The sequence below is a fragment of the Nonomuraea sp. C10 genome, from assembly GCF_008017515.1.
GTDB lineage: Bacteria > Actinomycetota > Actinomycetes > Streptosporangiales > Streptosporangiaceae > Nonomuraea > Nonomuraea ferruginea.
In genome coordinates this window covers 572,423-686,139 of sequence record NZ_VPFF01000003.1, presented here as the reverse complement: position 1 = coordinate 686,139, position 113,717 = coordinate 572,423, and the positions used below count along the sequence as shown (strand labels likewise).

General features: G+C 71.2%; 101 protein-coding genes (2 of these 101 running past the window's edge). 60 read left to right on the top strand and 41 right to left on the bottom strand.

From position 1 onward, the window contains the following. From FR742_RS34680 to FR742_RS34665, 4 genes are all read left to right on the top strand, one after another. On the top strand, positions 1-86 hold the end of the coding sequence (locus FR742_RS34680; RefSeq protein ID WP_148035522.1) for a helix-turn-helix domain-containing protein. It extends 658 nt beyond the left edge of the window; only the last 86 of its 744 coding nucleotides appear in the window; its start codon lies off the left edge, out of view; the stop codon is at positions 84-86. 50 nt (positions 87-136) lie between these two features. Then, positions 137-697: a TetR/AcrR family transcriptional regulator gene (locus FR742_RS34675; RefSeq protein ID WP_148035521.1), complete on the top strand. Its 561-nt coding sequence runs from the start codon at positions 137-139 to the stop codon at positions 695-697. Between the two features lie 68 nt (positions 698-765). Beyond that, positions 766-2,466: an alpha/beta fold hydrolase gene (locus tag FR742_RS34670; protein WP_148035520.1), complete on the top strand. Its 1,701-nt coding sequence runs from the start codon at positions 766-768 to the stop codon at positions 2,464-2,466. 11 nt (positions 2,467-2,477) lie between these two features. Next, the gene (locus tag FR742_RS34665; protein WP_148035519.1) at positions 2,478-3,017 is read left to right on the top strand and encodes a DinB family protein; all 540 of its coding nucleotides are present in this window, start codon (positions 2,478-2,480) and stop codon (positions 3,015-3,017) included. Between the two features lie 7 nt (positions 3,018-3,024). Here FR742_RS34665 and FR742_RS34660 read toward each other — a convergent pair whose 3' ends face one another. Beyond that, positions 3,025-3,384, bottom strand: coding sequence for a helix-turn-helix domain-containing protein (locus tag FR742_RS34660; RefSeq protein WP_148035518.1), 360 nt, complete (start codon positions 3,382-3,384; stop codon positions 3,025-3,027). 89 nt (positions 3,385-3,473) lie between these two features. Here FR742_RS34660 and FR742_RS34655 point away from each other — a divergent pair, with 89 nt between their 5' ends. Beyond that, the gene (locus FR742_RS34655; RefSeq protein WP_148035517.1) at positions 3,474-4,325 is read left to right on the top strand and encodes an SDR family oxidoreductase; all 852 of its coding nucleotides are present in this window, start codon (positions 3,474-3,476) and stop codon (positions 4,323-4,325) included. An 89-nt stretch (positions 4,326-4,414) separates the two neighbouring features. Here FR742_RS34655 and FR742_RS34650 read toward each other — a convergent pair whose 3' ends face one another. Further along, positions 4,415-5,446 carry a LacI family DNA-binding transcriptional regulator gene (locus FR742_RS34650; RefSeq protein WP_148035516.1) on the bottom strand — a complete coding sequence of 344 codons (1,032 nt, stop codon included), beginning with the start codon at positions 5,444-5,446 and terminating at the stop codon, positions 4,415-4,417. A 346-nt stretch (positions 5,447-5,792) separates the two neighbouring features. On the opposite strand from FR742_RS34650, the gene FR742_RS34645 reads away from it, so the two are divergent. The 6 genes from FR742_RS34645 to FR742_RS34620 all read left to right on the top strand — a co-directional run bounded on the left by FR742_RS34645 (position 5,793) and on the right by FR742_RS34620 (position 13,700). Next, positions 5,793-7,550, top strand: a complete 1,758-nt coding sequence (locus tag FR742_RS34645; RefSeq protein ID WP_148035515.1) for an ABC transporter substrate-binding protein — start codon at positions 5,793-5,795, stop codon at positions 7,548-7,550. A 64-nt stretch (positions 7,551-7,614) separates the two neighbouring features. Beyond that, positions 7,615-8,610 (top strand): ABC transporter permease, encoded by a 996-nt coding sequence (locus FR742_RS34640; protein WP_148035514.1) that lies wholly within the window; start codon positions 7,615-7,617, stop codon positions 8,608-8,610. Continuing rightward, on the top strand, positions 8,607-9,491 hold the full coding sequence (locus tag FR742_RS34635) for an ABC transporter permease (RefSeq protein WP_148035513.1): 885 nt from the start codon (positions 8,607-8,609) through the stop codon (positions 9,489-9,491). The genes FR742_RS34640 and FR742_RS34635 overlap by 4 nt, the downstream gene beginning before the upstream one ends. After that, positions 9,488-10,429: an ABC transporter ATP-binding protein gene (locus FR742_RS34630; RefSeq protein ID WP_148035512.1), complete on the top strand. Its 942-nt coding sequence runs from the start codon at positions 9,488-9,490 to the stop codon at positions 10,427-10,429. Before FR742_RS34635 ends, FR742_RS34630 begins: the two co-directional genes overlap by 4 nt. Continuing rightward, complete coding sequence (locus tag FR742_RS34625; RefSeq protein WP_148035511.1) at positions 10,429-11,304, top strand: ATP-binding cassette domain-containing protein; 876 nt, start codon at positions 10,429-10,431, stop codon at positions 11,302-11,304. The genes FR742_RS34630 and FR742_RS34625 overlap by 1 nt, the downstream gene beginning before the upstream one ends. A gap of 11 nt (positions 11,305-11,315) precedes the next feature. Next, entirely contained in the window at positions 11,316-13,700 is a 2,385-nt protein-coding gene (locus FR742_RS34620; protein ID WP_148035510.1) for a glycoside hydrolase family 2 protein, read from the top strand. Here FR742_RS34620 and FR742_RS45435 read toward each other — a convergent pair. Both FR742_RS45435 and FR742_RS34610 read right to left on the bottom strand, forming a co-directional pair. Continuing rightward, entirely contained in the window at positions 13,687-14,616 is a 930-nt protein-coding gene (locus FR742_RS45435; protein WP_222709230.1) for an RDD family protein, read from the bottom strand. The two genes, FR742_RS34620 and FR742_RS45435, sit on opposite strands and share 14 nt — an antisense overlap. 14 nt (positions 14,617-14,630) lie before the next feature. Then, positions 14,631-16,046: an aspartate aminotransferase family protein gene (locus FR742_RS34610; protein WP_261808949.1), complete on the bottom strand. Its 1,416-nt coding sequence runs from the start codon at positions 16,044-16,046 to the stop codon at positions 14,631-14,633. Between the two features lie 122 nt (positions 16,047-16,168). Between FR742_RS34610 and FR742_RS34605 the strand changes: the two genes are divergently transcribed. Then, positions 16,169-17,200 (top strand): LacI family DNA-binding transcriptional regulator, encoded by a 1,032-nt coding sequence (locus FR742_RS34605; protein ID WP_148035508.1) that lies wholly within the window; start codon positions 16,169-16,171, stop codon positions 17,198-17,200. A gap of 3 nt (positions 17,201-17,203) precedes the next feature. On the opposite strand, the gene FR742_RS34600 is transcribed toward FR742_RS34605, so the two are convergent. Together FR742_RS34600 and FR742_RS34595 are read right to left on the bottom strand one after the other, a co-directional pair. Continuing rightward, positions 17,204-18,439, bottom strand: coding sequence for a hypothetical protein (locus tag FR742_RS34600; protein ID WP_148035507.1), 1,236 nt, complete (start codon positions 18,437-18,439; stop codon positions 17,204-17,206). Beyond that, positions 18,436-19,452 carry a ThiF family adenylyltransferase gene (locus tag FR742_RS34595; protein WP_187281507.1) on the bottom strand — a complete coding sequence of 339 codons (1,017 nt, stop codon included), beginning with the start codon at positions 19,450-19,452 and terminating at the stop codon, positions 18,436-18,438. The genes FR742_RS34600 and FR742_RS34595 overlap by 4 nt, the downstream gene beginning before the upstream one ends. 581 nt (positions 19,453-20,033) lie before the next feature. Here FR742_RS34595 and FR742_RS34590 point away from each other — a divergent pair. Next, positions 20,034-23,054, top strand: a complete 3,021-nt coding sequence (locus FR742_RS34590; protein ID WP_187281506.1) for a BTAD domain-containing putative transcriptional regulator — start codon at positions 20,034-20,036, stop codon at positions 23,052-23,054. On the opposite strand, the gene FR742_RS46650 is transcribed toward FR742_RS34590, so the two are convergent. From FR742_RS46650 to FR742_RS34570, 4 genes are all read right to left on the bottom strand, one after another. Continuing rightward, a complete protein-coding gene (locus tag FR742_RS46650) occupies positions 23,038-23,271 on the bottom strand; it encodes an alpha-L-arabinofuranosidase C-terminal domain-containing protein (protein WP_148037137.1) in 234 nt (77 codons plus the stop codon). The genes FR742_RS34590 and FR742_RS46650 overlap by 17 nt on opposite strands. A 151-nt stretch (positions 23,272-23,422) precedes the next feature. Next, a complete protein-coding gene (locus FR742_RS34580) occupies positions 23,423-25,636 on the bottom strand; it encodes a type I restriction-modification system subunit M/S (protein WP_148035504.1) in 2,214 nt (737 codons plus the stop codon). After that, on the bottom strand, positions 25,633-26,460 hold the full coding sequence (locus tag FR742_RS34575; RefSeq protein ID WP_261808948.1) for a hypothetical protein: 828 nt from the start codon (positions 26,458-26,460) through the stop codon (positions 25,633-25,635). Before FR742_RS34575 ends, FR742_RS34580 begins: the two co-directional genes overlap by 4 nt. Before the next feature lie 134 nt (positions 26,461-26,594). Further along, positions 26,595-28,085 carry an alpha-N-arabinofuranosidase gene (locus tag FR742_RS34570; RefSeq protein WP_148035503.1) on the bottom strand — a complete coding sequence of 497 codons (1,491 nt, stop codon included), beginning with the start codon at positions 28,083-28,085 and terminating at the stop codon, positions 26,595-26,597. Positions 28,086-28,294: 209 nt separating this feature from the next. On the opposite strand from FR742_RS34570, the gene FR742_RS34565 reads away from it, so the two are divergent. From FR742_RS34565 to FR742_RS34540, 6 genes are all read left to right on the top strand, one after another. Next, positions 28,295-29,626: an extracellular solute-binding protein gene (locus FR742_RS34565; protein ID WP_148035502.1), complete on the top strand. Its 1,332-nt coding sequence runs from the start codon at positions 28,295-28,297 to the stop codon at positions 29,624-29,626. Then, complete coding sequence (locus FR742_RS34560) at positions 29,626-30,546, top strand: carbohydrate ABC transporter permease (RefSeq protein ID WP_219543052.1); 921 nt, start codon at positions 29,626-29,628, stop codon at positions 30,544-30,546. Before FR742_RS34565 ends, FR742_RS34560 begins: the two co-directional genes overlap by 1 nt. Then, positions 30,543-31,376: a carbohydrate ABC transporter permease gene (locus tag FR742_RS34555; protein ID WP_148035500.1), complete on the top strand. Its 834-nt coding sequence runs from the start codon at positions 30,543-30,545 to the stop codon at positions 31,374-31,376. Before FR742_RS34560 ends, FR742_RS34555 begins: the two co-directional genes overlap by 4 nt. A gap of 49 nt (positions 31,377-31,425) precedes the next feature. Then, the gene (locus FR742_RS34550; RefSeq protein ID WP_148035499.1) at positions 31,426-32,556 is read left to right on the top strand and encodes a monooxygenase; all 1,131 of its coding nucleotides are present in this window, start codon (positions 31,426-31,428) and stop codon (positions 32,554-32,556) included. Between the two features lie 106 nt (positions 32,557-32,662). Further along, a complete protein-coding gene (locus FR742_RS34545; RefSeq protein ID WP_148035498.1) occupies positions 32,663-33,118 on the top strand; it encodes an ATP-binding protein in 456 nt (151 codons plus the stop codon). 699 nt (positions 33,119-33,817) lie between these two features. Next, a complete protein-coding gene (locus tag FR742_RS34540) occupies positions 33,818-34,078 on the top strand; it encodes a CopG family transcriptional regulator (RefSeq protein WP_148035497.1) in 261 nt (86 codons plus the stop codon). Between the two features lie 92 nt (positions 34,079-34,170). Here FR742_RS34540 and FR742_RS34535 read toward each other — a convergent pair whose 3' ends face one another. The 6 genes from FR742_RS34535 to FR742_RS34510 form a co-directional block, all read right to left on the bottom strand. Then, on the bottom strand, positions 34,171-34,545 hold the full coding sequence (locus FR742_RS34535) for a hypothetical protein (RefSeq protein ID WP_148035496.1): 375 nt from the start codon (positions 34,543-34,545) through the stop codon (positions 34,171-34,173). Between the two features lie 947 nt (positions 34,546-35,492). After that, a complete protein-coding gene (locus FR742_RS34530) occupies positions 35,493-37,745 on the bottom strand; it encodes a catalase (protein WP_148035495.1) in 2,253 nt (750 codons plus the stop codon). A gap of 120 nt (positions 37,746-37,865) precedes the next feature. Beyond that, positions 37,866-38,471 (bottom strand): VOC family protein, encoded by a 606-nt coding sequence (locus tag FR742_RS34525; protein WP_148035494.1) that lies wholly within the window; start codon positions 38,469-38,471, stop codon positions 37,866-37,868. A gap of 36 nt (positions 38,472-38,507) precedes the next feature. Next, positions 38,508-39,632, bottom strand: coding sequence for a class I SAM-dependent methyltransferase (locus FR742_RS34520; protein WP_148035493.1), 1,125 nt, complete (start codon positions 39,630-39,632; stop codon positions 38,508-38,510). Positions 39,633-39,755: 123 nt separating this feature from the next. Then, positions 39,756-40,595 (bottom strand): DUF1996 domain-containing protein, encoded by an 840-nt coding sequence (locus tag FR742_RS34515; RefSeq protein ID WP_148035492.1) that lies wholly within the window; start codon positions 40,593-40,595, stop codon positions 39,756-39,758. 10 nt (positions 40,596-40,605) lie between these two features. Then, positions 40,606-42,294, bottom strand: coding sequence for a discoidin domain-containing protein (locus FR742_RS34510; protein WP_261808947.1), 1,689 nt, complete (start codon positions 42,292-42,294; stop codon positions 40,606-40,608). Positions 42,295-42,510: 216 nt separating this feature from the next. Here FR742_RS34510 and FR742_RS34505 point away from each other — a divergent pair, with 216 nt between their 5' ends. After that, positions 42,511-43,350, top strand: a complete 840-nt coding sequence (locus FR742_RS34505) for a polysaccharide lyase (RefSeq protein WP_148035490.1) — start codon at positions 42,511-42,513, stop codon at positions 43,348-43,350. 3 nt (positions 43,351-43,353) lie between these two features. Here FR742_RS34505 and FR742_RS34500 read toward each other — a convergent pair whose 3' ends face one another. The 4 genes from FR742_RS34500 to FR742_RS34485 form a co-directional block, all read right to left on the bottom strand. After that, positions 43,354-46,623: an ATP-binding protein gene (locus FR742_RS34500; protein ID WP_187281505.1), complete on the bottom strand. Its 3,270-nt coding sequence runs from the start codon at positions 46,621-46,623 to the stop codon at positions 43,354-43,356. Next, a complete protein-coding gene (locus FR742_RS34495; protein ID WP_148035489.1) occupies positions 46,620-47,279 on the bottom strand; it encodes a hypothetical protein in 660 nt (219 codons plus the stop codon). Before FR742_RS34495 ends, FR742_RS34500 begins: the two co-directional genes overlap by 4 nt. 3 nt (positions 47,280-47,282) lie before the next feature. Continuing rightward, a complete protein-coding gene (locus FR742_RS34490) occupies positions 47,283-48,341 on the bottom strand; it encodes a DUF559 domain-containing protein (protein WP_148035488.1) in 1,059 nt (352 codons plus the stop codon). 67 nt (positions 48,342-48,408) lie between these two features. Continuing rightward, positions 48,409-49,197, bottom strand: a complete 789-nt coding sequence (locus tag FR742_RS34485) for an intradiol ring-cleavage dioxygenase (protein ID WP_148035487.1) — start codon at positions 49,195-49,197, stop codon at positions 48,409-48,411. Positions 49,198-49,337: 140 nt separating this feature from the next. On the opposite strand from FR742_RS34485, the gene FR742_RS34480 reads away from it, so the two are divergent. The 9 genes from FR742_RS34480 to FR742_RS34440 all read left to right on the top strand — a co-directional run bounded on the left by FR742_RS34480 (position 49,338) and on the right by FR742_RS34440 (position 59,239). Further along, a complete protein-coding gene (locus FR742_RS34480; RefSeq protein ID WP_148035486.1) occupies positions 49,338-49,835 on the top strand; it encodes a hypothetical protein in 498 nt (165 codons plus the stop codon). Continuing rightward, positions 49,835-51,241, top strand: coding sequence for a hypothetical protein (locus FR742_RS34475; RefSeq protein WP_148035485.1), 1,407 nt, complete (start codon positions 49,835-49,837; stop codon positions 51,239-51,241). Before FR742_RS34480 ends, FR742_RS34475 begins: the two co-directional genes overlap by 1 nt. Then, positions 51,238-52,560: a VWA domain-containing protein gene (locus FR742_RS34470; RefSeq protein WP_148035484.1), complete on the top strand. Its 1,323-nt coding sequence runs from the start codon at positions 51,238-51,240 to the stop codon at positions 52,558-52,560. The genes FR742_RS34475 and FR742_RS34470 overlap by 4 nt, the downstream gene beginning before the upstream one ends. A 10-nt stretch (positions 52,561-52,570) precedes the next feature. After that, positions 52,571-53,686 (top strand): AAA family ATPase, encoded by a 1,116-nt coding sequence (locus FR742_RS34465; protein ID WP_148035483.1) that lies wholly within the window; start codon positions 52,571-52,573, stop codon positions 53,684-53,686. After that, positions 53,683-56,394, top strand: a complete 2,712-nt coding sequence (locus FR742_RS34460; protein WP_148035482.1) for a DUF5682 family protein — start codon at positions 53,683-53,685, stop codon at positions 56,392-56,394. Before FR742_RS34465 ends, FR742_RS34460 begins: the two co-directional genes overlap by 4 nt. A 160-nt stretch (positions 56,395-56,554) precedes the next feature. After that, positions 56,555-57,223: a sensor domain-containing protein gene (locus FR742_RS34455; RefSeq protein ID WP_148035481.1), complete on the top strand. Its 669-nt coding sequence runs from the start codon at positions 56,555-56,557 to the stop codon at positions 57,221-57,223. 17 nt (positions 57,224-57,240) lie between these two features. Beyond that, the gene (locus tag FR742_RS34450; RefSeq protein ID WP_187281504.1) at positions 57,241-57,903 is read left to right on the top strand and encodes an AIM24 family protein; all 663 of its coding nucleotides are present in this window, start codon (positions 57,241-57,243) and stop codon (positions 57,901-57,903) included. A 68-nt stretch (positions 57,904-57,971) separates the two neighbouring features. Then, positions 57,972-58,454, top strand: a complete 483-nt coding sequence (locus FR742_RS34445; protein WP_148035480.1) for a hypothetical protein — start codon at positions 57,972-57,974, stop codon at positions 58,452-58,454. 125 nt (positions 58,455-58,579) lie between these two features. Next, positions 58,580-59,239, top strand: coding sequence for a hypothetical protein (locus FR742_RS34440; RefSeq protein ID WP_148035479.1), 660 nt, complete (start codon positions 58,580-58,582; stop codon positions 59,237-59,239). Positions 59,240-59,350: 111 nt separating this feature from the next. On the opposite strand, the gene FR742_RS34435 is transcribed toward FR742_RS34440, so the two are convergent. Both FR742_RS34435 and FR742_RS34430 read right to left on the bottom strand, forming a co-directional pair. Beyond that, positions 59,351-59,911, bottom strand: coding sequence for an alpha/beta fold hydrolase (locus FR742_RS34435; protein WP_148035478.1), 561 nt, complete (start codon positions 59,909-59,911; stop codon positions 59,351-59,353). A gap of 4 nt (positions 59,912-59,915) precedes the next feature. Further along, a complete protein-coding gene (locus tag FR742_RS34430; RefSeq protein WP_148035477.1) occupies positions 59,916-61,178 on the bottom strand; it encodes an FAD-binding oxidoreductase in 1,263 nt (420 codons plus the stop codon). Between the two features lie 137 nt (positions 61,179-61,315). Here FR742_RS34430 and FR742_RS34425 point away from each other — a divergent pair, with 137 nt between their 5' ends. Genes FR742_RS34425 through FR742_RS34415 form a run of 3 tightly spaced genes read left to right on the top strand, consistent with a single transcriptional unit; the run spans position 61,316 to position 65,670 of the window. Next, complete coding sequence (locus FR742_RS34425) at positions 61,316-64,282, top strand: LuxR C-terminal-related transcriptional regulator (RefSeq protein WP_148035476.1); 2,967 nt, start codon at positions 61,316-61,318, stop codon at positions 64,280-64,282. A gap of 16 nt (positions 64,283-64,298) precedes the next feature. Next, complete coding sequence (locus FR742_RS34420) at positions 64,299-64,877, top strand: TetR/AcrR family transcriptional regulator (protein WP_148035475.1); 579 nt, start codon at positions 64,299-64,301, stop codon at positions 64,875-64,877. Positions 64,878-64,935: 58 nt separating this feature from the next. After that, entirely contained in the window at positions 64,936-65,670 is a 735-nt protein-coding gene (locus FR742_RS34415; RefSeq protein ID WP_148035474.1) for an SDR family NAD(P)-dependent oxidoreductase, read from the top strand. Positions 65,671-65,672: 2 nt separating this feature from the next. Here the strand turns inward: FR742_RS34415 and FR742_RS34410 are convergent, their stop codons facing one another. Then, complete coding sequence (locus FR742_RS34410) at positions 65,673-66,347, bottom strand: GAP family protein (RefSeq protein WP_148035473.1); 675 nt, start codon at positions 66,345-66,347, stop codon at positions 65,673-65,675. 168 nt (positions 66,348-66,515) lie between these two features. Here FR742_RS34410 and FR742_RS34405 point away from each other — a divergent pair, with 168 nt between their 5' ends. Next, positions 66,516-66,980, top strand: a complete 465-nt coding sequence (locus FR742_RS34405) for a hypothetical protein (protein ID WP_187281503.1) — start codon at positions 66,516-66,518, stop codon at positions 66,978-66,980. A gap of 18 nt (positions 66,981-66,998) precedes the next feature. On the opposite strand, the gene FR742_RS34400 is transcribed toward FR742_RS34405, so the two are convergent. Continuing rightward, complete coding sequence (locus FR742_RS34400) at positions 66,999-67,445, bottom strand: DUF4383 domain-containing protein (protein ID WP_148035472.1); 447 nt, start codon at positions 67,443-67,445, stop codon at positions 66,999-67,001. Positions 67,446-67,603: 158 nt separating this feature from the next. On the opposite strand from FR742_RS34400, the gene FR742_RS34395 reads away from it, so the two are divergent. Genes FR742_RS34395 through FR742_RS34375 form a run of 5 tightly spaced genes read left to right on the top strand, consistent with a single transcriptional unit; the run spans position 67,604 to position 75,048 of the window. After that, a complete protein-coding gene (locus FR742_RS34395) occupies positions 67,604-71,314 on the top strand; it encodes a nitrate reductase subunit alpha (RefSeq protein ID WP_148035471.1) in 3,711 nt (1,236 codons plus the stop codon). Then, positions 71,314-73,065 carry a nitrate reductase subunit beta gene (narH, locus tag FR742_RS34390; protein WP_148035470.1) on the top strand — a complete coding sequence of 584 codons (1,752 nt, stop codon included), beginning with the start codon at positions 71,314-71,316 and terminating at the stop codon, positions 73,063-73,065. The genes FR742_RS34395 and narH overlap by 1 nt, the downstream gene beginning before the upstream one ends. After that, positions 73,065-73,745, top strand: a complete 681-nt coding sequence (gene narJ / locus FR742_RS34385; RefSeq protein ID WP_148035469.1) for a nitrate reductase molybdenum cofactor assembly chaperone — start codon at positions 73,065-73,067, stop codon at positions 73,743-73,745. The genes narH and narJ overlap by 1 nt, the downstream gene beginning before the upstream one ends. Then, positions 73,742-74,476 (top strand): respiratory nitrate reductase subunit gamma, encoded by a 735-nt coding sequence (gene narI / locus FR742_RS34380; RefSeq protein WP_148035468.1) that lies wholly within the window; start codon positions 73,742-73,744, stop codon positions 74,474-74,476. Before narJ ends, narI begins: the two co-directional genes overlap by 4 nt. Then, positions 74,473-75,048, top strand: coding sequence for an HPP family protein (locus FR742_RS34375; protein ID WP_148035467.1), 576 nt, complete (start codon positions 74,473-74,475; stop codon positions 75,046-75,048). Before narI ends, FR742_RS34375 begins: the two co-directional genes overlap by 4 nt. 23 nt (positions 75,049-75,071) lie before the next feature. On the opposite strand, the gene FR742_RS34370 is transcribed toward FR742_RS34375, so the two are convergent. Next, the gene (locus tag FR742_RS34370) at positions 75,072-75,650 is read right to left on the bottom strand and encodes a hemerythrin domain-containing protein (protein WP_261808946.1); all 579 of its coding nucleotides are present in this window, start codon (positions 75,648-75,650) and stop codon (positions 75,072-75,074) included. A 189-nt stretch (positions 75,651-75,839) separates the two neighbouring features. Between FR742_RS34370 and FR742_RS34365 the strand changes: the two genes are divergently transcribed. Both FR742_RS34365 and FR742_RS34360 read left to right on the top strand, forming a co-directional pair. After that, entirely contained in the window at positions 75,840-77,039 is a 1,200-nt protein-coding gene (locus FR742_RS34365) for a hypothetical protein (protein ID WP_148035466.1), read from the top strand. Next, complete coding sequence (locus FR742_RS34360; RefSeq protein WP_148035465.1) at positions 77,036-77,668, top strand: phosphodiesterase; 633 nt, start codon at positions 77,036-77,038, stop codon at positions 77,666-77,668. The genes FR742_RS34365 and FR742_RS34360 overlap by 4 nt, the downstream gene beginning before the upstream one ends. 5 nt (positions 77,669-77,673) lie before the next feature. Here the strand turns inward: FR742_RS34360 and FR742_RS34355 are convergent, their stop codons facing one another. The 6 genes from FR742_RS34355 to FR742_RS34330 are packed head-to-tail and all read right to left on the bottom strand — an operon-like array spanning position 77,674 to position 82,679. After that, the gene (locus FR742_RS34355; protein ID WP_148035464.1) at positions 77,674-78,489 is read right to left on the bottom strand and encodes an SAM-dependent methyltransferase; all 816 of its coding nucleotides are present in this window, start codon (positions 78,487-78,489) and stop codon (positions 77,674-77,676) included. A 47-nt stretch (positions 78,490-78,536) separates the two neighbouring features. After that, positions 78,537-79,493, bottom strand: a complete 957-nt coding sequence (locus FR742_RS34350; protein ID WP_148035463.1) for a zinc-binding alcohol dehydrogenase family protein — start codon at positions 79,491-79,493, stop codon at positions 78,537-78,539. Positions 79,494-79,495: 2 nt separating this feature from the next. Then, positions 79,496-79,855 (bottom strand): hypothetical protein, encoded by a 360-nt coding sequence (locus tag FR742_RS34345; RefSeq protein WP_148035462.1) that lies wholly within the window; start codon positions 79,853-79,855, stop codon positions 79,496-79,498. After that, the gene (locus FR742_RS34340; RefSeq protein WP_148035461.1) at positions 79,852-80,715 is read right to left on the bottom strand and encodes an extradiol ring-cleavage dioxygenase; all 864 of its coding nucleotides are present in this window, start codon (positions 80,713-80,715) and stop codon (positions 79,852-79,854) included. Before FR742_RS34340 ends, FR742_RS34345 begins: the two co-directional genes overlap by 4 nt. Continuing rightward, entirely contained in the window at positions 80,708-81,520 is an 813-nt protein-coding gene (locus FR742_RS34335) for a citryl-CoA lyase (RefSeq protein WP_148035460.1), read from the bottom strand. Before FR742_RS34335 ends, FR742_RS34340 begins: the two co-directional genes overlap by 8 nt. Continuing rightward, positions 81,513-82,679 carry a CaiB/BaiF CoA-transferase family protein gene (locus FR742_RS34330; protein ID WP_148035459.1) on the bottom strand — a complete coding sequence of 389 codons (1,167 nt, stop codon included), beginning with the start codon at positions 82,677-82,679 and terminating at the stop codon, positions 81,513-81,515. The genes FR742_RS34335 and FR742_RS34330 overlap by 8 nt, the downstream gene beginning before the upstream one ends. A gap of 178 nt (positions 82,680-82,857) precedes the next feature. Between FR742_RS34330 and FR742_RS34325 the strand changes: the two genes are divergently transcribed. Next, entirely contained in the window at positions 82,858-84,294 is a 1,437-nt protein-coding gene (locus tag FR742_RS34325; protein WP_148035458.1) for an amidohydrolase family protein, read from the top strand. Between the two features lie 35 nt (positions 84,295-84,329). Then, entirely contained in the window at positions 84,330-85,130 is an 801-nt protein-coding gene (locus tag FR742_RS34320) for an IclR family transcriptional regulator C-terminal domain-containing protein (protein ID WP_148035457.1), read from the top strand. Here the strand turns inward: FR742_RS34320 and FR742_RS34315 are convergent. Next, complete coding sequence (locus tag FR742_RS34315; protein WP_148035456.1) at positions 85,117-86,073, bottom strand: NAD(P)-dependent oxidoreductase; 957 nt, start codon at positions 86,071-86,073, stop codon at positions 85,117-85,119. The two genes, FR742_RS34320 and FR742_RS34315, sit on opposite strands and share 14 nt — an antisense overlap. Positions 86,074-86,132: 59 nt before the next feature. On the opposite strand from FR742_RS34315, the gene FR742_RS34310 reads away from it, so the two are divergent. The 5 genes from FR742_RS34310 (at position 86,133) to FR742_RS34295 (ending at position 91,162) form a co-directional block, all read left to right on the top strand. Then, the gene (locus tag FR742_RS34310; protein ID WP_187281502.1) at positions 86,133-86,675 is read left to right on the top strand and encodes a hypothetical protein; all 543 of its coding nucleotides are present in this window, start codon (positions 86,133-86,135) and stop codon (positions 86,673-86,675) included. Positions 86,676-86,719: 44 nt separating this feature from the next. After that, positions 86,720-86,875, top strand: a complete 156-nt coding sequence (locus FR742_RS44850) for a hypothetical protein (protein WP_187281501.1) — start codon at positions 86,720-86,722, stop codon at positions 86,873-86,875. Between the two features lie 198 nt (positions 86,876-87,073). Further along, positions 87,074-88,231, top strand: coding sequence for an AI-2E family transporter (locus tag FR742_RS34305; protein ID WP_148035455.1), 1,158 nt, complete (start codon positions 87,074-87,076; stop codon positions 88,229-88,231). Between the two features lie 25 nt (positions 88,232-88,256). Beyond that, positions 88,257-89,801, top strand: a complete 1,545-nt coding sequence (locus FR742_RS34300; RefSeq protein ID WP_148035454.1) for a CdaR family transcriptional regulator — start codon at positions 88,257-88,259, stop codon at positions 89,799-89,801. 101 nt (positions 89,802-89,902) lie between these two features. Further along, positions 89,903-91,162 carry an NAD(P)/FAD-dependent oxidoreductase gene (locus tag FR742_RS34295; protein WP_372452394.1) on the top strand — a complete coding sequence of 420 codons (1,260 nt, stop codon included), beginning with the start codon at positions 89,903-89,905 and terminating at the stop codon, positions 91,160-91,162. 51 nt (positions 91,163-91,213) lie between these two features. Here the strand turns inward: FR742_RS34295 and FR742_RS34290 are convergent, their stop codons facing one another. The 3 genes from FR742_RS34290 to FR742_RS34280 form a co-directional block, all read right to left on the bottom strand. Continuing rightward, positions 91,214-91,510 (bottom strand): hypothetical protein, encoded by a 297-nt coding sequence (locus tag FR742_RS34290; RefSeq protein ID WP_148035452.1) that lies wholly within the window; start codon positions 91,508-91,510, stop codon positions 91,214-91,216. Positions 91,511-91,751: 241 nt separating this feature from the next. Next, a complete protein-coding gene (locus FR742_RS34285; RefSeq protein WP_148035451.1) occupies positions 91,752-93,005 on the bottom strand; it encodes a C39 family peptidase in 1,254 nt (417 codons plus the stop codon). 80 nt (positions 93,006-93,085) lie between these two features. Then, the gene (locus tag FR742_RS34280) at positions 93,086-94,333 is read right to left on the bottom strand and encodes a serine/threonine-protein kinase (protein ID WP_148035450.1); all 1,248 of its coding nucleotides are present in this window, start codon (positions 94,331-94,333) and stop codon (positions 93,086-93,088) included. Between the two features lie 293 nt (positions 94,334-94,626). Between FR742_RS34280 and FR742_RS34275 the strand changes: the two genes are divergently transcribed. From FR742_RS34275 to FR742_RS34265, 3 genes are read left to right on the top strand one after another with little or no spacing between them, the layout of a single operon-like run. Continuing rightward, on the top strand, positions 94,627-95,658 hold the full coding sequence (locus tag FR742_RS34275) for an ABC transporter substrate-binding protein (RefSeq protein WP_148035449.1): 1,032 nt from the start codon (positions 94,627-94,629) through the stop codon (positions 95,656-95,658). 49 nt (positions 95,659-95,707) lie between these two features. Further along, positions 95,708-97,447: an iron ABC transporter permease gene (locus tag FR742_RS34270; RefSeq protein ID WP_148035448.1), complete on the top strand. Its 1,740-nt coding sequence runs from the start codon at positions 95,708-95,710 to the stop codon at positions 97,445-97,447. Further along, positions 97,447-98,571 carry an ABC transporter ATP-binding protein gene (locus FR742_RS34265; protein WP_148035447.1) on the top strand — a complete coding sequence of 375 codons (1,125 nt, stop codon included), beginning with the start codon at positions 97,447-97,449 and terminating at the stop codon, positions 98,569-98,571. The genes FR742_RS34270 and FR742_RS34265 overlap by 1 nt, the downstream gene beginning before the upstream one ends. Positions 98,572-98,605: 34 nt before the next feature. On the opposite strand, the gene FR742_RS34260 is transcribed toward FR742_RS34265, so the two are convergent. Further along, complete coding sequence (locus FR742_RS34260; RefSeq protein WP_148035446.1) at positions 98,606-99,778, bottom strand: NAD(P)/FAD-dependent oxidoreductase; 1,173 nt, start codon at positions 99,776-99,778, stop codon at positions 98,606-98,608. Positions 99,779-99,897: 119 nt separating this feature from the next. Here FR742_RS34260 and FR742_RS34255 point away from each other — a divergent pair, with 119 nt between their 5' ends. From FR742_RS34255 to FR742_RS34240, 4 genes are read left to right on the top strand one after another with little or no spacing between them, the layout of a single operon-like run. After that, positions 99,898-101,136, top strand: a complete 1,239-nt coding sequence (locus FR742_RS34255) for a cytochrome P450 (RefSeq protein ID WP_148035445.1) — start codon at positions 99,898-99,900, stop codon at positions 101,134-101,136. Further along, the gene (locus FR742_RS34250) at positions 101,133-101,876 is read left to right on the top strand and encodes an SDR family oxidoreductase (RefSeq protein WP_148035444.1); all 744 of its coding nucleotides are present in this window, start codon (positions 101,133-101,135) and stop codon (positions 101,874-101,876) included. The genes FR742_RS34255 and FR742_RS34250 overlap by 4 nt, the downstream gene beginning before the upstream one ends. A 22-nt stretch (positions 101,877-101,898) precedes the next feature. After that, entirely contained in the window at positions 101,899-102,111 is a 213-nt protein-coding gene (locus tag FR742_RS34245) for a ferredoxin (protein ID WP_148035443.1), read from the top strand. 12 nt (positions 102,112-102,123) lie between these two features. Next, on the top strand, positions 102,124-102,531 hold the full coding sequence (locus tag FR742_RS34240) for a nuclear transport factor 2 family protein (protein ID WP_148035442.1): 408 nt from the start codon (positions 102,124-102,126) through the stop codon (positions 102,529-102,531). Between the two features lie 5 nt (positions 102,532-102,536). On the opposite strand, the gene FR742_RS34235 is transcribed toward FR742_RS34240, so the two are convergent. Further along, positions 102,537-102,890, bottom strand: coding sequence for a DUF488 domain-containing protein (locus tag FR742_RS34235; protein WP_261808945.1), 354 nt, complete (start codon positions 102,888-102,890; stop codon positions 102,537-102,539). Between the two features lie 181 nt (positions 102,891-103,071). Between FR742_RS34235 and FR742_RS34230 the strand changes: the two genes are divergently transcribed. The 3 genes from FR742_RS34230 (at position 103,072) to FR742_RS34220 (ending at position 107,436) form a co-directional block, all read left to right on the top strand. Further along, on the top strand, positions 103,072-103,611 hold the full coding sequence (locus tag FR742_RS34230; protein WP_148035440.1) for a DoxX family membrane protein: 540 nt from the start codon (positions 103,072-103,074) through the stop codon (positions 103,609-103,611). 122 nt (positions 103,612-103,733) lie between these two features. Next, positions 103,734-103,928, top strand: coding sequence for a CsbD family protein (locus tag FR742_RS34225; RefSeq protein WP_148035439.1), 195 nt, complete (start codon positions 103,734-103,736; stop codon positions 103,926-103,928). A gap of 100 nt (positions 103,929-104,028) precedes the next feature. Further along, a complete protein-coding gene (locus FR742_RS34220; protein WP_148035438.1) occupies positions 104,029-107,436 on the top strand; it encodes an AAA family ATPase in 3,408 nt (1,135 codons plus the stop codon). 291 nt (positions 107,437-107,727) lie between these two features. Here the strand turns inward: FR742_RS34220 and FR742_RS34215 are convergent, their stop codons facing one another. Continuing rightward, complete coding sequence (locus FR742_RS34215; RefSeq protein WP_148035437.1) at positions 107,728-108,474, bottom strand: GntR family transcriptional regulator; 747 nt, start codon at positions 108,472-108,474, stop codon at positions 107,728-107,730. Positions 108,475-108,529: 55 nt separating this feature from the next. After that, the gene (locus tag FR742_RS34210) at positions 108,530-109,483 is read right to left on the bottom strand and encodes a MaoC family dehydratase (RefSeq protein ID WP_261808944.1); all 954 of its coding nucleotides are present in this window, start codon (positions 109,481-109,483) and stop codon (positions 108,530-108,532) included. Between the two features lie 136 nt (positions 109,484-109,619). On the opposite strand from FR742_RS34210, the gene FR742_RS34205 reads away from it, so the two are divergent. The 3 genes from FR742_RS34205 (at position 109,620) to FR742_RS34195 (ending at position 112,769) form a co-directional block, all read left to right on the top strand. Then, positions 109,620-110,816: an acyl-CoA dehydrogenase family protein gene (locus FR742_RS34205; protein ID WP_148035436.1), complete on the top strand. Its 1,197-nt coding sequence runs from the start codon at positions 109,620-109,622 to the stop codon at positions 110,814-110,816. Positions 110,817-110,888: 72 nt separating this feature from the next. Further along, positions 110,889-111,758: an amidohydrolase gene (locus tag FR742_RS34200; protein ID WP_187281500.1), complete on the top strand. Its 870-nt coding sequence runs from the start codon at positions 110,889-110,891 to the stop codon at positions 111,756-111,758. A 9-nt stretch (positions 111,759-111,767) separates the two neighbouring features. After that, on the top strand, positions 111,768-112,769 hold the full coding sequence (locus tag FR742_RS34195) for an LLM class flavin-dependent oxidoreductase (protein ID WP_148035434.1): 1,002 nt from the start codon (positions 111,768-111,770) through the stop codon (positions 112,767-112,769). 50 nt (positions 112,770-112,819) lie between these two features. Here the strand turns inward: FR742_RS34195 and FR742_RS34190 are convergent, their stop codons facing one another. Then, a complete protein-coding gene (locus FR742_RS34190) occupies positions 112,820-113,278 on the bottom strand; it encodes a MaoC family dehydratase (RefSeq protein ID WP_148035433.1) in 459 nt (152 codons plus the stop codon). Then, positions 113,278-113,717, bottom strand: the 3' portion of a protein-coding gene (gene fabG, locus FR742_RS34185) for a 3-oxoacyl-ACP reductase FabG (RefSeq protein WP_246639052.1). It continues 316 nt past the right edge of the window; only the last 440 of its 756 coding nucleotides appear in the window; its start codon lies off the right edge, out of view — the gene reads right to left on this strand; it ends in the stop codon at positions 113,278-113,280. Before fabG ends, FR742_RS34190 begins: the two co-directional genes overlap by 1 nt.

Below are 113,717 nucleotides of genomic sequence, written 5' to 3'. Positions count from 1 at the left end.
AGGCCTTCCGGCAGGTCATCGAGCGGTGGCAGCAGAACCCGGCCCTCCGGGGCGAACGCGCGGACGGGCCCGGCGTGCGCAGGTGAGAACTGCCGGACGGTTGCGCTTATATGAAGACCGGTCTATTTTCACTCGTGTGGGACGCAAAGGGGACCAGACGCGGGCGCGGCTGCTCGACGCGACGCAGGAGCTGATCGAGGCCGGGGGATACTCCGCCGCCGGGCTCAACCAGGTGATCGCCGCCAGCGGCATGCCCAGGGGATCGCTCTACTTCCACTTCCCCGGCGGCAAGGACCACCTGGTCACCGAGGCGCTGCGGCGGGCCGGCCGGGAGATCGAGCAGGCCGTGCGTGACCTCGCGGACGCCGCCCCCGACACCGTCTCCCTGGTGACCGGCGTCATCCACCTGCTGGCCGACCGGCTGGAGGCGTCGGGCTGGCGCAAGGGCTGCCCGGTGGCTACGGTCGCCCTGGAGATGGCGGCCGGGAACGACGCGCTCCAGCAGGTCTGCGCCGAGGTCTACGACTCGTGGGAGGCCATACTCCGGGAGCGGCTCGCCGCCGGCGGGCACCCCGACGCTGACGACGCCGCCACGACCGTCCTGGCCCTGATCGAGGGCGCGCTGCTGCTGGCCAGAGCGCGACGCAGCCGCGAGCCTCTGGACCGGGCGGCCCGGAAGGTCGCCGCCCTGCTGTGAACGACGGCCGAGACCGGCCGACCCATGCCCTCAAAATATGTAGACCGATCTATTTGCAAGGAGTTGCCATGCGACCCGACTCGATCGTCTTCGGCGCCGCGGGGTTCGTCGGCCGTGCCCTGGTCGAGGAGCTCCTGCGGCGCGGCCACGGCGTCGCCGCCGCCGTCCGCGGCGGGGGAGACCGCCTGGCTTCCGCGCTCGCCGAACGCGACGTCCCCCTCGACGGCCTCCGCGTCGTGACCGCCGACATCACCCGCCCCGGCCTCGGTCTGGCGGACGACCTGGCAGACGTACGCGACGTCTACAACACCGCCGCCCGGTTCGCCTTCGGCCTGGGCGTCACGGAGGCGCGAGCCGTGAACGTCACCGGTGCGCTCAACGTCCTCGACTGGGCCGCCACCCTGACGTACCTGCGCCGGGTGGTGCACATCAGCGGATACCGGGTGAGCGGTGGCGGCGCCCCCGACTACCGCAGGCTGGGCGCCTACGAGGGGTCCAAGCGGGAGGGCGACACGGCGGTACGGGCCCGCGCCCAGGAGAGGGGCATCCCGCTGACCATCGCCAACCCGGCCACCGTGATCGGCCCCGGCCAGTTCATCGGCCTCGCCTCGCTGGTGTCCGACCTCTGGCGCGGCCGGCTGCCCGCCGTCCCGGGAGGCCCCGAGGTGTTCGTGCCCGTGGTCGACCTCGGCTATCTCGCCGCCTTCCTCGCCGACCTCCCCTCGGACGAGAGGACCGAGGGCAACGCCTACTGGGTGCTCGACGAGGAGACACCCCACCTGCCCGACCTCGTCAAGCTGATCGCCGCACACCTCGGAGTCCCGGCGCCGGAACGCACGATCCCGGTCGGGCTGCTGCGGCGCCTCCCCCGTACGATCACCGGAGCCGAGCCGGAGACCCTGTCCTTCCTGTCCGCGGACCGCTACGACACCGCCTCCGCCCAGGCCGTCGCCAGGCGTCCCATGCCCCCGGTCGGACCGGCGCTCAAGCGGTGGGCCGACGACCTCGTCGCCACCGGCTTCGGCACGTCCGCCCCGCCGCGCGGACCGTACGGGTTCCACCGGGTCGCGGGCAGCGCGACGTGGCTGACCGGTGAGCGCGAGCACCCGTCCCACGTCCTGCTGCACGGGCTGCCGCTCGACTCCGCGTCGTGGTCGGAGGTGGTCGAACGGCTCGACGCCCCCGTCCTCGCCGCCGACCTGCCCGGTCTCGGCCGGTCGTCCCCCGCCGACGGGCCTCTGGAGGACTGGCTGGCCGAGCTCCTCCGTCCGGTCGGGAGCCGGCCCACGCTGGTGGCCCACTCCCTGGCGTGCGGTCCTGCCGTCCGTCACGCGGCGGCCCACCCCGACGGCCTCTCCCGCCTCGTGCTGGTCGCCCCGGCGTTCCTCCAGGCTCCCGTCCCGTGGCCGCGGCGCTCCTCGCTCGCCGTCCCCGTGCTGCGGCGCATGACCTCCGCCCGCCTGGCCCGCGCGCTCGGCGTCCCCGAGAGCCCCGCCACCGCCAGTGCCGCCGCGAACCTCGCCCGCCCCGGTCACGCCCGCCGCGTCGTCGCCGCCCTGCGAGCCGCCCGCGCCGGCCTCGCGAGCACGCTGTCCCGGGTGACGGTGCCCGTGGACATCGTCGTGGGCTCGGCCGACCCGCTGGTCACGCCCGTGGACAGGCCGGTGACGGTGATCGAGGGAGCCGGCCACTACCCTCAGCTGACCCATCCGGACGACCTCGTCCACGCGCTCGCCGGCGCGGGCACACCGCCCAGAATCGGCCTCTAGACTCACCGATCATGACGAACATAGACGAGCAGGGCAGGCCGGAACCTCCTGTCAACGCCGACGAGACCGGCACCCTCCTGGGCTTCCTCGACTTCCAGCGTGCCACGTTCGAGTGGAAGATCGGCGGCCTGGACGCGGCCGGCCTGAACGTGACCGTCGCCGCCTCCTCGATGACCCTCGGCGGCATGATCAAACACCTGGCCTACGTCGAGGACTACTGGTTCTCGGCGTTCCTGCACGGCCGCGACGCGCACGCCCCGTGGGACGCGGTCGACTGGAAGGCCGACAGCGACTGGGACTGGCACTCGGCCGACCAGGACACGCCGGAGCAGCTCATGGAGCTCTGGCAGGACGCCGTGAGCCGCTCCCGCGCCGCCGTCAAGGATGCGCTGGCCGACGGCGGCCCGGAGCAACTCGCCCGCCGCACCTGGCCCAACGGCGACACCCCCAACCTGCGCTGGATCCTGTGCCACATGATCGAGGAGTACGCCCGCCACAACGGCCACGCCGACCTCATCCGCGAGTCGATCGACGGCCTCACCGGCGAGTAGGCGACGCTCAGCCCTTCGCGGAGTCGTACTCCTCGCGGGCTGTCTGGACGGCCGGGAGGCGGCGTTCGGTCCATTCGGCGAGGGAGCGGACCTGGGTGGCGGCTTCGCGGCCGAGAGGGGTGAGGGAGTAGTCGACGTGGGGCGGGATGACCGGACGGGCGTCGCGGCGGACGAAGCCGTCGCGCTCCAGGGTCTGGAGGGTCTGGGCGAGCATCTTCTCGCTGACCCTGCCGATCTCGCGACGCAGCTCGCTGAAGCGGTGGGTGCGTTTCTCCAACGCCAGCAGGATGAGGACGCCCCAGCGGCTGGTGACGTGCTCCAGGACGAGCCGGTACGGGCACGTCTCCTCCGTGACCCTTACTTTCATGTCAGTACCTTACTTTGAAGTGTGTACTCCTTCCAGAGTGAGTTTCCTGCCTAAGCTGGGCGGAAACGGCAGAAGGGATGTCACGCATCATGAGTTTCGTCGTCACCGGAGCCTCCGGACACCTCGGCGGCCTGGTCGTGGACGGGTTGCTGAAGGCGGGCGAGCCCGTCGCCGCCGTGGTCCGCGACAAGGACAAGGCCGCCCGTCTGGCCGAGCGGGGTGTGGAGGTGCGGGTCGCCGACTACGACGAGCCCGAGGCGTTGCGTGAGGCCTTCCGCGCGGGCGACAGGGTGCTGTTCGTCTCGGGCAGCGAGCCGGGGCGGCGCGAGCCCCAGCACCGCAACGTGGTCGAGGCGGCCCGCGACGCGGGTGTGGCGCTGCTCGCCTACACCAGCGTGCTCGGCGGGCCCGAGGCCGACTTCGTCCTGGCCGCCGACCACAAGGCCACCGAGCAGGCCATCCTCGACGCCGGGGTGCCGTACACGTTCCTGCGCAACGGCTTCTACCACGAGGTCTACACCGAGACCATCCCCCAGGCCCTGGAACGCGGAGCCGTCACCGCCTCCGCCGGCGACGGGCGGATCGCCACCGCCTCGCGGGCCGACTACGCCGCGGCGGCCGTCGCCGTCCTCACCGGCGAGGGTCACGAGGGCAGGGCGTACGAGCTGTGCGGCGACACGGCGTGGTCCTTCGCCGAGTTCGCGGCCGAGCTGTCGAAGCAGTCGGGCCGGGCGGTCGAGTACCGGCCCCTGACCACCGAGGAACACCGGGGCCTCCTGCTCGGCGCCGGGCTGCCCGAGCCGGTGGCGGACCTGGTGGCCGACATCGACCGGGCGATCGAGCGCGGCCTGCTCACCCGTACCTCCGACGACCTGCGGCACCTCATCGGCCGGCCCCCGACCCCACTCGCCGAGGCCATCACGAGCGCGCTCAAGCACTGACCCGAGCTCTCGATGTGCCCAAGCTGAGACCCCTTGGTCAGCTCGATGGCTGAGCTTGTTCCGCTGCGTCGGCCTCGTGGTCGGCAGGGTTAGCCGTGCCGCTGTGCGGCCGGGGGAGGGGCGGTGCTGCCGCGGGGGACGAGGCGGGGAGCCTGGTCGCGGATGGCCTCGACCTCCTGCCCTTCGATCAGTGACAGCAGCGCCCGCGCCGCGTGCGCCCCGTAGGCCGGGATGTCGCGGGTGAGCGCGCTGAGGGCGGGCCGGACGATCTGGGAGAGCGGCGAGTCGTCCCAGGCCACGATCGACAGGTCGGCCGGCACCCGGAGCCGCAGCTCGTCGGCGGCCGACATGCCCGCGACCGCCATGATGTCGTTGTCGTACATGATGGCCGTCGGGCGGGTGGCGGCGCTCATCAGCCGGCGGGTGGCGTGGGCGCCCTCCTCGCCGGTGTAGTCGGTGTGCATGATCGTGTGCCACTCCAGCCCGAGCTCCCGGCAGGCGGCGGTGAACGCCTGGTCGCGCAGGACGGTGTGGACGAGGTCGGGCAGCCCGGCGACGCGGGCGACGCGCCTGTGGCCTAGGGCGTGCAGATACTCGACCGTCTCGCGGACGGCGGCGGCGTCGTCGGCCCAGACGGGGGTGAGCGCGCCGGCTTCGGACGGGTCGCCGAGGACGACGGCGGGCATGCCGAGCTCGTGCAGCGCCGTGACGCGGGGGTCGGAGAAGCGCAGGTCGACGAGGATGGCGCCGTCGACGCGGCCCTCGCCCCACCAGCGCCGGTAGACCTCGGTCTCCTGCTCGGGGGCGGTGACGACCTGGAGCATGAGGGCGTAGGAGCGGGCGGACAGCTCGGTCTCGATGCCGCTGATCAGCTCCATGAAGAACGGCTCGACGCCGAGGATGCGGGCGGGGCGGCACAGGGTGAGCCCGACGGAGCGGGCCTGAGCGCCGTTGAGCGCGCGGGCGGCGCTGTTGGGCCGCCAGCCGATCTCCTCGGCGATGGCCTTGATCGCCGCGCGCTTCGCGGGCGACACGCCGGGGCGGTCGTTGAGCGCGTAGGAGACGGCCACTTTGGAGACCCCCGCCCTGCGCGCGATGTCGGCGATCGTTGGTCGCTTCACCGAGCCCCCTGGATGTGAACCGGTTAGTCAGGTACGTGAACGCACCTTACTACCGGCGAGAAGGGCGCGCACCTGCGAAACCGTCGTTGGGAGCGCTCCCTCGGCTTAACCGGTCCTCCGAACGGTGCATCTCAAACTCGTTACGACCCTTGACGCGATCGTCGCACCGATTTTACCGTCGCGGTACTTATCCGGTTCAGCGACAAGCCGTCCGTGACATTTCGGGAGCGCTCCCACAAGGCAGCAGCGGACGGCCGTGCGGCGGCGTATGTCCCGGGCCGCCCAACGTTCGGGGGTTGGACAGACGGTCGACCTCCGCCGACAAGGCGGGGGAAGGAGAGCACAGATGCAGACCCGGGCGCGGATTCTCATACCGCTCCTCGCGGCGGGCCTGGCCGCAGCCGCCTGTACCGGTGGCGGCGGCACCGCCGCACCGACACCCGCGACCTCCCAGGCGGGCAGCCCGCCCGCCCAGGGCAACGCCGGCGCGCTGCCCCGCAACGAGACGCTGTACACGACCGGCACCCAGTGGGGCCCGCCGGCCAACTTCAACCCGATCCGCGAGTGGGACTCCGCCACCGGGACCAAGGGCCTGGTGTACGAGACGCTCTTCCACTACGACCCGAACGCGGGCAAACTCGTCCCCTGGATCGCCGAGAGCGGCAGCTGGACGGACGACAAGACGTACGAGGCCAAGATCCGCCAGGGCGTCACCTGGGCCGACGGCAAGCCGCTGACCGCCAAGGACGTCGCCTTCTCCTACGGCCTAGGCAAGATGGAGACCGTCCCGTTCCACAACATGTGGGACTGGCTGGAGAACGTGGAGGCGGTCGACGACCAGACGGTCCGCTTCTCCTTCTCCGAGGCCAACTACCAGGAGTGGGACTTCAACCTCTACAGCCGCGTCATCGTCCCCGAGCACGTGTGGAGCGGCCGCTCCGAGGAGGACGTGCTCAACGGCGTCAACGAGAACCCGGTGGGCAGCGGCGCCTACAAGTACCAGAGCCACGACCAGGACCGCGTGGTCTGGGTCAAGCGTGACGACTGGTGGGGCAAGACCGCGCTCGGCATGGAGCCCAAGCCCAAGTACATCGTGGACGTGGCCAACCCGAGCAACGAGGTCGCCATGGGCATGCTGCTGCAGAAGGGCCTGGACCTCAGCAACAACTTCATGCCCGGCGTGGCGAACCTGATCAACGGCAACTTCGGCATCACCTCGTACTACGACGAGCCGCCGTACATGCTGTCCGCCAACACCGCCTGGCTGGTGCCCAACACCACCAAGAAGCCGATGGACGACCCCGCCTTCCGCAAGGCGCTGGCCACCTCGGTCGACGTCAAGAAGATCGTCGAGGGCGTCTACGGCAACCTGGTCAAGGCGGCCAGCCCGACCGGCCTGCTGCCGCAGTGGGACCAGTTCGTCGACCAGGCCGTGGTGAGCTCCGACGGCTTCACGTTCAACACCGACGAGGCCAAGAAGATGCTGGCCGACGCCGGATACCGCGACCGCGACGGCGACGGGCTGGTGGAGAACAAGGACGGCTCGAAGATCAGCCTGACCATCGAGGTGCCCACCGGCTGGACCGACTGGATGGAGGCGGCCCGGGTCATCTCCAGCAGCGGCAAGGCGGCCGGCATCGAGATCACCCCCGAGTTCCCCGACTTCAACGCCCTGGTGGAGAAGCGCGGCAAGGGCAACTTCGACCTGGTCATCAACAACGAGCGCCAGCTGTCCAGCAGCCCGTGGACCTACTACGACTACATGTTCCAGCTCCCGATCCGGAAGGTGCAGAACACCACCAACTTCGGGCGCTACGAGAACAAGGAGGCCTGGGAGCTGGTCCAGCAGCTCGACAAGGTCAAGACGGACGACGTCGAGGGGATGAAGGAGGTCATCTCCAAGATCCAGAAGATCCACATGGACGACATGCCGATCATCCCGCTCTGGTACAACGGCATGTGGGCCCAGGCCAGCAACGCGACCTGGAAGAACTGGCCCTCCGCGGCGGAAGGCGCCCCCAAGCACGCGCCCACGATGTGGCGCAACTGGATGGAGCTCGGCGGCTTCGAGACGCTGACCCAGCTCCAGCCGGCGGCCGGCTGACCTGACACAACGGCGCCCCCTCCGCCCGTCCTCCGGGCGGAGGGGGTCCCTTGGGGAGATCTTCGTGCGCCAATACTTCGGCAGGAAACTGTTCATCTACGGCCTCACCTTCGTGGCCGCCGTCACGGTCAACTGGGTGATCCCGCGCTTCATGCCCGGCGACCCGGTCGCGAGCATGCTGGCCAGGGCCCGCGTCTCACAGCCCGAGGCCGTCGAGGCGATGCGGGTCTACTACACCAACCTCTTCGGCTTCGACGAGCCGATCTGGCAGCAGTACCTGAACTTCTGGGGCGCGCTCTTCCGGGGCGACTTCGGCATCAGCATCTACGTCTTCCCGGTGCCGGTGACCGACCTGATCATGGGCGCTGTTCCGTACACGCTGGGGTTGATGATCCCGGCGGTGCTGCTCAGCTACTGGGTGGGCAACCGGTTCGGCGCGTTCGCCGCGCGCAGGAAGCTGCTGGACAACACCGTGCTGCCGGTCGGCTACGTCCTCACCGCGACCCCGTACATGTGGCTGGCCGTGCTGCTGGCCTGGGGGTTCGGCGTGGTGGCCGGATGGTTCCCGATCGCCGGCGGCTACAGCTTCTCGCTCACGCCGAGCTGGTCCTGGACGTTCTTCGTGGACCTGCTGCACCACTGGGCGCTGCCGTTCCTGTCGCTGTTCCTGGTGGCGCTGGGCGGGTGGGCGATCGGCATGCGCAACATGATCATCTATGAGCTGGAGTCGGACTACTCCAACTACCTGGCGGCGCTCGGCGCGCCGGCCAAGCTGATCCGCCGCTACGCCTACCGCAACGCGATCCTGCCCCAGATCACCGGCCTGGCGCTGCAGCTCGGCGTGCTGGTCGCGGGCGCGCTGGTCACCGAGATCGTCTTCTCCTATCCGGGGATCGGCAGCCTGATTCTCAAGGCGATCCAGAACCAGGACTTCTTCCTGCTGCAGGGCTCGTTCATGTTCATCGTCATCGGGGTGCTGGTGGCCAACTTCATCATCGACATCGTGTACGTGCTCATCGACCCACGCACGCGCACCGGGATGGCGGGAGCGCAGGCATGACCGCGACGACGGCACTGCCCACCGAGGAGCGCGTGGTGCGCCGCGAGGCGCTCTACTTCGCCGTACGGAACCCGAAACTGGTCATCGGCTTCTCCATCGTGCTCGTGCTCGCGCTGACCGGCCTGTTCGGGCCGGTCATCCTGGGGGTGGACGCGCCCAACGAGTACGTGGCGATGCCGATGCTGCCGCCCTCGTCGGAGTACTGGTTCGGGACGACCACGCAGGGACAGGACGTCTTCGTCCAGTTCGTGTACGGGCTGCGGACCACGATCCTGGCCGGCGCGATCGGCGGCGGCATCGCGGCCGTGATCGCCATGGTGATCGGGTTCGTCGCCGGTTACCGGGGCGGGATGGTGGACGAGGTGCTCAACATGCTCACCAACATCGTGCTGGTCATCCCGACCCTGGCCGTGCTGCTGATCATCAACGCCTACCTCGGCATCCGCAGCGTCGGCATGCAGGCGCTGCTCATCGGCCTCACCTCCTGGCCGTGGGCGGCGCGGGCGATCCGGGCCCAGACGTTCTCGCTGCGGTCCAGGGACTTCGTCGACCTGGCCAGGCTGAGCGGGGTCGGCACGCCCAGGATCATCGCGCGGGAGATCGCGCCGAACATGAGCTCCTACCTGTTCATGACGTTCATCCTGCTGTTCGGCAGCTCGGTGCTGATCGCCGCCTCGCTGGACTTCATCGGGCTCGGGCCCACGGAGGGCGTCTCGCTCGGGCTGATGCTGCAGAACGCGACCCAGTGGAGCGCGCTCCAGCTCGGCCTCTGGTGGTGGTTCGTGCCGCCGGGCGCGGCCATCACCGCCGTCGTCGGCGCCCTGTACGTGGCGAACGTCGGTCTGGACGAGGTCTTCAACCCGAAGTTGAGGGAAACATGAGTCTGCGGGTCAGCGAGCTGAGGGTGCACTACAAGACACTCAGAGGCGATGTGAAGGCGCTCGACGGGGTCTCCTTCACCATGGACGACGGGGAGATCCTCGGCCTGGCGGGTGAGTCCGGCTGCGGCAAGACCACGCTGGGCAAGAGCCTCATCCGCATGGACGGCCGGATGCGCCACGTCGGCGGCACCGTCGAGCTGGACGGCCGCGAGCTGCCGATCGGCGACGACCGGGCGATGAACGACTACCGCTTCCACGAGATCTCGCTCATCCCGCAGTACTCGATGAGCGCCATGAACCCGACCCGCCGGATCGGCAGGATGGTGACCGAGCTGCTCCGCTCGCGCGGCGTGACGCTCGACAGGAAGGAGCTGGAGAGCCGGATCGGCATGGTGGGGCTGCCGCGCGAGGTGCTCGACCGCTACCCGATCGAGCTGTCCGGCGGCCAGAAGCAGCGCATGGTCATGGTCATCTCCACGCTGCTCGACCCGGCGCTGCTGATCGCCGACGAGATCACCTCCGCGCTCGACGTGTCCACCCAGAAGGCGGTGGCCAAGGCGCTGCTCGGCTTCCGCGACGGCGGCTACGTCAAGAGCATGATCTTCATCACCCACGACCTGGCGCTGACCTCGCACATCGCCGACACGGTCATGGTGATGTACGCGGGCAAGCTGGCGGAGAAGGCGCCGTCGGAGAAACTGATCAAGGCGCCGAAGCACCCGTACACGAAGCTGCTGATCAACTCGCTGCCGGAGATCGGCGTCCGCTACGAGGAACGCAAGCTGGCCGGCATCCCCGGCAGCCCGCCGTCGCTGCTTAACCCGCCGCGGGGCTGCCGCTTCCGCGACCGCTGCCCGCTGGCCGGCGACGAGTGCGCCGAGGAGCCGCCGGTGAACGAGATCGAGCCCAACCACTTCGTCGCGTGCTGGAAGGCCTGATGCTGAAAGTCGAGAACGTCACCAAGGTCTACAAGGTCGGGACCTTCGGCGGGCGGACGCTGACGGCCGTGGACGCGGTGAGCTTCGAGGTGCGGCCCGGCGAGGTCGTCTCCCTCATCGGGGAGAGCGGCAGCGGGAAGAGCACGATCGGCAAGATGATCCTCGGCCTGATCCCGATGACCGGCGGGACGATCACCGTCGACGGCGTGCCCGTCAAGCCGGGCCGGGACTACTACCGGTCCGTCCAGGGCGTCTTCCAGGACCCGTTCAGCTGCTACAACCCGGTCTTCAAGGCCGACCGGGTGTTCCAGCTGATCAAGGACAGCTACTACCCGTCGGTCCCCGGCAAGGAGTGGACCGAACGGGTCCACTCGGCCATCGAGGACGTGCGGCTCAACCCGCGCGAGGTGCTCGGCAAGTTCCCCCACCAGCTCAGCGGCGGCCAGCTGCAGCGCCTGCTGATCGCCAGGGCGCTGCTGCTCGACCTGAAGCTGCTGATCGCCGACGAGATCACCAGCATGCTCGACGCCTCCACCCGCATCGACGTGCTCAACCTGCTCGCCGAGCTCAAGGGCCGCGGGCTGAGCGTGCTGTACGTGACGCACGACCTGTCGCTCGGCCACTACCTGGCCGAGCGCACGGTCGTGCTGCGCAGCGGCGCGGTCGTCGAGATGGGGCTGACGCACAAGGTGTTCGACGACCCCCTGCACCCCTACACCAGGCAGCTCCTGTCGTCCGTCCCCCGGCTGCACGCCCCGTGGGAGGACGCCCCGCCGGTGGAGACCTGCCTGTATCACGAGCGCGGCGCGACCGGCGGCCTGTACGAGGCCGAGCCCGGCCACCTCGTGGCCTGCGCCAAGCTCGACGACTGCTGAAGGAGAACCACGTGAGCTCGTACCGACCCCTGCACGACGGCTGGGTCCTGTCGGCCGCATCGGGGGACGTGCCCGCCACAGTGCCTGCCACGGTGTCCGCCACTGTGCCCGGTTGCGTGCACACCGATCTGCTCGCCGCCGGTCTCATCGACGACCCGTACCTGGACGACAACGAGAACCGGCTGGCCTGGATCGGCCGCACCGCGTGGACGTACACCACCGTGTTCTCCTGGTCGGGCGACGAGCACGAGCGCACGGACCTGGTGTGCGAGGGGCTGGACACGGTGGCCGAGATCGCCCTGAACGGGGTGCGCGTCGCCGCCACCGCCAACCAGCACCGCTCCTACCGGTTCCCGGTGCGCCACCTGCTGCGCGAGGGCGAGAACACGCTCACTGTCTCCTTCGGCTCGGCGCTGGAGTACGCCGAGGAGCGGCGGGCCGCGCTCGGGTCCCGCCCCGGCGCCTACGAGGCGCCGTACGCGTTCATCCGCAAGATGGCCTGCAACTTCGGCTGGGACTGGGGGCCCGCCCTGGTCACCGCCGGCATCTGGCGCCCGATCGGGCTGGAGAGCTGGACCGGCGCCCGGCCGGCCGCGGTCCGCCCGCTCGCCACCGTCGCCGCCGACGGCTCGGGCCGGGTGGACGTGCACGTGAGCGTCGAGCGCGCCACCGAGGCGCCGCTCACCCTGGTCGCCGAGGTGGCCGGGGTCTCGGCGGAGGTGCGGCTCGCCGCCGGTCAGCGGACCGCCGTCGTGCCGCTGACCGTGCCCTCGCCCAGGCTGTGGTGGCCTCGCGGGTACGGGGAGCAGCACCGTTACGAGCTGGCCGTGCGGCTCGGGGAGTCGTCGTGGACCGGGAAGATCGGGTTCCGGACGGTCGAGCTGGAACGGGAGGCGTTCAGGCTCGTCGTCAACGGCACGCCGGTGTTCGCCCGCGGCGTCAACTGGATCCCCGACGACTGCTTCCCGTCCAGGATCACCCGCGACCGGCTCGCCGCCCGCTTCGGCCAGGCCGTCGGCGCGGGCGTCAACCTGCTGCGCGTATGGGGCGGGGGCCTGTACGAGAGCGAGGACTTCTACGACCTGGCCGACGAGCTCGGGCTGCTGGTGTGGCAGGACTTCCCGTTCGCCTGCGCGGCCTATCCGGAGGAGGAGCCGTTCAGGTCGGAGGTGGCCGCCGAGGCGCGCGAGCACGTGACCAGGCTCGCCCCGCATCCCAGCCTGGTGCTGTGGTGCGGCAACAACGAGAACCTGGAGGGGCACGCCGACTGGGGCTGGCAGGACGAGCTGGCGGGCCGGAGCTGGGGCGGCGGCCTCTACCACGACCTGCTGCCGTCGATCGTGGCCGAGCTGGACCCGACCCGCCCGTACATCCCCGGCAGCCCGTTCTCGGCCGACCCCGCCGCCCCGCCGCAGGACCCGTCCACCGGCACCATCCACATCTGGGACGTCTGGAACCGGGAGGACTACCGCCACTACGCGACCTACACGCCGCGGTTCGTGGCCGAGTTCGGCTTCCAGGGGCCGCCCGCGTACGCCACGCTCCGCCGCGCCGTCTCCGGGGAGCTGGCCGCCGACGCCCCGCTGGTCCTGCACCACCAGAAGGCCGACGACGGCAACGGCAAGCTGCTGCGCGGCCTCGGCGACCACCTGCCCGCGCCGGGTTCGTTCGACGACTGGCACTACCTGACCCAGCTCAACCAGGCCCGCGCCATCACCTTCGGCGTCGAGCGGTTCCGCGCGCTGGCGCCGTACTGCATGGGCACGATCGTCTGGCAGCTCAACGACTGCTGGCCGGTCACCTCCTGGTCGGCGGTCGACGGCGACGGCAGGCGCAAACCCCTCTGGTACGCGCTGCGCCGCCTCTACGCCGACCGGCTGCTCACCGTGCAGGGTTCCTCGGTGGCGGTGGTCAACGACTCGGGCACGGCATGGCAGGGCTCACTGCTGGTCACGCGCCTCGGGCTGGACGGGGAACCGCTGGCCAAGGACGTCCTGGAGGTCTCGGCGGAACCCCGGTCGGTGGCGCGGGCGCCGCTCCCGCCTTCGGTCGCCACCCCCGACGACCCTTCCCGCGAACTCCTCTCGGTCCGCCTCGGCGACTCGCGCACCCTGTCCTTCTTCGCCGAGGACCTGGCCGTGGCCTTCCCTCCGGCGTCCTACGACGCTTCCGCCGACCGGGTGGACGGCGGTTACCGCGTGACGGTCACCGCCCGCACGATCCTCCGCGACCTGGCCCTCTTCCCCGACCGCCTCGACCCCGCCGCGTCGGTGGACACCATGCTGGTCACCCTCCTACCGGGCGAGACCACCACCTTCCACGTCACCTCGGACGCCGCCCTGGACCCGTCGGCGCTCACCTCGACCCCGGTCCTCCGCTGCGTCAACGAGCCGTGACCGAGGTGCCCAGCAGGCGGTCGTGCAGCATCCGCCCGTCCCGGTCCGCGAACGACCAGAGCGCGTCGGCGGCCAGCCACAGCACCCCGTACTCGGGCCACAGCACGGCGACGGGGAAGAGCAGCGCCCGCAGCGCCGCCTTCCCCGGCCCGGCGCCCTCCACCCGGAGCCCGAGCAGCCGTTTGCCGACGGTCGTGCCACGCGGGATCCACACGTACAGGAACAGCAGCGCCAGCAGGGCCAGATCCTGACCCACCGGTAGCGTCCCCGGCTCCCCGTGGGAGAGCAGCCCCCCGAAGTCACGGCTCTCGGGGAGCAGCGGCATCACCAGGCCGAGCGCCGCGCAGAAGATCACGTAGTCGGCCAGCAGCGCCGCCGCCCTGAGCCCGGTCCCTTCGGCGGCCTGGCCGGGACGGCGCGGCATGCCGAGCGAGGCGGCCAGCACCAGCAGGGCCGCGAGCAGGTAGCAGACCTGGTCACGTCCCCAGCAGTCGGCCATGGCCACGAACCACTCCGGGCTGAGAACAGTGAGCGAGAAATCAGGCGCGGTGACCGGCCCCGCCGCCGCCACCGCCACCAGCCCCCACGCGATCCGCCGCCCCGCCGCCTCCGGATCGCTTTGCCGCAGGCAGCCAAGGAACCCGGCCAGCACCAGCACCGCCGGGAGCGCATACCAGTAGGCGACTTCCGCGACCGCGCCGAGGTCGCCGACCAGCGGCGACAGCACCGGCGTCGGGTTCGAACTGCTATAGAGGCGGACCATGCCGTAGATGTAGCCGTAGTCCTCATAGCTCTCCATGCCGACGCCCTGCGTATACAGCGGTTCCGGCGCCGACCACTCCTCCCACAACCACCACGTGGGCAGGAGAGCGATGAAGACGGCGGCTGCCCAGGCGGCACGGGATAACGGAAGCACGACCGCAAACCGTACTAGCTATAGATCACCGACAGAAAACGCACCAGGATCGCCTCCCGCAGCTCGGCCGGGAGCGCGTCCAGCACGGCGTTGACCACGGCCATCCGAGGCTGCCCGGACCCGGGCCGCAGATCCACCCCCACCGAGGCGGCCAGCTCGGCGAAGGTCGCGTCGTCCAGCGCGTCCAGGTCCAGCCCGGTGATCAGCTCCACCAGCCCGTCGGGGACAACGGGCGGCCCGAGCCGCCGGGCGGCCTCCGCCGACTCGGCGATCACCTTCAGCATCGCGTCCACCCCGGCCAGCGTCACCCCCGTGACCGTGATGTGCAGGTTCGCCGGGATCCCCGCGTACGAGAGCTGCGGCTGCAGGAACCACCCGCGCGCCCGCGCCTCGTCGGCGAGCGTGAACACGTCCACGTCGTCGGAGGTGAAGGCCACCAGCGTCGACCCGGAGCCCAGCACCCGCAGTCCGCCGATCCCGGCCAGCCCCGCGCGGAGCCGGTCCGCCGCCTCCAGCGTGGCCCGCCCGAGCTCGACGTACCCGTCCCGGCCGAGGGCTTGGAGGGTGGCCCAGGCCCCGCCCAGCGGCCCTGCCGACCGGGAGCTCTGCACGGTCGCGTTGATGATCGTGTAGCCGGGCCAGGCCGCCGACGCGAAGTACGCCCGCCGCCGCATCGCCGGGTCGGCGAACAGCACCACCGACGCCCCCTTCGGCGCGTACCCGAACTTGTGTAAATCACAGGAGATCGACGTCACCCCCGGCACCGACAGGTCGAACGGCGGCACGTCCGCGCCCGCCTCGCGCAGCCACGGCAGCAGCCAGCCGCCCACGCACGCGTCGACATGGCAGAACACGCCCGCCTCCGCCGCGACCGCGGCGATCTCGCCGACCGGGTCGACCACCCCCTGCGGGTACGAGGGAGCGGACGCCACGACCAGCACCGTGTCCTCGTCCATCGCCTCCGAGACCGCCCGCACGTCGGCCTTGAACGTCCCCAGGTCCACCGGCACCGGCCTGACCTCGACCCCCAGGTAGTGGGCCGCCTTGTGGAAGGCCGGGTGGGCGGTGACCGGCAGCACCAGGTTCGGCCGGGGCCGGGAGGCCGCGTCGCGGGCCGCCTTCACCGCCAGCATGATCGACTCGGTGCCGCCGCTGGTGAAGATGCCGTGGCCGCCGCCTAACAGGTCCGCGACGGCGCCGACGACCTGCTTCTCCATCTCGACGATGCTCGGGAACGCCGTCGGGTCCAGGCAGTTGACCTCCAGCATCGCCGCGTACGCGCGGGCCGCCGCGTCGTGCACCTCGGGCCGTCCGGTGTCGTACACGTAGGAGGTCACCTGGCCGCCGCGCACGGGCAGGTCGTGCTCGGTGAGCCGGGCCAGCTCGGCCAGCAGGTCCTCGGCCGTCCTCCCGATGCGGGGCAGGTTCAATGGTCCTCCTCGGCGGCCGAACCTCATTCTTATTCGGCTCCGTCAATCGTCCGATGGAAAGGCAGGCGCGAAACCGGCTTTGCCTCCCTGTTAGCGTTATTGCAAATCTAGGGGGTGAGCGCATGGCCGCTAAAGGGGACGAATCCGAGGCCCCGCGCAGGCCCGCCGTGCTGGGCGACGTGGCAGCACTGGCGGGGGTCTCGGCGATGACGGTCTCGCGGGTGCTCAACGCACCGCACCGGGTGCGGGCGGAAACCCGCGAGCGCGTGCTCGCCGCCGTACGCGAGCTCGACTACTGGCCCAACCTGGCCGCCCGCCAGCTCGTCACCGGCCGCTCGGGCGTGCTCGGCGTGGTCAGCATCGACACGACCCTGTACGGTCCCGCGTCCACTCTCTACTGCATCGAGCAGACCGCCAGGCTCAGCGGCTACAGCGTCAGCATCGCCAGCCTGAGCCTGCTCAGCAGGCGGTCCATCGAGGAGGCGGTGCGGCGGCTGCGCGCCCAGGCGGTCGACGGCGTCGTCATCCTCGCCCCGCACGAATCCGCCGCCGACGGCCTGCGCCACCTGCCGCGCGACCTGCCCGTGGTGGCGGTCGACGCCGGTGAGGACATCCCCGTCCCCGTCGTCACCGTCGACCAGCGCGCCGGGGCGGCCAGGGCCACCCGCCACCTGCTCGACCTGGGCCACCGGACCGTCCACCACCTGGGCGGGCCGGTCGACTGGCTGGACGCCAACTATCGGATCGACGGCTGGCGGCAGGTGCTGGAATCCTCGGGCCGCCCGGTCCCCGAGCCGCTGCGGGGCGACTGGAGCCCGCGCTCCGGCCACGAGCTCGGCCGGCGCCTGGCCGACGACCCCTCGGTGACGGCGATCTTCGTGGGCAACGACCAGATGGCGCTCGGCCTCATGCGCGCCCTGCGCGAGGCGGGCCGCCGGGTGCCGGACGACGTGAGCGTGGTCGGGTTCGACGACATCCCTGAGGCGGCCTACTTCTGGCCGCCGCTGACGACGGTCCGCCAGGAGTTCGGCGAGGTCGGCAGGCATGCCTTCCACCTGCTGCTCGACCGCATGGCGGGCCACACGGAGCCGGCCCGCCGCCTGGTCGAACCCCAGCTGGTCGTACGAGAGAGCACCGGCCCCGCCCCTCGCTGACCCTCAGCGGCGGAACCAGTGGGGGTGCGACTTGACGAAGGTGACCAGGAACAGCGTCTGGATACCGCCCTCGACGAGCAGGAAGAGACCGGCGTCGACGCCCAGGAGCACCGGCCCGCCGTTCACGCTCTCCCAGACGGCGACCAGCGCCCGGATCAGCGAGCTGACGATGATCGGCAGGGTGTAGACCGCGAACATGCCCAGGGCGACCGCCGCGCTGGGCACGAGCAGCACCGCGTAGATCCGCACCGCCCGCCGTTCGCGGGCGGACAGCTCGGCGCTCGGGTCGGCGGGCGGCCGCACCCGCCGCACGACGGCGGTCACCCGGCGGAGCAGGTAGCGGGCGTAGCCGAGCCCGTCGCCGAACAGGTTGCGGCAGCGCAGAAGGTCGGCGAGCACGAAGTAGAAGTCGGTCCGCATGTAGACGTGCATCTGCAACGGGACGCTCAGCATGATGACTAGGGCGAGGGCGCGCAGGAGCGCCGCGACCCCCTCCGGCGGGTCCGCGTGGGCGAGCACGAGCAGCAGGGTCGCGAAGAGGAAGAGGTCGCAGGCGGTCCCGGCCAGGTAGACGCGGTAACGCGAGCGCCTCGGCACCGACCAGATCGCGGTGACGTCCGTCTGCACGACCAGGTTGTGCAGCCGGGTGCCGAACCCGATGCGTGCCGGGGTGCCGAGCGACCGCGCGGCCACCAGGTGCATCAGCTCGTGCAGGCTGATCACCACCGAGAACATCGCGGTGTTGACCAGCGTCGTCAGCCCGATGTAGTCGCTCCAGAAGAAGTCGTGGTACACGGGCACCAGATCGGGCCGGCCGAACAGGGTGACGAGCGCCGCCCCGACCACGACCGCCCACAGCACCGCCATCGGGCGGCCGAAGAGCCACCGCACGTGCCTCTCGGCCAGCCAGGGCAGGTGGGGCGGCGGGACCCGCTCGGCCGGGTCCGGCAGGTCCGCGCCGTTCAGCCGGGCGACGAAGCCGAGCTCGACGAGTGCCTCCACGAGCTGCACCACGTCCAGCTCGACGTCGTGCTCGTCCTCGATCCGGCGCTGGACCGCGCCGACCGGGAGGCCGTCGCCGAGCAGCTCGATCGCCTTGCCGTAGAGGGCGGGCAGGCTGACGAACTCGCCGAGCTCCGGCCGTCCCACGATGACGCCGTCCGGGTCGTCGTCCGCCTGGATGCTGAGCGGGCGCAGCCGGAGCGTGCCGGCCGTGCCGACGGGGACGGGCGCGGTCATCCGCCGGCCGAGCCGCAGGCGGGGCAGTCGTCGTGGCGCACCACGTCCACGGCGTAGGCGTGGTCCCAGACGGCGAAGTTCCAGTGGAACACCCGTCCGCGCGTCTGGGTGCGCAGGCCGCCGAGGTGGTAGATGATCTCCAGCGCGCACAGGTGGCCGCTGACGTTGGCGTTGGCGGCGGTCACCGCGTTGGGCCGGACCTCGTCGTAGGTGAGGTCCCGCTGCCCGGAGGCCTGCTTCTTCCGGTCCTCGTCAAGGCGCATGCAGCGCCAGCACCCGGTCTCGCCCGGGTGGAAGGAGCTGACCACCGCCATCGGTCCCGCGTAGAAGCTGGCGAACCATGGCGTCCCGGTACGCAGCGCCGCCTCGTTCGTCCAGAGCATGATGTCCGGGTGGGGTTCGTCGGCGCAGAGCACGAACACGTCGCAGTCGGCCATCAGCGCGGCCATGTCGTCGGCCCCGGTCGCCTTGAGGTCGCCGCCCGTAACCGTGACCAGGCTGTTCATCGCGCGCAGCCGGGCGACCGCCCGCTCGACCTTGGGCTTGCCGATGTCCTGCTCGGTGTAGAGGAGCTGCCGGGTCAGGTTGGATTCCTGGACGTCGTCGAAGTCGGCCACGTGCAGGGCGCCGATTCCGCTCGCCACCAGGCCGGCCGCGACGGCGGATCCGGTGCCGCCCAAGCCGAGCAGAGCCACCTTGGCCTGCTTGATCCGCGACTGGATGGTGTAGGGCGACTCGCGCGGGATGGTGTCGATCCACGAGTAGAAGTCGCGAGCGGGCGCGTATCTCTCCAGCTCCTGTGCGGAGAGATTAGTGGGAGGCGCCGCCTCGGCGTCCTCGACGAACCCTTCGGCGATGAGCGCCTCGACGATCTCGCGGACGTTCTCCTGGTCCACCCCGGGGCTGTTCGCCACGAAGTCGGCGCAGATCTGCTCGGTGTCCCGGGTGCCGTCCATGAGGGTGAGGATCCGCGCGATGTTTCCCTCGGCGTCGTCCTCCAATTCCGCAGCCACACCGTATTGACCGTAACTGATCCTTATCCGGCCGTCCGGATAGACCGTGGGCACATGAACGCGTTTGACACGGGGCTTCCGCATGCTCGCACTCTTTCATCAAGTGGAAAGCCGGAGCCGATCGCGGCTCGATCGGCTCCGGCAGGTCATTCGAGATCAGGCGGCGTTGGTCTCGCGAATGACCGTGGTCTCGATCTTCTCCAGCTTGCGGACCTTGAGCTCGAGCTTCTTGGTCTCGTTCTTCTGCTTCTCCATGTTTGCCTCCCGGTGTTTTGCGGCTCCGTCGAATGGAATCCGTAAGGATGTCCAGAATCTACGAACCTCCGCCATGGCCGCTCTACATCACCGACGGTGGCGGGTTCGTGACGGCGGCGGAGCGGCCACCGACCAGGCCGTCCCCACGAACGGGCAGGTAGATCACGACCTTCCGGACACGTCCGGAAAGCCCTTTGCGCCCGGCACGGCGACGACCTAAAATCGGCACGCCAACCCGTCGAGCCGCACCCCCCAGCGAGCATGACCGAGCGGCAGATCACTGCCGGCGATCTCCTCTATGAATGTCCAGGGCGGAGCGACACTGGATGCGTTTCGAGATCCTAGGCCCACTCCAGGTGATCCAGGACGGCCGGCACCACTTTCTCGGCAACGCCCGGAAATTACGTATGCTGCTCGCCGGTCTCATCTCCAGGGCCGACCAGCCGGTCTCCAGCGATTTCCTGTCCACCGTTCTGTGGAATGATCGGCCGCCGGTCTCGGCGCGCAGCAATCTCCAGTCGTACGTGCATCAGCTCCGCGTCCAACTGGGCGCGGAACGACTGCTGAGAAAGCCGGAAGGATATCTGCTCGTCACCCACGGCGAGGTGGACGCGGCGCAGTTCCGGAAACTCGCGGCGGAGGGGTCAGCGGCTTTCGACGGAGGAAACCACGAATCCGCCGGTCGCTGTTTCCGGCGCGCCCTGGATCTGTGGCGGGGGCCCGCGTTCGCGGAATTCCTCGATTCCGGGCCGATCGCGGAGGAGGCGCTGTCCCTCGAACAACTCCGGCTCACCGTCCACGAACGCTGGGCGGAGACCGAGCTGGCCCTCGGGCGGCACGCGGAGGCGGTGGCCGAGCTGCGCGAGGTGGCCAAGGCCCACCCCTACCAGGAGAGCCTGCACGCGCTCCTCATGCTCGCCCTCTACCGGTCCGGCCGTCAGACCGAGGCCCTGGAGACCTACGCCGTCGTCCGCGACCTGCTCGCGGACGAACTGGGGCTTGAACCGAGCCCCGTGCTGCGCCGCGTGCACGAGGCGATACTCCGCGGCGACGAGCGGATCGACCTGCCCGCGAGGCCGGGCGCGTGGCCGTCGACCGGAGGCGCCGTGGTCCCTCGCCAGCTCCCGCCCACGGTCGCCGACTTCACCGGCCGGGACGACGAGGTGGCGACGCTCAGGGACGCCCTGTCCCCCGGTAGGCGCCAGGCGCTGACGATCTGCGCGATCTCCGGCATGGGCGGGGTCGGCAAGACCACGCTCGCCCTGCACGTGGCGCATCAGCTCGCGGGCGCGTTCCCGGACGGCCAGCTCTACGTCGGCTTCTCCGGCGCCGACGACCGCACCGCCGTGGCCCGGGCGCTGGAGTCGATGCTGCGCGCTCTCGGCGTCGGGGGAGCCGCCGTCCCGGAGTCGGTCGGCGACCGCACGGCCCTCTACCGGTCGCTCCTGGCCGGCAAGCGGATGCTCGTGGTGATCGACAACGTGGCCGACGAATCGCAGGTCAACCCCCTGCTGCCGGGGTCGGGCACCTGCGGCGTGCTGATCACCGGCCGTCCCCGGCTGGTGGGCCTGGCCGGCGTCCGGCACCTGCGCCTGGACGTCTTCCGGCCCGCCCAGGCGATCGAGCTGCTGGCCCGGATCACGGGGCCGGAGCAGGTGCGGGCCGCGCCCTCGGAGGCGAGCGAGATCGTCCGGCTCTGCGACCACCTGCCGCTCGCCGTCCGGGCCGCGGGGGCGCGCCTGGCCTCCCGGCCCGACTGGCCCCTCGCCCGCATCGCCGACCTCCTGCGCGACGAGCGACGCCGCCTCGACGAGCTCGCGGCCGGGGACCTCACCGTACGGGCCTCGCTCGGGTTGAGCTACACGGCACTGTCGTCCCCGGCCCGGCGCCTCTACTACCTGCTCAGCGTGCTGCACACCCCCGACTTCGCGGGCTGGGTCGCCGCGGCCGTGCTCGACACGTCCCCGGAGGAGGCCGAGCGCAGCCTCGGCGAGCTGCTGAGCGCCAACCTCCTCACCGTCGCGGGCGTCGACCCCGCCGGCCAGCCCCGTTACCGCTTCCACGACCTGATCCGCCTGCACGCCCGCGACCGCGCCGACGCCGAGGCCGCCCAGCACGAGATCCACGCGGCCGTGACCCGCGCGCTCGGCGGCTGGCTGGTCCTCGCCCGGCGGGCCGACACCGGGCTGCCCGGCAGGGTCTTCCCGACGCTCCCGGCCGAAGGCGTGACGCACGAGCCGCACGTCCGGATCTCCGATGCCTGCGCCTGGTTCGAGGCGGAAAGAGGCGCGCTCCGGGCCGCGGTGGCGCAGGCCGCCGCGCTCGGCGCGCACGACCTGTGCTGGCAGCTCGCCGATGCGACCGTCAACTTCTTCGAGCTGCACGACTACTACGACGACTGGGAGTCGACCAGCCGGCTCGCGCTGGAGGTCTGCGAGCGCGCCGGGGACGCGCGTGGCCGCGCCTTCATGCTGCGCGACCTCACCGAGTGCCTGCGCATGGGGCCCCGGCACGCCGAGGACGAGGCACTGGAGCACGCCCTCTCCGCGGTCGCGCTCTTCGAGGGCTTGGGCGACGTCCACGGCGAGGTCGACGCCCGGATCCTCGCCGGCACCGCGTTCCTGGTCCGGGGAGAGCCCGGCAAGGCCGTGGCCTACCTCGACGCGACGCTGGCGAAGGCGAGGGACGCCGGCTACGTGCTCGGTCAGGTCGAGGCCGAGTGGCAGCTCGGGTACGGCCACCGGGTCCTGGGAGACTCCGAGCGGGCCGGCGTCCACCTGGAGGCCAGTCTGCGACTGGCCGAGGACGTGCCCCTCCCGTCGCAGCTGTGCCGGATCCACAGCCTGCTCGGGATCGTACGGCGGGAAGAGGGCAGCCTCGTCGAGGCCGAGGCGCACTTCACGCGCGGCGTGACGCTGGCCCGTTCGCTCCGCAGCCTGAGCGACGAGATCACCATCTTGCCGCACCTCGGCATGACCTACGTCAAGCTGCGCGACCCGCGGGCCAGGGACGTGCTCGGCCGGAGCATCCGGCTGGCCCGCCGGTGGAGGGCGCGATTCCAGGAGGCCACGTCGCTGGGCGCGCTCGGCGAGCTCGAAGCGGCCGAGGGCCACCACGCCCTCGCCGTCGCCCACACCGTCGCCGCCGTCGAGATCTGGCGGGAGCTCGCCAGCCCTTTCCACGAGGCGCAGACCCTCAAGTCCCTCGGCGCCCTGCACGCGGCCGCCGATCCGGACCAGGCCCGTACGGCCTGGAGCGCGGCCCGGCGGCTCTTCGCGCAGCTCGACAACCACACGGAGGTGAAGGAGCTCACGGTGCTGCTCGAAACCGTCAGGACAGGTGGATGACGTTCCAGCTCACCGGGGGGAGGAGGACGCGCATCGGGTCCTGTTCCACGTTCTCGTTGGGGCGCGGGGCCACCCGGTCGGGGTCGTCGGCGGTGTTGCGGGCGTAGACGTCCGGGCCGGTGAGGGCGGTGGCGGAGGTGATGCGCGCGCCGCCGAGGGCGCGGGCGTCGATCTCCAGCGAGAGCGGCCCGTCCGTGGCCCGGTTGACGGCGAAGATCGTAACGCCCTCGTCCGAGAGAGCACCGCACCTATCTCAAGCTGATACGTCCTCTCTCGAAGCCCTCTCCCTGAGAGACACCCCTTCTTGGGGAAGACAGAGCAGGGACGGTCGAGGCGCTGACCGCCATTCGACACGAGCTGATGCCGTATCACTCGGGCGGGATGACTCTCCCCGAGGTCAGGAGAGGAAACAGCGCGTTCCGGAGCGCCACCGTAGTCCGTGCGATCTGTTCATGCGCGGTGATTTTGTCGCTCAAGGCATGGAGGGTACGGCCTATCGTCCCCTGCACCTCCGCAGGAGGAAGCACCACAGGCAGGGTTCCCAGAACGCGAGTGTTGATGCTGGGAAGCACGCTCCCGGCGGAATTGCGAGTCAACCAGTCAAGCACCCATGGGGAGCTCAGATAGTCGCTCAGGTACTGCGGGTCGACTGCCTCTCTTGGACGAATCCTGATCAGCCCTGTTCCACATATCCACCCTTCGTGCGCGGAGGTCACCAGGGCGTGCCGACCGAACGTTCCTGTCCGCGTGCAGACGATGTCACCCTCCGCGAGCCGATAGTTTGCCAGCTTGCCGGCAGTGTCCTCATCTACTCGGTCAAAGGTTCCTGAGATACGCCCGCCGTCGAGGTTGCGTGGCTTGACGACGCCCACAGAACCGTCGTCCGAGGCGCGGGTGAAACGGGTGAAGGGGCCCGAAGTAAGCTCGCTGATGTCGACGAGGGTCACTTCGCGCCAGCCCGGCGGCAACTCGCCGAACGGGGATTCGAGGATCTGAGCTCGCCTGATCACCTGTTCCATCGCCAAGTCGGCCCTCGCCGCCTGTTCCTGTAGACGATCCAGCTCACGGAGAAGCGTTGCGATGTCTTGACGGCAGTCGTCCGTACTGGCGGCGGGCTTCCTGATGGCGTACTTGCCGGGCGTGAGGTCGTAGTCGCTGCTGCTCAGTTCCTCAGTCGTCACGACGGCGGTGGGCAACGCCTCGCGAGCCGGAACCACACCCGCACGCCAGTTGGCGAGAACATCCCGAATCGCCTCGTGGTCCTCCTCAGAAAACTCTCGCCGAGCACGTTGTGACAACCGGCCCAGCCCTGTGGCGTCCACCAAGAGAAGCTCCTGCCGGGGGTGCGCAGAGCGGTGCAGGACCCAGATAGTGGCGCCGATCGCCGTGCCGTAGAAGAGCATCGGAGGCAGTGCAATGACTGACTCGATGCAGCCGTCCGCCACCATGGCCTGCCGGATCACGCGCTCGCGTCCTCCACGGAAGGCGGCTCCGGCCGGCATGACGACCGCGGCACGCCCACCTGGCTCTAGCCGCTCCAGCACCAACTGCAGCCAGGCGAAGTCCGCGTTGCCTCGAGGCGGCGGTCCGTAGAGCCAGGACCTGTTCAACGCCGGATCTTCCCGCGACCAGTCGCGTATGCCGAATGGAGGGTTCGCGACGATATAGGAATAGCTGGACAAGGCTTGACCGGGACGGCTCAGGACGTCGATCGACTGACTGCCTAGCTTGGCGTCGACACCGTGCAGCGCCATGTTCATCTTGGCCAGGACCAGGGCCTCGGCATTGAGGGCGTCGCCGTGGACGGTGAGGCCCGGGGTTTGAAGGGCCGCGGTGAGCAGGATTTCCCCCGAGCCGCAGCATGGATCGTAGATCTCCCCAGGCGCCTCGGCGGCGAGAACGTCCACCAGAACGCGGACGACGGACGGAGGCGTGTAGAACTCCCCGCCACGTTTGCGCTCCAACATGGCGAAACGATCCAGCAGAGCGCGAAAAGCTCCAGCGCCGCCCAGTTCACCAACCGCGGTGTCGGCGAACTCGACGAGCTCCGCGGAGATGTTCGTGTCCACGTTGAGGGCCGTGTCACCAGTTCTGAGCTTGCTGACGATGGGGGTCGTCCGTGCGGTTGCGTCACCTCGGCTGCCTGCGAGGACGTCTGACCACTCAACTCGATCCTGCGCTCGCGTATAGATCAGGCTGAGCACCAGATCGCGGTAACGGACGATGTCGTAGGTCCCTCTCAGCCGCTCTAGCGTCCGCCACAAGTCGGCTGTCGTGGGGAGTTCGCTCCTGAATGCAGGACGGGCCTGCGGGAGCTGTGCTGCAGGGCTCGCGAGATTCCTGCGAAACCGTTCGCCGAAGGTCGCGCCTGGCCGCTCATCCGCCAGGAGCGCGTTGCTCGGGATCCTGCGCTGGTCGAGCCACTCCAGTACGGCCTCGACCAAGAACAGTTGCTCTCCTTCGACGAGTCGCGGCCGGGGATATTCCTTGTGACGGCGCTCCCAGTTGCTCACGGCAGGGCGTTTCACCTGAGCCAGTCGCGCGATCTCGGCCCGGGAGACGAAACCCTGCGGAGAGGTCAAGGTCTCGTCCCCACGGGTCGGCGGGTCAGCACCTCCGGCACCCGGTCAAAGGCTCGCAGCCAGCCGACGAACTGCGGCTCCACGTAGCCCAGCAACTTGTAAATCTTGGCATGGTCCGCTGCCAGATGCCGGTGATGGATCGGCTCATGATGCATGATGCGATTTCGCAGGAGGACCATAGTCTGCAGACTGTCACGTAGAGACTCTCTCCTGCCCGAATAGCGCGGGAACGCCCGGTGCAAGGCCGGGACCCACAAGTGCCGATCGTATTTCCGGCTCAGGAGCGATACCCAGAAGCCGAACGACAGCTCGGTGACCACGTCATCAGCGGAGGGCAAGCTGACGCCCTTCCTGGCCAGCTTCTGCTTCGCCGTGGCGACCTTCGCCGTCTCGGACTCGTGCAAAGGAGCCACCCGCCACCATTCGTCCGTCCCGAACCGGGTCCGCAGCCGGTCGTGTTCGGCGTTGCGCAGGCAGATCTCCAGGCAGTGCAGCGGCCCGTAGAACGCTTCGGAGACCTGGACGTTCCACTGGTACAAGTCCCATGCGATCAGACGATCACCCGAGAGCGCGCCGAGATAAGGGGCGAAGCGCGGTACGGAGATCACCCGCTCAACCCATCCGGGCAGTTCGGTATGCAAGGCGGCCCCTCCGAAGTCATGGCTGACGTGCAGCGGCGCCTCGGGTATGCTGAGTTTCGTAAGCCCCGGGTCCGCCTCTGCTCTGCATGCCGCCCGGGGCACGGCTTTTCCTGACCAGTAGCCGTTATGAATCCCGCCTCGGAAGGCTTTCACTGTGCCACCAGGGTACAGCCATGCGACCATCTTAAACAAGTGTATTGCCGCTACAAAAACTGTTAACTCTGGAGAGAAGCTCAATCGCATACGCCGCTGGCGGAGATCGAGGAGGCCACCCATCTCCACCAGCGTGCACACGTACGTGCGGGTTGGAAAGGTCTTCAGGACAGGTGGATGACGTTCCAGCTCACCGGGGGGAGGAGGACGCGCATCGGGTCCTGTTCCACGTTCTCGTTGGGGCGCGGGGCCACCTGGTCGGGGTCGTCGGCCGTGTTGCGGGCGTAGACGTCCGGGCCGGTGAGGGTGGTGGCGGAGGTGATGCGCGCGCCGCCGAGGGCGCGGGCGTCGATCTCCAGCGAGAGCGGCCCGTCCGTGGCCCGGTTGACGGCGAAGATCGTGACGCCCTCGTTCCCGTGGGTGGCGACCGCGTGCAGCAGCGGCACCTCCCCGTACTGGGCGGTCTCGTACAGGGGAGAGACCGGCTCGACCCGCAGCACGTCGCCGGCCGCGTGCCGGCTGGCCTGGGCGAACGGGTGGAAGGTGGTCTGCCGCCAGGCCCGCCCGCCCGGCTCGGTCATGATCGGCGCGATCACGTTGACGAGCTGGGCCAGCGAGGCGGCCGTCACCCGGTCGCTGTTGCGCAGCAGGGTGATGAGCAGCCCGCCGAAGGCCACCGCGTCCGCCAGGTGGTAGTGGTCCTCCAGCAGCGGCGGCGCCACCGGCCAGTCCCGCGGCGGCTCGGCCGCCTGGAAGCGCGACAGGTACCAGACGTTCCACTCGTCGAAGGAGATGTCGATCCGCTTGCGCGACTTGAGCCGGGCCCCCACGGAGTCGGCGGTGGCGACGACCGAGCGGATGAAGTACTCCATGTCGGTCGAGCAGGCCAGGAAGCTGCCGAGGTCGCCGTCCTTCTCCTCGTAGTAGGCGTGGCACGAGATGAAGTCGACGACGTCGTACGTCTCCTCCAGCACGGTCGACTCCCACGCGCCGAACGTCGGCATGGTCGAGCCGGAGCTGCCGCACGCGACCAGCTCCAGGCCGGGGTCGACCATGCGCATGGCCCTGGCGGTCTCGGCGGCCAGCCGGCCGTACTCGTGGGCGGTCTTGTGGCCGGTCTGCCAGGGGCCGTCCATCTCGTTGCCGAGGCACCACATCCGGATGTCGTGCGGCTCCTTGGCGCCGTTGGCGGCGCGCAGGTCGGACAGCGCGGTGCCGGACGGGTGGTTGCAGTATTCCAGCAGGTCGAGCGCCTCGGCGATGCCGCGGGTGCCGAGGTTGAGCGCCATCATCGGCTCGACGCCCGCCTTGCGGCACCAGCGCACGAACTCGTCGACCCCGACCTCGTTCGTCTCGGTGCTGTGCCAGGCCAGGTCGAGCCGGCGGGGGCGGCTCTCCTTGGGGCCGATGCCGTCCTCCCAGCGGTAGCCGGAGACGAAGTTGCCGCCGGGGTAGCGGACGGTGCTGACGCCCAGCTCGCGGGTGAGGTCGAGGACGTCGCGGCGGAAGCCGTCCTCGTCGGCGCCCGGATGGTCCGGCTCGTAGACGCCGGTGTAGACGCACCGGCCCAGGTGTTCGACGAAGGTGCCGAAGGTCCGGCGCCGCACCGGCGCCACCCGGAACGCGGGATCGATCGTGAGGCGGGCGTCGTGCACGGGGGGCTCCTCGCGGTTGGTGGTGCTCCAGAGATTGTTAGCGTTATCAACCCGCGAGGTCAAGGGCACGGCAAGCGCTTGCCGCACAAACCTTGACAGCGTGCTTGTTACCGCTAACACTCGGGTAACCCCGCCGAAACATGACCCATAGCCACCCCAGTGCCCCTTGGTGTTAGCGAGAACATTCCTCGGCGAAGGAAGAGGCCACTGTGCAAGACCCCCCAGCCATCACCCGCCGGCACCTGCTCGGCGGAAGCCTTGCCCTCCTCGGCGCCGCCGCCTCCGGCTGCGCCATCCCCGTGGGACTCGGTTCGTCCCAGACCCGCGTGAAGTACTGGCACTTCCTCGGCGCGAGCGACGGCATCATCATGAACCAGATGGTCGGCGCGTTCGCCCGGGACAACCCCGGCGTCTTCGTCGAGGAGAACGTGCTCGCCTGGGGCGAGCCGTACTACACGAAGATCGCCATGGCGGGCGCCGGCGGCCGGTCGCCCGACGTCGCGACCTTTCACCTGGCCAGGCTCGCCGGCATCGGCGCGGGCGAGATCCTCGACCCCATCAACGTGGACCTGCTGGCCGAGGTCGGCCTCCGGGCGGCCGACTTCAGCCCGCCCATCTGGGAACGCGCCCACTACCAGGGCACGCTGTACGCGGTGCCGTTCGACGCGCACCCGATGGTGCAGTACTACAACACCGACCTCTGCGGGCGGGCCGGCCTGCTCGGCGCCGACGGCAAGCTGCGACCCACCACCGGCGCCGACCAGCTCCTGGAGCAGCTCCGCAAGGCCAAGGAGGTGCTCGGCGGCAAGCCGCCGCTGGTCTTCGACGCGCTCGGCCTCGGCACCGTCGGCCCCTGGCGGGTGTGGTACTCGCTCTACCCGCAGAGCGGCGGCACCCTGCTCTCGGAGGACGGCGGCCAGGTCACCATCGACGACCAGAAGGCGCTGGAAGCACTGCGGTTCATGCGCCGGCTCGGCGAGGAAGGGCTGTGCGACCCGACCACCGACTACGGCGCCTCGGTGGCCAAGTTCACCAACAGCGAGGCCGCGTTCCTGTGGAACGGCGACTGGGAGGTCACCGGCCTGAAGGAGCGCAAGACGCCGTTCAGCATGACGCGCTTCCCCAGCGTGTTCGGCAGCGGCGCCGCCCAGGCCGACTGCCACGTGTTCGTGCTGCCGCACCAGCGCGACCGCGACCCCGAGGTGGAACGGGCGACCTACCAGTTCATCGCCTACCTGGTGAAGAACAGCGCCGACTGGGCGGTGGCCGGCCACGTGCCCTCCTACCTGCCCGCACTCCAGGAGCCCGACTACCTGGCGCTCCAGCCGCAGTCGGAGTACCGCTCCGTCATCACCGACGTCGCCCTCGACCCCCAGGTCTGGTACACCGGCTCGGCCTCCCGGCTGTGGATCGAGTTCGGCGGCGCGTTCTCCCCGGTCATCAGCGGTGAACGCACGCCGGAAGAGGGGCTGGCCAACGCCAAGGCGGCGCTGAGCCGGCTGATGTCCGCCCCGAACCCCTTCCCCGCCGAGGAGCGATGATGACGACCACCGTCGCCGCCCCCGCCACCACAGCCCCCGCCGCCAAGGCCCAGGTGAAGCGGAGCTGGACGCAGCACGGGCTGCTGTTCGTCGCGCCCTTCCTGCTGGTCTACGTCGCCTTCCTCGTCTGGCCGACGCTGCTCGGCCTGCGGATGAGCTTCACCGACGTCAACATCGCCGGCAGCAACGACCGCTTCGTCGGCTTCTCCAACTACGCCGAGGCGTTCGGCGACCCGCGCATGTGGCGCTCGCTGTGGAACACGCTCGTCTTCACCGTGCTCAGCACGGTCCCGCTGGTGCTCCTCGGCCTGGGCCTCGCCCTGCTGGTGCACAACCTGCGGTTCGTGCAGTGGCTGTGGCGGCTGTCGTTCTTCGGCCCCTTCCTGCTGCCGTCGGCCGTGGTGTCGATCCTGTGGCTGCAGATGATCTACCCGCCCGAGTACGGCCTGCTCAACGGCACGCTCGGCACCGACGTCCTGTGGCTCGGCGACCCCGGCACGGCCATGTGGTCGGTGGTGCTCACCACCGTCTGGTGGACGGTCGGCTTCAACTTCCTGCTCTACCTGGCCGCCCTGCAGTCGATCCCGCAGCACCTGTACGAGGCCGCCGCCATCGACGGGGCGTCCGCCTGGGACAAGCTCAGGTCCATCACGCTGCCGATGCTCGGCCGTACGACGGCGCTGATCGTCGTGCTGCAGCTGCTGGCCTCGCTCAAGGTGTTCGACCAGATCTACCTCATGACCGGCGGCGGGCCCGAGGACGCCACCCGGCCGATCATCGAGTACGCCTACGACGTCGGCTTCACCGGCTACCGCATCGGCTACGCGTCAGCCGTCTCCTACATCCTCTTCGTCCTGATCGTCATCGTCTCCCTGGCGCAGCTCCGGCTGTTCCGCAAGCGCGCGGAGGTCTCCTCATGACCAAGCGGTTCAGCGTGAGCCAGCTCGTCCTGCTGGTGGTCGCCTCGGTGCTGGCCGTCATCTGGATCGCCCCGATCGCCTGGGCGGTGGCCACCTCGCTCAAGCCCGAGGACGAGACCACCAAGCTGCCGCTGGAATGGTTCGGCAGCACCGTCACGCTCGACGCCTACGAACTCGTGCTGGGCACCGGCGGCATCATCACGTGGGCCGTCAACTCCACGGTGACCGCGGTGATCGTCACGTTCCTGACCGTCCTCTTCTCGGCGATGGCCGCGTACGGGTTCGCGCGCACCCAGTTCAAGGGGCAGCGGGCGCTGCTGGGGCTGATCCTGGCCGGGATCATGGTGCCGCCGCAGGTGCTCATCGCGCCGTTGTTCGCCGAGATGGTGGCGCTCGGGCTGGTCGACACCTGGTGGGCGATCATCCTGCCGCAGGTGGCGGCGCCGCTGATCGTCTTCATCCTGTACAAGTTCTTCCAGGACGTGCCGCCGGAGCTGGAGCAGGCCGCGTTCGTGGACGGGGCCGGCCGTTGGCGGGTGTTCTTCACGATCGTGCTGCCGCTGTCGCGGCCGGTGCTGGCCGCGGTGTCGATCTTCACGTTCATCACCACGTGGAACAACTTCCTCTGGCCGTTCCTGGTGTCCACCGACCCGAACACGATGACCCTGCCGGTCGGCCTGGCCAACGTGGTGCAGGGCACCTTCGGCCTCCGGTACGCGCAGATCATGGCCTCGGTGGTGCTCGCCGGACTGCCGCTGATGGTGGTGTTCGTGCTGTTCCAGCGGCAGATCGTACGCGGCGTCGCGCACACCGGGCTGGGGGGTCAGTAGCTCCTCTTTAGGGGGTGCCCGGCGCGGCCCCATGGGCCAGGGTGGAAGCATGACGCGACTGACCCGCACGGCGTCCGCCCTGGCCGCGGCCGTGCTGCTGGCCGCCTGCGGCGCGACGGCCACGACGAGCCCGTACGAGCCCGGCACGGGCCACGCGGGGCACGGCGCGCACGACCCCGAGCCCTCGCCGCTGCGCGACGGCGAGCGGTTCATGACCCTGGGCATGCCCGAGCCGTACACCCCGGCGCCGCCGAACGGCGGCACCGACGACTACCGGTGCTTCCTCATCGACCCGGGGCTGGAGGAGCAGGTGTTCCTCACCGGCGCCCAGTTCCTGCCGCAGAACACCGAGCTGGTCCACCACGCGATCTTCTTCAGGGTCGGCCCGGAACACGTCGCGGAGGCCGAGCGGCTCGACGAGAGCACGCCCGGCCAGGGCTACACCTGCTTCGGCGACGGCGGGGTCGCCGCCGCGTGGGTGGCCCACTGGGCGCCCGGCACCGACGAGGTGCTGCTCGACCCGTCGCACGGCTACGCGATGCCGCCGGGCAGCCGGCTCGTCATGCAGGTCCACTACAACACGCTCGGCGTGGAAGGGCGGCCGGGCACCGACCGGTCCGGGATCCGGCTGCGGGTGACCGACCGGACGCTCCAGCCGTTCGACACCGTCCTCTTCTCCGCCCCGATCGAGCTGCCCTGCACGCCCGAGGAGTCCGGGCCGCTCTGCGACCGCGCCGCCGCGGTGCAAGACCTCGGCCGCAGGTTCGGCGAGAAGTCGCTCGACCAGGTCGACGCCCTGGCGCAGCGGTGCGGCCGGCCGGAGCCGGGTCCGACCCAGCACTGCGACCTGCCGGTGGAACGGCCGGCCAGGATCCACGCCATGGCCGGTCACATGCACCTGCTGGGCCGCGCCATCAAGGTGGAGGTCAACCCCGGCACGCCGGAGGCGCGGACCCTGCTCGACGTGCCCGCGTACGACTTCGACGACCAGGCGTTCCGGCCGCTGCCCGAGCCCGTCGCGGTCGGGCGGGGCGACGTGGTCCGGGTGACCTGCACCCACGACGCCGGGCTCCGCGCCAAGATCCCGCAGCTCCGGGAGCTCGACCCGCGCTACGTGGTGTGGGGCGACGGCACCGCCGACGAGATGTGCCTCGGGATCGCCGTCGCCTCGGCCACCTGACCCATGCGTGACGAAGATGTCACGCCCAGGCGACACCCCGGGACTCAACCTGCCGTGCTCCTGTCTTCGTACAGTCTGAAAACGGCGTCCTCGGGAAAGGCCCGTCATGACCACGCTGCGCCCAGCTCCGCACAGCCGCTCGCAGGACGCGTGGCCGCTGCCCGGCGACGCCCAGGCGGTGGCCACGGCCCGCGCCACCGCCCGGAAGGCGCTGGAAGGGCTCGGCGTGGACCCCGAGCTGGTCGACGACGCGGTGCTGATGATGAGCGAGATCGTCACCAACGCGCTGCTGTACGGCGATCCGCCGTACGAGATGGCGGTGAGCGCCGATCGCAGGGAGATCGTCTGCGGGGTTATCGACAGCGGCCCGCCGCTGCCCGAGCCGCGCACCCCCGGCAGCGGCGACGAGCGCGGCCGTGGGCTGCACATCGTGGCCATCCTGTCGGAGGGCTTCTACGGCTGCCACCCGCAGCGCTACCTCACCTGGCCCGACCGGCTCGGCAAGGCCACCTGGTTCGCCCTGCCCCGCACTCCGGAAACCGACGGCGGCTTCCGCATCTAGCGGCATACTCCACGGCCGCAGGGTCCCCGGTGGGGGTAGGGGCAGGGGCCCTGCGGCTTGGAACGTTCTACTCTCGCCGGTCGAACACTTCGCCGAGCCTGAACGCGTCATCCCTCGCACTCGGCAGAGCGTGGTCCACGACCACGCTGTCAGGCCGGGGGTCGGCCTGTTTGTCGCCGGCGCTTCCCGTGCCGTCGCACGCGGGACACCTGTCTGACTTGTCCCTGGGAGAGCCCTGGGCTTGGGTCATCCAACCTCCTCCAGCCAGGATCCATGACCTACCTGCAGTAGGCCCCCACCTATGAAGCGAGCCCTCCCCAGGCCCCGCACGTACGCATCGTGCACGGCGATGGTGTGTTCTCGCCCCCGCTCAGGCTGGATGAAAGCCGTCGACGGTTGAGTGAATGTTACAGCAACCGTACGTAGGTGGTGATGAACTGGATCAGACGCTCGACTATGGTTCGAGTGCTGGGCATACTGAATCTTCCTCACTTCTAGCAGCGTAAACTCCGACAAAAGCCACAAAAAGTGTGTAATATATGGACTGTCTTCGTCCGAATCAGAGGGCGTGGTCGGGCGGTTCATCATGTGGATTTCATGTGGATCGATAACATGCATCGTGTGGTAGCGGGTACATGACAGGTTGTAGTCAAAATCTTCCTGGAAGGCCCTTACTGGAGCAGGCTGGAGGTATGGCGAGTGGCGCAAGATCGTGAGCAGGAGCTCGCAGAGGTGAAACCCAAAGAGGCGAAAAAGGGGTTCGTGCGTCTGTCCATAAACCTGAGCACGGAGACGATGGACATCCTGAGGAGGCTGATCGAGGCCAAGGGCCTGTCCATCACCGATGGTGTCCGGCGTGCGATCAAGGTTTGGCAGTTTGTCGAGGAGCAGACCGAGAAGGGCAACGAGCTGGCGGTCATCGAGCCCAACGGAGACGTGCGGAAAGTGCTGGTGCTCTGACGGGTTTCTCGCCCGGGAGCCCTGAATGCTGAGACTTACTGCGAGCTCACTATCCTCCACGGCTGCGGAGGATAGTGAGCACATGGGCTGAATTACTCTCTGCTCTGCGCTCCGAAGTAATAGCCCACGATGAGCGAGACGATGGGCGCGATCAGCTCCCTCGCCTTGTTGACCTCTTCGATCGTTTCCTTCGGCTCCGGCAGGAGCGCGGCGGCGACCGGGCTCGCGACCATCGAAAGCGTGAAGAGGACCAGAAGAATAGTCATGATCCACTTACGGTTCCGGATCGCGCTCTTCTCACGCATCGCCAGTCGCAGGGCGTCCTTCCCCTCCTCGCTCGGCAGGGTCCGGTCGACGATCACCTCTTCCGGCTCGGGAGCGTCGGCCACGTCGTCAGCTATGCCGGTGCCGTGACAGCGCGGGCAGACGTCTTCGCCCGCGCCCTGCGGGTCGTGCGACTCGGGCACTTTCGCCTCCTACTGTCTCCCGAGGCGGACTCCGTCGTCCGCCTCTCGCCCCCGGACACCCATGCACCGATGTTACATCGATGTGTCGAATCTACGCCTTTGATGTGTATCGGATCAACATCTCGACCATAGTGAATGCAGTGCGGGTATGGATGAATGCCGTACCGGGCCTTGCATTCCTGGAGAGCTGCCCCATAATGGGGCGTGGATGTGGATCCTAGGTTGATATCAGGGGGTCCCCATCAGCTTGGGGTGGTGGTGCAGGAGAGGTGGGTCCACCTCGGGAGAATGGGGAGGGAAGGGGCATGAACATCAATCACAGCTCGACGCGAGGGTTAGGAGGGGTCTGGTTACGCCCGCCCCTTTCACCGCATCCGTATGGCAGTGGCTCTCGCACGTCCACCGACGATGGGAAGAGCCTGCTTATGTCTGATCCGCGGTGTACCGACGGCCGGGCCGCAGGCGCCGGCCAGAACGCCTCTCACGCGCCTCCCTCATTCGTGCGCCTCACGGTGAACGTGGAGCGGGAGACCATGCGGACCCTGCAGCGGCTCGCTGAAGCCAACAGAGTGTCCCTGACCGACGGAATCGGTCGCGCTGTGACGATGTGGGAGTTCTTGACCGATCAGGTCGCGCAGGGAAACAGAATCGCGCTGATCCATCCCGGAGGAACGATCCAAACACTGGACATGAGGTAGTCCTCTGCCGGCGCCGGAGCAGCGGGCCGGCCGAACCTGCTCTTCCGGATCCAGGGCCGGTGACCTGCCCGCCTTGTGGCGGGCAGGTTCGCCGTGGGACGCTCACCCCGGCTTCGAGGGGAGAAACCGCTGTGAACGTGGGTCTGCCGGAACTGCTGATGCTCGTCTTCATCTTCCTGCTGATCCCGGCTGCCGTGGCCGGGCTGGTCGTCGTGCTGGTCAAGCGGGCCGGCAAGCGGCGCTAGCTGATCAGGTCAGGGCGGCCGCGGCGGGGAAGCGGTCCCAGACCCGGTGCGCCGCCAGGAGCTGGAGTGTCTCCCGCAGGACCGTCGTGCCGTCGTCGCCGAGGAGCACGCCCGGGGCCTGCGTGGGAATGCCCGCCTGGGTGAAGACCTGGGAGGCCGTGCCCCAGCCGCCGATCGGCTTGGCGTGCCGGTAGGCCTCGGTGATCAGCAGCAGCACGCGCGGGTCGACCGCCGCGTCCGAACCGCCGCCCGCCTTCGCGTCGCGGGCCCCGTACGCGTCCTTGCCCGGTGTGGGGGCGCTCGCCACCAGCAGCGCGTCGAACTCGACGGAGCGCGCGGTGACGAAGGTGCGCTGCACCGGCAGCGTCCCGCCGAGCATGCCGCCCGTCGGCGCGATGATCAGCGGCACCATGCCGCCGTCGAGCACCGCCTGGCGCAGGTCGCCGACCGCCGCCGCGTCGTCGTCGCCTGCGACGATGCCGATGATCCGGCCGTCGGCCGGCCAGGTCCGCCCGACCTGGGACAGCGCCGGGCTGGGCCGCGGGTCCGCCAGCGGCTCGGAACCAGCCGGCGCGGGCAGCCCGAGCCCCTCGGCGACCTGTTCGCACAGGACCGGGTCGATGTTCGCGAGCACCCGCAGGTACCTCTCCTTGATCGCCTGCTCGTAGCACTTGGCCAGCTCGAAGGTGTAGGCCGCGATGGTGTGCTCGCGCTCGACCGGCGTCAGGCTCAGCCAGAACAGCCGCGCCTGGCTGAAGTGGTCGGCGTACGACGCGGGCGCCTCGCGCACCTTCCGCCCGGACACCTGCGTGGGCACCTCGACGTACCCTCCCTCGGCCGCGCCCGCCGTGAAGGGGCAGCCGCCGTCGAGCGAGTTCGGCCGGTACGGGGCGACGCCCCGGTGCACGGCCGCCTGGTGGAAGCCGTCCCGCAGCATGTCGTTGACCGGGGCGTGCGGCCGGTTGATCGGGATCTGCGGGAAGTTGGGCCCGGCCAGCCGGGTGATCTGCGTGTCGAGGTACGAGAACAGCCGCCCGGCCAGCAGCGGGTCGTCGGTGACATCGATGCCGGGCACCAGGTGGCCGACGTGGAAGGCGACCTGTTCGGTCTCGGCGAAGAAGTTGGACGTGTTGCGGTTGAGGGTGAGCAGGCCGATCGGCTGGACCGGGGCCAGCTCCTCAGGGACGATCTTCGTCGAGTCGAGCAGGTCGATGCCTTCGAACATCTGCTCCGGCGTGTCGGGGAAGACCTGGATGCCCAGCTCCCACTCCGGATAGGCGCCCGCCTCGATCGCGTCGAAGAGGTCGCGCCGGTGGAAGTCCGGGTCCACGCCGTTGAGCAGCTGCGCCTCCTCCCAGACCAGGGAGTGCACGCCGAGCTTGGGCTTCCAGTGGAACTTGACCAGCGTGGTCGCACCCTCCGCGTTCACCAGGCGGAAGGTGTGCACGCCGAAGCCCTCCATCATCCGGTAGGAGCGCGGGATGCCGCGGTCCGACATGTTCCAGATCGTGTGGAAGGTGCCCTCGGTGTGCAGGCCGACGAAGTCCCAGAACGTGTCATGAGCGGTCTGCGCCTGCGGGATCTCCCGGTCCGGATGCCACTTGGCGGCGTGGATGACGTCGGGGAACTTGATCGCGTCCTGGATGAAGAAGATCGGGCAGTTGTTGCCGACCAGGTCGAACACGCCCTCGGAGGTGTAGAACTTGGTCGCGAAGCCACGCGTGTCGCGTACGGTGTCCGCCGAGCCGCGCGAGCCGATCACGGTGGAGAACCGCACGAAGACCGGCGTCTCGACGTCCTTGGCGAGGAAGGCGGCCTTGGTGACGTTCGAGGCGGCGCCGTAGCCCCGGAAGACGCCGTGCGCCCCGGCGCCGCGCGCGTGCACGACGCGCTCGGGGATGCGCTCGTGGTCGAAGTGCATGACCTTCTCGCGCAGGTGGTGGTCCTGCAGCAGGACCGGGCCGCGCGGGCCCGCCTTGAGCGAGTGGTCGGTGTCGGGCAGCCGGAGCCCCTGGGCGGTCGTCAGGTATGCCCCGCCTTGAGCAACCTTGTCCTGCGGAACGCCGGTGGGCTGGCCGGTGGGGGAGAAGGTGTCCGGCCCGCTCTGGTCCGGCTTGGGCGGCAGCGGCTCCCGAGGCTCCGTGGGCTCCTCCAGCGACGGCGGCTCGCTGTTGGGGACGCCGGGGATCTCGGCGGGCCCGCCGCCGGTCACCGCGTCGACGACCTTCTCCACGGTCGACTTGATCGGGTGCTCCATGGTCTCTCCTTGGCGTGAGGCTGCGTCGCCGGGTGCCGGGCGTACGCAGACTTCCCCACGCCGGAGGTCGCCACGCGGAGTTTACGGTGCTTACAGGCGAATCCGGTCAGGTGTTGGGCCTCAACGTTCCAGGGTGATGCCCTCCCGTCGCAGGTCCTCGATGACGCCGTCGACCAGCCGGGTGCTGACCGTGTGCGTCAGCCTGCCGGTGTCGCGGAGCTCGCGGGCGGCGGGGACCGGGTCGGGGTCGGCGAACAGCCGCTCGTCGGTGTAGTCCACCGGCCTGCCGGTCGCGTCGAGCGCCCACCAGGAGGCCTCCAGGGCGATGCCGTTGGGGTCGCTGAAGTAGATCGAGCGCAGGAAGCCGTGGTCGATGACGTCGGTGACCTCGCAGCCGTGCTCCTTGAGCCGGTCGCGCATCCGTACCAGCGCGTCCTCGTCGGGCAGGTGCAGGGAGAGGTGGTCGAACTGGGCGGCCTTCGCGTACGGGACGCCGGCCGGTTTGGCGAAGCTGTCGAGCTCCTGGTCGGCGTACTCGAAGAAGGCGATGGTGCTGCCGACGCCGACCTCGAAGAAGTAGTGCTTGAACGCGGGCACGGCCAGGGTGGCGACCAGTCGCGCGTCCAGGACGCCGTGCCAGAACCTGACGGTGGCGTCCATGTCCGCGGTGATGAGGGCGAGGTGGTGGACGCCACGCCAGTGCACCGTTTCCGGGGTTGCAGCCATGGCCCAACAGTACGCCTTTCAACTACCTCCGGGTAGTCACGTCCCGGTGAGATCCAGCGGCGCGGGCTTGGTGGCCGCCGGCTCCGCGCGCAGACGGCGGACCTCGCGGGGGCCGGACCAGCGGGTGATCGCCTCCTCGTCGGCGAAGGCCATCGCGCGCAGCATGTTGCCCCCGTCCGTGGCCTGCACCGTGCGGCGCAGCCGCGCCCGCAGCGACTCCGGCAGGTTGGTGGTGCGGGCCTCGATCGTGTCGCCGTAGAAGGGGGCGTAGCCCGCCCCCGCGAAGCCGGTACGGCGCAGCAGCACCGGGAGCGTGTCGGCCGAGTAGAACATCAGGTGGTTCTTGGTGAAGCCGCTCCACGCCGACTCGTACGCCTTGAGCAGCAGCGAGTTGGCGTTGACCGTGAGGATCATCAGCACCCCGCCCGGCGCGAGCAGCTCGCGGAACCGGCGGAAGTCGTCCACCGGCCTGGGCAGGTGCGCCAGCACCGACCAGAGGGTGATCACGTCGAAGCCGCCGGCGGCGATCTCCGGCACGTCCTCCGGCGCGCCCAGGTACGCCCGTCCCCGGGTGAGCCGCTCGTTGGCCTGCGCGACCGAGTCGGGCGACAGGTCCACGCCGACCGCGTCGAAGCCGCGCTGCTCGGCCAGCTCCAGGAAGAGCCCGGCGCCGCAGCCGAAGTCGAGCAGCCGCCGCCCGGCGCCGTCGTCGAAGACCGGGGAGAACGCGTCCATGGTCAGCTGGTAGCGGCGCTGCCGGTTGGCGGCGTACTTGCCGGTCAGGAACTTGCTGTAGCCCTTGGCGTACAGGTCGCCGAGCCGCTCGGGACGGATGTTCGGGTTGCGGTAGAGGAACCCGCAGGAGGGACAGCGCACCACGTGGTAGCGCCACTTGCCGTCCTCGCCCACCGGCTCGTACAGCGGCTGCATGCGCGGCTCGCCGCAGAGCGTGCAGTCGATGAACTCCTCGATCTCGCCCAGCGGCATGCGTGCCTGGTAGTCCTCGGGCTCCACGATCGGCGAGCGTCTCAGCAGCCTGCGCCACTGCGCCTCGCGGATCAGCCGCTCTCCGGGGCGTACGTAGACCCGCTGCCCCCAGGGCACCTTGTCGTAGCGCGAGCCGTAGACCAGCTTGCCGAGCAGCCGTCGAGCCGAGACCATCGCACACCCCTAACGCAGACCGTTTGCGCGGGTATTGCCCTGACTATTCCATCGCTACCGCCAGCAAACCATCCCCAAACGGCCAAGGCGGGCGGGCCGCTGGAGACGGCCCGCCCGGGGAGGTCACGACGGCCTGCCGTCGGCCCCGCACTTGATGATCGGCCGGATGCAGTCGCGTACCCGGCGCTCCAGCTCGGCGACCGGCCAGGCGTTGAAGAAGTCGCCGTGCATGGTGTAGCCGCCGCCCGAGGCCAGCCGGAACCCGGACGGGTCACCGCTGACCGGGTAGCGCAGCACCTGGCGGAGCTTGGGCACCGGCACCGGGTGACTGCTCGGGCAGTCGTCGCCGACCGGGTAGGCCATGTGGCTCTTGTGGTCGGGCGAGTCGAGGTCGCGCCCGTTCCAGCACTGCGGGAAGTCCAGGTAAGACTCCAGCATCGTGCCGGGCGGGCAGGTGACGAAGTCCTTCGAGGCCGGCACGTGCCCGGCGTGCAGGCAGGACCAGCGGGCGATGGTGGAGTCGCCGGGCCCGGTGGCGCGCGCGTTGCCGGCCACGATCCGCAGCCCCAGGGGGAACGGCTGGATGCGCGCGGTCACGTCAGGCCGAACGCCCTCGCCGAGGTAGTAGAACGTGGTGATCGTCGGCTCGACCGGCGTGCCGTTCCGGTAGAGCGTCGGCACCCAGTAGGAGGACCTGTCCACCGACGGGTTGCAGTTGGTGGCGCCGCGCTGCAGGTCGGCCAGCGTGGTGTGGGCGTTGGTGATCCGGCTGCCGAAGAAGCTGTGCATGTGGGAGGCGCCGGGCAGGCCGGGGAAGATGATCGGGTCGTCGGGCAGCCGGTGGCTGTAGGGGCAGTCGGCGAGGAACTCCGCCACCCGTACCGGTTCGGCCTGGGCGGGCTGGACCGACAGCGGCGCACCCATCAGCACCGCGAGCACAGCGAACAGGCGTAACAGTCTCATGGCGGGGTCCTCACTGGTAGACGCGCACGTAGTCGACGAGCATGCGGGCGGGGAACGGGGTGGAGGCGTCGGGCGGGCCGGGCCAGTCGCCGCCGACGGCCAGGTTGAGGATGATGTAGAACGGGTGGTCGAACACCCACGGGCCGCGCGTGCGTTCCACCTCTTCCTTGCTGAGGGTGACGACGGTGCGGCCGTCGAGCGTGTACGTGATGCCGCGGCTGTCCCAGTGGGCGGCCCAGACGTGAAAGTCGTCGGCGAGGTCGGCGCCGCCGGGCAAGGTATAGGAGCCGCCGATGCCGCCGCCTCCGTTGTAGGCGGGCGCGTGCACGGTGGAGTGTGACGTGCGGGTGTCCTTGCCGAGCACCTCCATGATGTCGATCTCGCCGTTGTACGGCCACGGCCGCCCGGTCAGGAAGTCGGCGCCCATCATCCAGAACGCCGGCCACAGCCCGTTGCCCCTGGGCACCTCGATCCGGGCCTCGACGCGGCCGTAGGTGAAGTGGAACTTGCCGCCGGTGTTCATCCGGTGGGAGGTGTACTGGCAGGTGGCGCTGCCGGTGAGCGGGTCACGCGGGCAGGCGGAGCCCGGGGTGGCCTGCTTGCGCGCCTCCATCACCAGCCGGCCCTGGCCGTCAAGGGCGGCGTTGCCGTTGTCGGTGTAGTACTCCAGCTCGTTGTTGGGCCCGGTGCCGGGATCGACGGTCCACTTGGCCGGATCGGGCCTGGCGCCCGCCGGGCCGTCGAACTCGTCCTGCCAGACGAGCCGCGGCGGGTCGGCCGGGTCGGGGGCGGGGGACGGTGGGGTGATGGGCGCGCCGCCGGTGCCGTACACCTGGAACTCCCAGAGGCTGTAGCCGTACGAGGTCGCGCGCTGCGTCCCGTACACGCGGACGTAGCGGCCGGTTCCGCTCACGGTGAGCGTCTGCTTGAAGCCGGCGCCCGACGTGGTGGAGTAGATCGTGGTCCAGGCCGAGGCGTCGGGCGAGACCTGGATCTGGAACGCGCGGGCGTAGGCCGGGTCCCACTGCAGGACGACCCTGGTGATCTGGGCGGTCGCGCCGAGGTCGACGTAGATCCAGCCGGGGTCGGCCCAGGCGGCGGTGGCCCACCTGCTGGCCGGGTCGAGGTCGAAGGCGCGCGCCGGGGTGCACTCCCAGCAGGTGGAGTCGTGCTGCGAGGAGGAGGCGACGCCGGGCCTGCCGTAGGAGAGCAGCCGCTCGCCGCTCCCGGTGCCGTACACCTGGAACTCCCAGAGCGAGTAGCCCCACGGGGTGGCCCGCTGTGTCCCGTGCACGCGGACGTACCGGCCGGTACCCGACACGTCGATGGTCTGGGTGCCGCCGGGGCCGGACGTGGTGGTGTGGACGGTGGTCCAGGCGCTGCCGTTCGCGGACACCTGGATCTGGAAGGCGGTGGCGTGGGCGGCCTCCCAGCGCAGCACCACCTGGGAGAGCGCGGCGGACGAGCCCAGGTCGACCTGGATCCACTGCGGGTCGGAGAAGGCGCTGGACCAGCGGGTGCCGGCGTCGCCGTCGACGGCGGCGGAGGCGGGGAAGGCCGCGCTCTCGGTGGAGGAGGCGGTGGCGGGCCTGCCCTGTGACAGCAGGGCGGCGGCGGCCTGGGCGGGCAGGGCCGCGAGGAGGGGGGCGACGAGGGCGAGGACGAGTGTGACGAGTGTCCCCAGGCGGGGTGGACTCACGGAGGTCTCCTCTGGGAGCGAGGGGGGAGCGCTCCCTAGAGTGAGGGTGATGGTGTCAGGAAAATCTGTCAAGTCGCCTGTCAGCAGGAAGGGAGTATTAAGGCACAGAGTGGAGCAGGTCGGAGAGCGCTCTCCCATCCTCACGGCATACCGGGTCCATACCGACCGCTGGCAAGCTGCCGCGGGATCTCAGGTCACGGAGAGGACTTCACGCACATGGGAAAGCCCCGACAGATCACGGCGGCGGCGCTCGCCGTCGCCGGTCTCACGACGGCGGGCGCTCCGGCCCCCGCGTCCGCGGAGCTCGCGGCGGCGGCGCCGTTCCGCGTCGACTACGAGAACGGGGCGCACCCCAAGGTGGGCCTCAACGAGTGCTGCAGCCACTCGATCACGGTCGACGACCTGCCGAGGACCGGCAAGTACGCGGTACGCAGCGTGCTGAAGTACGGTGACCCGAAGGTCGCGGGCAGCACCCGCGCCGAGAGCCACACCCTCCACGCCAAGGAGACCCACTTCCGCTCCGGCGACACCGTCTACTACGGGTTCAGCGTCTACCTCCTGAGCACCTGGCAGCGCGACTCCAGGGAAGACATCGTGTTCCAGTGGAAGCCCTGGAGCGACGCGTGCGAGACCGGCAAGTTCCCCAGCGCCTTCCTCAGCGTGCAGCCCTCCGGGAAATGGCGGCTCCGGGTCAACTCCGACGGCAACGCCTGCTCCACCCCCGAATCCGTCCGCAAGACCAGCTTCGACCTGGCCGACGTGAAGCCAGGGCAGTGGCACGACTTCGTCTTCAGGTTCACCTGGAGCCACGGCAGCCAGGGGAAGATCGACGGCTGGTACCAGACCCACAAGAACCCCGGATGGCGCAAGGTCCTGACCGCCGGCGGCCCCAACACCTTCAACGACGACAAGACCACCAGCGGCTACCTGAAGTGGGGCATCTACAAGCCCGCGTGGGCCTCCGGGAAGACCGACGTCGACAGCCGCACGATCTTCCACGACAACATCGCGGTGGGCAAGACCTTCAGCGAGGTCAACCCGGCGTCCACCCGCTAGCCGTCAGCGGGCGGCGCGGGCCAGCACCTCCTCCGTCGTCAGCGGCGCCCTCGGGTGGTGGCTCAGGCACATCGGCGCCCGCGCCTTCACGAAGGCGCTCCCCTCCAGCGCCACGTAGAACTCGCCCGAGCTCAACCGGGCGATGTCCGGCGTCGAGCCGCCCTTGGCCCGCGCCATCTCCTTGGCCGCCTCGATGTGCACCGGCGCGTTCAGCAGGCCGAAGAACTGGGTGGCGGCGTTGCCGGGGATCTGGTTGTGCAGACCCTTGGGCGCCTGGGTGGCGAACACCAGGCCCAGACCGTACTTGCGGGCCTGCGACGCCAGCGCCAGCGTGCTGTGCGTGCAGGCCGTCACCCGCCCCCCACCGGGGGCGAACGTCTGCGCCTCGTCCATCACGAACAGCCCGCCCAGCGGACGGTCGCCCGCCGGGTTCCTCCTGATCCAGGCGAACAGCGCCATCTGGAGCTGGCTGACGAAACTCTGCCGCTGCTCGTCGTTCGGCAGCCCGACGAAGCTGATCACCGAGACGCGCGCCCGCCTGCCCGGCGACGGCGTCAGCAGCACGCCGGGGTCCACCGGCTCGCCGCCACCGCCGAACAGCGGGTCGTTGTCCATCGCCGCCTGCAGCGACTGCGCCAGGTCGGCCGCCAGCCGGGGGGCGTCGGCCAGCTCGCTCACCCCGTCGGGCAGGTCGGCCAGCAGGGCGACGAACCCCCTGAGGCTCGACCCGCCCCCGCGGCCGTAGTGCTCCAGCGCCTTGCGCAGCACCGCCCGGCCCAGATCCGCCTTCTTCGTCCGCGCGTCCACCTTCACCCGGGGCGCGATCGACGCCACCGCCGACTCCACCGCCTCGGCGAACTCGTCGGGGTCACCGGCCACCCCGGCGAAGTCCGGCAGCGGCTGGAAGCTGAGCGGCCTGCCCGCCGCGCGCCTCGGCGTCCAGACCACCACCTCGGTCCCGGCCAGGTAGTCAGCGGCCTTCCCCGCGTCCCCGTCGAGCCAGCCCTCCGGCCGCTCCGGCCACCGGTCGCCCAGCCTGGCCAGGTCGTTGTTCGGGTCGAGCACGATGGCCGACACGCCGTGCATGGCGCACTCCTCGACCAGCCGCCTGATCAGCACCGTCTTGCCCGAGCCGGAACCAGCGAAGATCGCCGCATGCTTCCGCAACGCCTCCAGCTGTACCTGGACGGGCTGCCCGCTCCCGACGGCCCTCCCCAGAGGGACATGGGGGACGCTCTCATGGGATGAGGGGGTATGCGCCTGCCCGTTTGCTCGCGCTGGGAACTGGCTATCGGCAGCTCGTGCCGGGGGACGGGGCGCTTGCTCGCCGACCGCTCGTGTTCGCGAAGAGTGCTCCCAGTCGCCGGCCACTCGTAGAGAAGTCTCCTGTACGGGGGCGCCCGTGTTTTCCTCTTGGCCGTCGGCGTTCGGGGCCAGTGTGGCGAGCGGGCCGCTCAGGGCTTCGGTTAGGAAGGAGACTGCGCGGGTGGGGCGGCGGGCGGCCAGCCACGACGCCAGCCCCGGCGGGTTCTCCGCAATGAGGTGTTTGAGTGCTGCCAGGATGCGCAGGTCGTCGTCGGTGTAGGACAGGGTGCGCCCGCCCGCGCACTCGAAAGCCGCGATCACCTCCTGAGTCCGCGCTCCCTTAGACCAGTTCTCTCTGCGCAGCAAGAACAGAAGCCGTTTGGGCACCCGGGCGTCCAGACCGGCCGCCAGCGACGCCTTACGGATCCGGTTGAGCGCCGAGACCGCGTGCCCGGCGGTGACTGCCCGGAACGCCCAGTGCGCCTCGTCTTCCGTGGCTTCTTGCAGGTTACGCCGGAGCCGCGCGTGCAGGGGCGGCTTGGCGCTGGGCGGTGGGTCGACGCTGAACGACGGCCCGTGCGCGCCCTGCTCGGCGATCCACGCCGACAGCCCAGCCGTCAGCAGCGGGGGCATCAGCACGTCCTCGCTGGCCTGCTCAATCTTAGGTGGGGCTCCGGCGTCGCGGAGGGTGGCGAAGCGAGCGTCCAGAGCGGCGAGCGCTACCTCCTGCCCGTCGGCCCGCTCCTCGACGACTGGAGGCTTGACTACCGTGGGGGGTAGGGCACTTGCTTTGAGACTGGTCAGCTCCCTGACCTCGCCACGTTGCAGGCATGAACGAACATGCGTGTCGATGGTGATCAGCAACTGACGCGCGGTGTAGCCGGGCGCTTCGTCGAACGCCTCCGGCCGCACCGGCCAGGTCGGGTACGGCGGCTCGACCTTGGCAGCCCCGTACTGCACCGTGAACCGCTTGGCGATCAGTTCGCGGGCGGTCTCGGCATCGGGGATGGTCATAAGGGGCATAGCCGTGCGGAAGCGGTCGCGAACCGTGTCGACCGCCTCCTGCTCGATGAGTGTCCAAGTTAGAGGGATGCACGAGACAACCGTCAGCGTGCGCCGGGTGACCTCGCGCAGAGCCATCAGGCCGCCCGCGACTCGCTCCAGGAGCAGCTTGTCACCATGCTCCCCATGCACGGTTCCATCGGTAGAGGTCCAGGACTGGGCGATCAGCGGGTCGATCTGGTCCACCGCGATGACGGTCGGGCCGGTGAGCGCCAGCAGGTGGGAGAAGTCCCGCACGATCTCCTGCGGCGTCTTGTTGACCGGACGGATGCCCCACCGCGCCCGCTCTCCCTCCTCGCCCTCTGGCATCGCGTACAGGAACGCCTCGCCGATGTCCTGCAGGGCAGGATCGGGGGAGGCATAGAGCACCAGCGCCCGCGCGGTGTCCTGGCACCCGCGCCCGACTGTCTCGTTCATCTGCCGCAGCGAGAGGATGAAGGCGTCGAGTTCCTCACGGGACAGCGTCTTCTTACCGGTCACAGCTCTGCGAGGCATGCGCGACAGGTCGGCTAGCGCCGCCAGTCGCGACAGCAGTACCCGGAGCTGGGATTCCCGGGCCGCCCCGGGCCGGGCAAGGCTGTCGAGGAGCGACACCATGACGCTGTCCCAGAAGCCTTTGGCGTCCAGTAGCCCGACCAACACGAAGTAGCCGCCCTGATGCTGGACCACTTCACGCAGCCAGCCGACCAAGTGGGTCTTGCCCGTGCCGCGCTGGCCTTGGACGACCACCCCGATAGGGCTGCTGATCCGCTCGCCGCTCGCCTGAGCCAGACCGTCGAGGAGGATCTTGGTCGCCTGCCCTTGCAGCCCTTCCACGTGGTACGGGGAGTGCTGCCACACGTCGTCGGCCGCTTCGGTGTAGTGGAAACTGAGCGCTTCGAGCGCTCCGACGTCTGGGTGTGTCATGCCTCACCGATCCACAGCAGATGCTTCTCCTGGCCCCCGATGATCACCCCGGCCTCCCGTTCCTCCGGGGTGAAAGACTTCTGGTTGGACTCCGGAACCAGGTTCACGTCGGGGAGCCGTTCCATCCGTACGAGCGCGCCGTCGACCTCGTCCCGAGGCGCGTCGCCCAGCAGCGGTCGCAGCCGCGCCAGCCCCACCCAGGACCCGGGCCGGGGCGCCAACCGCGCGTAGGCGGCGCGGATGCGTGCTTCCAGGTCCCCCGGCGGCTCATCCACCGGTGCCTCATCTATTGATGGCGCCGTTTCCAGGGGTGTGGACACATCGGCCAGCCTCAGGCGGGAACGGTCCATATATTTCTGCAGCCAGCTGCGAAGGCCACGGGCGATGACCCCCGGTGAGCCGGTCATCGCGGGCAGCTCTCCGGCGCGCAGGTTTTCCTCAAGGCGAGCCCAGCCGCTGTCAGTTAGCACGTGCACATAGGAGCGGCCCTGCTTCCAACTGTCGACCAGCTTCAGCTCGTTGAGCTTCCGGCGTTTCTGGCCGTCGATGGTCAAGCCGTGCCGCTGCTTGAGGTCGAGGTTGGAGATCTCGCCCGCCTCCTCGGCCAGCGCCATCAGCGCGGCGAATTCAGGAAGTGACAGCTTGCGCTCTGACATGTTTCATCCATTTCGTGAGGCACGACGGTTCCGCAGGAGAAGCTCAATGTGGCGGACGACGGCTTGGGGGTCGGACAACACCTGAACATCGGTGAAACGGAGCACGGTGTAACCGGCGATCTGAAGGCGCACGTCACGGGCACGGTCGTCGGCGAATTTCTCCGCGTACCGATGATCGGGCCCGTCCAGTTCGACGACGCACCAGTCGTCCTGCCACAGCAGATCCACCCGTACAGGGGAGGCCAAGGCGTTGGGGCAGAGCATCTGGTTCCAGGTCCGTCCGGCGGCCCATGCGCACCCGCTCAGCGCGGATTCCAGAGCGCGCTCCACGGGGCTCCCCGGGTGCGGCCTTCCGGCGACCGGCGGTGGGCCTGGCACGCCCGTCTCCGGCGGTGGCAGGGTGATGGGCGTCCGGTCTGAGGCCTGGCTCGGTGCTTCCGCGACGAGGACGGTCTCCACCCGGTCCACGGCGGGGAGCGGTCCCGAGAGCCAGATGCCCAGCCCGGCGCGGTGGGCCAGCCACTCGCCCGCTGCCACCAGGGCTTCCTGACCGGCGGGCGACAGCCCTTCCGGCACGTCCACCAGGAGCGCCGCGCCGGGCCTGGAGAAGGCGGCGGCCAGCGCCCTGGCCAGCCCCGCGGCCCGCACCTCCGGCGGGAACCCGCTGGGCCGGATCTCGGGGGAGAGGCTCGCCCGCAGGTCCGGGAGCCGGCCGGGGCGGGCGCGCAGGGCGCGTTCCGCCAGCTCGGCGAGGAACGGTCCGAAGTGGGCGCTGGTGGCGGCGGTGCGGAGGGCGAGGGTGCGTACGGCGGCCAGGCCCGCCCCGCCGGGCCCGTCGATGCCCTCGGCGTCCGGCAGCCAGGCGGGGAAGAGGCCGAGCACCGTGGCGTCCAACTCGTCCAGGATCGCGGAGGCCAGCGCTTTCGGGGAGCGCGCCTCCCGGGCGGTGCAGGTGAGGATCGCGGGGGCCTCGCGGGGCAGCGAGTCGACGGCGAGCGGCAGCGGACCGGCGCCCTCCAGGCGCACGACCTTGCCGGTCGGTAACGCAGCCCAGGACCGCACCGCTCGCCCCCGTCGTCAGCCGGACTCGGACAGTGGTGGCGACGTTATACGCCACCCCGCGCGGCTGTCACCCGCTATCGCCGTCCGGGTCCGCGGCGAGGACGATCGCGCCCACATAGCCGTCGCCGTCGGGGGTGACCTTCATGAGCATCTCGTCCCGGAAGATGCCGTCGCCGTCGTTGCGGGTGTCCCGCTCGCCCCGGGCCGCGTACGGCCGCCCCGCCAGGACCCGGTCGTTGAGCGCCTCGTCGAACATCATCTGCGTGGTCAGCACCCGGGCGTCGCTGACGTGCACCATCGCGTGGATGTGCACGCAGCGGCCCCGGTACCAGCCGGGCCAGATGGTGGTGAACTCGACGACGCCGTCGGCGTTCGTGACCTGGGCGCCGCGCAGGTAGCGCTCGTCGTCCTGCGGGTCGAGGTCGGGCGACGAGGCCGAGAGCGCGCCGCCGCCTCGGGACATCGCCTCGGCGCCCGAGTAGAGGCCGCCCGCGTCGCAGTGCCAGATCTCCACCACCGCGTCCTTGATCGGGCGGCAGCTCCCGCTGTCCTGCACCTTGACGGCCACCCGCAGCCGGACGCCCTCCCGGTCCTCGCGGATGTCGGCGCGGACCTTGTCGGCGTCGAAGTAGTACGGCCCCGCGGTGGTGGCGGGGGTCAGCGTGCAGGTGTTCGCGCCGTCGAAGAGCGAGGTGAGGTCCTGGGCGGTGGTCGCCTGAGGGGTCACGGACTCGCCGGTGGAGGTGGTGACCGGCTGCCCCGTGCACGCGGCGATCAGGCCGCCGAGCCCGAGAGAGCCGATGCCCGCGATCATCCGCCGCCTGCTGACGCGCTGCCCTTCATGATCGTGTCCCATATCGCTCCCTTCGATGGGGTTTCGACGTTAGGTGAGTCACATGAAGGTCTGCTGAGAGAGATCCGCCGGTCTTTGTCGGTGAGGTTCGCTACATTCCGGTTCCGTTGATCATTGCCGAGCCCGGCTGGAGGTCGTTGACCGTGCCCGCTGACCCGACCGTGTGGGAGCAGAGCAGCGTGACGTGCGTGGTGCCGCCCGTCCAGCCGCGCAAGCTGGCCAAGGTGCCGTTCGTCGAGCTGGCCGACGGCAGGCTGCAGGGGGTGGTGTCGAGCGGTTCCGACATCGCTCGCGTGTACGTCTCCTCGATCGCCGCCGGATCCCACGACTTCAACTGCAGCACCAACAACAACCGCCCGTGCGGCGGTCTCTACGGCTCGCTCTGCAAGCACCTGCGGTCGCTGGTGGACGAGGCGGTCGTGCAGTACGGAGCGGAGCGGGTCGCCCGATACCTCCGGGTCGAGGGGGCCGAGACGGTGGCGTCCGGGGCCGACCTGGCGGCCAGGCTGGGCGGGCAGCAGGAGTCGCAGCCGGCGGCCGTGGTGTTCAGCCGGTTCCTGCGCCACCTGGGCTACCTGGAGCTGCCGGTCACCACGGCGCCGCTCGCGGAGATGCACTGGTTCCCCGGGACGGTGCGCTGATGCTCGGGATGCAGCTGAACGACCTGGTCGGCGGGCTGCCCGACGGCCTCGCCGAGGCGCTGGAGCTGGTCGACGGCTTCGACGACGCGCTGTCCCACGGCTTCGGCCGGGTGGGCGAGCAGCGGGCCGCGGCGATCGCCGCGCTGGCCGGAGCGGTGGCGGCGACGCCGCTGGGCGACCGGGTGGCGGAGGCGGCCGCGAAGGTGTCGGCCGGATCGGTGAGCGGCGAGCACCTGACGGCCCTGGCCGCCGCGCGGTCCGCCCTCCTGGGCGCCGCCCACGACGCCCTCCTGACCCGGCTGGACGAGTCGCTGGGCAGGACGAGGTCTCCCTCCGGCCCGCCCGCCGCCGGTGACTCGTCCGTACCGGGAAATCTGCTCGTCGGGTGCCGGTCGTGGCTGTACGAGCTGGCCATCACCGGGTGGCGGGGAGTGGGGCACGATCTGGCCGCCGCCGGTGACCAGGCCATCGAGGCCGTGCTCGCGGAGCCGGGGGCGCGCCGGCTGGCGGTGCTGCTCGACGGGCTGGCCGCCGAGCTCCGTGACTCGTCGCCGGTGTCCACGATGGAACGGCTGCCCTTACGGCGCTGGGCCGACCTGTGGACGCGGGCCACGCTGCTGGCCGAGCCCGGCTGGCCGGGGGCGGCGGAGGGCGCCGAGACGGTGTCCGGGCGGTTGCTGCCGCTCGGGGCGGACGTGCACGAGCACGGCACCGCCGTCCAGGTGCAGGTGCACGCGGTGCTGGAGCCCGCCGGCGGCGGGGCGTCCCGGCTGGTACGGGTGAGCGTCGCCGCGGGCAAGGTCGACACCATCACCGGGCCGGCCGTGTGGGGGCTGTTCCAGGCGTATCCGGTGCTGCTGGCGACGCTGGCCAAGCATCTGGCCGCGGAGATCGACGGCATGCCGTTGCTTCCCGGCGGCGACCTGGTCTGGCAGGAGGAGAAGGCCACCGCGGCCGAGCTCACCGACCCGTTCGCCACCGCCCGGGTGCTGCTCGCGGGCGCGGTGGCCGGGGAGACCCCGCCGCTGGACCGTCACCCGGCGCGCGTCGCGGAGCCGGTCCTGGTGGAGGGATACAAGGCGGCCAAGGCCGGGCGCGGGGTCACGCTCACGCTCGACGGCGCCACCTTGCCGTTCGCCACCGGGCGGCTGCCGGGGTGCGGGCCGCTCACCCCCGAGTTGCTCGCCGCCTCCACCGCGTGCGTCGGGTTGCTGCGCTGGGACGCCGGGGGGTGGCTGCTGCAGCCGCTCGCCGTCCAGGCCACGGTCAAGAAGAAGCCGGTCGCCGCGCACAACGGCGACTGGGCGCTGGGCACCACCGACCCCAAGGCGGCCAAGGCGCTGGCCAAGACGGGCGACCCGGTCGGCGTGCTCCGCGAACGAGCGGGACGGCTGCTGCGCAAATGACCATCGACCACAACCCCGCCGGCGGCGGGGCCGCCCACGACGCCGCCGAGGCGAATCGGCGGCAGGTGCTACTCTGGCGGCTGCTGGCCCGCGTGTTCGGCGCCGACGAGCAGCCCGCGCTGGAGTCCGCGAGCGTCGCCATCGTCGAGGACCTCGGGCTGCCGGCCCAGCTGCTTGACCCGTCCGTGTCCGTGGACAACCTGGTGCAGCGCTTCCCCGAGCTGGGCCCCGAGTTCCGCGGCCTCATGACGGGCGACGACGACCGTGACCGCGCCCGTACCGCGGCGCTCGCCGCCAAGCTGCTGCTCAACCTGTTCGCGACCGGCACGGGCGACGTCACCGCCACCCGGCTGGCCGCCTGGCAGCAGGACGCGGGCTGGTTCGAGCAGGCGCTCGGCTGCGAGGCCGGCGAGCTGCGCGCCCAGCCGGGGCAGAGCGAGCTGGGCGGGATGCTCGCCGGGCTGGAAGGCGACCTGGTGCGCCGAATGCGGCTGCGCGAGGTGCTCGCCGACCCCGCGCTGGCCAGGCAGCTCACGCCCAGCATGTCGCTGATCGAGCAGCTGCTGCGCGACAAGTCCAACCTGTCGGGGGTGGCGCTGGCCAACGCCAAGGCGCTGATCCGCCGGTTCGTGGACGAGGTCGCCCAGGTGCTCCGCACCCAGGTGCAGCAGACGAGCGTGGGCGCCGTCGACCGTTCGGTGCCGCCCAAGAGGGTCTTCCGCAACCTCGACCTGGACCGGACGATCTGGAAGAACCTCACCAACTGGAACGCCGAGGACGAGCGGCTGTACGTCGACAAGCTCTTCTACCGGCACACCGCCCGCCGCACCACCCCAGCCCGCCTGATCGTGGTCGTCGACCAGTCGGGCTCGATGGTGGACTCCATGGTCAACTGCACCATCCTGGCCTCGATCTTCGCCGGGCTGCCCAAGGTCGACGTCCACCTGATCGCCTACGACACCAGGGCGCTCGACCTGACGCCGTGGGTGAGCGACCCGTTCGAGGTGCTGCTCCGTACCAAACTCGGCGGCGGCACGAACGGGACGGTCGCGATGACCCTGGCCCGCCCCAAGATCGTCGACCCGCGCAACACCGCGATGGTGTGGATCTCGGACTTCTACGACGTCCGCGACCTGCAGCGGGAGTTCGAGGCCGTGCACCGCTCCGGGACGAGGTTCATCCCCGTCGGGTCGGTGACCAGCTCGGGCCATCAGAGCGTGGACCCGTGGTTCCGCCAGAAACTGAAGGACCTGGGCACGCCCGTCATCTCGGGAAACATCAACAAACTCGTGTTCGAGCTCAAGAGCTTCCTCACCTAGGAGATACGCCATGACCGATGAGATGCTGCGTGCCCCCGCCGAGGCCAAGTACGCCGAAGAGCTCGACTGGCTGGAGTCGGTCGACGACGGGCCCAAGCCGTTCTCCTGGCGGCTCAGCCCGCGCATGGTCCGGCTGTTCGTGCTCGGCTCCGAGCGCTCCGACGGCCTCGACCGGGAGATCAAGCAGAAGTGGTTCGGCGACCGGAGCTTCGTCGAGCGCGCCATCGTCACGCTCGCGTCCGACCGCGGCCTGCTGCTGATCGGCGACCCCGGCACCGGCAAGAGCTGGCTGGCCGAGCTGCTGTCGGCGGCGATCTGCCGCAACTCGACGCTGGTCGTGCAGGGCACCGCCGGCACCACCGAGGACCACATCAAGTACTCGTGGAACGTCTCCATGGTGATCGCCAAGGGCCAGTCGCGCCAGTCGATGATCCCGTCCCCGATCATGACCGCGATGGAGCAGGGCGTGATCGGCCGGTTCGAGGAGCTGACCCGCTCCACCAGCGACGTGCAGGACGCGCTGATCTCGATCCTGTCGGAGAAGTACGTGTCCATCCCCGAGCTGGACGACGACAACATCGTCTTCGCCAAGCCCGGCTTCTCCATCATCGCCACCGCCAACAGCCGCGACCGGGGCGTCAACGACCTGTCGTCGGCGCTCAAACGGCGCTTCAACTTCGTCCGCATCCCGGTCGTGACCAACAAGCGGAGCGAGGCGGAGATCGTCCGCTTCCGCACCACCGAGCTGCTGCGCAGGCACCGCATCGAGCTGGAGGTGCCGCCGTCGCTGCTGGACATCCTGCTGCAGAGCTTCGCCGACCTGCGCGCCGCCGCCCAGTCGGCGACCAGCGACGACGAGAAGCTGGAGTCGGCGCTGTCCACCGCCGAGCAGATCGGCGTGCTGGAGGACGCGATCCTGCACAGCAACTTCTTCGGCGACAGCACGCTGCGGGCTTCGACGCTGGCCGGGTCGCTGGTCGGCTCGCTGGCCCGGCGCAGCCCCGAGGACCTGGCCATACTCAACAAGTTCTGGCACGGCGTGGTCGAGCCGCGCAGCAAGAAGGACGGCGGCGAGTGGCAGGGCTTCCTCGAAGGCGGCCGCCAGGCGATCGCCACGCTCTCATGAGCCCGTTCGCCGCGCTGCGCGAGCAGCTGCACGCCGCCGCCGAGACCTTCGCCGACGGGCCCGGCGCGCTCTCCGGCATCCTGTCGGGCCTGGTCGACGACGTCGACCGGGCGCTGGCCGAGCCGCTGGAGATCTTCCCGGTCTGCCACCACTCCCCGGCCTCGGCGCTGGCCATGGCCAGGAGGCTGCGCGAGAAGCAGCCCGAGGTCGTCTACCTGGAGCTCTGCGAGGACCTGCGGCCGGTGCTCGACGAGCTGCGCAACTGCCGGCTGCCGGTCGCGCTGCAGGCGTTCGCCACCGAGCTGGACGGCTTCCCCGAGGGCTGGGGCCCGCTCAACGTCGTCGCGCCCATCACCGAGGCGTCCGCCGAATACCAGGCCATCGCGTACGCGCTCGACACTCCCGGCGTGGAGCTGGTGCTGGTGGACCGCTCGGCCGACCACGTCTACCAGTGGCTGCCGCAGGAACGTCCTGACGAGTCCGTCGGCATCGAGATCGGCGACCTGCGGCCCCGCTTCGCCGAGCTGGAGCGGCACCTGCTGCACCACGCCAAGGTCCGCCACTGGTCCGAGTGGTGGGACCAGTACGTGGAGCAGCCGCTCTCCGGAGCCGACTACGCCACCTACCGGCAGGTCATGGTGCTGATCGGCAGCCTGTTCCGCCGACTGACCCCGGAGGACTCGCCCCGGCTGGCCGGCGACGAGGAGCGCGAGCGCCACATGTGGACGCGCATGCGCGAGCACCTGGCCGCCTCCGGCGCCGACCCCGGGCGCTGCCTGTACGTGTGCGGCGCCTTCCACGCCGCTAGCCGGGTCGAGGAGTTCGGCCTGCACGCGGCGGAGCCCGCCTACGAGGTCACCCCGCGCACCGGCACGACCTGGCAGTACGGGATCGTCCCGGCCAGCCACTCGGCCGTCGAGGCCCAGTTCGGGCTGGCACCCGGCTCGGTGTCGATCGCCGCCGCCACCTACGCCAAGGCGGTCACCCGAGGCGGCGTCAAGACCTACCAGCTCAAGGGCCGGCAGGCGACGACGAGGCCGCGCAAGGCGGCTCCGGCCGCGGAGGGGCCGGTGACCGACCGGCTGACCGGATTCCTGTCGAGCCCGCCCGCGCTGGACGCGCTGGACGAGGCCGAGCTGCTCGGCTGGTGCGTCGACATCGTCCGGCTGGCCCGCCGCAACGGCTACCTGGCCAGCACCGCCGACGCCATCGCGGTGTTCGAGACGTCGATCCTGCTGGCCGGGATGCGCAACCGCGCCAGGCCCACCCCGTACGACTTCCAGGACGCGGCCGTCACCTGCATCGAGAAGGACGCCGTGCCCGGCCGCAGGGACGTGGCGCAGCTCTGCGAGATCCTGCTCGGCGGCGACCGGATCGGCGAGGTCGGCTACGCCGCGCTGCCGCCGCTCGCCCAGGACGTCTACGACCGGCTGGAGCCGCTCGGCGTCGACGTGCGGAAGCGGGCCGTGCACCGGGTGCTGCTCGACTTCGGCACCGACCCCGATCTGGAGCCCTGCTCCCACCTGCTGTGGATGCTGCGCCGCCTGATGCCGGACGGCGCGGTGCGGCCGATCATGGGCAACCGCGCGCTGGGCGAGCGGTCCAGGCAGGAGAGCTGGGATGTGGCCATCGGCCACCACCAGCGCGCGCTCATCGAGCTCGGCTACGAGGGTGTCACCGTCGAGCAGGTGCTGGAGCAGCGGCTGCGCAAGATGGTGACGGATCCGGAGGCCACCGCCGCCGTCGCGCTGGAGGCGGTGGAGGAGTCCATCGTGCTCCTCGGGAGCCGCCGGTTCACCGAGGAGCTCGGGGCGCGGGCGGTGGAGCTGCTGGCGGCCGAGCGCACCGTCGACGACGCGCCCGACGTGCTGCGCCGCATCCGCCGGCTGCTCACGCACTACCGGTCCGCCGAGCCGGCGCTGCCCGCCTGGGTCGAACGGTTCGTCACCACCGGATACGCGCACTACTGCACGCTGCTGCCGAGCGCCTTCGTGGCCGACGACACCGGGGTGCGGCAGGTGGCGGCCATGCTCGGGTTCCTGTCCGGGATGGAGAGCCTGGCGATCTCGCTCGGCTGCGACCGTGCCCAGCTGGAGCTGGCGGTCAAGCAGTCGCACCCGGAGACGCCGGGCAAGGTCGCGCTGCTGTGGGCGGCCAGGTTCCAGCTCGGCCTGCTGTCGTCGGCGGAGCTGCGGGCGCGCTGTGCCGAGCTGCTGGCCAACCCGCTGGTGGTGCCGTCGTTCCCGCAGTACCTGAGCGGTTTCGTGCAGGCGCTCGAACCCGCGCCCGCGCTGACGCCGTTCGTGGTCGAGCTGATCTCCGACGCCTTCGCGACCCTGCCCGACAGCGTGCTGCTGCCGTGGCTGCCCAAGCTCATCACCACCCTGAAGGACGAGGCCGCCGAGCTGGTGCCGGTTCTCGTACGCGAAGCGGGCCGGACGTTCCCCGGCACGCTCGCGGCGGTGGACGCGTGGACCCCGCCATGGACCGCCGCGCCCGCCCCGACTCCCGTCCCCACCCCGGCGGGCGGCCCGGTCACGAACCTGCTCACCGCCCACCCGGCCACGACCGACGCGCTCGCGGCCCTGCTGGGCTGCGACGGCACCTGGCAGGCCACCGGGGCGACCGGGCCCGGCCCGGCAGGCGACCTCCTGACCCGCCACCCGGCGGCGTCCGACGCACTGGCGGCCCTGCTGGCACCGCGTTGACGACAGCGGGGAGCGCGGTGGCGGCCGTGCCGTGCTGACAAGCCGTGCTGACAAGCCGCGCTGTGGAGCGCTGACCGCTACGGGGGTAGGGATAGCCCTACCCCCGTTCCGCCTGCTCGCGGGACTGATTCGGCCGCCGCCGATCCGTAGCGTTGCCGGTATGACGACCCTCCAGCAGCGCATCGCCGCCGACTCCCGCTACCTGCTCCTGTCCTTCCCCACCGCCCTCGTCTCGTTCCCGCTGGTCGTCGCCGGTGTCTCCGCCGGGCTGGGCGCCGCCGTCGCGTTCGTCGGGCTGCCCGTGCTGGCCGCCACCGCCGGGCTCGCCAGGAACGTCGCCGACGTCGAGCGGGCCTCCCTGCCCGGCGTGCTGGGTCACCCCGTCGCCCGTCCCCGCTACCGCGAGGCGCCCGTCTGGGCCGGGTGGTTCCGCCGGATGATGAACCCGCTGGCCAGCGGCCAGGCGATCATGGACCTGTTGCACGTGATCATCGCCTTCCCGATCGCCGTCGCCGGGTTCGTGGTGGCCGCCGTCTGGTGGGTGGGCACGCTGGCCGGGCTGACCTTCCCGCTGTACGGGTGGATCATCGCGGGCATCCCCGGGGCCGTCGAGACCGGATTGCCCGACCTGCTCGGGTTCGGCGCCAGCCCGGCGCTGTTCGTGGTCTGGAACACGGTGATCGGCCTGCTGTTCGCCATCACCCTGGCCCCCGTGCTGCGCGGAACCGCTCTGGTGAAGGCGAGCCTGGCCGAGCTGATGCTCACCCGGCCCGCTCTCGCGCGCCCCGCCGCCGCGCCGCATATCGTGGACCAGAGGATCCCCGCCTGATCTTGAAGGGTAAACCCGTGCGCAGCCCAATCTTCGGCAACCTCGACACCCAGCAGCTCCCGCCCGGCTTCGCCCTGCAGAACGGCAAGATGCTCCGGGTCGAGCTCCCCGAAGTGCTCGCCAAGCAGGGGTCGATGGTCGCCTTCCAGGGCAACTGGGACTTCGACTACGAAGGCTCCGGCGGGCTGGGCAAACTGTTCAAGAAGGCCATGACCGGCGAGGGCGCCTCGCTCATGCGGGTGCGCGGGCAGGGCGCGCTCTACCTCGCCGACAACGCCGACGACATCCACCTGTTCTACCTCGAGAACGAGGGCCTGACCGTCAACGGCCGCAACCTGCTCGCCTTCCAGCCGCAGATCAGCTGGGACATCCAGCGGGTGCAGGGGGCCGGGGTCGCGGCGGGCGGGCTGTTCAACACCACGCTCACCGGCACCGGATGGGTCGCCGTCACCACCCACGGCACCCCGGTCATGCTCGACGCGAGCCGCATGCCGACCTTCGCCGACGGGCAGTCGGCCGTGTGCTGGAGCGCCGCCCTGCACGTCGGCGTCAACCGCACCTTCAAGGCCGGCGCGCTGATCGGCCGGGGCAGCGGCGAGGCCATGCAACTGGCCTTCCAGGGCCAGGGTTTCGTCCTGGTCCAGGCCAGCGAGGGCCCGCTGGTGCCGAAGCCCGCCTGACGACACCGGCGCGCCCCAGGCAGCCGGTGCCAAGTCACCCGCAAGCCGCAGTAGCCATTCTGTCCCGCATGGGAAACTTCCCGCGGATCGTCCTGATCCTGCTGTGGCTGGCGGTCTGCCTGGCGCCGATCCCGGTGGCGGTGCCCGACTACCTGCTCACGCTCGGCCACACCGGCACGCCCGGGACGCTCACGGTGGTGTCCTGCGACTCGCTGGGCCGGGGCCGGTACGACTGCCGCGGCCGGTTCGTCCCCGACGACGGCGGCCGGCCCGTGATCGTGGCGACCTCCCCCGACTCGGACACGGGCGACGTGACGCACGCCCGCCTCACCCCCGACGGCACCCGCGCGCTCCCCGACGGGCTCAAGGGCGTGCTCGCCGTCTCCGCCGTCCCGGCCGCCGGTCTCGCCGGTCTCGGTTTCCTCCCGTACGTGCTCGCGTACTGGTGGGGTGGGCCGCGGGCGCGCAGGCGAGCGGTCACGGTGGGGATCGTGACCACCTCGGTGGGCCTTCTGACCATGGTCGTCGGATTGGTGGCCGCGCACTCCTAAGCATCCCCTCATCCACTTCTGAAGTCATCTCCAACGAGCTGTCGGAGATAAGCCCTTCTGTCTATCGGGCAGACGCCGCACTCCTCTTCACCGAAGGAAAGGTCAAACTGGCGGTCATCACCGAGGTGCAACGTCAGCGCGACGACACCAAACACTGGACGTGGCTGGCCTACATCGCCAACATGCGTGCCCGCGACCGCTGTCAGGCGTTGCTGGTCGTCATCTGCCCCAACCGCGCCGTCGCCGCATGGGCGTCCCAGCACATCCAGACCGGCCATCCGGGCCTGGTCCTGCGTCCCTTCGTGATCGGCCCCGATAACACGCCCGTCATCACCGACGTAGCCGAGGCCGTCGGCAACATCGGCCTGGCGGCTATCGCTGCGATCACCCATAGTGAGAACCCGCAGATCAAAGCCATTCTCGCCACCCTGACAGAAGCTCTGGACCACATCGACCCGGAGAAGGCAGGACGCTACGCTGAGTATGTCACCGTGGCACTGGCGGGGGACGCGCAGAAAGGAATGGAGCGGCTCATGGCCACACAGACCTACCTCTACCAGGGCGAATATGCACAAAGCCTTATGGCGAAGGGCGAGGCCCGGGGTGAGGCCCGGGGTGAGGCCCGGGGTGAGGCCAAAGGGCTGCTCGTCGTGCTGGAGGCGCGCGGGTTCCGGGTGACCGAGGACGACCGGGATCGGATCATGTCCTGCACCGACATCAAGACGTTGGAAAGATGGCTGCAGCGGGCCGCGCTGGTCGACTCCGTGGACAAGCTCTTCGAGTGAGACACTCGGCCAGGGTTCTCCCACCGCCCAGGAGACGCTCCGCGTACTTCGGGTCACGCTGGCTCTCAGCAGCGGGCGACCGCATGGTCGGAGCCGGTGACCTGGGGAATCTCAGGTGGTGAAGCCGTCCTGCCGGACGCCTTCGGAGAGGACGGCCGCCAGCGCGGGGTTTCCGATGACGCGCACCGGCACCGTCAGCCACGTCCAGCGGGCGGCGGCGAGATCCGCCGGGATCGGCGCTTCAGCGTGGGAGACCAGTCGCCGCAGCGCGGCCTCGATGTGGGTGTCGGCCGCGCGGCCCTCAGCGTGGGAGTGATCCGGGCAGGTGGCGGGGACGAGGGGCCCCAGGCCGGCTATGGCGAGACAGGCGAGGGGCGGGAGGCGACGGGCGGCCTCCAGGGCGAGGACCGCCCCCGGACCCCACCCGGCCAGCGCCACGGTGCCCCCGACGGCCGTCAGGACCGCCAGGAGGTCCTCCACTTCCCGCGCCACCGCGTAGGGGGCGGTCGTCCCGCTGCCGCCGGTGCCCCGCCGATCGTAGCGGTATACGGTGAAACGCTCCGCCAGCAGGGCCGCCGCCCGATCGGGGAACCCGGCCAGGACCACCGCAGGTCCCTCCCCGTCCGTGCGGTACGCGATGGACGTCCCGTCGCAGGACGTGACCCGGGGCACGACGTCACCGGGGCGCGATGTTGAGGTTGAGCCGGAACAGGTTGTCCGGGTCGTACGTACGCTTCACCTCGGCCAGCCGGGCGTGATCGGCTTCGGTGTACGCGTCCGCGACCCGCCCGGCGTCGGCCAGGAAGTTGAGGAACGTGCCGCCGGTCCCGTGCGGCGACAGCGCGTCGGCCATGCCGGCGAGCCGCTCGCTCACGATGACCGAGAACGCCGCGCCCCGGTGCCCGACCGGTCCCGCGTCCGGGCCTGGACGGGACATCGCGCCGCCCCAGTGCCTGATCTCCACGGTGGCGTGCCGCCCGGCCTCCACCAGCGTGCCGATCACCGCGTCCGGCAGGTCGTGGAAGAAGTCGAGGTAGCGGGCCGGGGTGCCGCCCATGGCCGCGTCCGCGTACCGGACCGGCCGCACCTCGTCCCTGATCGCCGGCCCGGCCGCCTCCCACAGCGGCCGGAGCACCCGGTCGCCCCGCTCGGACGCTCCCGCGTACATGGCCTTGATCCCGAGCACCCGCTCGGTCCCGCCCGGCAGCGTGGTGAGCATGACCGCCGTGCTCACCTCGTCGGGGGCCTGCGCCGCCCAGGCGCGGTAGTGGGCCAGGGTCTCGGCCGCTCGCTCGTACGGGAAGAAGGCGATCCCGGCATGGACCAGGTCGACCGGGTAGAGCCGGAACTCCAGCGAGGTGACGATCCCGAAGTTGCCGCCCCCGCCGCGCAGCGCCCAGAACAGGCCGGCGTGCCGGTCGGCGTCCGCCGTGACGGTCCGGCCGTCGGCGGTGACCACCTCGGCGCTCACCACGCTGTCGGCCGCGAGCCCGTACCTGCGCGCCAGCCACCCGACCCCGCCGCCGAGCGTGTAGCCCGTCACCCCGACGTCGGGCGACGACCCTGACAGCGGCGCCAGCCCGTACGCCGCGGCCTCCCGCAGCACCCGCCCCCATCGCACGCCGGGCCCGACCCGGGCCACCCGCCTCACCGGGTCGATCTCCACCCGGTCCAGCGCCCCCGTCCGCAGCAGGATCCCGCCGTCGGCCGGCACGTGCGTCCCGTGCCCGGTGGCCTGCACGGCCAGCGGCAGCCCGCACGTCCTGGCGGACACCAAGGCGGCCCGCACGTCCTCCGTCCGCGCCGACTCCGCGACCATGACGGGCCGCGCGTCGACGGCCGGGTTCAGCGACTGCCGGCCCAGTTCGTAGCCCTCGTCACCCGGCAGGTGCACGGCACCGGTGAAGCCGTCGATCCGGTGGGCGATGTTCGTCAGCATGATGCGTCCCTTCGGTGGTTGACCTGATCTCAGGCTCCTGCGGCACGCCCGCGGGGGGCATCCGTATAGACCACGGATCCACCACGGATTCACCGCCCACCCGCACCCGTTCTGGCGCGGTGGGCGATGATGGGGCCGTGACGGGCGGAGGGATGTCGGAGCGCGAGGCCGAAGTGCTCGCCGCGCTCGGGCACCGCCTCACCAACGCGCAGATCGCCGCCCGCCTGCACATCTCCGTCCGCACCGTCGAGAGCCACGTCTCGTCGCTGCTGCGCAAGCACGGTGCCGCCGACCGCAAAGAGCTGGCCGCGCTCGCCCGGCAGAGCCGGACGGGGGAGCTTGCGGGGCTGCCGGCGGCGCGCACGAGCTTCGTGGGGAGGTCGGCGGAGCGCGCGGAGATCATCGCGGCCTTCGAGTCCTCCCGCCTGGTGACGCTGGCAGGGCCCGGCGGGGTGGGCAAGACCCGGCTGGCGGTGGCGGTCGCCGGGGCGGCGGCGCCGTCGTTCCCACACGGCGGCGCGTTCGTGGACCTGGTGCCGGTGCGCGACGGGTTCGTGGCGGAGGCGGTGGCCGCGGCGCTCGGCGTGGCGGAGCGGCCGGGGCAGCCGCTGGAGGACGCGATCGCCGACCGGCTCGGGCGCGGGCGCGCGCTGCTGGTGCTGGACAACTGCGAGCACCTGCTCGATCCGGTGGCCGCGCTCGTGGACCGGCTGCTGGCGGTCTGCCCTGCCACCCGGGCGCTGGTGACCAGTCGCGAGCGGCTCGGTGTCCCCGGGGAGCGGGTCGTCTCCGTCGAGCCGCTGCCGCCGGGGTCCGACGCGGTCGAGCTGTTCCTCGACAGGGCGGGGGCCGCCGGGTTCGCCGCCGGACGGGACGTCGCCTCGCGCATCTGCGCCCGGCTCGACGGGCTCCCGCTGGCGATCGAGCTGGCCGCCGCCCGGGGGGCCGCGCTGGGAGCCGATGGTCTGCTGGCGGCGCTCGACGACAACCTGCGGTTGCTGGCGGGCGGGCGTGGCGGCGACCGGCGGCACCGGTCGCTCCGGACCGTGCTGGGCTGGAGCCACGACCTGTTGGAGACGGACGAGCGTGCCCTGTTCCGGCGGCTGGCGGTGTTCGCCGGAGGGTTCGGCCTGGACGCCGTGGTGGCCGTGACGGGCGGCAGCCGGAGTGCCGCCGCCGACGTGCTGGGCAGGCTGGTCGACAAGAGCCTGGTCGTCCACCGTCGCGACGCCGGCGGCTGGCGCCTGCTGGAAACGGTCCGCGCCTTCGCAGCCGAACGCCTGGAGGAGAGCGGCGAACTCCCGGACGCCCGGCGGCGTCACCTCGCCTGGGCGGTCGAAACGGCCGACGCGCTCACCACCGCCCGCGCGGACGACCCCGACACCGCCTGGTGGGGCCGCTTCGACGCGGTGGCCGACGACCTGCGAGCCGCCCTCGCCACCGCGACGACCGCTGACGCCGCCGCCCTCCCGTCCCCCGAGGGGACGTTCGCGGCGGGGACTGCGGATGGGGCAACCGGCGCGGACGCTGACGGGTCGGGCGTGGGGGAGAGTGCGGGCGCTCGCGTGGGCGTGGATAGGGCAACCGGCGCGGGCGCTGACGGGTCGGGCGTGGGGGAGAGTGCGGGCGCTCGCGTGGGCGTGGATAGGGCAACCGGCGCGGGCGCTGACGGGTCGGGCGTGGGGGAGAGTGCCGGTGCTCGCGTGGGCGTGGATGGGGGAACCGGCACGGACGCTGACGGGTCGGGTGTGGTGGGCGTTGGTGGGGAGGCGCATCGGCTGGCTAGGCGGTTGGCGGGGCTGACGTATGGGCGGAGGTTTTTGCGGGAGGCTGTCGCGCGTTATGAGCAGGCGGCGGTGCTGGCTCCTGGGGATGGGGAGGCGGCGCGGGATCTGGCCGACGCCGCCGAGTGCGCGCTGGCGTTCGCGCGTGCGGGGCAGGCGTATCGGCTGCAGCTCGGCGCCGCGGAGAGGGCGCGGGCGGCCGGGGACGGGAACGCCGAGGCGGTGGCGCTGGCGCGGGCGGCGGTGATCGCCGAGAGGCATCCGGGGTTCGGGTTCGACGACGAGCCGGAGGAGGAGCGGGTGCGGGCGCTGCCGGCGGAGGCGGCCGCGGCGGGAGACCTGGACGATCCGTACGTGGCCGCGCACGTGGCGGCGGCGCGCGCCTGGAGCACCGGACGGCCGGACGTGGCCGGGCGGGCGCTGGAGGCCGCACGGGCCACCGGGGACCCGGTGCTGACCAGCTCCGCGCTGGACGCCGTCATCTGCGCCGCCGACCGCGGGGGACGGGCCAGGGAGGCGTACCGGCTGGCGGGGGAGCGGCTCAAGCTGCTGCCCGCCATGGACGGCGACGACCCCCGGACCGGTATCGAGATCGTCGACGCGCTGCACACCGCGTCCTTCTTCGCCGTCGCCGTCGGCGACCTGCACGGGGCACTGGAGGCGGCCCGGATGGCGGCGGACGACGACGTCACGGGCAGCCATCCCGCGCTGGCCGGCAGCAGGCTGGTGCCCCCGCTGGTGCTCGCGGGCGATTTCGACCAGGCGCTGGCGCGGGCGGCCGAGATGGTGGACGGCCAGGCGCGCGTGGATGCCCCGCCCGGACGGTGGATGGCTCCCGCCCTCGGCATGGTGGCACTGGCCCACGGCCTGCGCGGGGACGACACGGCATGCCAGGCGTGGCGGGCCCGCGCGATCGCCGTCGGCCATATCGGCCCGGCCTCCCGCTACGCCCCTCTGATCACCTTCATCGACGCCCGCCTCGCCATCCACCAAGCGGACCTGACGCACACCTCGCCGGCGGACGGCCCAGGGCGTGGTCCAGAGGGTGGCGGTGGGATGTTCGGGAGGTACGCGATCGCGGCGGTGGCGGAGTTGGCCGTGGTCCGCGGGGAGCCGGATGCCGCTGAGCGGGTGGCCGCGGCGAAGGCGGCGGGTGAGGAGAACGCGTGGGCCGCCGCCTGCCTGAAGCGGGCCCAAGGGCGGTTGCGGGGGGACCGGGAGGCGTTGAGCGAGTCGGCGGAGATGTGGGGGCGGATCGGGGCGGCCCATGAGCGGGAGGCCACACTCCGGTTGCTCAACTTGACCGATCGTTCTGGATAGAGCTAGGTTCTCCGGTATGGCGAGGAGCAAGGAGTTCGACCCCGACGCGGCGCTGCAGCGTGCGCTGGAGCTGTTCTGGGAGCGCGGTTACGAGGCGACCTCCATGGCCGACCTCGTGGCCCACCTGGGCATAGCGCGGGCGAGCATCTACGCCACGTTCGGCGGCAAGCGCGAGCTCTACCTCAAGGCCCTGGAGCGCTACCTGCACAACATGGACCCGGCCGTCCTGGACGCGCTGTCCCAGCCCGGCCCGGTGCTGCCGGCCGTGCGCGCGCTGATCAGGGCGTACGCGGAGGAGTCCGGCGGCGACGACCGGCGGGGTTGCATGGTCGTGAACGCCGCGGTCGAGCTGGCGCCGCGCGACCCGGCCGCGGCCGCGTTCGTGGAGGCCAGCTGGAGCCACCTGGAGACGGTGCTGACCTCGGCCCTGACCAGGGCGCGCGCCCAGGGCGAGCTGGCTCGGGGCAAGGACCCGCGGGCCGTCGCCCGCATGCTGCTGGTGCTCATGCAGGGGATGCGGGTGCTCGGCCGGACTCCCGGCGGCGCCGCCCGGCTGGACGACGCCGCCGACCAGGCACTGGCCGTGCTGGGCTGACGCGGCCTTTTTTCATGCTCAAATTCTAGACCGATCATTCTCGATAAAGGGGTTTGCCATGCAGGGCAAGGTCGTTCTCATCACCGGCGGTTCCTCCGGCATCGGCTACGCGACCGCCCGGGCGTTCGCGGCCGAGGGCGCCACCGTCGTGATCACCGGGCGGGACGAGGGGCGGCTCGCCGACGCGGCCAAGCGGCTCGCCGCCGACTGGATCGCCGCCGACGTCTCCAGCGCCGCCGACTGCGCCCGCATGGTCGCCACCGCCGCCGACCGGCACGGCGGCCTGCACGTCGCCGTCAACAACGCGGGCGTGCTGGGCCGCCCCGGCCCGCTCGCCGACCTGGACCCCGACGACTGGGCGGCCCTGCTCGGCGCCAACCTGACGGGCGTGTTCCACTCCATGAAGTACGAGATCGCGTACATGAAGGAGCACGGCGGCGGATCGATCGTGAACGTGGCCTCCAACATCGGCGCGCACCGCCGCATCCCGGGCATGGCCGCCTACGCCGCCTCTAAGGCCGGCGTCAGCGTGCTCTCCAAGGCCGCCGCGCTCGAGTACGCCGCCGACGGCATCCGCATCAACTCCGTCAGCCCCGGCGCCACCGACACGACCATGAGCTTCCTGCCCGGCGAGACCCCCGCCGAGCGGGACGCCAGGCTCGCGCCGTCGATGCCGCTCGGCCGCGTCGCCGACCCCGACGAGGTGGCCGCCGCCGTGCTCTGGCTGGCCGAAGCCCGGTCGAGCTTCGTCGCCGGCCACGACCTGGTGGTGGACGGCGCGGCCAGCGCCTGATCTCACCCTCCGGCGAAGAACAGGAAGGCCGCGGCGTCGCGGGCCAGCAGGAAGCCGGCGATGCCCAGCGTCCAGCCCACCGCCGACGCCGCGTGCCTGGCCAGCCAGGCGCGGAGCCGTACCAGCTTCGGCTCCACCCAGGCCGCGGCCGTCGCGCGCAGCCCGAGCAGCGCCAGCACCGGCACGAACATGAGGGCCACGTACGCGGCGAGCAGCGGCAGCCACTGACCGGCGGGGAGCGCCGCGGTCGTCATGATCCCGATGGCCGCGAGGTAGGGCACCATGGTGGCCACCTCCAGCGTTCCCGCCGTCAGCCCGAGCAGCACCATCGCCCGCGGCCCGCCCATCCGCGGCTCCAGCCGCGGGCCCTTGCCACGCTTGCCGTCGAAGCGGAAGCTCAGCGCGAACAGGCCCACGCCCAGCACGAGCTGCACCCAGTACGCGGCCTCGCTGTGCAGCGCGTCGCCGAAGTTCTCCATGGCTGTGGACAACCCGAGCATGAGGCCCACACCGACGAGGTAGTAGAACACCGCCACCGTCGCCAGGTAGAGGAGCAGCCGCGGCACCTGCCCGCGCTCCGACGCCACCATCAGGTAGACGGAGATGCCCAGGGTGCCGAAGCTGGTGCTGTCGACGATCGCGAGGGCGGCCAGGGTGAGCAGCAGGCCGGTGGTCATGTCACCGATCCTGGTCGAGCGGCCTCGGTCGTCGCATCCTGCTCATGGCCGAAGAGGCGCGTACATCTTTCTGCCTACGGGGCCCGCGTTCCCGTACTCGCGGGCGCGTACGGGGGAGACAACCGCGGGGCGACGCCGCGCGCCGAGCCGTGCTCCTACCGTCGGACGATGAGGAAGACGAACTCTCTCGGAATGTCACCGGTCGCCGTCGCGGGGCTGGCCGCGCTCGGCGTGCCGCGGGTGATCGCGCACGATCTGGGGCTGGTCGGCCCGGTCGTCAACGCCGTGCTGGTGTTCCTGCCGGTCGCGATCTGGCTGGGCGTCGTGCTGTGGAGGCGGGTGCCGAACCCGTTCCTGACGCTGCTGGCGATCGGCGGCGCCTACGGGGTGCTGCTGGCGATCACCCACCAGCTGCTCTGGTCGTCGGCGTTCGGTGAGGACGCGCCGCGGCTGGGCGGCAACCTGGCGGGCGGGCTGTCGCCCGGCGCGGAGGAGGCGCTGATGCGGACGTTCGCGTTCGGCAGCAGCGTGTTCACCGGGGTCATGGTCGGGCTGGTCGTGGGCGCGGTCGGCTGGGTGCTGTCGCGCGCGGTGCCCGCGTTCCGGCCCCGGGGCCGCGAGACCGGGTCCTGAGGCCGGAACGGCGGGTGGTCAGCGGACGGCGTGCGGGCGGCGTCGCGCCAGGAGCAGCCCCAGGGCGATCATGCCCACGCCCAGGACCAGGTGGAGCCAGTTGTCCGCGTTGTTGACCGGCACGAAGTTCGCCGCGCTGTCGTGGTCGACCAGCATGCCGTAGATCCACAGCAGCAGGTAGACGACACCGCCGCCGACGAGGAAGTTGCGGGCGCCCGACACCGTGCGGGCGAGCAGGATGCCGGCGACCCCGAACAGCAGGTGCACGATGTTGTGCAGGATCGACACCTGGAACACGCCCAGGAGCATCGCTTCCGAGTCGTGCGAGGCGAACTGGAGCTGGTCGTAGTCCGTGGTGATGCCGGGAACGAACCCCAGCACACCGACCAGCAGGAACACGGCTCCCGTGACGAGTGCCGCTAACTGCACGGGGGTTCGGGTGCCGGCTGTACGGGGGGTGTTCATAGGAGCTCCCTCGGGACGGGTCTCTTGTGGATCCGCCGTCTGCCCTCCGCGGGCAGGCGCTAACGCGACCGTCCGAACGGACTCTCCGGAATCGAGTCATTACTCTGCGCATAAGGTTCCGATCGGTTGCTCACGGTCACCGTTGGTAGATACACGACATGGTCAACGAGCGAACGGCCGAGGAGCCCAAGGAGGGAGCCACCGGGGCCCTCCTGCGGATCGGAGACTTCTTCAGCCGGGGCGTCTATTCGGGCGACCTGAGGGACGTGTCCTATCGGGGCGGACGGGCGGGTGAGGTCTTCTACCGCGACCGCTGGTCGCACGACAAGATCGTGCGGTCCACCCACGGGGTGAACTGCACGGGCTCCTGCTCCTGGAAGGTGTACGTCAAGGACGGCATCATCACCTGGGAGACCCAGGAGATCGACTATCCGACGGCCGGCCCCGACCGCCCCGAGTACGAACCCCGGGGCTGCCCGCGCGGAGCGGCGTTCTCCTGGTACACCTACCACCCGACCCGGGTGCGCTACCCGTACGCGCGCGGCGTCCTCGTGGAGATGTACCGCGAGGCCCGCAGGCGGCTCGGCGACCCCGTCCTGGCCTGGTCGGACGTCGTGGGCGACCCGGAGCGGCGGCGCCGCTACCAGCAGGCGCGCGGCAAGGGCGGGCTGGTGCGCACCACCTGGGACGAGGCGCTGGAGATGATCGCCGCCGCCCATGTGCACACCATCAAGGAGCACGGTCCCGACCGGATCGCCGGGTTCACCCCCATCCCCGGCCAGTCGATGCTGTCCCACGCGATCGGCACCCGGTTCCTGTCGCTGATCGGCGGCCAGGCGCTGTCGTTCTACGACTGGTACGCAGACCTGCCGGTGGCCTCCCCGCAGGTGTTCGGCGACCAGACCGACGTGCCGGTGTCCGGCGACTGGTGGGACGCGGCCTACCTGATCATGTGGGGCTCCAACGTCCCCGTCACCCGCACGCCCGACGCGCACTGGATGGTCGAGGCCCGCTACAACGGCCAGAAGGTGGTCGTGGTCTCCCCCGACTACGCCGACAACAGCAAGTTCGCCGACGACTGGCTGCACCCCCATCCCGGCACCGACGGCGCGCTGGCCCACGCGATGGGCCAGGTGATCCTGCGCGAGTGCTTCGTCGAGCGGCAGGTGCCGTACTTCCTCGACTACGTGCGCCGCTTCACCGACATGCCGTTCCTGGTCCGGCTGGAGGAGAAGGACGGCGCGTACGTCCCGGGGCGGTTCCTGCGCGCCGCCGACCTCGGCGGGGAGCACGCCGCGGCCGAGAACGCCGAATGGCGCACCGTGCTGCTGGACGAGGCCACCGGCGACGTGGTCGTTCCCTCCGGCTCCGTCGCCGACCGCTGGTCGCACGAGGACGGACGCTGGAACCTCGACCTCGGCGACGTCCTGCCCCGGCTCACCCTGCACGGCCTGCCCGACGCCGTGGGCGCCGAGGTGCTGCTTCCCCGGTTCGACACCGCCGACGGCTCGGGGGCGGTGCTCAAGCGCGGCGTCCCGGCCAGACGGCTGACGCCCGGCGGGCCGCTGGTCACGACCGTGTACGACCTGATGCTGGCGCGCTACGGCGTCGGCCGGGACGGCATGCCAGGCGACTGGCCGACCGGCTACGACGACGCGGCCTCGCCCGGAACCCCGGCCTGGCAGGAGACGATCACCTCGGTGCCGGCCGCCGCGGCCATCCGGATCGCCCGCGAGTTCGCCATGACCGCCGAGAGCACCGACGGCCGCTGCATGATCCTCATGGGCGCCGGCACCAACCACTGGTTCCATTCGGAGACCACGTACCGCAACTTCATCACGCTGCTGCTGATCACCGGCTGCATCGGACGCAACGGCGGCGGCTGGGCCCACTACGTCGGCCAGGAGAAGTGCCGCCCGCTCACCGGCTGGACCACGCTGGCCACCGCGAACGACTGGAAACGGCCGAGCCGGCAGATGATCGGCACCGGCTTCTTCTTCCTCAACACCGACCAGTGGCGCTACGACCACTTCCGCGCCGACGCCCTGGCCTCGCCGCTCGGCGAGGGACGCTTCGAAGGGATGACGGCGGTCGACATCCTGGCCCAGTCGGCCCGGCTCGGCTGGATGCCCTCCTATCCGACCTTCGACCGCAACCCGCTGGACCTAGCCGACGAGGCCCGCGCCTCGGGCCGGGACCCGGGCGAGCACGTCGCCGGGGAACTGGCGGCGGGCAGGCTCAAGTTCTGCGCCGAGGACCCGGACCATCCGGGCAACTGGCCGCGCATCCTCATCGCGTGGCGGGCCAACCTGCTGGGCTCGTCCGCCAAAGGCGCCGAGTACTTCCAGCGCCACCTGCTGGGCACGCTCAGCAACCTGCGGGCCACCGAGGCGCCGGAGGACGTCCGGCCAAGGGACGTGCGCTGGCGCGACCCCGCGCCCGAGGGCAAACTCGACCTGCTGCTCTCGCTGGACTTCCGGATGACGTCCACGACCCTGCTGTCCGACATCGTGCTCCCGGCCGCGACCTGGTACGAGAAGCACGATCTGAACTCGACCGACATGCACCCGTACGTGCACTCGTTCAACCCGGCGGTGGAGCCGCCCTGGCAGGCCCGCACCGACTTCGAGATCTTCAACGACATCGCCGACGGCGTGTCCGAGCTGGCCGGCGAGCATCTGGGCACCCGGTACGACCTGGTGGCCACGCCCTTCCAGCACGACACACCAGGCGAACTGGGCAACCCTGCGGGCGCGGCGCGGGACTGGCGGGCCGACGGATCGACCCCGGTCCCGGGCCGGACCATGCCGAGCGTGACCGTCGTCGAGCGGGACTACACGGCGATCTCCGCCCAGCTGCGCGCCCTCGGCCCGCTCGCCGCGTCCGAGGGCGTGCCCTGCAAGGGCGTCACCTACCAGGTGGATCACGAGATCAGGCTGCTGGGCCAGGTGAACGGCGTCGCGCGCGGCGGCCCCGCCGACGGCCTGCCGCTGATCGACACCGGCAAGAAGGCGTGCGAGGCGATCCTGACGTTGTCCGGCTCGACCAACGGCCGCCTCGCCGACCAGGGCTTCCGCACCCTGGCCCGGAAGGTGGGCGCCGGCGAAGGGCTGGCCGGCCTCGCCCGCGCCGACGCCGACCGCCGCATCACCTACGCCGCCACCCAGGCGCACCCGCAGACCACCATCACCAGCCCCGAATGGGCGGGCATCGAGACCACCGAACGCCAGTACAGCGCCTTCACCATCAACACCGAGCACGGCAAGCCCTGGCACACCCTGACCGGGCGCATGCACTTCTTCCTGGACCACGACTGGATCGCCGAGCTCGGCGAGAACCTGCCGACGTACCGGCCGCCGCTGAACATGCACCGGCTGTTCGGCGAGCCCGTCCTCGGCCCGGACGGCGCGCGCGAGGTGACCGTGCGCTACCTCACCCCGCACAACAAGTGGTCCATCCACTCGGAGTACCAGGACAACCTGATCATGCTGTCGCTGTCGCGGGGCGGTCAGGTCATCTGGATCAGCCCGCAGGACGCCGAGGCCATCGGCGTCGCCGACAACGACTGGATCGAGGCGGTCAACCGCAACGGCGTGGTGGTCGCCCGGGCCATCGTGTCCTACCGGATGCCGGCCGGGACGGTCTACATGCACCACGCCCAGGACCGCGTCATCGCCGTCCCCAAGAGCGAGACCACCGGACGGCGGGGCGGCATCCACAACTCGCTGACCCGCGTGCTCGTCAAACCCACCCATTTCATCGGGGGGTACGCCCAGCTCTCCTTCTTCCCCAACTACATGGGCCCGGTCGGCACCCAGCGTGACGAGATCACGGTGATCCGGCGGCGGGCGCAGAAGGTGGAGTACTGATGCGCGTCATGGCCCAGATCTGCATGGTGATGAACCTGGACAAGTGCATCGGGTGCCACACCTGCTCGGTCACCTGCAAACAGACGTGGACGAGCCGGCCCGGCGTCGAGTACGTGTGGTTCAACAACGTGGAGACGCGCCCGGGGCAGGGCTATCCGCGCCGCTACGAGGACCAGGAACGCTGGCGGGGCGGCTGGAAGCTGACCGCGCGCGGCCGGCTGGTGCCCAAGGCGGGCGGCCGGATGCGCCGGCTGGCGAGCATCTTCGCCAACCCGCTGCTGCCCAACATCCGCGACTACTACGAGCCGTGGACCTACGACTACAACGCCCTGTTCGACACCCCCGCCGGTGACGACTTCCCGGTGGCGGCGCCCCGCTCGCTCATCAGCGGCCGGCGGATGGACAACATCACCTGGTCGGCCAACTGGGACGACAACCTGGGCGGCATGCCGCAGCACGAGGGCGACGACGTCGTCCTGCGGCGGATCCAGGACAAGGTGCGCATGGAGCTCGAACAGACCTTCATGTTCTACCTGCCGCGCATCTGCGAGCACTGCATCAACCCGTCGTGCGTGGCGTCCTGCCCGTCGGGCGCGCTTTACAAGCGCGTGGAGGACGGGATCGTGCTGGTCGACCAGGACCGCTGCCGCGGCTGGCGGATGTGCGTCACGGGCTGCCCGTACAAGAAGATGTACTTCAACCACCGCACCGGCAAGGCCGAGAAGTGCACCTTCTGCTTCCCGCGCATCGAGGTCGGCCAGCCCACCGTCTGCTCCGAGACGTGCGTCGGCCGGTTGCGCTACATCGGCGTGCTGCTGTACGACGCCGACCGGGCCCCGGCGGCCGCCGCGACCCCGCGCGAGCAGGACCTCTACCCGGCGCAGCTCGACCTGTTCCTGAACCCGCACGACCCGGACGTCCGGCGGGCCGCCGAGGCGGCGGGCATCCCGCACGACTGGATCCAGGCGGCCCGCCGCTCGCCCGTCTACGACCTGATCGCCACCTACGGCGTGGCGCTGCCGCTGCATCCGGAGTACCGCACGCTGCCGATGGTCTGGTACGTGCCTCCGCTGTCGCCCGTGGTGGAGGCGATCACCGCCTCGGGCCACGACGGCGAGGACTACCGGAACCTGTTCGGCGCCATCGACACGCTCCGCATCCCGGTCTCCTACCTGGCCGAGCTCTTCACCGCGGGCGACCCGGCCCCCGTCGAGCTGGCGCTGCGGCGGCTGGCCGCGATGCGCTCCCACCGGCGGCGGATCAACCTCGGCGAGCCGGTCGACCCGGAGATCGCCGCCTCGGTCGGCTTCGACGTCGAGAAACTGGACGCCATGTTCCGGCTGCTCTCCCTGGCGAAGTACGAGGAACGCTACGTCATCCCGACGGCCGCCGCCGGAGACGTACGGAGCCTGGAGGAGACCGCGCTGAGCGGATGCAGCCTCGACTACGAGGGCGGCCCGGGGATGGGTGGCACCGAGTCGTCGGGGCCGTTCGGCGAGGCGTCCGGCCGGCCGGCGCCGCAGGCCGTGGAGACCTTCCACGTCCTGCGGCAGCGCCAGACCTCGGAGTCGGCCGCCGACACCTCCGGCCACGAGGGCCGGATCAACCTGCTCAACTGGGACGGCCGAGGCCTCCCCGAGGGGCTGTTCCCGTACCGGTCGAAAAGCCGGGGCGGTCAGGTGGACAGGGGCGAGGACCTGGGCGCCGAACCCGGCGAGATCAGCGAGCGGCGCGAGCGCGGAGAGTCGTGATGAAGTCACCCTGGACCTCGCGGCGGCCCCGGCTGTCCGCCGACGGCGTGGCCGTGGTGCGGCGGGCCGCCGGGATGTGCCTGCGCTACCCCGACCGGGCCCTGTTCGACCGGCTGCCGCTGATCAGGGCCGCGCTCGCCGAGACCGGCGCGCATCCGCCGGTGTCCGCCGTCGCCGAGTTCGCCGAGCACCTGGCGGGCCTGGAGCCGCTGCGGGCCGAGGAGCACTACGTGGCGGTCTTCGACGTCCGCAACCGCCGCTCGCTGCACCTGACCTGGTGGACCGACGGCGACACCCGCCGCCGGGGGTTCTCCCTCGCCGCGATCAAGGCGCGCTACCGGGCGCACGGCCTGACGCCTCCGGGCAGGGACGAGTTGCCCGACTACCTGCCCGTCGTCCTGGAGTACGCGACCCTGGAGCGCGAGGACGGCACGGAGCTGCTCCAGGAGCACCGGGCCGGGCTCGAACTGCTGAGGTTCGCCCTGGTCAAAGCCGTCACGCCGTACGCGCGACTGCTGGAGGCGGTGTGCGGCACGCTGCCCGGCGCCTCTCCCGGCACCCCCGAGGAGGCCGCCCGGATGGCCCGCCGCCCGATCGGCGGCGGACCCGAACTGGTCGGGCTGGACACCATCGGACTCCCCTCGTCGCTTCCCTTCGCCATCACCGGGGGTCTCAAGTGATCTCACCCGTCGACGTCTTCCTGTGGGGCGCGTTGCCCTACATCGCCGTGGCGATCCTCGTCACCGGCCTCGTCTGGCGATACCGCTACGACAAGTTCGGCTGGACGACCCGCTCGTCCGAGCTGTACGAGTCGCGGCTGCTGCGGTGGGGGAGCCCGATGTTCCACATCGGGCTGCTCGTCGTGCTGATGGGCCACCTGCTCGGCCTGTTCATCCCGGACAGCTGGACGGCCGCGATCGGGGTCAGCGAGACCGTCTACAGCTTCCTGGCGATCTCGCTCGGCGTCGCCGCCGGCGTGCTCACCTACGCCGGCATCGCCCTGCTCGTCTGGCGGCGGCGCACCACCGGGCCGGTCTTCCTGGCCACGACCGTCAACGACAAGTTCATGTACGTCTTCCTGGTCGCGGCGCTGACGCTCGGGCTGGCCACCACGCTGATCAACGCCTCGACGCTGCACTACAACTACCGCGTCGACGTCTCGCCCTGGGTGCGCAGCCTCTTCGTGTTCCAGCCCGAGGTGGCGCTCATGGCGCGCACGCCGATCGAGTACCGCGTCCACGCGATCTCCGGGCTGGTGCTGTTCGCGATCGTGCCCTTCACCCGGCTGGTCCACGCGTTCACCGCGCCCGTGCACTACCTGTTCAGGCCGTACATCGTCTACCGGGCCCGCGACCCGCGGAACATCGGCACCGCGGCGCTCCGGCCGGGGTGGAAGCGGAGCGACGTATGACCCGCGAGGCGAAGCCCTACTATCTGGAGTCGCTGGAGGACCGGTATCCCAGGTGGGCGGTGCGTTCGGTCTACACGGGCGTCAACAGCTTCATCTCGATCTTCCTCATGGCGATCATCGCCTACAACACCCACGCCCCGTTCGTCTTCCCGTCACTCGGGCCCACGGCCTTCCTGCTGTTCTACACGCCGCTGGCCGCCGCGTCCGCCCCGCACAACACCCTGGTCGGACACCTGATCGGCCTGCTGGCCGGATGGTTCTCGCTGGCGGTGACCGGGCTGCTCGCCGTGCCGCCCGACCTGGAGAAGATCGACTGGCAGCGGATCCTGGCCTGCGCCATCGCGCTCGGCCTGACCTGCGGGCTGATGCCGATCTTCCAGGCGGCGCATCCGCCGGCCGGCGCCACCACCCTGATCGTCTCGCTGGGCCTGATACGGACCCCGGAACACCTGCTGATCATGATGGTCGCGGTGTTCGTCATCGTCCTGCAGGGCTTCGTCATCAACCGGGCGGCCGGCCTGCCCTATCCGATGTGGCGCAAGCGCGCGCAGAACGCGCCGCCGGACGACTGACAGGCCGGCCGAGGCGGCCCCGGTCAGTGTTTCTTGTCCCTGGCCTTCCTGATGACGTCCCTGGCACGGTCCATCATCGCCATCGGGGTGCCCACGAGCAGGTTCTTGGTCGCCGACTCGGTGCCTGGATGCGGGTGGGTCGGGGCCATGGCCTCGGCGGCCTTGACGCCGGCGCCCAGCGCGCGCCGCTCGGCCTGGGAGGTGTGCTGGACGACCTTCGCGAACTCGTACCGCTCCTCGGCGCGGGCGTGCGCCTCGACGGCGGCCCGCAGCGCCAGGAGGTTGCGCATGAAGTTCGGCGCGTCCGGGCCGGCCTGGTCCATCTCCTGGAGGAGCTTCTTGGCCTCGTGCTCCTCTTCGAGGCGGTCCTGGACGACGCCCGCGCCGCCGTCGAGCTTGGTGCGGGCGTAGGGGTGGAGGATCTCCTCCTCGGCCGTCTCGTGCACGGCCAGCAGCCGCACGAGGCGGGTGAAGGACTCGCCGCGCCGCTCTGGCGGCGCCTGCTCGACTTCGTCGAACAGATTCCTGATCATGCCGTGCTGGGCGATCAGAAGTTCGATGACGTCCGTCTCTTCCATCTTCTCGGGAACTGTCTTCGTCACGGTCCATCTCCTCTCGGATTACGGCGGGTGCCTACCCGTGGTCCGGCTGGTCACGCATGCGCTTGCCGTTTCTGGAGGGACCGGCGGTGAGCTGAGGAGATTGCTCCCGAAAGCCTCGGGTAGGCCCGATTCGGACGTCGCCCACCCCCCGGCGCACGCGAGTCGAGCAGCCGAAGGAGCGCGAAACACATGACCTTCAATCCCTTGCGGGAGCGGGGCATCCCGCTGGACAAGCAGATACGTAACTGGCGTGAACTGAACGTCATGCCCATCGACCCCGATCACGCGGACCCGTACACGCGCTGCCGCGTCATCGCGATGAACGGCATCGAGACCGAGGCGATCTTCTTCAGCCACCACCTGGCACGTCACTGCCCGGACACCGAGCTCAAGCAGCAGCTCGCCCGGGTCCGTTACATCGAGGCGCAGCAGCAGAAGGTGGTCAACTGGCTGCTGCCGGGCGTCGCCTCGGTGCTGGAGACCACCATCGCCTACGAGCAGGTCGCCGTCGACCTGACCGCCTGGGTCGCCCGGATGGAGCCCGACCCGTACCTCAAGCAGGCCTACCAGTTCGGTGTCCTGGAGGACTTCGACCACCTCTACAGGTACTCCAACCTGTACGAGATGATCGAGCACCGCAAGGCCGAGAAGATCGTCGACAACCTGACCGAGATCATGCCGGGCAGGCCGACCCCCCTGCACCACCGCGACCCGATGGACAACGTCCGCGACCCGTACGACAGGTCGACCGCGGCGCCCATCTCCAAGCTGCACGCGCTCACCATCATGGCCGCCGAGCAGCAGACGATGAACTTCTACATGAACGTCGGCCCGACCTACATGGAGCCGATCGCCCGCCAGCTCTACCAGGAGATCGGGCTGATCGAGGAGGAGCACGTCACCCACTACGAGTCGCTGGTCGACCCGGGCGAGAGCTGGTGGGAGATGCTGCTCAACCACGAGTACAACGAGTGCTACCTCTACCACTCGTTCATGGAGACCGAGTCCGACCCGAAGGTGAAGAGCATCTGGGAGCTCCACCTCAACATGGAGCTGGAGCACCTGCGCCTGGCCGCCGAGCTGTTCAAGACGCACGACGGCCGCGACCCGGAGCAGGTGCTGGCGCCGGAGCTGCCGGCCCCGGTCACGTTCGAGCCGAACAAGGACTACATCCGCGAGCTGCTCGCCACCCAGATCGACTACACCACGCTGGGCACCGGCTACGTCCAGGAGGCCCACGAGCGGTTCGAGAGGATGCAGGAGCAGATCATGGGCGGCGAGCCCGCGCCGTCGCAGGTGGCGATGCAGGAGAACGTGCACAAGTCCGGCGAGGAGTACCGGCTGGAGACCGAAGGTCCCCACCCGGTGCCGAGTCTCAGGCGCCGATGAGGAGACTAGCCACGCTCGGGGCCCGGCTGCGTCGCGGCCGGGTCCTGCACCCGAGGGGCCGCCTGCTGGCCGGCACGCTGGAGGTGACCGGCGCGGGCGAGCTCGGCGTGCCGGTCCTGGACGAGCGCGGACAGTACGAGGTGATCGCCCGCCTGTCGAAGGGCGGCTCGCTGCCCGGCCGCCTGCCCGACGTGCTCGGCCTGGCGGTGCGCCTGCCCGGCCCGGTCGACCTGTTGTTGTCCACCTGCGGGGCGGCGCCGTGGCTGCTGCGGCCCAGGGCCGGGTTCACCGCGGGCCCGTACTCCAGCGTGGTGCCGTACGGCAGCGACGCCGGGCCGGTCTGGCTGGTCGCCGTGCCCGAAGGAGAGGACGTGCCGGCCGATCCCGCCCTGCTGCCCGCGGCGCTCAGGCGCGGCCCGCTGCTGTTCCACCTGCTGGCCGCGCGCCGGGACACGCCCGCCCGGCCGCTGGCGACCCTCAGGGTACGGGCGACGCTGTCGGAGCGCGCGGACCTGTCCTTCGACCCGGTGCGGCACGGGCACCCGTCGCTGCGGATCGAGGGCTCGCTCGCCCGTCTGCGGCGCGGCGCCTACCAGGGCTCCCGGGAGGGACGCCACGCCGAGCTCTGAGCCCGTCAGCCCGGCTTGCGGCCGACTCCGGCGGCGATCCAGGTCTTGACGGCCTCGGCGTCGGACACCGGGGTGTGCGGCCGCCACTGCCTCACGTAGACGAAGCCGGGCTCGATCAACTCCAGGCCGTCGAAGAAGCGCTTCGCCTCCGCCATGGTGCGAGGCCCGCCCGAGGGGCGCTTGAGCGCGTCGCGGTAGATGTCGGCGACCGCCTCGGCGATGTCGGGCCGCGTGTCGAACACCGCGTGGGTGATCGCGACGTAGCTGCCGGGCGGGAGCCGGTCGCACAGGGCGGCCACGCTCTCGTAAGCGCCGAAGTCGTCGGGGATGTACTGCAGCATGCCGAAGAGCAGCACCATCACCGGCTGGGAGAGGTCGATGAGCCGCCGCGTCACCGGATGGTCGAGGATCGCGTCAGGCTCCAGGATGACGCCCTCCGCCACCCCGGTGCGCTCGTTGGTGGCCAGCAGGGCGCGGGCGTGGTTGAGCGCGACCGGGTCGTCGGCGACGTAGACGGCCCTGGACTCGGGCGCCAGCTCCTGGGCGATCTGGTGGACGTTGCGCTCGACCGGCAGCCAGGCGCCGATCTGCAGGAACTGCCGCACGCCCGCCTCGACCAGATGGGCGACCACCCGCTGGCGGAACTCCTGGACGTGCTCGCCCATGGCCTTGGCCTCGGGGGCCAGCGCGAGCACCTTCTCCGCCAGCTCGCGGTCGATGGCGAAGTTGTCCTTGCCGCCGGCGAAGTAGTTGTTGATCCGAGCGACACTGGGCGTGCTGGCCGACACGCCGGGGCTCGGCGGCTGAGTGGCATCGCTCATGAGTGATCTCCTGTTCGCGGAGCGCTACGGACAACGGTAGCGGCTTCTCAACGGACGGAAAGGACGATCCGCCCCGAAGGAGCGCCCGCCGCCTGACGTTGCCACGCTTTTTCCGCATCGTCGAGCGGCATGATCTCATGAACGACCGACAACGCGCCGCGCGCCGCGTGTCCGGCGATCTCGGTGATGGCGGCGGCGCGCTGGGCCGGAGTCAGCTCGTTGTTGGTGTATCCCAGCAGCCGCAGCGACTTGCCGCGCAGCGTCGAGGAGTCGATCGGGCTGGTCTCGGAGGCGGAGCCGCCGAGGTTGACCAGGCGCCCGCCGGGGCGCAACACCCGGGTCGCCGCCGCGGCCGGCACTCCGAAGAGCGGGTCGAGAACCAGGTCGGCGGGGCCGTCGAGGGCCGCGGACAGCCGGGCGGCCAGCTCGCCGGCGTCGTCGCCGTCGAGCGGGACCACCGCGTCGGCCCCGGCCCGCTCGGCGCGCTCCCGCGCGGCGGCGGAACGCGCGGCGGCGACCACCCGCCGGGCGCCGGCCAGCCGGGCGAGCTGCACGGCCGCCTGCCCGACGGTCCCGCCCGCGCCCAGCACGATCACCTGCTCGCCCGGCCTGAGCTCGCCGCGCCAGCCGAGCGCCATGTAGGCGGCCACGGCCGACAGGCCCAGCGCCGCCACGGCCACCGGGTCGGCGCCGGGCGGCAGCTCCACCAGGTCGCTCTCGGGCACCGCGGCCAGCTCGGCCATGCTGCCGTCGCCCGGCGCCATCCCCGCCGTGGTGGGGAACCAGACGGTCCGGCCGCCGACGGTGCCCACCCCCTGGACGCCCGGCACGTACGGGGTCGGCGGCGTGCCGAAGTAGGACGTGCCGGTCGCGCAGAGCAGGTCGAGCGGTGTCACCGGGGCGGCGGACACCTCGACGAGCACCTCGCCGGGCCCGGGCGAGGGCGCGGGGCGCTCGGCCACCGCCGGCGGCTCTCCGCAGGTGTGGATCTGGGCGGCGCGCATGGTCAGGTCGCGATGTCCGGGTAGGGCAGGCTCATGTGGGCCAGCTTACGGGCGTACTCCTTCTGGAACCCGAGAGGCTCGTAGTCGCGCTCGAACATGGCGATGAAGAGCGTGAGCGTGAGGAACGGGTGCGCGCCCATCTCGAACAGCCGCACGTAGTCGTGCGCGGCCAGCGCCTCCCGCTCGGCGTCGTCGAAGCGCAGCCAGGTCGACGCCTCGCCGCCGTGGCAGTTGAGCACGAGGTTGGCCCGCGTCGACTCCCACCACTCGACCGTGCCGCGCGGGTCCTCGCGGTAGCGCTCGACGAGCTCGGGGTCGCGGTCGACGGTGAACAGGAACTTGTTCAGCAGATACTTGCTCACGACCGGCCTCCGCGCGGGTACCAGGTGAAGTACGCCTCCATGGTGTGGAACAGATCGTAGGTGTCGACGTAGTCGGCCTTCTGGCCCTCGCCCGCGACGCCCATCATCAGCATGAAGTCCATGAACCCGTGGGTGGCGTTGCCCGGCGCGTGCAGGCTGTCGAGCGTGACCTCCGCCAGGCAGCCCTCGATGTCGCCGCCCGCGATCCACTCGACGGCCTTGGCGTCGAACTCCGGGTCCGGCCCGTGCGGCCCGAACTGGCGCGGCCCGCCCAGCTCCAGCGACAGGTGGCCGGTGCCGATGACGGCGACCCGCTGGTCCGACGGCCACGACTCGACCAGCTGCCGGATCGTGCGGCCCAGCTCCACGAACCGTTTCGGCCGAGGCAGCGGCGGCGCGAAGATGTTGGTGTAGACGGGCACGATCGGCAGGTCGTTCTGCGGGCGCAGGGTGATGATCGGGCACGTGATCGAGTGGTCGATCCGCAGCTCGTTGGAGAAGGCCAGGTCGAAGCCCGCGTCGAGGCCCTCGCGCAGCACGTGGGAGGAGAGGTCCTCCTGGCCGGTGAAGAGCATCCGGGGCAGGCCGAACTCGCGCTCCTCGTTGTACCAGTTCGCGTCGTAGTAGGGCGCCTTGCCGACCAGGAACTGCGGCATGTTGTCGAGCCAGAGCTGATGGAAGTGGTCGGACCCGACCATCACCAGCACGTCGGGCCTGGCCCTGGTGAGGGTCTCGCGGAACGCCTCCACCTTGCGCACCCACTCGTCGGCGAACGGCGGCCGGTCCTCACCGGTGGCCGTGCTGGCGCGGTAGTAGAACGGATGGTGGGTGGATGCGATCACGGCGACGAGTTCAGCCATGCGTGCCTCCAGGGGGGTACGGGTCGGGGGCGACGGACCGGTTGTTGAGATCGACCGACAGGAAGATGTCGTTGGCCACCGGGTGGCGCAGCTCCTCGGCGAGCTGGCCGATCAGCCCGGCGGTCCTGGCGAGCAGGGCGAAGCCGCGCAGCAGCTCCAGCGGCAGCCCGAGGTCGGCCAGCGCCGCCCCGCAGACGCCGGCCCCGTTCAGCGGGAGCGTCTTGCCGAGCACCTCGGGGTGGACGCGGCCGATGGCGGCGAACAGCGACAGGTGGGGCCCGTAGAGCCCCTCCTCGGCGGCGATCCGCAGCAGCCGTGGGGTGCGCGGGTCGCCGTTCTTGTGCACGTGGTGGCCGAGCCCGGGGACGAACCTGCCCTCGGCGCGCCGGGCGCGCACGGTCTCCAGGGCGAGCGCGTCCCACCCGGCGTCGTCCTCCGGCGGCTCGCCGGCGGACTCCAGCACGGCGTGCAGGAACCGGCCGCAGTCCTCGGTCACGCCGAGGAACCGGGACCCGCCGCCGAGCAGCCCCGCCGCCAGCGCGCCCTGGATCGAGTCGGGCGCCGACAGGTAGGTGAGCCGGGTGACGATCGCGGTGGGCGTGAACCCGTGGTCGGCCAGCGCGGCGAGCACGGCCTCGAACACGCGCGTCTCGCCGGGTGACGGCCTGCGCTGGGCGGCCAGCCAGAACGCCAGCTCGCCGAAGCCCACCTCGCCCATCACGTCCTCGGCGAGGTCGTGGCCCAGCAGGGTGATCTTCTCGACCGAGGACGCGCCGAGCGCCGTCGGATACTCCCGGTCAGCCACGACCGCCGCCTTCCCCGCCCGGCTCGGACAGCCAGGCGCGCAGCTCCGCGCCGTGCTCGTCCAGCTCGGGCGGCGGCAGCTCGTACGTGAGCGCGCTCTCGGAGAACCGGATCGGGTGCCGCGTCGTCGGCACCGCCCGCTCGCCCTCGCCGACCGCCACCACCGGGTCCAGCCCGAACCGCTCGGCCATCGCGAACCCGCCGTCGACGGTGTTGATCGGCCCGCTCGGCACCCCCGCCTCGACCAGCAGGTCGAACCACTCCACGGCGGTCTTGGCGCGCAGCCGTTCCACGAGGATCGGCCGCAGCTCCTCCCGGTTGGCGGTCCGCCCCGCGTTGCGGGCGAAGCGCGGGTCGTCGGCCACCTCGGGGATGCCGAGCACCTCGCACAGCTTGCGGAACTGGCCGTCGTTCCCGGTCGCCACGATCAGGTCGGTGTCGGCGGCCGGCAGCGGCTCGTACGGGAACACGCTCGGATGCGCGTTGCCCATCCGGAACGGCACCACGCCACCCGCCACGTACGCGGAGCTCTGGTTGACCATCGCCGTCAGCGCCGACGACAGCAGGTTGATCTCGACGTGCTGCCCCCGGCCGGTGGCGTCCCGGTGGCGCAGCGCGGCCAGGATGCCGATGACCGCGTGGTTGCCCGCCATCACGTCGAACACCGAGATGCCGGCCCGGTACGGCGGGCCCTCCGGGTCGCCGGTGAGGCTCATCAGACCGGACATGGCCTGCACCATCAGGTCGTAACCGGGCACCTTGGCCCCGGGGCCGGAGCCGAACCCGCTGATGGACGCGTACACGATGCCCGGGTTCGCCTCCAGCACCGCGTCGAAGCCGAGGCCGTACTTGTCCAGCCCGCCCGGCTTGAAGTTCTCGATCAGCACGTCGGCCCGCCGCGCCAGCTCCCTGGCCAGCCCGGCGTCCTCCTCGTCGCGCAGGTCCAGCGCGATCGACCGCTTCCCCCGGTTGACGCCCAGGTAGTAGGTGGCCGCCTCGCCACGGGCCGGCGGTGTCCACGACCGGGTGTCGTCCCCCTTGGGCCCCTCGACCTTGATCACCTCGGCCCCGAGGTCGGCCAGGAGCATCGTGGCGTACGGGCCCGCCAGCACGCGGGAGAAGTCGGCCACCAGCACACCGGACAGTGGTCCTGCTGTCATCCGGCTCCGCCCTCCATATCCGTTACACGGACAGATGTCCGTGACGCACATTCTCACCATCCAACAGGAGAAGCGTCAACCATTGACAGGCCGCCCGAGCGTCATCAGAGTGTCCCTTAACCAGCGGTGACCGTATGACGGACAGTCGTACGCAGAATTCGGGGTGAGGGAGTCCACCATGACAGAATTCGAGGCCGGACGCCCCGTGGTGCTGCGGGGCGGCACGGTGCTGCCGATGACCGACGGCCACGAGGTGCTCTCCGGCGCCGACGTGCTCGTCGAGGGAGACCGGATCGCCGCCGTGGGGCCGGAGCTCGCGGTGCCCGACGGCACGATCGAGATCGACGCCACCGACGGCATCGTCATGCCCGGCATGATCGACACCCACCGGCACATGTGGCAGACCGCCATGCGCGGCTACGGCGCCGACTGGACGCTGACCCAGTACTTCGTCTGGTACTACCTGGAACACGGCAGGCTGTTCCGCCCCGAGGACGTGCACGCGGGCAACACGCTCGCCGCCATCGAGGCGATCGACGCCGGCGTCACCACGGTCGTCGACTGGTCGCACGGCCTGCAGACCGTCGACCACGCGGACGCCGCCGTGGACGCGCTCCAGTCGGTGCCCGGCCGGTTCGTGCTCGCGTACGGCAACATCCAGGCGCCGCCCGCCGAGTGGACCGCCGCGCCGGAGTTCCGCGACTTCGTGAGCCGCCGCATCACCGGCGACGACATGCTCGGCTTCCAGCTCGCCTTCGACGTGGTGGGCGACCCCGCCTTCCCGGAGAAGCCCGCCTTCGAGGTGGCCCGCGACCTGGGCGTCTCCGTCACCACCCACGCGGGCGTCTGGGGCGCCACCAGTGACGAGGGCATCAGGCAGATGTACGAGCACGGGTTCATGACCCCGGGCACCGTCTACGTGCACGCCGCCACGCTGGAGCCCGACTCCTACCACCGCATCGCCGCCACCGGCGGTTCGATCTCGGTGTCCACCGAGAGCGAGCAGAGCGCCGGCCAGGGCTACCCGCCCACCTGGGCGATCCGCCTGCACGGCATCCCGGTCTCGCTGTCCATGGACACCAGCGTCTGGTGGAGCGGCGACCTGTTCTCCGCCATGCGCACCACGCTCGGCGCCGACCGCTCCCGCGCCCACCTGGAGGCGCACGCCAAGGGCGACACCGTCACGCACTGCGCGCTCCGCGCCGACCAGGTCGTCGAGTGGGCGACCAGGGGCGGCGCGCGGGCGCTCGGCCGCGACGACCTCGGCAGCCTGGAGCCCGGCAAGAAGGCCGACCTGGTGCTCATCAAGAACGACCGGTCGCCGGTGTCGTTCCCGCTGCTCAACCCGTACGGGCACGTCGCCTTCCAGGCGCAGCGCGGCGACGTGCACACGGTGGTCGTCAACGGCCGGGTGGTCAAGCACGAGCACGAGCTGGTCGGCGTCGACCTGGCCGCGGCCCGCCGCCAGGTGGAGTCGACGGTCGAGTACCTGCGCTCCACCATGGGGGAGGAAACCTGGCTGAAGGGCATGAACCCCGACATCCCGGAAACGAAGATCCTCGACAACCCGTACACGTACACCGACTATCGAAGCTCCGCCACGCGCGACCGTTAAAGTCCTACCCGTGAGACCTGCTGAGCGAGGCGTCGATGGCACGCGCTGACACCGGACCCGATTTCATCGAGGCGCTGGCCCGCGGCCTCGACGTGATCAAGGCGTTCCAGCCCGGCCGGCCCGTCATGACGCTGACCGAGGTGGCGACCGCGACCGGGCTGGCCCGGCCGACGGCCCGCCGCATCCTGCTGACGCTGAGCGAGCTCGGCTACGCGCGGGCCGAGCAGGGCGGGTTCGCGCTCACGCCGCGGGTGCTGGAGCTGGGCGTGTCGTACGTGCGCTCGATGGGGCTCTGGGAGGTCGCCAGGCCCCACCTGGAGTGGCTGGTCGCGCGGACGCACGAGTCGTCGTCGATCGCCCAGCTCGACGGGTCCGACATCGTCTACGTGGCGAGGGTGGCGGTCCCCAAGATCGTCACCCTGTCGGTGCAGATCGGCACCCGGTTCCCGGCGCTGCAGACCTCGCTGGGCAAGGTGCTGCTGGCCGCGCTGCCGCCCGCCGAGGTGGAGCGGGTGCTGGCCGAGCCGAGCCGGTCGGGCATCACGCCGCGCTGGCTGCCCGGCCGCGAGGAGCGCGAGAGCGCGCTGCGCGCGGTGCGGGCCAAGGGCTGGGCGCTCACCGACGAGGAGCTGGCGCTCGGCATCAGGTCGGTGGCCGCCCCGCTGCGCGACGGCATGGGCAACGTGATCGCCGCCGTCAACGTCAACGCGCACGCCGCCGAGACCTCGGTGGAGAAGCTCACCGAGGAGCATCTCCCGCTGCTGCTCAAGACCGCCGGCGCGATCAGCGCCGACTGGTCGCAGTATGAGGCGGTGCCGCAGGTCACCGCGTCTTGACGACACCCTCCCCGACCAGCCGGTCGACCGACTCCCGGATGGCCTCGAAGGGCGAGTATCGAGGCCGGAACCCGAGCAGCCGCGCCGCCTTCTCCATGCCGCAGTGGGGGCTGTGCGCGATGTGGTCCCAGGTGGCGTCGGCGTCCTCGGCCGAAACGGTCTCCTTCCACCGCTCCCACGGCAGGAACGACAGCCGCGCCTCCCGCCCGAACCAGCCGGCCGCCGTCTCGGCGTAGCCGCGCAGCGTGACCGCGGAGTCGGCGACGCAGTGGAACGCCTCGCCGAGCGTGACCGAGCGGCCCGCGAGCGCGGCCATGAACAGCCGGGCCACGTCGTCGGCGTGGACGTGCTGGAGGGTCTCCAGGCCCAGGTTGGGCAGCGCCAGCTCGCCGCCGTCGGCGAGGATCTGGAAGGTGACCGGGTTGACGTTGCCCGCCGGGGTGACCGGCACCCAGCCGGGGCCGACGATGTGGCCGGGGTGGATCACCGTGGCGGGGAAGCCGTCGCGCTGCGCCCGGTCGAGCAGGTAGGCCTCGATCGCGGCCTTCTTGACGCCGTAGTCGCCGAACGGCCGGCGCGGGGCGTCCTCGGTGGTGGGCACGTGGACGCTGGGGCCGTGGACCCAGACCGTGCCGCAGTGGAGGAAGTGGCGGATCCGGCCCGCCAGCGCGTCGGCCAGGTGGCGGGCGCTGGACTCCTCGAAGCAGATGAGGTCGATGACCGCGTCGGGCTCCAGCCCGGCGACGCGGTCGCCGAACGTGCCTGCCGCCTCCTCGGCCGCCCGGTCGGCGGTCACCGTGGTGACCCGCTGCCAGGCGCCGTGGGGGGTGTAGGGCCGCCGCGTGCCGCGGCTCACGGCGACCACGTCGTGACCCGCCTCGACGAGCCGGGGAACCAGGTAGGTGCCGATGTGGCCGCTGGCACCGATCACCACTACGCGCATGGCGCAAGCTTAGAACGCCGCCCGGTTTGCCGACATCCCGCGAGGGCAGCCGCGGGAACATGGCCGAAAGGAGCAGCCGCCGGGCCGACGCCGTCCGGCTGGCGCGTGCGCAAGGACTGTTCAACATGGCGTGCGGGCTCTGGCCCTCACTGTCCATGTCCAGCTACGAGAAGGTGTACGGGGCCAAGACCGACCGGTTCCTGGTCCGTACCGTCGGGAGTCTGCTCGTCGGAGTCGGGCTCAACCAGTTGCGGGCCGCCGCCCGCCCGGAAGGGCTGCCGTACGCCAAGCGCCTCGGCACCTCGGCGGCCCTGACCCAGCTGCGCCTGGACCTGATCAACGTGTTCACCGGCCGGGTCCCGCCCACGTACCTGATCGACGCCGCCGCCCAGGCGGGCTGGCTCTACGCGTGGCGGCGGACCGCCGAGCCGCCGCCGGCCCGTACCGGGACGAAGATCGCCACCCAGCTCGGCGTGGCGCTCGCGGGCGCCGCGATCGGCGGCGGCGCGGCGTGGGCCGGCGACGCGCTGGGACGGCGTGCCGCTCGGCCCGCCGGCGAGAGGGCGGTCACCGTGCCGAGTCCGGAGGCGCAGCCCGTCTGAGGTGACCCGCCCGGGGTCAGGGGACGGGGGACAAGGGGGAGAACATGAGCGAGCAACCAGGTCATGAGGTCGAGCGCGACATCAGGGAGGCGGCGGAGACCTCGCCCCGCCCGGTGGGCGCCACTCCCGGGATCGAGGACAGCATCGACGAGCACGAGCTGCGCCGGCTCACCGAGCTCAACCCGGACGACTTCGAGTGACGGCCGGCGGGCCGCCTTCACCGGCCGCCCGAGAACCGCGCTGAACCGCCGCCCCGGCGTTCGCCTCGGGAACCGCCCGACCGGTTCTTGCCACGCTGCCTGCGAGGACGGACGATCACGCGTGCCGCCAGGTGTGAAAGCCGCGTAAAACGGCATGTTCCTGGCAGATCGTAGGCGGAGACGCACGCGGGAGGGTCCATGACGACGGGAAAGAAGGCGGAGCCCGCGCCGGCGGCGACCGTCCGGGTGCTGTTCTCGCCGGGGAACGTCTGGAGGGCCGCGCTCGTCGTCGTCGGCGTCCTGGCCCTGGCGATGTTCCTGCGGTTCGTGCTGACCGACGCGGGCTCGTTCCTCTTCCTCGTCGTGATCGCCTGGTTCCTGTCGCTGGCGATGGAGCCGGCGGTGGGCAGGCTCGCGCGGCACATGCGGCGCGGCGCCGCGGCCGCGGTGGTGATGGCCGGGCTCGGCCTGTTCGCGGCGATCTTCCTGGTGCTGTTCGGGCAGCTCTTCGTGGAGCAGGTGGCGCTGCTGGTCAAGGGCCTGCCGGACGTGCTGGCCGCCGCGACGGAGTGGGTCAACCGGCAGTTCGGGACGAACTACAACGTCTCCGACATCCTGGAATCGGTCAAGCTGACGCCCCAGGAGGCCGCCGGATACGCGCAGGGGGTCCTGGCGGGCGTGCTCGGCGTGCTGGGCACCGTGGCCGGGATGGTGTTCAACATCTTCGCGCTCATGCTGCTGACCTTCTACCTGTCGGCCGACGGGCCGCGCGCCCGCCAGTGGCTGGCGCGGCGGCTGCCCGGCCGCTTCCAGCAGGTCTTCACCAGCGTGTGGGACATCTCGCTGGCCAAGACCGGCGGCTACGTGGCCGCCCGGGTGATCCTGTCGCTGATCAACAGCACAGCCTCGACCATCGTGTTCCTGGCGCTCGGCATGCCGTCGTGGCTGGCGCTGGGCGTGTGGACCGGGGTGGTGGCCCAGTTCGTGCCCACTATCGGCACGTACATCGCGATCGCGCTGCCCGTCGTGGTCGGGCTGGTCTCGGACCGGCCGTGGATCGGGCTCGCGGCGCTCGCCTGGGGCATCCTCTACCAGCAGGTGGAGAACCTCACCCTGGAGCCCAGGATCAGCGCGTGGGGGGTGGACATCCACCCGGGGGTCTCGTTCTCGGCCGCGATCACCGGAGCGCTGCTGTTCGGCGTGACGGGGGCGCTGCTGGCGATCCCGACGGTGGCGATGCTCCTGGCGCTGCTGGACACCTTCGGCACCCGCCACAAGCTCGAACCACCGGTCCAGGCCCCCCAGCCCGAAGAACCGCCGAAGGAACCGCCCGCCGGCCAGAAGCAACCGGGCTGACCAGGCCGGGTACGCTTCGGCGGAGATGCTGAAGCTCGATCGGTTGGTGAACGTCCTCGGTGGATACGGGACGCGCCTGGTGTGCGCGCCCGCCTCCCGGGACGTGCCGCTGCGCAGCGTGGTGGTCCACGACCCGGCCGATCCGCGGCCGGCGACCGGCGACGTCTTCCTGGCCGTCGGGGTCGGGTCCGCGCCGGAGGCGGTGCGGCTGGGCGCCGCCGCGCGGGCCGCCGCGGTGCTGGTGCGCGACAGCGACAGCGGCAGCGACGGCGGCGACGGCGACGACGCGGCGGCCGAGGGCCGGGCCGCGGGGGTCGCGGTGCTGCTGGTCGACCCGGCCGTGTCCTGGAGCCAGTTGCTCGGGATCGTGTACGGGCTGGTGCTCGAAGGGCGTGAGACCGAGGCGGGCCGGGGCCCGACCGACCTGTTCGCGTTCGCCGACACGCTGGCCGGAGAGCTGGGCTACCCGGTCACCGTCGAGGACCAGATGTCGCGGGTGCTCGCCTACTCCGGCTCGCAGCAGACGGCCGACCCGGTGCGGCTGGAGACGATCCTCGGCCGGCGGGTGCCCGAGGAGATGCGCGGGCTGCTGGAAGGCAAGGGCGTCTTCTCCCACCTGGCCGCCTCCGACGAGCCGTTGTTCGTGGAGCCGTCGCCCGAACACGGGCTGCGCGGCCGCATGGTGGTGGCGGTGCGGGCCGGGCGCGAGCTGCTCGGGTCCATCTGGGTCGAGTGCCAGCGTCCCCTCGCCGGGCGGCAGCGCGACCGGCTGGCCGACGGGGCCAGGGCCGTGGCGCTCCACCTGCTGCGCTCCCGGGTGAGCGCCGACCTCGAACGCCAGGTGGAGTCCGACCTGGTGATCCAGCTCGTGGAGGGCACCACCGACGCCCCGGCGCTGATCAGCAGGCTCGGGCTGCCCGGCGGCCAGTTCCGGGTGATCGCGCTGCAGGCGCACGTCGGCGCGGAGCGGCACGCGGCCGTGCTCACCGCGTTCGAGCGGGCGACCACCGGGTTCGGCTGGTCGCGGCCGGGCCGCAGCGCGCTGTTCGGCAACACGCTCTACACGGTGCTGCCGTGCGGGAACGACGCCGCCCCGGCCCGCGACTGGGTGCGCGCCATCGTGTCCGTGCTGCCGCGCGGCGTCATCGTGCCCGCCGGGGTGGGCGGGCCGGCCGAGCCGGCGCAGCTGCCCGCGAGCAGGCAGGAGGCCGACGAGAGCCTGGCCCTGCGCGCCGCCGTGCCCGCGGGCCCCGTCGTGTACGACGAGTCCTGGGACGAGATCCTGCTCCAGCGGCTGCGCGCCGCCGCCTCCTCCGGCCGCACCCCGGCCCGCGGTCCCGTCGCCGACCTGACCCGCCACGACACCGAACACGGCACCCGCTACGTCGAGACCCTGCGGGCCTGGCTGGAGGCGCAGGGCGACCTCGCGGCCGTGGCCACCCGGCTCGGCGTGCACCCGAACACGGTGCGCTACCGGCTGCGGAAGATGGCCGCCGTCACCAGCCTGGAGCTCGACCGGCCGGAGAAGCGACTGGCCATGATCATCGGACTCGCGCTCCACCAGGGCTGAGCCTTTGTCGCCGATGGACAAAGAGGCGTTGAGCGGTTGTTCTCCCAGCACAGCGCCTTTTGCTCGCGTACCGGTAATCCTTCCCTTATCTGAGGAAGGGGATGGCAGCAATGGGCATCGACGGTGGGCCGCGTACGGCTGTGGTGATCGGCGCCGGTGTGGTGGGTCTGTCCACCGCCTGGTTCCTGCAGGAACGCGGCGTGGAGGTCACCGTGGTCGACCGCGACGGGGTCGCCGCGGGCGCGTCATGGGGCAACGCGGGCTGGCTGTCCCCGGGGCTGGCCATTCCGCTCAACGAGCCCGGCGTGCTCCGTTACGGGCTGCGCTCGCTGCTCGACAAGAACGCTCCGCTGCACGTCCCGGTGACCCCTGACGTGGGGCTGTGGTCGTTCCTGACCCGGTTCGCGCTGCACTGCAACTGGCGCTCGTGGGGCCGCGCCGTGCGGGCCAACCTCCCGTTCAACGAGGAGTGCCTGGAAGCGTTCGACGTGCTCACCGGCAACGGCGTCGAGGCTCCCACCATCGAGGCGCCGATCATGGCGGCGTTCGAGACCCAGAAGCAGGCCGTCTCGTTGCTGCACGAGCTGCGCCGCATCAACGACTCCGGCCTGGAGATCCGCTACGCGGCGTTCGAGGGTGACGAGCTGCGCGCGCAGATGCCGCAGCTCTCGGCCGGCGCCACCGCCGGTGTCCGGCTCGACGGCCAGCGCTACATCGACCCCGGCGCGTTCACGCACGCCCTGGCCGCCGCCGTCACCGCGCGTGGCGGCGAGATCCGGCCGGGCTTCCGGGTCACCGGTGTGACGTCCGAGGCCGGCGGGCACGTGGTCCGGTCCGGCGCGGGCGACGAGGTCAAGGCCGACGCCGTGGTGCTCGCCACCGGCGCCTGGCTGAACAAGCTCGGCGCGGAGTGGGGCGTGCGGACGCGCGTCCAGGCCGGGCGCGGCTACTCGTTCACGGTGCCGACCGACGAGCCGGTGCCGAGCCCCCTCTACCTGGCGGCCGTGCGCGTCGCCTGCACTCCGTACCAGGGCAAGCTGCGGGTGGCGGGCACGATGGAGTTCCGCGACGCGGACGCGCCGCTGTTCGAGCGCCGGGTCGAGGCGATCATCAAGTCGGCCCGGCCGCTCATGACCGGCGTGCGCTGGGAGGAGCGGACCGACACCTGGGTCGGCGCGCGTCCCGTCACCCCCGACGGCAAGCCGCTGGTCGGCGCGACCCGGGTGCCCGGCGTCTACGTGGCGGGCGGGCACGGCATGTGGGGCGTCACGCACGGCCCGGCCACCGGCCGCATGCTGGCCGAGCAGATCACCACGGGCAAGACCTCCGCGATCCTGCGCGAGTTCGACCCCACCCGCTGACACACGCGAAAGGCCACCGCCCCTGGAGGCGGTGGCCTTTCCTGCTTCGGCTCAGAAGCCGATGGACTGGTTCCTCAGCCGGTAGCCGTTCGGGCAGTCGAGCACGTGGCGGCGACCGGTGAACTCGTCCCTGACCTCCACGATCCGGGTGCCGCTGTCGCACCGGATCCAGTGGACGTAGTCGCCCCGGTTGCGGCAGGTGGCCAGCGAGGCGTTGCCGTTGTCGACGGTGCGCAGCTGGCACTCGAAGCGCTCGCCGGTGGCGGCGCTCGCGCTCCCGCCCATCGCGAGGAGCCCGGTGGCGAGCATGGCGGGAACGGCAAGCGAGATGAGGGTCCGCTTGAGCATGAAAACCTCCTGAACGAGGCGATACTTGGCTGTATCGCACCTTTCGTTACGGCGCGTTCACGCCGCGTAGCCATGCTGTCCCCCTGGGCGCGCGAAGCGGGGGACTGGCAGGGCCGAAGAGGTTCAAATCTCCGTCACGTCGGCGGGGCTTCTCGGGCATAGCGGTGTGAACCCCACGGGAACGGGAAGACGGCCCGAACACCATGATCCACCCTGTCCGCGGACGTTACGCATCCGCACGTCACCAGTTGGCGGGCAGGCCGGGCGTGGTCGCGGGCAGGTCGTGGCCCGGCGGGTGGATGACGTAGACCACGCCGCCGCTGCTGGAGCTGCGCAGCCAGACGTTCTCGAACGCGGCCCTGGGATAGACGCGGCGGACGGCGGCGTTGGTGGCCGAGGCCGGGTCGTTGGCGATGACGTCGCCGTCGGCGGTGAAGCCGACCACGACCATGATGTGGCCGTTCGTGCCGTAGCCCGCGCCGGGCAGCTCGTTCTTCTTGAACGACTGCGAGGTGATGACCGGGACGCCGGCGGTGATCAGCTTCTCCAGCTCGGTGAGCGTGCGCAGCCGGGTGACGAAGCCGTCCATGCCGTAGCGGCCCGCGTAGGCGGTGTTGAACGGCCAGTTGCCGGCGCCCTGGTAGGCGTGGTCGTAGGTGTGGCGGGCGGCGTGGTCGACCTCCGGATCGGGATCGGACGGGTCGACCCAGGCGGTGTCCTCCGCGCTCGGCCAGCGGCTCCAGTAGCCGAGCACCATCGTGGTCGAGGTGGGGCTGCACCAGGCCTGGCCACCCCCGTCCCACTCGGGGTAGTGGCCGGAGTGGACGCTCTGCGAGCGGCGCGGCACGTCCAGCTCGGAGCCCCAGGCGCCGCCGCCGGGGCTCACCGGCACGGTCTTGCGGTCGGGCACGTTGGAGGCCATGGCGCCGAGCGTGCGCACCCGCGGCACGACGGACGAGCCGGGCGCGCGGTAGAGGGTGACGCGCAGCTGGTAGGCCGAGATCTGCCTGCCCTCCGCCGCGACCAGCGTGTCGACGGCCACCCGGGCGTCGTCGTCGCCCTGGCCCGGCACCGACGTGCGGTCGATGTCGCCCTCGCCGTAGGCCCACCGGCCGAGCACGTACCACTTCGTCAGCCCGGCGGCGTTGCGGGCGCGCGCCTCGACCTGCACCCAGCTGCCCGCCGGGACGTCGGCCGTCCAGGACGCGATCAGCTCGGTGGCGGTGAACTCCAGTGGCCGCTCGGGGCCGGTCCAGCGGGCGTACTCCCACGTCCTGGTGCCGAGGCGGTCGGTGTAGGAGGTGGTGCCGGCGGCGGTGGCGAACGCGAGCCCGTCGCCCGCGCTGGTGCCCTCGGGCGTGCCGGCGGCGAAGTCGGCCCGGTCGAACACCACGTCGGCGGCGCCCGCGGCGGGCTTCTTCGGGGCGGCCTCGGCGGGCGCCGTGAGCGCGGTCGCAAGGAGGACGGTGGAGAGGAACGCGGTCAGCGTGCGCATGGACCCACCTTCGTCGGACGCGGCCTGGTCAGCCGACAGTAGGCGCGCCGCCCGGGTCACGCATCGGGGAATCTACGTAGTCACTTGTAGTGACCCTTGGCCTTCCCCTGGGGCTGTGAGTTGCCGGGCGTCTTCGTACGGGCCCGGCCGGAACCGTCGGCCGCCCGTCTGGCGGGGGACGTGGTGTGTCCGGTGACTGCGGTGCGCTGTGTGTGCTCCGTGCGGACCTGGACGCCCTGCTCGCGGGCTTCTCCGGCGCGCGGCCGCGACGAGGGCTCGGCCCGCATGACACCGCTGGGCGCGTCGGCCGTCGGCTGCGGCATCGGGTGGGCGTGCCGGCGCGGCGCGGACGCCGAGTTCAGCGACACGGTGGCGATGACGGTGGTGACCAGGGCCGCGACCGCGGCGGCCTCCCGCCACCGCGAGGCCATCAGCCGCCCGGCCCTGGCGGCCCTCGGCGCCGTCGCCGCGGTCAACGGCCGGGTCCTGGCGCGCTTGGACCGGCCGGGCACCTGCCGCAGCAGCTCCTGCGCCCGCGCGGCGTCGGCGCGCTCGGCCGGGTCCTTGGTCAGCATCGCCGTGATGACCGGCGCCAGCTCGCCCGCCTGCTCGAAGGGCGCCGGGTCGCGGGTGAGCACGGCGTTGAGCGTGTCGGCCCGGCTGCCGCCCTGGGCGAACGGCGCCCGCCCCTCCACGGCGGTGTAGAGCGTGGCGCCCAGGGACCACACGTCGGACAGCGCGGTCGCCCGCTCGCCGGAGGCGCGCTCGGGGGCGAGGTAGGCGGGCGTGCCCATCACCATGCCCTGCTGGGTGAGCGTGGAGTCGTCATCGAGCGTGGTGGCCAGCCCGAAGTCGGTGAGCACGGCGTGGCCGTCGGCGGTGAGCAGGATGTTGGCCGGCTTGACGTCGCGGTGCAGCACCCCGGCGGCGTGCGCGGCGCGCAGCGCGGCCAGCACCTCCATCCCGATCCGGGTGACGGTCGGCACCGCCAGCGCGCCGCGGTCGTAGATCTCGTCGGCCAGGCTCCGCGACCGGACCAGCTGCATGACGATCCACGGCCGGTCGTTGGCCAGCACCACGTCGTACACGGCGGCGATGTGCGGGTGGTGGAGCCGGGCGGCGATGCGCGCCTCCCGCATGGTGCGCTCGATCAGGACGTCGCGGTGCTCGGGCGGCGAGGCCGGGATGGACAGCTCCTTGATCGCCACCTCTCGGTCGAGCAGCTCGTCGTAGGCCCGCCAGACCGTGCCCATGCCGCCCCGGCCCAGCTCGGACCGCAGCCGGTAGCGTCCGGTCAGTAACCGTCCCTCGTCGCGCGCGTCGAGCATGGCAGCAGACTTACCCGACCGTCGCCGCCCCACACAACGCGTCCTCCGGACTCCGTTTGAATATCGTTGTCATGGACGCCCTGGACGGGCCCTCCGATCCGTACGCCCCGACTCTGCCGGAATCGGCCTCCGGGCTGCGCTGATCCATGCGTACCATTAACCGCATACTGTCCCTTGTCCTGCTTGATAATCATCCCTATGATTCGCCTAAAGATGGGCCTGTGGCACGGTTGTCTACCCTGCCCGCCAGGCTGACGAGCAGAGGATTTGGATCAGTGGGAAGAACCACCCGAGTGGGCATCGCAGTGGTCGCGGCGGCACTGCTGGCGGCGTGCGGCGGCCAGGCGGCCGCCCCTGGCGGGGGCGGCATGTCGACGGCGGCCTCGACCTGGGACGAGGTCCTGAAGAAGGCGTCTGAAGAGGGCACGGTGTCGCTGTACTCGGCCCTGCTCCCCGAGGTGAACAAGGAGCTCGAGACCCGCTTCGAGAAGACGTACCCGGACATCGACCTCAAGATCACGCGCATCGTCGGACCTGAGGTCAGCGCCAAGCTCGACGCCGAGCTCAAGTCCGGGTCGCTCGGGGCCGACATCGTCAACCACGTCAACTACGAGTGGGCGAAGACCAAGGCGGACGAGGGACTCTTCGCCGAGCCGGTCGGCCCCAACGGCGCCGGTCCCGAATGGAAGGGCACCCCTTACCTGATCGACGGGGTCCTGCAGACGTCCGCTCTCACCGCGCTCGGCATCGCGTGGAACACGGAGAAGGTGACCGACCCGCCGGCCACCTACGAGGGTCTCGCCGACCCGAAGTACGGCGGCGGCCAGCTCGGGCTCGTGGACAACCTGGCCGCTCCCATGGCCGACCTGTACGCCTGGCTCGAGGACACCTACGGCGCCGACTACCTGACGAAGCTGGCGGCGCTCAAGCCGAAGTTCTACCCGAGCGCCGTCCCGCTGCAGGAGGCGCTGCTGTCGGGCGAGATCTCCATCGCCCTGTGGGGCGCCAACTCGACGGTCAAGCCGATCAAGGCCTCGGGCGGTCCCATCGACTGGCTCATGCCCGACCCCGGCTGGGCGCCGATGAACCTGGGCTACATGTTCAAGGAGTCGAACAACCCGAACGCGGCCCAGGTGCTGTTCGACTTCATGGCGTCCGCGGAGGGCCAGGAGTCGCTGGCCAAGGACAACCTCAGCGTCCTGCCGAACGTCGCCGGCGCGGTCGAGGCCCCGAAGGAGCTCACCCTGCTCGACCTCACCCGGGCGACCAAGCCCGGCTGGCTCGGGTCGGCGCAGAGCGAGTGGAAGCAGACCTTCGGTCGCTGACGCCCGTCTCTCCCTTCTCCACCAGTCCGCTCCATCGGAGGCCGTAGTAGTGAAAAGCATCAGTGAGGCGCCGCCGGCGGCGGCCCGGCGCGGCGCGGACCCGAAGGGTGAGACCAGGCCCGGCCTCTCCCGCCGGAGAGCGCTGCGCCGCCATGCCCTGCCGATCGCCGCGATCATCGTGATCGGGTACCTCGTGCTGGCGCCCCTCGTCCGCCTGCAGCTTCTCGCGCTGGCGGACGGCGGCGCCGGCTACGCCCGCGGCTTCGGCACCGCCGACATCGCGCGCACGATCCTCACGACGCTGCTGCTCGGCCTCGGCTCCCTCGTCATCGGGCTGGTGTTCGGGGCGGTGCTGGCGTGGTACTCGATCCAGCTGCCGCCCCGGGCGCGCTGGATGGCGTCGCTCCCGATCCTGCCCATCGTGGTGCCGCCGGTCGCCAGCATGATCGGGTGGGGGCTGCTCCTCGCCCCGAACTCCGGCACGGTCAACCGGTTCATCAGATCGCTGCCCTTCTGGAGCGGCGGCGACACCGGGCCGATCGACGTCTTCACCGTGCCGTGGATCGTGTTCCTGACGGCGCTCGGGCTGACGTCGTTCGTGTACGTGTTCCTGCGGGCGGGCCTGCTGCGGGTCAACTACGAGCTGGTCGAGGCCGGGCGCACGGCCGGGGACGGGCCGGTGGGCGTCTTCTTCCGCATCCTGCTGCCCGTCGTGCGGCCCTCGCTCATCTACGGCGGCGCGGTGGCGCTGCTGCTCGGCCTGGGCCAGTTCACGGCGCCCCTGCTGCTCGGCTCGATCAAGAACGTCAAGGTCCTGACGACCGAGGTGTACTTCTTCGCCAACGCCGGCCTGGCGGACTACGGCGCCGCCGCCGCGGTCGCGTCCCCGCTCCTGCTGGTCGGGTTCGGCATCGTCGCCCTGCAGCGGATGCTCCTCGGCGAGGAGCGGCGGTTCGTCACCGACGGGGGGAAGACCTCCCGCTACTCCGCGCGGCGCAGCCCTGCCGCGGTCGTCGTCATCGGGCTGTTCTCCGCCGTCGTGGCGCTGCTGCCGCTGCTGGCGCTGATCGCCGCCTCCCTGTCGCCGTTCTGGACCGGCCAGATCGACGTGAGCACGTGGAGCCTCAAGAACTTCCGCGAGCTGTGGGACACGCCGACGGCGGTCAGCGCCGTCCAGACCAGCCTCGTCGCCTCGGGCATCTCCGTGCTCGTGTCACTGCCGATCGGGTACGTGCTGGCGGACATCCTGCACCGCCGCTCGCTCGACGCCCGCGTCCGCGCGATCGTCGACATCCTGGTCTCGCTGCCGCTGGGGGTGCCCGCGGTGGTGTTCGGCGCCGGGTTCCTGTTCACCTACACCGCGCCGCCGTTCGTCCTGTACGGCACGCCGTGGGTCCTCGTGGTGGTCTACGTGACGCTGATGCTGCCGTTCGCCACCCGCATGCAGCTCGCGGCCCGCATGTCGCTCGGCGACAGCTACCAGGAGGCGGCCCGGGTCAGCGGGGCCGGGCCGGTGCGCACGCACCTCCAGGTCGTCATCCCGATGATCCGCGGCTCGCTCGGCGGCGCGGCCGCGCTCATCTTCGTCCTGCTCACCCACGAGTTCGCCGCGTCGCTGCTGGTGCGGTCGACCCGGACCCAGGTCATGGGCACGACCCTGTACGACCTGTGGCTCAACGTTTCCTACCCTCTGGTCGCCGCCATGGGACTGGTGATGTGCCTGGTGACGGCCGCGGGCGTCATCCTCGCGGTACGGCTCGGGGGCTCCAAAGCATTGGAGAGTTTGTGATGTTCGGTATCGAGAACCTGACGAAGACCTTCGGGTCCGGAGCGGGCCGTTTCACCGCGATCGACGGGCTGAACCTCGACATCCAGGAGGGCGAGCTGGTCGTGCTCCTCGGGCAGAGCGGTTGCGGGAAGACCACGGCGCTGCGCTGCGTGGCGGGCCTGGAGAGCGCCGACGAGGGCGTGATCCGCTTCGGGGACACCGTGGTGTTCGACTCCGGCCGGGGCGTCGACGTCGCCCCGGAGAAGCGCGAGCTGGGCATGGTCTTCCAGTCGTACGCGCTGTGGCCGCACAGGACGGTGCGTCAGAACATCAGCTACCCGCTCAAGGTGCGCAAGCTGACCAAGGCGCTCAAGGAGGAGAAGTGGGTCGAGCAGGCGGCCGACCTGGTCGACTGCGGGCCCCTGCTCGACCGCTACCCGCACCAGCTGTCCGGCGGCCAGCAGCAGCGGGTGGCGCTGGCGCGCGGCCTCGTGTCACGGCCCCGCCTGGTGCTCATGGACGAGCCCCTCAGCAACCTGGACGCCCTCCTGCGGGTCCGCGTCCGCAACGAGCTGCACGAACTGCACCAGCGCCTGGGCTTCGCGGGCCTGTACGTGACCCACGACCAGTCCGAGGCGATGGCCCTCGGCGACCGGGTCGCCGTCATGAACAAGGGCCGGATCGAGCAGATCGGCACACCCCAGGACGTCTTCGAACGTCCCGAGACGTCCTACGTCGCCAACTTCGTCGGCATCACGAACGTCCTGGACCTGGTCCGCGAGGACGGCCGGTGGCGCCTCAAGGCGGCGCCCGACGAGCCCGTGGAGCCGGCGTCGCTGCCGGACGAGCTCGGGGCGGGGTGCCAGGTGCGGTTCCGCCAGTCCGACGCCGTGATCGTGCCCGCCCCCACGTCCCGGTCGTGCCTGCGTTTCCAGGCCACCGTGGCCGACTCCGTGTACGTGGGCCGCAGCTACGACGTCAGCGTCAGCCTGGGCGACGTCCGGCTCAACGCGCGCGCGGACGCGGCCGTCGCGGCGGGTCTCGACAGGGGCAAGCCGGTCACCGTCGAGGTGCCGTGGCCGGCCTGCGTCTGGTTCGGGACCGACGGGCTGCGGGTGCCGGTGGGTGACCTCGTCTCCTCATGAGGGCCGCCGGGCCGGCGTGCCGGCCCGGCCGCTCTCACGCGACGATCGCGCCGATGGCCGTCGCGTCGAAGGCCGTGTTCACGTGCGGCCGGCACCGGTTGAGAGCCAGGGGCATGTCCAGCGCGGCGACCCCGGTCACGATCCCGTCCCTGGTGTGGACCGCGAGGAAGCCGTGCTCGTCGTCGCGCAGGACGCGCAGGTCGTCCGAGGGGGCAGGGGCGCCCAGGCACTGCAGCTTGGAGCCGTGCTGATCGCTCCAGAAGTACGGGACGTCGGCGAGGCGCCGGGGCGGTGCGTCCGGCCGGGCGATGTTGTGGCCGACGACCACCGCCGTCGCGACCGCGTGGTTCCAGTGTTCGGTGCGCCCGTGGCCGACGATGCTCGCCACGTCGCCGACGGCGTGGACTCCCTCGACGGGCGTGGCCCCGGTCTCGTCGCACGGCACCCCGGCGGCCGCGTCCAGCCCCGAACCGGCGAGCCACTCGACGTTGGGTACGCCGCCGACCGCGCCGACCACGACGTCCGTCGGCAGGACGTCGCCGTCGTCGAGCGTGACCGTGAAGCGGCCGGCCTCCGGCTCGGCGCCTGTGATGCGACGCCCGAGACGGAGGCCGACGCCGTGCCGGCGGTGCAGCGCGGCGACGCGTTCCGCCACGGTGGGCCCCAGCGCCCAGAGCGGTGCGGACCCGGCCTCGACGACGGTCACGGACCGCCCGAGGCTCCTGGCCGCCGAGGCGATCTCCAGGCCGAGGAAGCCGGCGCCCACCACGGTGACGTGCGCCGCGGCGAGGACGGCGTCCCGTACCTTGCGGGAGTCCTCCCAGGTGCGCAGGGTCAGCACGGGCAGCGCGGGGTGGATGGCGGGCAGCGCCCGCGCCCGTACGCCCGTCGCGATCACCAGGTGCTCGAACGGCAGGCGGGCGCCGTCGGAGAGGACGAGCCGCCTGTCCGGCCCGTCCAGCCGGGTCGCGCGGACGCCGCGGATCACCTCGATGCCCTGGTCGGCGAGGACCTCGCCGGACCGCAGCGGCGCCGGCTCCGCCGGGTCGCCGACGAGCGCCGCCTTCGACAGGGGCGGCCGGTCGTAGGGCAGCCAGGGCTCGTCACCCACGATCGTGATCGGCCCGGCATGCCCGAACCGCCGCAGGTTCTCCGCGGTGCGAAGCGCCGCGAGACCACCACCGGCGATGACGACGGGTCCTGGCATCTGCTCTCCTCGGGTGCTGTCTTGACTTTACGCCCATATCAAGGATAACAATTCCTACCATAATCATAGTTGGAGTCCAGGCGTCCGGGCTCTGGTCGTAGCAGTGCGGAGGGGCAGGCATGACACGCTCATCTATCCTCGATCCGGAGGTCGCGGCGGATCCCCACGCCTTCTATCGGGAACTCCGCGCCGACGCCCCCGTCCTCCAGGACGCGCGGCTCGGATCGTTCCTGGTGAGCACGTACCGCGGCGTCTCCTCGGTCTACAAGGACGCGCGCTTCTCGACCCGCGCCTACACCGGGACCCTTGAGGCCATCCACGGCCGGACGGTCCTGTCGATGGACGGGCTCCTGCACGCGAAGAACCGCGCCCTGCTCACCCCGCACTTCCGCGGCCAGGGACTCGACCGCGTGCACGCCCTCATCCACCGCACGGCCGCCAAGATCCTGGAGCAGATCGTCCCGCGCCGCGCCCAGCGGCTGGCCGACGAGATGCGCGACAGCGCGGACGGCTCGCGCGTCGACCTCGTGGCGGGGTTCGCGCATCGGTACCCGATCGCGGTGATCGCCGACATGCTCGGGCTGCCGGAGTCCGACCACGAGCTGTTCGCGGGGTGGTACGGCAAGATCATGGCGTTCGTCAGCAACCTCTCCGGCGACGAGGAGGTGCACCGTCAGGGCCTCCAGGCCAGGGCGGACCTGGCCGGCTACATGGCCCCGCTGATCGCGTACCGTCGCGAGCACCCCGGCGACGACCTGATATCGATGCTCGTCCAGTCCCAGGTGGACGACTACCGCATGACCGACGACGAGGTGCGCGCGTACATCAGCCTCCTGCTGACCGCCGGTGGCGAGACGACCGACAAGGCGTTCGGGAGCCTGTGCAAGAACCTGCTGGTCGGCGGCGAGTGGGCCCGGGTGCGCGACAACCGTGACCTGGTGGACGCGGCGATCGCCGAGACGCTGCGCTTCTCCCCGCCCAGCCAGATCACCACCCGCATGTGCGAGGAGGACGTCGAGCTGGAGGGCGTCCAGGTGCCCGCCGGGTCGACGATGCTGCTCATCGCGGCCTCGGCCAACCGGGACGAGTCGCGCTTCGAGAGGTCCGAGGAGTTCGTCATCGGCCGCCCCGACCTCGACCCGGCCCGGGCCTTCAGCGGAGCGGCGGGCCACCTCTCCTTCGGCACGGGACGCCACTTCTGCCTCGGCGCCATGCTCGCCAAGACGGAGATGGAGGTCGGGCTCAACCTGCTCCTCGACTCGTTCCCCGGCATGCGGCTGGCCGACGGCGCCGAGCCGGTCGACGTCGGCCTGCGCACCCGCGGCCCGCGCGACCTCTACGTGAACCTGGCCGCATGAGCAGGCTCGACGGCAAGGTGGCGCTCGTGTCGGGCGGCGCGGCGGGCCTCGGCGCGGCCTACTGCCGGGCTCTGGCCGCCGAAGGCGCGCGGGTCGTGGTGACCGACGTGGCCGCCGAGGCGGCGCGGGCGGTCGCCGGGGACTGCGGGCCGCACGCCTCGTCCGTGGCGCTCGACGTCGTGGACGAGTCCGCGTGGGCGGCCGCGACCGACCACTGCCGCCGGCGCTACGGGCGCCTCGACGTACTGGTCAACAACGCCGGCATCGTGCACAGGACCGCCCTCATGGAGACGGACGCGGCATCCTTCCAGCGGGTGCTGGAGGTGAACGCGTTCGGCACGTTCCTGGGCATGAAGGCGGTCGTCCCCCTCATGCGCGAAGGCGGCGGCGGCTCCATCGTCAACGTGTCGAGCACGGCCGGGGTGACCGGCTTCCCCGGCATCATCGGCTACACGGCAGGCAAGTGGGCGGTGCGCGGGATGACCAAGGCCGCCGCCGTTGAGCTCGCCCCGTACGGGGTGCGCGTGAACACGATCGTGCCCGGCCTCGTCGAGACCCCCATGACCGCCGACTTCGCCGGCCCGGGCGGCAGCCTGCGGCGGAAGAAGGGGTCGGTGGACGAGGTCGCGCCGTTGGTCGTGTTCCTCGCCTCGGACGAGTCGGCTTTCTGCACGGGCGCCGACTTCGTCGCCGACGGCGGCGAGACCGCGGCGACACCCGCCGTGCGGAGTTCCCCATGAGGTTCGGCAGGAAGGGACGCTGATGAGCGCCTACAAGATAGAAGTGGACCTGGACCAGTGCCAGGCGCACGGGATGTGCGTCGCCACGGCGCCGGGGCTGTTCGGGATGAGGCCCGACGACTCGAAGGCGATGCCGCTGGCCGACGTCGTGAGCGGTCCGGAGGCCGAGGAGGCGGGCCTGGCGGCCGAAGGGTGCCCCGAGCTCGCGATCACGCTCAGACCGCTCGGCGACTGAGAGGGAGGAGCCATGCCCGACTGGGCCGCACTCAACACCCTCCTCGGTGACTTCGCCTGGGGTCTCGACACGAAGGACCCGGACGCGGTCCTGGCCTGCTACTGGCCGGGGGCGCGCTACAGCGTCCAGGCCGCCGACGGCACGCTCTACGGCCCCCACGAGGGTCACGACGCGATCCGGGCGCACTTCGGCGGGACGATCGGCCGGCAGACGGACACCCGGCGGCACGTGATCACCAATGTCCGCGTCGCCTCCGTCGCGGGCGCCGCCTCGACGGTCGCCGCCTACCTGACGCTCATGGTCACCGTCGACGGCGTGCTGCGGCCGAGGTGCACCGGGACCTACCGCTTCGTCGTCCGGGAGGAGGGCGGCGAGCTCAGGTTCGACGAGAGTTCCGTCACCCTCGACGGCGCTTTCTGACGCCTTCAGCCGGGGTGCTCCAGCAGGTAGTCGCGGAGCACCACGGCCTGGTTGTGCTCGGTGTCCTTGGCCGAGTAGAGCAGGGTCACCGGCCCTTCGGCGGCGGCGTCGAGCAGCGGGCGCAGCGACTCGCGGCCGGCGTCGAGCTCGGCCCGGTAGCGTACGGCGAACTCGGCGAACCGCTCGGGCCGGTGGCCGAACCACTGGCGCAGTTCCTTCGACGGCGCGGCGTCCCGCAGCCAGCCGTCGAGCCGCAGGTCGTCCTTGCGCACGCCGCGCGGCCACACCCGGTCCACCAGGAACACGGCGCCCTCGGCCGGCCGGTCTTCGTACACGCGCTGGATGGTGATGGATCCCACGTCTGCTCGCCTACCCTCTTCCGGCCAGGACACCACGCGGTGGCCGGGAGAAGGTAGGGGCGGACGGCGTACGGACGGGTGCCGAAGGTCCCATCGAGCCGGGGTCGTACGGCTCTGCCTGCGTGATCGCCGGTGCGGTGAACTGTAACCAGCAGCAGGCACCCCTGAAAGGACAGGAGCCATGGCCACCACGTACGACCGCCCCACGGCACGCAGGATCCCGGTGCAGATTCCCGAGGCGCACACCCGCCGCCCCGTCGACTACGTGTGGGCCATCGCCCGGATCGCACTGGGCTGGACCTTCCTGTGGGCCTTCCTCGACAAGACCTTCGGCCTGGGCTTCGCCACCACGGCCGAGAAGGCCTGGCTGGCGGGCGGCAGCCCGACCACCGGCTTCCTGAAGGGCACCGAGGAGAACGCGCTCGGCGGCTTCTTCACCGCACTCGCCGGCCACGCCTGGGTCGACTGGCTCTTCATGCTCGGACTCCTCGGCATCGGCCTCGCGCTCATGCTCGGCATCGGCACCCGCGTCGCGGCGGTCGCCGGCGGCCTGATGATGGTGATGATGTGGGCGGCGGCGCTGCCCCTGACCACCAACCCCTTCATGGACGAGCACCTCATCTACACGGTCGTCCTGGCCGGCCTGGCCATGGCCAACGCGGGCGAAACCCTCGGCCTCGGCAAGACGGCCATCGTCCAGCGGTACCCGATACTCAAGTGACCCCTTCCCCACCGGAGCCCGGTCCTCGTCAGAGGGCCGGGCTTCCGCCTTGACGTTTCCCGGTGGCGGCCTCGGATAGAGGAAGCCCGGAGTTCTTTCATCGAGAAGGATGGGGGCCGGCCATGGGCGCCGACGACAAGATTTCCAACAAGGCCGAAGAGATGAAGGGCCGTGCCAAGGAAGGCATGGGCCGCGCCACGGACGACGAGCGTCTTGAGGCGGAGGGCCGCGCCGACCAGAGCAAGAGCAAGGTCAAGCAGGCCGGTGAGAAGGCCAAGGACGCCGCCAGGCACGTCAAGGACGCGTTCAAGCACTGACCGCACGGCACTGAGGACACGCGGGCCGCCGCCGGATCGACCGGGGCGGCCCTGCCCATGACCGGATTCTGTCGGTGCGGCAGGCTACGTTGCCAGTGTCATGAACGGGACGGCACGCGATCTCATCGGCAGGGACCACCCCGCCGGGCTGCTGCGTGCCGAGATCGGCCGGGTGATCGACAGCCACGGGGGGCTGGTGCTGGTCACCGGCGAGGCCGGCATCGGCAAGACCACGCTCGTCAGCAGCGCGGCGGCGCAGGCCCGCGGCAGGGGAGCGCTGGTCGCGGCGGGCTCCTGCTGGGAGGCCGGCAGCGCGCCGGGCTACTGGCCGTGGGTGCAGGCGCTGCGCGCCCTGCGCCGCGCCGCCGGGCCCGAGCGGTGGGCGGAGGCCAGGCAGTCCGCCGGTGACGTGCTGGCCGTGCTGCTCGGCGAGGCCGCGGCGGGGGAGACGGCGCCCGACGGCTTCCAGGTCTACGACGCCGTCACCGACGCCCTGGTGGTGCTGGCGCAGCGGCAGCCGGTGGTCGTGGTCCTCGACGACCTCCACTTCGCCGACCCCGCCTCGCTGCGGCTGCTCGCGTTCGCGGCCCAGCAGACCTGGTTCGAGCGGCTGCTGCTGATCGGCACCTACCGCGACACCGAGGTCGAGGCCGCCGACCACCCGCTGCGCGAGCTGTTGTCACCGCTCGCGCTCAAGGCCACCACCATCACCCTCACCGGTCTCGACGCGGCCGGCGTGGCCGCGCTCATGACCCGCACCGTCGGCGCCGACCCGCCGCCCGACCTGGTCTCCGAGGTCCACGTCCGCACGGGCGGCAACCCGTTCTTCGTCGAGCAGACCGCCCGCCTGTGGCACAGCGGCGGCTCGGCCGGCGCCGTCCCCCCGGGCGTGCGCGACGCCCTGCTGCGGCGGCTCTCCCTGCTGCCCGAGCCCGTCTCGCGGCTGCTGCCGATCGCCGCCGTGCTCGGCAGGCGCTTCCCCCGGCAGCTGCTGGCCGCCGCCGCCCGGCAGCCGACCGCGCACGTCGACCGGCTCCTGGAGCTGGCGGTCGTCGCCAAGCTGGTGACCGCCGAAGGCGGCGGGGTCTTCGCCTTCGCCCACGACCTCGTCCGCGAGACCCTGTACGACTCGCTCGACGACCCGGGCGCCCTGCACGGCGCCGTCGTCGACGCCGTCGACCGCGACCCCGGCCTGGCCGCCCGGATGCTGCCGGGCCACCTGGCCCGCCACGCCCACCTGGCCGGTGACCGGGTCGACCCCGAGCGGGTGGTCGAGCTCCAGCTCGCCGCCGCCCGCGACGCCGGCCGCCGCATCGCGGCCGAGGAGCATCTCGGCCACCTGCGCCGTGCTCACCAGCTGAGCCGCGCCACCTCCCCCCGCACCCGCGCCAAGGCCGCGCTCAGCCTCGGCTTCGAGCTGTCCCACGTCGGCGAGCGCGAGACCGCGCGGCGGCTGTTCGGCGAGGCCTGGGCCATCGCCCGCGAGCTGGACGACCGCGAGCTGCTCACCCGCGTCGCGCTCACCTGGCTGCGCAAGTTCGGGCTGTCCGACGCGCTGCCGCACCTCCGCGAGGCGCACGCCGCGCTCGTCGGCGGCGCCGCGCCCGACGACCGGCTCGCGCTCGACCTCGTCTTCCACCTCGCGGCCCGGGCGCGCGCCGGCGGTGACGACGACGCGCTGGTCTTCAGCCTCTGGGCACACCACGACATCCTCAAGGGGCCCGACACCGCCGGAGAGCGGATGCGGCTGGTGGAGGAGCTGATCGGCCTGGCCCGGCGCACCGGCGACCCCGAGCTCGAACACTTCGCCTCCGCGCTGCGCTGGGTCGCCATGATCGAGCAGGGCGACCCGGGCTACCTCGACCGGTTCCACGAATACCAGGCTCTGGGGCGGCGCAGCGAGCTGCCCAGCGTCGACCTCAACACCGCCGTCGACGCCAGCATCGTCGCCGCGCTCGGCGGCCGCCTGGCCGAGGCGGAGAAGCTGCTGGCCGAGGTGCGCGACAGCGACGCCAGGAAACACCCCCACTACATCGATATGCTCCTCCACCACCAGTGGTCGATCCTGTCGCTGCAGGGCAGGTTCGGCGAGCAGGAGGAGGTCGTCCGGCTGCTCCGGGGCAGCGGCCACCTCTGCCCCGGCCTGCTGGAAGGCCTGACCGCGCTCCACACCGGCGACCTCGACACGGCGCTGCGCCGGCTGGCCGAGGGCGAGCCGCGCAACCGCATCGCCCAGCCGCTGTGGCTGCGCTTCCTGGCGGAGACGGCGGCCGCGGCCCACGACCCCGACCTGTGCGCGCGGGCCCGCGCCGCGCTGGAGCCGCACCGCGGGCGGTGGGCGGTCTCGCTCATGGGCTGGGACGTCAGCGGGCCGTTCGACCTGTGGCTGGCGCTCATCGACGCGGCCGACGAGCGCTGGGACGAGGCGATCGCCGGCTTCACCGCTGCCCACCGGTCGGCCGACCGCATGCGCGCCCGCCCGTGGTCGGTGCTGGCCCGCGTCCACCTGGCTGACGCTCTCTTGTCCCGCGCCGCCCCGGGCGACCTCCCCGCGGCCCGCGCCCTCCTGGAACACGCCGGTAAGGAGGCTACGACCCTGGGCATGCGCCACCTGACGGCCCGCGTCCGTGACCTCCTCCCGGACACCACCCCTGCTTCCCCGGCACCGCCGGGCACCGACGAATCCGACGGCCTGGGCCGGTCGGGGGATACCGGTGAAGTGATGGGCGCGGGTCAATCCGGGGGTGCCGGTGAAGACACGGGCGCGGGTCTGTCTGGGAACGCCGGTTCGGTGCTGGGCGGGCACTCGTCGAGGAGTGCCCGTTCGCGGGCGGGGCCGTCCGGGGGCTCGGGTGTGGGTCCTTCGGTGGGTGCACGCCCTGTGGCTGGGGTCGGGCCGGGTGATGCGGGTGTCGGGTTCGACGGTGCGTACGGTGCGGCGGGCGCGGGCCCAGGAGGTGGCGGTCCGAGGTTCAGCAGGGAGGGGTCCGTCTGGTCGCTGGTGTTCGCCGGGCGGGCGGTGCACGTGCCCGACGCGAAAGGGCTGCGCGACCTGCACACGCTGCTGGGCAGCCCGGGGACCGACATGCCGGCCGTACGGTTGCTCGATCCGGAGGGCGGCGAGCTGGTGGTGGCCGCACGGCGGATGGGCGGCGACGACGTCCTCGACGAGGAGGCCAAGGCCCGTTACCGGCACCACCTGACCCTGCTGGACGAGGAGATCGACCGCGCGACCGAGCTGGGCGACGACCGGCGGGCCGCCGAGCTCGACGGCGAGCGCGCGGCCCTGCTGGAGGAGCTGCGCCGCGCGGCCGGCCTCGGCGGGCGCTCCCGCCGCCTGGGCGACGAGGCCGAACGCGCCCGCAAAACGGTCACCGCCCGCATCCGCGACGTGCTGCGCAAGCTCGACCGCGCCCACCCCGAGCTGGCCGCCCACCTCCGCGCCACGGTCTCCACCGGCTCCACCTGCCGCTACCAGCCCGACACCCCCATCACCTGGCGCCTGTGACGACGCGGCGCTCAGCTGACGCTGCGGTGCAGGTGGGTGGGGCAGGACCCCGGCACCCGCGCCTGTGACACTGCGGCGCTCAGCTGACGCTGCGGTGCAGGTGGGTGGGGTAGAACCCGGCACCCACGCCCGTAATACTGCGGCGGTCAGATGATGCTGTGGTGCAGGTGGGTGGGGTAGGACCTCGACACCCCCTCTCACTTGGCGTCTGTGACGCGGTGGTTAGGTGACGCTGTGGCGTAGCTGGACTGGGATAGGACCCGAATACCCGCGCCTGTGATGCTGTGGGGGTCAGGTGATGCTGCGGCGGAGGTGGGTGCGGTAGGAGTAGTGCTCCGGGAGGAAGTGGCTGATCGCCAGCTCGACCGGGGTGCCTTCGGTGTCGTGGTAGAGGCGGTCGATCCGCAGGAGTGGGTGGCCGGGGGCGCAGCCGAGGTGGCGGGCCGTGGCCGGGTCGGCGGCGGCGACGGTGATGCTCTGGTCGGCCTCCGCGATGGGCGCGGCGAGCCGGGTGTCGAGCAGCCCGATGACGGTGAACGCGCTGGTGGCCCCCTCGGCCGCCAGCTCCGGCACGTCCCGTAGCAGTCCGCCCACGTGCGGCGGCAGGAACACGGTGGTGAGGCAGAACGGCACCGCGTCGTGCAGCCGCCGGAACGCCAGGCTGCTCACGGCGTCGCTGGCCAGCCGGAGCCGGCCGGCCGCCGCCACGTCCACGCGCCGGTGCAGCGGCACGGTGATGTCCATCCGCGTGTCCACCGACAGCGCCATGAGGTCCTCGACCGAGCCGAACTGCCGCAGGTAGGTGCCTTCGCGCGAACTGGCGAACGTGCCGCGCCCGGGGACCCTGTAGACCAGGCCCTCGGCGACCAGGTCCTGGAACGCGCGTCGTACCGTCTGCCTGCTCACCCCGTGACGTTCGGCGAGCTCGGCCTCGGTGGGGAGCCGCCGCCCGTCCGCGTAGCGGCCCGACAGGATGTCGCCGCGGACCTCGCGGGCGAGCGCGCTGTAGCTGCTCTCCCTGCGCCCGGTGCTCGCCATCGCCCGACCTCCCGTCGACCCCGCGGCAGCCTACCGGCCCGCGCCGGCTTTCCGATCACGCGAGCACCGCCGCGAAACGCCAGTCGAGGACGTCGGTGGAGCGGTTGGCGCGGACCCGCGAGCGCAGGTGCGCGAGCGTGCCGGACGGCAGCGGGTCCAGCCGTTCGACCTCGACGGTGCTGGTGAGCGTGTCGTTCTCGCGCACCGGGCCGAGGTGGTCGCAGCCGTGCCAGCCGACGACGGTGACCAGCGAGGGCAGCGCCCGCACGGCCTGGTGGAGCGCGATCCCGATGGTGTGCCCGCCGTAGACGAGGCGCTCGCCCGCCGCCGCGTCGTGGTGCACCTTGGCGACGTTGAGCGTGAGCCGGGCCAGCTCGGGGGCCGACGAGACCACGTCGCCGCCCGCCACCTCGAACACGTCGCCGGCGCTCAACGCCCCGCCCTGGGGGTGGGCGGACAGGTCCCAGCCGGCCGTCACCGCGGCCAGCTCGTCGTGCCCCGGCGCGGCGCCGACGGCCGACAGGTCCTCGGCGTGGCCGGTGTCGAGGTCGCCGTCGCGCAGCGGCAGCATCGCGCACCGCCAGAAGTCGAGGACCGGGCGGCCCTCCTGGTCGGTGGTGCTGATCCGGAGGGCGGCCAGCCCGGTCGGCGCGCGGCCGGGGCGTCGCGAGTTCTGCCGCAGCCCGGCCACCTCGGTCACCGTCGTGAGCGTGTCGCCGATCGCGGGCGCCCGCCGGAACACCACGCCTCGGTAGAACAGGTTGGCCACCACGGTGTGGGTGGCGACCGTGGACTGGCCGATGGCGACGTCCCAGACCAGGTGGGGCGCGGCGAGGGCCGCGCCGGCGACCCGGCGCGACAGGCCGTGGTCGAGCGCCAGCGGCAGCCGGCAGCCGACGATCGCCTGGTGGGCCGCCGCCAGCCCTTCGGTGAGCGTGATGGCCGGGGCGCCGTCGAACCGCATCCCGGCGCGCAGGTCCTCGAAGTACGGGCCGTCCACGATCGCCACCGGCTGTCTCCTGCTCTCGTGCGGAAATATACGGCCAAATCAAAACCGGCCCGCCGCGTGGCTGTCAACCCGCCCTTGTGACGCGTACCGGGCATGTGTCATAAATATGGCCGTACAAATCGACGAGGAGGTACGCATGGGACGGCTCGCGCAGACCGACGGACTCACCGACGTGCAGCGGGAGATTCTCCGCACGGTCAGGGAGTTCGCGGACAAGGAGATCCTGCCCGTGGCCCAGCGTCTCGAGCGCGAGGACGCGTACCCGCAGGAGATCGTCGAAGGCATGCGCGAGATGGGGCTGTTCGGGCTGACCATCCCCGAGGAGTACGGGGGGCTGGGCGAGTCGCTGCTGACCTACGCCCTGGCCGTGGAGGAGATCGCCCGGGGCTGGATGAGCGTGTCGGGCATCGTCAACACCCACTTCATCGTCGCGTACATGATCATGAAGCACGGCACCGAGGAGCAGCGGCGGCACTACCTGCCGCGGATGGCCACCGGCGAGGTGCGCGGCGCGTTCTCGATGTCGGAGCCCGGCTGCGGGTCGGACGTCTCGGCGATCACGACGAGGGCCGCGCGCGACGGCGACGGCTACGTGATCGACGGTCAGAAGATGTGGCTCACCAACGGCGGCACGGCCAACCTGGTCGCGGTGCTGGTGAAGACGGACGAGGGCGCGGACTCGGTCTATCGGAACATGACCACGTTCCTGGTCGAGAAGGAGCCGGGATACGGCGAGGTCGAGCCGGGGCTGACCATCCCCGGCAAGATCTCGAAGATGGGTTACAAGGGCGTCGACACCACCGAAATGGTCTTCGACGGCTACCGCGCCCCCGCCTCGCAGGTGCTGGGCGGGACCCCCGGGCGCGGCTTCTACCAGATGATGGACGGCGTCGAGGTCGGCCGGGTGAACGTCGCCGCCCGCGGCTGCGGGGTCGCGCTGCGCGCCTTCGAACTGGCGGTCCGCTACGCGCAGGAGCGCCGGACGTTCGGCAAGCGGATCGCCGAGCACCAGGCGGTGCAGTTCAGGCTCGCCGACATGGCCACCAAGGTCGAGGCCGCGCACCAGATGATGGTCATGGCCGCGCGCAAGAAGGACGCCGGGCAGCGCAACGACCTGGAGGCGGGGATGGCGAAGTATCTCGCCTCCGAATACTGCCGGGACGTCGTGGAGGAGTCCTTCCGCATCCACGGCGGCTACGCCTACTCCACCGAGTACGAGATCGAGCGCCTCTACCGGGAGGCCCCGATGCTGCTCATCGGCGAGGGCACGGCGGACATCCAGCGCATGATCATCGGCCGCCGGCTGCTGGAGGAGTACGGGCTGCCCGGCTGACGTCGTGGACAGGGGCCCAGCTGAGACGGTATCTTAGCTATTGTTGTAATGATTCAAGTGAGGTGGCCCCCGGTGCGCTTCGTTGACAGCCACATGCACCTGTGGCATCTGACCGAGCACAAGTGGTATCCCGCCCTCGACCCGCCCGAGGACTCCGACGACTTCGGCATCGGCGACATGGCCGGCCTGCGGCGCGACTACCTGCCCGAGCACTACCTGGCCGACGCCGCGGGCTCCGGCCTCGACGTGGTCAAGGCCGTGCACGTCTCGGCCGTCACGGCCCCCGGCACCCACCTGGACGAGGCCCGCTGGCTCGACCGGGTCGCCACCGAACACGGCCTGGTCGGCGCCGTCATCGGCGCCGTCGAGCCAGGCGCGGACGCCGAGACCGTCGCCGCCGACCTCGCCGAGCAGGCCAAGAGCCCGCTGTTCAGGGGCATCAGGGTGCTGTACGGGTTCGACCCGGCCGACCCGGTCACCCGGCGGCTGGCCGAGCTGCTCGACGCCGGCGGCCACGTCTTCGACGTCGTCATCCACCCCGGCGAGGTCGACGGCTGGTTGCCGCTGCTGCGCGACTTCCCCGGCCTCGCCGTCGTGCTGGAGCACGCTGGCTGGCCCGACGGCGGCGACCCCGACCAGTTCACCGCCTGGCGCGACGGCCTGACCCGGCTCGCCTCGCTCGCCAACGTCGACTGCAAGATCTCCGGCCTGCCCATGAGCCTGCACACGCTCGACGCCGGGACCCTGCGCCCGTGGATCCAGGCCTGCCTGGAGGTCTTCGGCGTCGACCGCTCCTTCTTCGGCAGCAACTTCCCCGTCGACTCGCTCTTCGGCGGCTACGACCGGGTCGCCGAGGCCTACCTGGGCGCCACCGGCGACTTGACCGCCGCCGAGCGCGACCGGGTGTTCGCCGCCAACGCCGAGCGCCGCTACCGGATCTGAGGAGAGACCGTGCACGTCGGATTCACCATGGACATGCGCAACCCGCACGGGCGGCCGTGGCGCGACCACTGGGAGGACTGCCTCCACCTCATGTGCGAGGCCGAGGCCATGGGCTTCGACTACGTCATGGTGCAGGAGCACTTCTTCCAGCCGGACGGGTACGCGCCGTCCGTGCCGATCTTCCTCACCATGCTGGCGGAGCGCACCAGGACCATCAGGATCGGCTCGTACGTCTACATCCTCCCGCTGCACCACGCGGCCATGCTGGCGCAGGAGACGGCGGTCCTCGACCACGTGTCCGAGGGCCGGCTGGACGTGACGGTCGGCTCCGGGCACAGCGCCGCCGAGTACCACGCGCTCGGCTACTCGCCCAAGACCAGGCCGTCCCGCATGCAGGAGGGCCTGGAGGTGCTCAAGCTGGCCTGGACCCAGCGGCCCTTCAGCTACAGCGGCCGCTACTACGACCTCAAGGACGTCACCGTCGCCCCCGCGCCGCTGCAGCAGCCGCACCCGCCGCTCTGGGTGGCCGCCACCGCGCCGCCCGCCGCCCGCCGCGCCGGCAGGATGGGCGCCAACCTGCACGGCGCCTCCGTGGACCCCGAGTTCCACCAGGCCTACTTCGAGGGCCTGGCCGAGGCCGGCGTCGAGCGCGACCAGGTGCGGGTGTCGAACCCGTGGGCGATCACCGTCACCGACGAGAACCCCGACGCCGTCTGGGAGCGCCGCAAGGACCTCATCTTCGAGCGCTGGGACTTCTACCGGCGCATCCGCGACGAGATGGGCGACCCCGACCTGCGGTACGGCCTCGCGCCGACCCCCGAGGCCTACCGCGACTACGAGATCATCGGCGACGCCGACACCGTGATCGGGACGCTGGAAGGCCTGGTCAAGGGCCTGCCGCTGACCGACATCGTGCACTCCGGCCCGGCGGGCGGCACGCCGCCCGAGGAGGCGTACGAGGACCTCAAGCGGTTCGCCGACCGCGTGCTGCCGACGCTCAAGAGCTGGTAGCCGACGCCCGCCCCCTCCGGTTACTGCGCTCCGGAGGGGGCGGCCCCTTTTCAGCCCTGCGGGTAGTAGAGCGAGATCGTCTCGGCCACGCAGGCAGGTTTCGTCCCGCCCTCGATCTCCATCGTCGAGCCCAGCACGGCCATGACGCCGCCGTTGGACTCCTTGGCCTCCCGCAGCTCGGTGGTGACCCGCACCCGCGAGCCGACCGGCACCGGGCTGGGGAAGCGCACCTTGTTCAGCCCGTAGTTGACCGACATCCGCAGGCCCTCGATCCGGTAGATCGTGCCGACCAGGACCGGCAGCAGCGACAGCGACAGGTAGCCGTGCGCGATCGTGGTGCCGAAGGGCCCCTCGGCGGCTCGTACCGGATCGACGTGGATCCACTGGTGGTCGCCGGTGGCGTCGGCGAACGTGCCGACCCGCTCCTGACCGATCTCCAGCCAGTCACTGGTGCCGAGCGTCCGCCCGGCCTGCGCGGTGAACTCGGCGAGGCTCTCGAAGACGCGCATCACATGTGCCTCCCGCCGGCGACCTCCACCGTGATGCCGGTGATGAACGACGAGAGGTCGGAGGCCAGGAAGAGCGCGGCGTTGGCGATGTCCTCCGGCTCGCCGATGCGACCCAGCGGGATGTTGTCGAGCATCTTCTGCAGCGCCTCGGGCGGCATGCCGGCGGTCATGGCCGTACGGATCGGGCCGGGCTGGATGGCGTTGACCCGGATCTGGTGGCGGGCGAGCTCGCGGGCGGAGGCCTTGGTGAGGCCGATCATGCCGGCCTTGGCGGAGCTGTAGTTCGTCTGCCCGAAGTTTCCGGCTTTTCCGGAAATGGAGGAGATGTTGATGATGGCGCCGCGCCGCTGCTCCCGCATGATCCGCGCCGCGGCCCGGGTGCCCAGCCAGGCCCCGGTCAGGTGGACGTCCACCACCTTCTTGAAGTCCTCCAGCGTCA

What these genes read in the sequence shown, in the direction of transcription:
- FR742_RS34455 (WP_148035481.1), top strand. Translation starts at nt 56,555, where the DNA reads ATGACGACCCTCCAGCAGCGCATCGCCGCCGACTCCCGCTACCTGCTC.
- FR742_RS34520 (WP_148035493.1), bottom strand. Translation starts at nt 39,632, where the DNA reads ATGGTCTCGGCTCGACGGCTGCTCGGCAAGCTGGTCTACGGCTCGCGC.
- FR742_RS34310 (WP_187281502.1), top strand. Translation starts at nt 86,133, where the DNA reads ATGGCCGAAAGGAGCAGCCGCCGGGCCGACGCCGTCCGGCTGGCGCGT.
- FR742_RS34630 (WP_148035512.1), top strand. Translation starts at nt 9,488, where the DNA reads ATGAGTCTGCGGGTCAGCGAGCTGAGGGTGCACTACAAGACACTCAGA.
- FR742_RS34525 (WP_148035494.1), bottom strand. Translation starts at nt 38,471, where the DNA reads ATGGCTGCAACCCCGGAAACGGTGCACTGGCGTGGCGTCCACCACCTC.
- FR742_RS34305 (WP_148035455.1), top strand. Translation starts at nt 87,074, where the DNA reads ATGACGACGGGAAAGAAGGCGGAGCCCGCGCCGGCGGCGACCGTCCGG.
- FR742_RS34605 (WP_148035508.1), top strand. Translation starts at nt 16,169, where the DNA reads ATGGCCGCTAAAGGGGACGAATCCGAGGCCCCGCGCAGGCCCGCCGTG.
- FR742_RS34635 (WP_148035513.1), top strand. Translation starts at nt 8,607, where the DNA reads ATGACCGCGACGACGGCACTGCCCACCGAGGAGCGCGTGGTGCGCCGC.
- FR742_RS34485 (WP_148035487.1), bottom strand. Translation starts at nt 49,197, where the DNA reads ATGGGACACGATCATGAAGGGCAGCGCGTCAGCAGGCGGCGGATGATC.
- FR742_RS34205 (WP_148035436.1), top strand. Translation starts at nt 109,620, where the DNA reads ATGGGACGGCTCGCGCAGACCGACGGACTCACCGACGTGCAGCGGGAG.
- FR742_RS34575 (WP_261808948.1), bottom strand. Translation starts at nt 26,460, where the DNA reads ATGGTCGCATGGCTGTACCCTGGTGGCACAGTGAAAGCCTTCCGAGGC.
- FR742_RS34255 (WP_148035445.1), top strand. Translation starts at nt 99,898, where the DNA reads ATGACACGCTCATCTATCCTCGATCCGGAGGTCGCGGCGGATCCCCAC.
- FR742_RS34400 (WP_148035472.1), bottom strand. Translation starts at nt 67,445, where the DNA reads ATGAACACCCCCCGTACAGCCGGCACCCGAACCCCCGTGCAGTTAGCG.
- FR742_RS34405 (WP_187281503.1), top strand. Translation starts at nt 66,516, where the DNA reads ATGAGGAAGACGAACTCTCTCGGAATGTCACCGGTCGCCGTCGCGGGG.
- FR742_RS34285 (WP_148035451.1), bottom strand. Translation starts at nt 93,005, where the DNA reads ATGCGCACGCTGACCGCGTTCCTCTCCACCGTCCTCCTTGCGACCGCG.
- FR742_RS34470 (WP_148035484.1), top strand. Translation starts at nt 51,238, where the DNA reads ATGACCATCGACCACAACCCCGCCGGCGGCGGGGCCGCCCACGACGCC.
- FR742_RS34465 (WP_148035483.1), top strand. Translation starts at nt 52,571, where the DNA reads ATGACCGATGAGATGCTGCGTGCCCCCGCCGAGGCCAAGTACGCCGAA.
- FR742_RS34415 (WP_148035474.1), top strand. Translation starts at nt 64,936, where the DNA reads ATGCAGGGCAAGGTCGTTCTCATCACCGGCGGTTCCTCCGGCATCGGC.
- FR742_RS34300 (WP_148035454.1), top strand. Translation starts at nt 88,257, where the DNA reads ATGCTGAAGCTCGATCGGTTGGTGAACGTCCTCGGTGGATACGGGACG.
- FR742_RS34330 (WP_148035459.1), bottom strand. Translation starts at nt 82,679, where the DNA reads ATGACAGCAGGACCACTGTCCGGTGTGCTGGTGGCCGACTTCTCCCGC.
- FR742_RS34550 (WP_148035499.1), top strand. Translation starts at nt 31,426, where the DNA reads ATGACGCGACTGACCCGCACGGCGTCCGCCCTGGCCGCGGCCGTGCTG.
- FR742_RS34290 (WP_148035452.1), bottom strand. Translation starts at nt 91,510, where the DNA reads ATGCTCAAGCGGACCCTCATCTCGCTTGCCGTTCCCGCCATGCTCGCC.
- FR742_RS34350 (WP_148035463.1), bottom strand. Translation starts at nt 79,493, where the DNA reads ATGCGCGCCGCCCAGATCCACACCTGCGGAGAGCCGCCGGCGGTGGCC.
- FR742_RS34645 (WP_148035515.1), top strand. Translation starts at nt 5,793, where the DNA reads ATGCAGACCCGGGCGCGGATTCTCATACCGCTCCTCGCGGCGGGCCTG.
- FR742_RS34515 (WP_148035492.1), bottom strand. Translation starts at nt 40,595, where the DNA reads ATGAGACTGTTACGCCTGTTCGCTGTGCTCGCGGTGCTGATGGGTGCG.
- FR742_RS34260 (WP_148035446.1), bottom strand. Translation starts at nt 99,778, where the DNA reads ATGCCAGGACCCGTCGTCATCGCCGGTGGTGGTCTCGCGGCGCTTCGC.
- FR742_RS34665 (WP_148035519.1), top strand. Translation starts at nt 2,478, where the DNA reads ATGACGAACATAGACGAGCAGGGCAGGCCGGAACCTCCTGTCAACGCC.
- FR742_RS34325 (WP_148035458.1), top strand. Translation starts at nt 82,858, where the DNA reads ATGACAGAATTCGAGGCCGGACGCCCCGTGGTGCTGCGGGGCGGCACG.
- FR742_RS34240 (WP_148035442.1), top strand. Translation starts at nt 102,124, where the DNA reads ATGCCCGACTGGGCCGCACTCAACACCCTCCTCGGTGACTTCGCCTGG.
- FR742_RS34660 (WP_148035518.1), bottom strand. Translation starts at nt 3,384, where the DNA reads ATGAAAGTAAGGGTCACGGAGGAGACGTGCCCGTACCGGCTCGTCCTG.
- FR742_RS34215 (WP_148035437.1), bottom strand. Translation starts at nt 108,474, where the DNA reads ATGGCGAGCACCGGGCGCAGGGAGAGCAGCTACAGCGCGCTCGCCCGC.
- FR742_RS34360 (WP_148035465.1), top strand. Translation starts at nt 77,036, where the DNA reads ATGAGGAGACTAGCCACGCTCGGGGCCCGGCTGCGTCGCGGCCGGGTC.
- FR742_RS34220 (WP_148035438.1), top strand. Translation starts at nt 104,029, where the DNA reads ATGAACGGGACGGCACGCGATCTCATCGGCAGGGACCACCCCGCCGGG.
- FR742_RS34190 (WP_148035433.1), bottom strand. Translation starts at nt 113,278, where the DNA reads ATGCGCGTCTTCGAGAGCCTCGCCGAGTTCACCGCGCAGGCCGGGCGG.
- FR742_RS34365 (WP_148035466.1), top strand. Translation starts at nt 75,840, where the DNA reads ATGACCTTCAATCCCTTGCGGGAGCGGGGCATCCCGCTGGACAAGCAG.
- FR742_RS34460 (WP_148035482.1), top strand. Translation starts at nt 53,683, where the DNA reads ATGAGCCCGTTCGCCGCGCTGCGCGAGCAGCTGCACGCCGCCGCCGAG.
- FR742_RS34420 (WP_148035475.1), top strand. Translation starts at nt 64,299, where the DNA reads ATGGCGAGGAGCAAGGAGTTCGACCCCGACGCGGCGCTGCAGCGTGCG.
- FR742_RS34295 (WP_372452394.1), top strand. Translation starts at nt 89,903, where the DNA reads ATGGCAGCAATGGGCATCGACGGTGGGCCGCGTACGGCTGTGGTGATC.
- FR742_RS34230 (WP_148035440.1), top strand. Translation starts at nt 103,072, where the DNA reads ATGGCCACCACGTACGACCGCCCCACGGCACGCAGGATCCCGGTGCAG.
- FR742_RS34500 (WP_187281505.1), bottom strand. Translation starts at nt 46,623, where the DNA reads ATGACACACCCAGACGTCGGAGCGCTCGAAGCGCTCAGTTTCCACTAC.
- FR742_RS34410 (WP_148035473.1), bottom strand. Translation starts at nt 66,347, where the DNA reads ATGACCACCGGCCTGCTGCTCACCCTGGCCGCCCTCGCGATCGTCGAC.
- FR742_RS34315 (WP_148035456.1), bottom strand. Translation starts at nt 86,073, where the DNA reads ATGCGCGTAGTGGTGATCGGTGCCAGCGGCCACATCGGCACCTACCTG.
- FR742_RS44850 (WP_187281501.1), top strand. Translation starts at nt 86,720, where the DNA reads ATGAGCGAGCAACCAGGTCATGAGGTCGAGCGCGACATCAGGGAGGCG.
- narH (WP_148035470.1), top strand. Translation starts at nt 71,314, where the DNA reads ATGCGCGTCATGGCCCAGATCTGCATGGTGATGAACCTGGACAAGTGC.
- FR742_RS34530 (WP_148035495.1), bottom strand. Translation starts at nt 37,745, where the DNA reads ATGGAGCACCCGATCAAGTCGACCGTGGAGAAGGTCGTCGACGCGGTG.
- FR742_RS34590 (WP_187281506.1), top strand. Translation starts at nt 20,034, where the DNA reads ATGCGTTTCGAGATCCTAGGCCCACTCCAGGTGATCCAGGACGGCCGG.
- FR742_RS34225 (WP_148035439.1), top strand. Translation starts at nt 103,734, where the DNA reads ATGGGCGCCGACGACAAGATTTCCAACAAGGCCGAAGAGATGAAGGGC.
- FR742_RS34505 (WP_148035490.1), top strand. Translation starts at nt 42,511, where the DNA reads ATGGGAAAGCCCCGACAGATCACGGCGGCGGCGCTCGCCGTCGCCGGT.
- FR742_RS34495 (WP_148035489.1), bottom strand. Translation starts at nt 47,279, where the DNA reads ATGTCAGAGCGCAAGCTGTCACTTCCTGAATTCGCCGCGCTGATGGCG.
- FR742_RS34250 (WP_148035444.1), top strand. Translation starts at nt 101,133, where the DNA reads ATGAGCAGGCTCGACGGCAAGGTGGCGCTCGTGTCGGGCGGCGCGGCG.
- FR742_RS34430 (WP_148035477.1), bottom strand. Translation starts at nt 61,178, where the DNA reads ATGCTGACGAACATCGCCCACCGGATCGACGGCTTCACCGGTGCCGTG.
- narJ (WP_148035469.1), top strand. Translation starts at nt 73,065, where the DNA reads ATGAAGTCACCCTGGACCTCGCGGCGGCCCCGGCTGTCCGCCGACGGC.
- FR742_RS34375 (WP_148035467.1), top strand. Translation starts at nt 74,473, where the DNA reads ATGACCCGCGAGGCGAAGCCCTACTATCTGGAGTCGCTGGAGGACCGG.
- FR742_RS34670 (WP_148035520.1), top strand. Translation starts at nt 766, where the DNA reads ATGCGACCCGACTCGATCGTCTTCGGCGCCGCGGGGTTCGTCGGCCGT.
- FR742_RS34245 (WP_148035443.1), top strand. Translation starts at nt 101,899, where the DNA reads ATGAGCGCCTACAAGATAGAAGTGGACCTGGACCAGTGCCAGGCGCAC.
- FR742_RS34320 (WP_148035457.1), top strand. Translation starts at nt 84,330, where the DNA reads ATGGCACGCGCTGACACCGGACCCGATTTCATCGAGGCGCTGGCCCGC.
- FR742_RS34445 (WP_148035480.1), top strand. Translation starts at nt 57,972, where the DNA reads ATGGGAAACTTCCCGCGGATCGTCCTGATCCTGCTGTGGCTGGCGGTC.
- FR742_RS34355 (WP_148035464.1), bottom strand. Translation starts at nt 78,489, where the DNA reads ATGAGCGATGCCACTCAGCCGCCGAGCCCCGGCGTGTCGGCCAGCACG.
- FR742_RS34265 (WP_148035447.1), top strand. Translation starts at nt 97,447, where the DNA reads ATGTTCGGTATCGAGAACCTGACGAAGACCTTCGGGTCCGGAGCGGGC.
- FR742_RS34475 (WP_148035485.1), top strand. Translation starts at nt 49,835, where the DNA reads ATGCTCGGGATGCAGCTGAACGACCTGGTCGGCGGGCTGCCCGACGGC.
- FR742_RS34600 (WP_148035507.1), bottom strand. Translation starts at nt 18,439, where the DNA reads ATGACCGCGCCCGTCCCCGTCGGCACGGCCGGCACGCTCCGGCTGCGC.
- FR742_RS34395 (WP_148035471.1), top strand. Translation starts at nt 67,604, where the DNA reads ATGGTCAACGAGCGAACGGCCGAGGAGCCCAAGGAGGGAGCCACCGGG.
- FR742_RS34545 (WP_148035498.1), top strand. Translation starts at nt 32,663, where the DNA reads ATGACCACGCTGCGCCCAGCTCCGCACAGCCGCTCGCAGGACGCGTGG.
- FR742_RS34560 (WP_219543052.1), top strand. Translation starts at nt 29,626, where the DNA reads ATGACGACCACCGTCGCCGCCCCCGCCACCACAGCCCCCGCCGCCAAG.
- FR742_RS34280 (WP_148035450.1), bottom strand. Translation starts at nt 94,333, where the DNA reads ATGCTCGACGCGCGCGACGAGGGACGGTTACTGACCGGACGCTACCGG.
- FR742_RS34655 (WP_148035517.1), top strand. Translation starts at nt 3,474, where the DNA reads ATGAGTTTCGTCGTCACCGGAGCCTCCGGACACCTCGGCGGCCTGGTC.
- FR742_RS34340 (WP_148035461.1), bottom strand. Translation starts at nt 80,715, where the DNA reads ATGGCTGAACTCGTCGCCGTGATCGCATCCACCCACCATCCGTTCTAC.
- FR742_RS34555 (WP_148035500.1), top strand. Translation starts at nt 30,543, where the DNA reads ATGACCAAGCGGTTCAGCGTGAGCCAGCTCGTCCTGCTGGTGGTCGCC.
- FR742_RS34625 (WP_148035511.1), top strand. Translation starts at nt 10,429, where the DNA reads ATGCTGAAAGTCGAGAACGTCACCAAGGTCTACAAGGTCGGGACCTTC.